General features: G+C 67.6%; 107 protein-coding genes, 2 tRNA genes and 2 pseudogenes (1 of these 111 cut by a window edge). 39 read left to right on the top strand and 72 right to left on the bottom strand.

Annotated features, from left to right (window positions below; genetic code table 11):
- Positions 1–517: the 3' portion of an alpha/beta fold hydrolase gene (locus tag ACFXKA_RS04375; RefSeq protein WP_379426007.1), read on the top strand. Its footprint begins 185 nt before the window's first position; 517 of the gene's 702 nt are visible here — the last part of the coding sequence; its start codon lies off the left edge, out of view; the stop codon is at positions 515–517.
- Positions 518–549: 32 nt separating this feature from the next.
- Here the strand turns inward: ACFXKA_RS04375 and ACFXKA_RS04370 are convergent, their stop codons facing one another.
- Positions 550–783: a hypothetical protein gene (locus ACFXKA_RS04370; RefSeq protein ID WP_379426006.1), complete on the bottom strand. Its 234-nt coding sequence runs from the start codon at positions 781–783 to the stop codon at positions 550–552.
- Positions 784–848: 65 nt separating this feature from the next.
- Between ACFXKA_RS04370 and ACFXKA_RS04365 the strand changes: the two genes are divergently transcribed.
- From ACFXKA_RS04365 to ACFXKA_RS04350, 4 genes are all read left to right on the top strand, one after another.
- Positions 849–1,679: an LppX_LprAFG lipoprotein gene (locus ACFXKA_RS04365; protein ID WP_354846185.1), complete on the top strand. Its 831-nt coding sequence runs from the start codon at positions 849–851 to the stop codon at positions 1,677–1,679.
- A gap of 274 nt (positions 1,680–1,953) precedes the next feature.
- Positions 1,954–3,438: a fatty acid desaturase gene (locus ACFXKA_RS04360; protein WP_379426005.1), complete on the top strand. Its 1,485-nt coding sequence runs from the start codon at positions 1,954–1,956 to the stop codon at positions 3,436–3,438.
- A 137-nt stretch (positions 3,439–3,575) separates the two neighbouring features.
- The gene (locus ACFXKA_RS04355; protein WP_379426358.1) at positions 3,576–4,742 is read left to right on the top strand and encodes a type III polyketide synthase; all 1,167 of its coding nucleotides are present in this window, start codon (positions 3,576–3,578) and stop codon (positions 4,740–4,742) included.
- 36 nt (positions 4,743–4,778) lie between these two features.
- Positions 4,779–6,701: an ATP-binding cassette domain-containing protein gene (locus ACFXKA_RS04350; RefSeq protein WP_379426004.1), complete on the top strand. Its 1,923-nt coding sequence runs from the start codon at positions 4,779–4,781 to the stop codon at positions 6,699–6,701.
- A gap of 147 nt (positions 6,702–6,848) precedes the next feature.
- Here the strand turns inward: ACFXKA_RS04350 and uvrA are convergent, their stop codons facing one another.
- Together uvrA and ACFXKA_RS04340 are read right to left on the bottom strand one after the other, a co-directional pair.
- A complete protein-coding gene (gene uvrA / locus ACFXKA_RS04345; protein ID WP_379426003.1) occupies positions 6,849–9,848 on the bottom strand; it encodes an excinuclease ABC subunit UvrA in 3,000 nt (999 codons plus the stop codon).
- A 123-nt stretch (positions 9,849–9,971) separates the two neighbouring features.
- A complete protein-coding gene (locus ACFXKA_RS04340) occupies positions 9,972–10,799 on the bottom strand; it encodes a sigma 54 modulation/S30EA ribosomal C-terminal domain-containing protein (RefSeq protein ID WP_379426002.1) in 828 nt (275 codons plus the stop codon).
- A 254-nt stretch (positions 10,800–11,053) separates the two neighbouring features.
- Between ACFXKA_RS04340 and ACFXKA_RS04335 the strand changes: the two genes are divergently transcribed.
- Both ACFXKA_RS04335 and ACFXKA_RS04330 read left to right on the top strand, forming a co-directional pair.
- Positions 11,054–11,701 (top strand): response regulator transcription factor, encoded by a 648-nt coding sequence (locus ACFXKA_RS04335; protein WP_354846173.1) that lies wholly within the window; start codon positions 11,054–11,056, stop codon positions 11,699–11,701.
- Positions 11,702–11,773: 72 nt separating this feature from the next.
- Positions 11,774–13,504: a GAF domain-containing sensor histidine kinase gene (locus tag ACFXKA_RS04330; RefSeq protein ID WP_379426000.1), complete on the top strand. Its 1,731-nt coding sequence runs from the start codon at positions 11,774–11,776 to the stop codon at positions 13,502–13,504.
- A 22-nt stretch (positions 13,505–13,526) separates the two neighbouring features.
- On the opposite strand, the gene ACFXKA_RS04325 is transcribed toward ACFXKA_RS04330, so the two are convergent.
- Positions 13,527–14,672 carry a beta-ketoacyl synthase N-terminal-like domain-containing protein gene (locus tag ACFXKA_RS04325; protein ID WP_379425999.1) on the bottom strand — a complete coding sequence of 382 codons (1,146 nt, stop codon included), beginning with the start codon at positions 14,670–14,672 and terminating at the stop codon, positions 13,527–13,529.
- A 227-nt stretch (positions 14,673–14,899) separates the two neighbouring features.
- On the opposite strand from ACFXKA_RS04325, the gene ACFXKA_RS04320 reads away from it, so the two are divergent.
- Positions 14,900–16,231, top strand: a complete 1,332-nt coding sequence (locus ACFXKA_RS04320) for a diguanylate cyclase domain-containing protein (protein ID WP_354846166.1) — start codon at positions 14,900–14,902, stop codon at positions 16,229–16,231.
- A 161-nt stretch (positions 16,232–16,392) separates the two neighbouring features.
- Positions 16,393–18,669 (top strand): HelD family protein, encoded by a 2,277-nt coding sequence (locus ACFXKA_RS04315; RefSeq protein WP_379425998.1) that lies wholly within the window; start codon positions 16,393–16,395, stop codon positions 18,667–18,669.
- Between the two features lie 68 nt (positions 18,670–18,737).
- On the opposite strand, the gene ACFXKA_RS04310 is transcribed toward ACFXKA_RS04315, so the two are convergent.
- The 3 genes from ACFXKA_RS04310 to ACFXKA_RS04300 all read right to left on the bottom strand — a co-directional run bounded on the left by ACFXKA_RS04310 (position 18,738) and on the right by ACFXKA_RS04300 (position 21,050).
- Complete coding sequence (locus ACFXKA_RS04310; RefSeq protein WP_354846161.1) at positions 18,738–19,190, bottom strand: universal stress protein; 453 nt, start codon at positions 19,188–19,190, stop codon at positions 18,738–18,740.
- Between the two features lie 459 nt (positions 19,191–19,649).
- Positions 19,650–20,066 carry a DoxX family protein gene (locus ACFXKA_RS04305; RefSeq protein ID WP_354846158.1) on the bottom strand — a complete coding sequence of 139 codons (417 nt, stop codon included), beginning with the start codon at positions 20,064–20,066 and terminating at the stop codon, positions 19,650–19,652.
- Between the two features lie 87 nt (positions 20,067–20,153).
- Entirely contained in the window at positions 20,154–21,050 is an 897-nt protein-coding gene (locus ACFXKA_RS04300; protein WP_379425996.1) for a DUF6597 domain-containing transcriptional factor, read from the bottom strand.
- A 56-nt stretch (positions 21,051–21,106) separates the two neighbouring features.
- Between ACFXKA_RS04300 and ACFXKA_RS04295 the strand changes: the two genes are divergently transcribed.
- Positions 21,107–21,577, top strand: a complete 471-nt coding sequence (locus ACFXKA_RS04295) for a VOC family protein (RefSeq protein WP_379425994.1) — start codon at positions 21,107–21,109, stop codon at positions 21,575–21,577.
- 200 nt (positions 21,578–21,777) lie between these two features.
- Here ACFXKA_RS04295 and uvrB read toward each other — a convergent pair whose 3' ends face one another.
- Complete coding sequence (gene uvrB / locus ACFXKA_RS04290; protein ID WP_354846151.1) at positions 21,778–23,943, bottom strand: excinuclease ABC subunit UvrB; 2,166 nt, start codon at positions 23,941–23,943, stop codon at positions 21,778–21,780.
- A gap of 408 nt (positions 23,944–24,351) precedes the next feature.
- On the opposite strand from uvrB, the gene ACFXKA_RS04285 reads away from it, so the two are divergent.
- Entirely contained in the window at positions 24,352–24,936 is a 585-nt protein-coding gene (locus ACFXKA_RS04285) for a DUF402 domain-containing protein (protein ID WP_379425993.1), read from the top strand.
- A gap of 66 nt (positions 24,937–25,002) precedes the next feature.
- On the opposite strand, the gene ACFXKA_RS04280 is transcribed toward ACFXKA_RS04285, so the two are convergent.
- Entirely contained in the window at positions 25,003–25,425 is a 423-nt protein-coding gene (locus ACFXKA_RS04280) for a hypothetical protein (RefSeq protein ID WP_379425991.1), read from the bottom strand.
- A 210-nt stretch (positions 25,426–25,635) separates the two neighbouring features.
- On the opposite strand from ACFXKA_RS04280, the gene ACFXKA_RS04275 reads away from it, so the two are divergent.
- Positions 25,636–26,160, top strand: a complete 525-nt coding sequence (locus tag ACFXKA_RS04275) for a DUF402 domain-containing protein (protein WP_354846143.1) — start codon at positions 25,636–25,638, stop codon at positions 26,158–26,160.
- Positions 26,161–26,255: 95 nt separating this feature from the next.
- Here ACFXKA_RS04275 and coaE read toward each other — a convergent pair.
- Positions 26,256–27,206 (bottom strand): annotated as a pseudogene (coaE, locus tag ACFXKA_RS04270) (dephospho-CoA kinase); the annotation flags it as partial.
- Positions 27,207–27,474: 268 nt separating this feature from the next.
- Here coaE and ACFXKA_RS04265 point away from each other — a divergent pair.
- Entirely contained in the window at positions 27,475–27,693 is a 219-nt protein-coding gene (locus tag ACFXKA_RS04265) for a hypothetical protein (RefSeq protein WP_379425990.1), read from the top strand.
- A 168-nt stretch (positions 27,694–27,861) separates the two neighbouring features.
- Here ACFXKA_RS04265 and ACFXKA_RS04260 read toward each other — a convergent pair whose 3' ends face one another.
- Entirely contained in the window at positions 27,862–29,385 is a 1,524-nt protein-coding gene (locus tag ACFXKA_RS04260; RefSeq protein WP_379425988.1) for a phospholipase C, read from the bottom strand.
- A 149-nt stretch (positions 29,386–29,534) separates the two neighbouring features.
- Here ACFXKA_RS04260 and ACFXKA_RS04255 point away from each other — a divergent pair, with 149 nt between their 5' ends.
- Positions 29,535–30,611 (top strand): MMPL family transporter, encoded by a 1,077-nt coding sequence (locus ACFXKA_RS04255; protein ID WP_379425987.1) that lies wholly within the window; start codon positions 29,535–29,537, stop codon positions 30,609–30,611.
- On the opposite strand, the gene ACFXKA_RS04250 is transcribed toward ACFXKA_RS04255, so the two are convergent.
- Both ACFXKA_RS04250 and rpsA read right to left on the bottom strand, forming a co-directional pair.
- Positions 30,557–31,189: a TetR/AcrR family transcriptional regulator gene (locus tag ACFXKA_RS04250; RefSeq protein WP_379425985.1), complete on the bottom strand. Its 633-nt coding sequence runs from the start codon at positions 31,187–31,189 to the stop codon at positions 30,557–30,559. The two genes, ACFXKA_RS04255 and ACFXKA_RS04250, sit on opposite strands and share 55 nt — an antisense overlap.
- Positions 31,190–31,267: 78 nt before the next feature.
- A complete protein-coding gene (rpsA, locus tag ACFXKA_RS04245; protein WP_040856871.1) occupies positions 31,268–32,731 on the bottom strand; it encodes a 30S ribosomal protein S1 in 1,464 nt (487 codons plus the stop codon).
- A gap of 281 nt (positions 32,732–33,012) precedes the next feature.
- On the opposite strand from rpsA, the gene ACFXKA_RS04240 reads away from it, so the two are divergent.
- Positions 33,013–33,885, top strand: coding sequence for a class I SAM-dependent methyltransferase (locus ACFXKA_RS04240; RefSeq protein WP_379425984.1), 873 nt, complete (start codon positions 33,013–33,015; stop codon positions 33,883–33,885).
- A gap of 62 nt (positions 33,886–33,947) precedes the next feature.
- Here the strand turns inward: ACFXKA_RS04240 and ACFXKA_RS04235 are convergent, their stop codons facing one another.
- The 3 genes from ACFXKA_RS04235 to ACFXKA_RS04225 form a co-directional block, all read right to left on the bottom strand.
- Complete coding sequence (locus ACFXKA_RS04235) at positions 33,948–34,106, bottom strand: hypothetical protein (RefSeq protein WP_196054659.1); 159 nt, start codon at positions 34,104–34,106, stop codon at positions 33,948–33,950.
- A complete protein-coding gene (locus ACFXKA_RS04230) occupies positions 34,106–34,984 on the bottom strand; it encodes an SPFH domain-containing protein (protein WP_379425982.1) in 879 nt (292 codons plus the stop codon). The genes ACFXKA_RS04235 and ACFXKA_RS04230 overlap by 1 nt, the downstream gene beginning before the upstream one ends.
- Before the next feature lie 128 nt (positions 34,985–35,112).
- Entirely contained in the window at positions 35,113–36,477 is a 1,365-nt protein-coding gene (locus ACFXKA_RS04225; RefSeq protein WP_379425981.1) for an FAD-binding oxidoreductase, read from the bottom strand.
- Positions 36,478–36,548: 71 nt separating this feature from the next.
- Between ACFXKA_RS04225 and ACFXKA_RS04220 the strand changes: the two genes are divergently transcribed.
- On the top strand, positions 36,549–37,469 hold the full coding sequence (locus tag ACFXKA_RS04220) for a LysR family transcriptional regulator (protein ID WP_379425979.1): 921 nt from the start codon (positions 36,549–36,551) through the stop codon (positions 37,467–37,469).
- Between the two features lie 2 nt (positions 37,470–37,471).
- Here the strand turns inward: ACFXKA_RS04220 and ACFXKA_RS04215 are convergent, their stop codons facing one another.
- The gene (locus ACFXKA_RS04215; protein WP_379425977.1) at positions 37,472–37,927 is read right to left on the bottom strand and encodes a DUF4383 domain-containing protein; all 456 of its coding nucleotides are present in this window, start codon (positions 37,925–37,927) and stop codon (positions 37,472–37,474) included.
- 144 nt (positions 37,928–38,071) lie between these two features.
- Between ACFXKA_RS04215 and ACFXKA_RS04210 the strand changes: the two genes are divergently transcribed.
- Together ACFXKA_RS04210 and ACFXKA_RS04205 are read left to right on the top strand one after the other, a co-directional pair.
- Entirely contained in the window at positions 38,072–38,503 is a 432-nt protein-coding gene (locus ACFXKA_RS04210; RefSeq protein ID WP_379425975.1) for a helix-turn-helix domain-containing protein, read from the top strand.
- Positions 38,500–39,339, top strand: a complete 840-nt coding sequence (locus ACFXKA_RS04205) for an alpha/beta fold hydrolase (protein ID WP_379425974.1) — start codon at positions 38,500–38,502, stop codon at positions 39,337–39,339. Before ACFXKA_RS04210 ends, ACFXKA_RS04205 begins: the two co-directional genes overlap by 4 nt.
- 74 nt (positions 39,340–39,413) lie before the next feature.
- Here the strand turns inward: ACFXKA_RS04205 and ACFXKA_RS04200 are convergent, their stop codons facing one another.
- The 4 genes from ACFXKA_RS04200 to ACFXKA_RS04185 all read right to left on the bottom strand — a co-directional run bounded on the left by ACFXKA_RS04200 (position 39,414) and on the right by ACFXKA_RS04185 (position 43,361).
- Positions 39,414–40,166 (bottom strand): amino acid ABC transporter ATP-binding protein, encoded by a 753-nt coding sequence (locus ACFXKA_RS04200; protein ID WP_354846231.1) that lies wholly within the window; start codon positions 40,164–40,166, stop codon positions 39,414–39,416.
- Positions 40,167–40,256: 90 nt separating this feature from the next.
- Positions 40,257–41,207: an amino acid ABC transporter permease gene (locus ACFXKA_RS04195; RefSeq protein WP_379425972.1), complete on the bottom strand. Its 951-nt coding sequence runs from the start codon at positions 41,205–41,207 to the stop codon at positions 40,257–40,259.
- A gap of 6 nt (positions 41,208–41,213) precedes the next feature.
- Positions 41,214–42,122 carry an ABC transporter substrate-binding protein gene (locus ACFXKA_RS04190; protein WP_354846105.1) on the bottom strand — a complete coding sequence of 303 codons (909 nt, stop codon included), beginning with the start codon at positions 42,120–42,122 and terminating at the stop codon, positions 41,214–41,216.
- A gap of 153 nt (positions 42,123–42,275) precedes the next feature.
- On the bottom strand, positions 42,276–43,361 hold the full coding sequence (locus ACFXKA_RS04185) for an isocitrate/isopropylmalate family dehydrogenase (RefSeq protein WP_354846103.1): 1,086 nt from the start codon (positions 43,359–43,361) through the stop codon (positions 42,276–42,278).
- An 89-nt stretch (positions 43,362–43,450) separates the two neighbouring features.
- Here ACFXKA_RS04185 and ACFXKA_RS04180 point away from each other — a divergent pair, with 89 nt between their 5' ends.
- Both ACFXKA_RS04180 and trxA read left to right on the top strand, forming a co-directional pair.
- Positions 43,451–43,966 (top strand): 2'-5' RNA ligase family protein, encoded by a 516-nt coding sequence (locus tag ACFXKA_RS04180; RefSeq protein WP_379425969.1) that lies wholly within the window; start codon positions 43,451–43,453, stop codon positions 43,964–43,966.
- Between the two features lie 81 nt (positions 43,967–44,047).
- Complete coding sequence (gene trxA / locus ACFXKA_RS04175; RefSeq protein WP_120739276.1) at positions 44,048–44,413, top strand: thioredoxin; 366 nt, start codon at positions 44,048–44,050, stop codon at positions 44,411–44,413.
- A gap of 146 nt (positions 44,414–44,559) precedes the next feature.
- Here trxA and ACFXKA_RS04170 read toward each other — a convergent pair whose 3' ends face one another.
- Positions 44,560–44,991: a 2-keto-3-deoxygluconate kinase gene (locus tag ACFXKA_RS04170; RefSeq protein ID WP_379425967.1), complete on the bottom strand. Its 432-nt coding sequence runs from the start codon at positions 44,989–44,991 to the stop codon at positions 44,560–44,562.
- Positions 44,992–45,564: 573 nt separating this feature from the next.
- Positions 45,565–48,324 (bottom strand): DNA polymerase I, encoded by a 2,760-nt coding sequence (polA, locus tag ACFXKA_RS04165; RefSeq protein WP_379425966.1) that lies wholly within the window; start codon positions 48,322–48,324, stop codon positions 45,565–45,567.
- Between the two features lie 122 nt (positions 48,325–48,446).
- Between polA and ACFXKA_RS04160 the strand changes: the two genes are divergently transcribed.
- Positions 48,447–48,519 (top strand) — tRNA-Trp (locus tag ACFXKA_RS04160).
- Positions 48,520–48,581: 62 nt separating this feature from the next.
- Here the strand turns inward: ACFXKA_RS04160 and ACFXKA_RS04155 are convergent.
- The 6 genes and pseudogenes from ACFXKA_RS04155 to ACFXKA_RS04130 all read right to left on the bottom strand — a co-directional run bounded on the left by ACFXKA_RS04155 (position 48,582) and on the right by ACFXKA_RS04130 (position 54,810).
- Complete coding sequence (locus ACFXKA_RS04155) at positions 48,582–49,277, bottom strand: ABC transporter ATP-binding protein (protein WP_354846229.1); 696 nt, start codon at positions 49,275–49,277, stop codon at positions 48,582–48,584.
- A gap of 171 nt (positions 49,278–49,448) precedes the next feature.
- Positions 49,449–50,390: pseudogene (locus tag ACFXKA_RS04150) on the bottom strand (ABC transporter ATP-binding protein); the annotation flags it as partial.
- On the bottom strand, positions 50,387–51,616 hold the full coding sequence (locus tag ACFXKA_RS04145; protein WP_354846090.1) for a branched-chain amino acid ABC transporter permease: 1,230 nt from the start codon (positions 51,614–51,616) through the stop codon (positions 50,387–50,389). The gene ACFXKA_RS04145 and the pseudogene ACFXKA_RS04150, both read right to left, overlap by 4 nt.
- Entirely contained in the window at positions 51,613–52,653 is a 1,041-nt protein-coding gene (locus tag ACFXKA_RS04140; protein ID WP_354846087.1) for a branched-chain amino acid ABC transporter permease, read from the bottom strand. The genes ACFXKA_RS04145 and ACFXKA_RS04140 overlap by 4 nt, the downstream gene beginning before the upstream one ends.
- Positions 52,654–52,728: 75 nt before the next feature.
- Positions 52,729–53,940, bottom strand: coding sequence for a branched-chain amino acid ABC transporter substrate-binding protein (locus ACFXKA_RS04135; RefSeq protein WP_379426357.1), 1,212 nt, complete (start codon positions 53,938–53,940; stop codon positions 52,729–52,731).
- Between the two features lie 246 nt (positions 53,941–54,186).
- Positions 54,187–54,810 (bottom strand): ANTAR domain-containing response regulator, encoded by a 624-nt coding sequence (locus tag ACFXKA_RS04130; protein ID WP_213560578.1) that lies wholly within the window; start codon positions 54,808–54,810, stop codon positions 54,187–54,189.
- A gap of 222 nt (positions 54,811–55,032) precedes the next feature.
- On the opposite strand from ACFXKA_RS04130, the gene ACFXKA_RS04125 reads away from it, so the two are divergent.
- A tRNA-Leu gene (locus tag ACFXKA_RS04125) sits at positions 55,033–55,119 on the top strand.
- A gap of 225 nt (positions 55,120–55,344) precedes the next feature.
- Here ACFXKA_RS04125 and ACFXKA_RS04120 read toward each other — a convergent pair.
- A complete protein-coding gene (locus tag ACFXKA_RS04120; RefSeq protein ID WP_354846084.1) occupies positions 55,345–55,755 on the bottom strand; it encodes a helix-turn-helix domain-containing protein in 411 nt (136 codons plus the stop codon).
- Positions 55,756–55,813: 58 nt separating this feature from the next.
- On the opposite strand from ACFXKA_RS04120, the gene ACFXKA_RS04115 reads away from it, so the two are divergent.
- The 6 genes from ACFXKA_RS04115 to ACFXKA_RS04090 all read left to right on the top strand — a co-directional run bounded on the left by ACFXKA_RS04115 (position 55,814) and on the right by ACFXKA_RS04090 (position 60,644).
- Positions 55,814–56,350 carry an SRPBCC family protein gene (locus ACFXKA_RS04115; protein ID WP_379425964.1) on the top strand — a complete coding sequence of 179 codons (537 nt, stop codon included), beginning with the start codon at positions 55,814–55,816 and terminating at the stop codon, positions 56,348–56,350.
- 544 nt (positions 56,351–56,894) lie between these two features.
- On the top strand, positions 56,895–57,905 hold the full coding sequence (locus ACFXKA_RS04110; RefSeq protein ID WP_379425962.1) for a glycosyltransferase: 1,011 nt from the start codon (positions 56,895–56,897) through the stop codon (positions 57,903–57,905).
- Positions 57,906–58,183: 278 nt separating this feature from the next.
- Positions 58,184–58,513, top strand: coding sequence for a hypothetical protein (locus ACFXKA_RS04105; protein WP_379425961.1), 330 nt, complete (start codon positions 58,184–58,186; stop codon positions 58,511–58,513).
- Positions 58,514–58,660: 147 nt separating this feature from the next.
- Positions 58,661–59,338 carry a phenylacetaldoxime dehydratase family protein gene (locus tag ACFXKA_RS04100; RefSeq protein ID WP_379425959.1) on the top strand — a complete coding sequence of 226 codons (678 nt, stop codon included), beginning with the start codon at positions 58,661–58,663 and terminating at the stop codon, positions 59,336–59,338.
- 60 nt (positions 59,339–59,398) lie between these two features.
- On the top strand, positions 59,399–60,088 hold the full coding sequence (locus ACFXKA_RS04095) for a low molecular weight phosphatase family protein (RefSeq protein WP_354846072.1): 690 nt from the start codon (positions 59,399–59,401) through the stop codon (positions 60,086–60,088).
- Positions 60,089–60,281: 193 nt separating this feature from the next.
- On the top strand, positions 60,282–60,644 hold the full coding sequence (locus ACFXKA_RS04090; RefSeq protein ID WP_379425958.1) for a hypothetical protein: 363 nt from the start codon (positions 60,282–60,284) through the stop codon (positions 60,642–60,644).
- A gap of 195 nt (positions 60,645–60,839) precedes the next feature.
- On the opposite strand, the gene ACFXKA_RS04085 is transcribed toward ACFXKA_RS04090, so the two are convergent.
- The 11 genes from ACFXKA_RS04085 to ACFXKA_RS04035 form a co-directional block, all read right to left on the bottom strand.
- Positions 60,840–61,703 carry an acyl-CoA thioesterase gene (locus ACFXKA_RS04085; RefSeq protein ID WP_379402199.1) on the bottom strand — a complete coding sequence of 288 codons (864 nt, stop codon included), beginning with the start codon at positions 61,701–61,703 and terminating at the stop codon, positions 60,840–60,842.
- A 61-nt stretch (positions 61,704–61,764) separates the two neighbouring features.
- Positions 61,765–63,189 carry a pyruvate kinase gene (gene pyk / locus ACFXKA_RS04080; RefSeq protein ID WP_354846067.1) on the bottom strand — a complete coding sequence of 475 codons (1,425 nt, stop codon included), beginning with the start codon at positions 63,187–63,189 and terminating at the stop codon, positions 61,765–61,767.
- Between the two features lie 90 nt (positions 63,190–63,279).
- Positions 63,280–63,948 carry an amino acid ABC transporter permease gene (locus ACFXKA_RS04075; RefSeq protein ID WP_379425956.1) on the bottom strand — a complete coding sequence of 223 codons (669 nt, stop codon included), beginning with the start codon at positions 63,946–63,948 and terminating at the stop codon, positions 63,280–63,282.
- A gap of 21 nt (positions 63,949–63,969) precedes the next feature.
- The gene (locus tag ACFXKA_RS04070) at positions 63,970–64,725 is read right to left on the bottom strand and encodes a transporter substrate-binding domain-containing protein (protein ID WP_354846061.1); all 756 of its coding nucleotides are present in this window, start codon (positions 64,723–64,725) and stop codon (positions 63,970–63,972) included.
- Positions 64,726–64,914: 189 nt separating this feature from the next.
- Positions 64,915–65,373 (bottom strand): NINE protein, encoded by a 459-nt coding sequence (locus ACFXKA_RS04065; protein WP_354846058.1) that lies wholly within the window; start codon positions 65,371–65,373, stop codon positions 64,915–64,917.
- 20 nt (positions 65,374–65,393) lie between these two features.
- A complete protein-coding gene (gene lgt / locus ACFXKA_RS04060; RefSeq protein WP_379425954.1) occupies positions 65,394–66,572 on the bottom strand; it encodes a prolipoprotein diacylglyceryl transferase in 1,179 nt (392 codons plus the stop codon).
- A 194-nt stretch (positions 66,573–66,766) separates the two neighbouring features.
- Positions 66,767–67,567: a tryptophan synthase subunit alpha gene (gene trpA, locus ACFXKA_RS04055; protein WP_354846053.1), complete on the bottom strand. Its 801-nt coding sequence runs from the start codon at positions 67,565–67,567 to the stop codon at positions 66,767–66,769.
- Positions 67,564–68,874: a tryptophan synthase subunit beta gene (gene trpB / locus ACFXKA_RS04050; protein ID WP_354846051.1), complete on the bottom strand. Its 1,311-nt coding sequence runs from the start codon at positions 68,872–68,874 to the stop codon at positions 67,564–67,566. Before trpB ends, trpA begins: the two co-directional genes overlap by 4 nt.
- Before the next feature lie 8 nt (positions 68,875–68,882).
- Positions 68,883–69,701, bottom strand: coding sequence for an indole-3-glycerol phosphate synthase TrpC (trpC, locus tag ACFXKA_RS04045; RefSeq protein WP_354846048.1), 819 nt, complete (start codon positions 69,699–69,701; stop codon positions 68,883–68,885).
- 149 nt (positions 69,702–69,850) lie between these two features.
- Positions 69,851–70,831 (bottom strand): TIGR02234 family membrane protein, encoded by a 981-nt coding sequence (locus ACFXKA_RS04040; protein WP_379425952.1) that lies wholly within the window; start codon positions 70,829–70,831, stop codon positions 69,851–69,853.
- A complete protein-coding gene (locus ACFXKA_RS04035; protein WP_379425951.1) occupies positions 70,828–72,363 on the bottom strand; it encodes an anthranilate synthase component I in 1,536 nt (511 codons plus the stop codon). The genes ACFXKA_RS04040 and ACFXKA_RS04035 overlap by 4 nt, the downstream gene beginning before the upstream one ends.
- A 327-nt stretch (positions 72,364–72,690) precedes the next feature.
- Here ACFXKA_RS04035 and ACFXKA_RS04030 point away from each other — a divergent pair, with 327 nt between their 5' ends.
- The 4 genes from ACFXKA_RS04030 to ACFXKA_RS04015 all read left to right on the top strand — a co-directional run bounded on the left by ACFXKA_RS04030 (position 72,691) and on the right by ACFXKA_RS04015 (position 74,886).
- Positions 72,691–72,897 carry a hypothetical protein gene (locus ACFXKA_RS04030; RefSeq protein ID WP_379425950.1) on the top strand — a complete coding sequence of 69 codons (207 nt, stop codon included), beginning with the start codon at positions 72,691–72,693 and terminating at the stop codon, positions 72,895–72,897.
- Between the two features lie 176 nt (positions 72,898–73,073).
- A complete protein-coding gene (locus ACFXKA_RS04025; RefSeq protein ID WP_379425949.1) occupies positions 73,074–73,529 on the top strand; it encodes a peroxiredoxin in 456 nt (151 codons plus the stop codon).
- Between the two features lie 75 nt (positions 73,530–73,604).
- The gene (locus ACFXKA_RS04020) at positions 73,605–74,198 is read left to right on the top strand and encodes a permease (protein WP_379425948.1); all 594 of its coding nucleotides are present in this window, start codon (positions 73,605–73,607) and stop codon (positions 74,196–74,198) included.
- 190 nt (positions 74,199–74,388) lie between these two features.
- A complete protein-coding gene (locus ACFXKA_RS04015; RefSeq protein WP_354846221.1) occupies positions 74,389–74,886 on the top strand; it encodes a MarR family transcriptional regulator in 498 nt (165 codons plus the stop codon).
- A 60-nt stretch (positions 74,887–74,946) separates the two neighbouring features.
- Here the strand turns inward: ACFXKA_RS04015 and hisI are convergent, their stop codons facing one another.
- From hisI to ACFXKA_RS03990, 5 genes are all read right to left on the bottom strand, one after another.
- A complete protein-coding gene (gene hisI, locus ACFXKA_RS04010; RefSeq protein WP_379425946.1) occupies positions 74,947–75,318 on the bottom strand; it encodes a phosphoribosyl-AMP cyclohydrolase in 372 nt (123 codons plus the stop codon).
- On the bottom strand, positions 75,315–76,088 hold the full coding sequence (hisF, locus tag ACFXKA_RS04005) for an imidazole glycerol phosphate synthase subunit HisF (protein WP_354846029.1): 774 nt from the start codon (positions 76,086–76,088) through the stop codon (positions 75,315–75,317). Before hisF ends, hisI begins: the two co-directional genes overlap by 4 nt.
- A gap of 16 nt (positions 76,089–76,104) precedes the next feature.
- A complete protein-coding gene (locus ACFXKA_RS04000; protein ID WP_379425944.1) occupies positions 76,105–76,923 on the bottom strand; it encodes an inositol monophosphatase family protein in 819 nt (272 codons plus the stop codon).
- Positions 76,924–76,927: 4 nt separating this feature from the next.
- On the bottom strand, positions 76,928–77,659 hold the full coding sequence (priA, locus tag ACFXKA_RS03995; RefSeq protein ID WP_379425943.1) for a bifunctional 1-(5-phosphoribosyl)-5-((5-phosphoribosylamino)methylideneamino)imidazole-4-carboxamide isomerase/phosphoribosylanthranilate isomerase PriA: 732 nt from the start codon (positions 77,657–77,659) through the stop codon (positions 76,928–76,930).
- Positions 77,660–77,958: 299 nt separating this feature from the next.
- Complete coding sequence (locus ACFXKA_RS03990) at positions 77,959–78,414, bottom strand: MarR family transcriptional regulator (protein ID WP_354846020.1); 456 nt, start codon at positions 78,412–78,414, stop codon at positions 77,959–77,961.
- Positions 78,415–78,513: 99 nt separating this feature from the next.
- On the opposite strand from ACFXKA_RS03990, the gene ACFXKA_RS03985 reads away from it, so the two are divergent.
- On the top strand, positions 78,514–78,987 hold the full coding sequence (locus ACFXKA_RS03985) for a nuclear transport factor 2 family protein (RefSeq protein ID WP_379425941.1): 474 nt from the start codon (positions 78,514–78,516) through the stop codon (positions 78,985–78,987).
- Between the two features lie 52 nt (positions 78,988–79,039).
- On the opposite strand, the gene hisH is transcribed toward ACFXKA_RS03985, so the two are convergent.
- From hisH to ACFXKA_RS03945, 8 genes are all read right to left on the bottom strand, one after another.
- Complete coding sequence (hisH, locus tag ACFXKA_RS03980) at positions 79,040–79,678, bottom strand: imidazole glycerol phosphate synthase subunit HisH (protein WP_379425939.1); 639 nt, start codon at positions 79,676–79,678, stop codon at positions 79,040–79,042.
- Positions 79,675–80,304 (bottom strand): imidazoleglycerol-phosphate dehydratase HisB, encoded by a 630-nt coding sequence (gene hisB / locus ACFXKA_RS03975; RefSeq protein WP_354846012.1) that lies wholly within the window; start codon positions 80,302–80,304, stop codon positions 79,675–79,677. The genes hisH and hisB overlap by 4 nt, the downstream gene beginning before the upstream one ends.
- Positions 80,301–81,422, bottom strand: coding sequence for a histidinol-phosphate transaminase (locus ACFXKA_RS03970; RefSeq protein ID WP_379426356.1), 1,122 nt, complete (start codon positions 81,420–81,422; stop codon positions 80,301–80,303). Before ACFXKA_RS03970 ends, hisB begins: the two co-directional genes overlap by 4 nt.
- Positions 81,423–81,451: 29 nt before the next feature.
- Positions 81,452–82,789 (bottom strand): histidinol dehydrogenase, encoded by a 1,338-nt coding sequence (hisD, locus tag ACFXKA_RS03965; RefSeq protein WP_354846009.1) that lies wholly within the window; start codon positions 82,787–82,789, stop codon positions 81,452–81,454.
- A 194-nt stretch (positions 82,790–82,983) separates the two neighbouring features.
- On the bottom strand, positions 82,984–83,760 hold the full coding sequence (gene yidC / locus ACFXKA_RS03960) for a membrane protein insertase YidC (protein ID WP_379425937.1): 777 nt from the start codon (positions 83,758–83,760) through the stop codon (positions 82,984–82,986).
- A gap of 106 nt (positions 83,761–83,866) precedes the next feature.
- Positions 83,867–84,163, bottom strand: a complete 297-nt coding sequence (locus ACFXKA_RS03955) for a DUF6412 domain-containing protein (RefSeq protein WP_379389838.1) — start codon at positions 84,161–84,163, stop codon at positions 83,867–83,869.
- Between the two features lie 173 nt (positions 84,164–84,336).
- Positions 84,337–84,624, bottom strand: coding sequence for a putative quinol monooxygenase (locus ACFXKA_RS03950; protein WP_354846001.1), 288 nt, complete (start codon positions 84,622–84,624; stop codon positions 84,337–84,339).
- Between the two features lie 52 nt (positions 84,625–84,676).
- Entirely contained in the window at positions 84,677–85,723 is a 1,047-nt protein-coding gene (locus tag ACFXKA_RS03945) for an aldo/keto reductase (RefSeq protein WP_379425935.1), read from the bottom strand.
- Positions 85,724–85,824: 101 nt separating this feature from the next.
- On the opposite strand from ACFXKA_RS03945, the gene ACFXKA_RS03940 reads away from it, so the two are divergent.
- On the top strand, positions 85,825–86,730 hold the full coding sequence (locus ACFXKA_RS03940) for a helix-turn-helix transcriptional regulator (RefSeq protein ID WP_379425933.1): 906 nt from the start codon (positions 85,825–85,827) through the stop codon (positions 86,728–86,730).
- Positions 86,731–86,796: 66 nt separating this feature from the next.
- On the opposite strand, the gene ACFXKA_RS03935 is transcribed toward ACFXKA_RS03940, so the two are convergent.
- From ACFXKA_RS03935 to ACFXKA_RS03920, 4 genes are all read right to left on the bottom strand, one after another.
- Positions 86,797–88,380, bottom strand: a complete 1,584-nt coding sequence (locus tag ACFXKA_RS03935) for a serine/threonine-protein kinase (protein ID WP_379425931.1) — start codon at positions 88,378–88,380, stop codon at positions 86,797–86,799.
- A 267-nt stretch (positions 88,381–88,647) separates the two neighbouring features.
- Positions 88,648–89,544 (bottom strand): arylamine N-acetyltransferase, encoded by an 897-nt coding sequence (locus ACFXKA_RS03930; RefSeq protein WP_379425929.1) that lies wholly within the window; start codon positions 89,542–89,544, stop codon positions 88,648–88,650.
- 79 nt (positions 89,545–89,623) lie between these two features.
- Entirely contained in the window at positions 89,624–90,568 is a 945-nt protein-coding gene (locus ACFXKA_RS03925; RefSeq protein ID WP_379425928.1) for an NAD-dependent epimerase/dehydratase family protein, read from the bottom strand.
- Between the two features lie 96 nt (positions 90,569–90,664).
- The gene (locus ACFXKA_RS03920; protein WP_379425926.1) at positions 90,665–91,612 is read right to left on the bottom strand and encodes an alpha/beta hydrolase family protein; all 948 of its coding nucleotides are present in this window, start codon (positions 91,610–91,612) and stop codon (positions 90,665–90,667) included.
- A 134-nt stretch (positions 91,613–91,746) separates the two neighbouring features.
- Here ACFXKA_RS03920 and ACFXKA_RS03915 point away from each other — a divergent pair, with 134 nt between their 5' ends.
- From ACFXKA_RS03915 to ACFXKA_RS03905, 3 genes are all read left to right on the top strand, one after another.
- A complete protein-coding gene (locus tag ACFXKA_RS03915) occupies positions 91,747–92,925 on the top strand; it encodes a winged helix DNA-binding domain-containing protein (RefSeq protein ID WP_379425924.1) in 1,179 nt (392 codons plus the stop codon).
- Between the two features lie 280 nt (positions 92,926–93,205).
- Positions 93,206–93,703 carry a tellurite resistance TerB family protein gene (locus ACFXKA_RS03910; protein ID WP_379425922.1) on the top strand — a complete coding sequence of 166 codons (498 nt, stop codon included), beginning with the start codon at positions 93,206–93,208 and terminating at the stop codon, positions 93,701–93,703.
- 84 nt (positions 93,704–93,787) lie between these two features.
- Positions 93,788–93,970 carry a hypothetical protein gene (locus ACFXKA_RS03905; protein WP_364626387.1) on the top strand — a complete coding sequence of 61 codons (183 nt, stop codon included), beginning with the start codon at positions 93,788–93,790 and terminating at the stop codon, positions 93,968–93,970.
- A gap of 61 nt (positions 93,971–94,031) precedes the next feature.
- Here the strand turns inward: ACFXKA_RS03905 and nadC are convergent, their stop codons facing one another.
- From nadC to nadA, 3 genes are all read right to left on the bottom strand, one after another.
- Positions 94,032–94,892, bottom strand: coding sequence for a carboxylating nicotinate-nucleotide diphosphorylase (gene nadC / locus ACFXKA_RS03900; RefSeq protein ID WP_379425920.1), 861 nt, complete (start codon positions 94,890–94,892; stop codon positions 94,032–94,034).
- A gap of 157 nt (positions 94,893–95,049) precedes the next feature.
- A complete protein-coding gene (locus ACFXKA_RS03895; RefSeq protein ID WP_379425919.1) occupies positions 95,050–96,768 on the bottom strand; it encodes an L-aspartate oxidase in 1,719 nt (572 codons plus the stop codon).
- A 33-nt stretch (positions 96,769–96,801) separates the two neighbouring features.
- Positions 96,802–97,842, bottom strand: coding sequence for a quinolinate synthase NadA (gene nadA / locus ACFXKA_RS03890; protein ID WP_379425917.1), 1,041 nt, complete (start codon positions 97,840–97,842; stop codon positions 96,802–96,804).
- A gap of 77 nt (positions 97,843–97,919) precedes the next feature.
- Between nadA and ACFXKA_RS03885 the strand changes: the two genes are divergently transcribed.
- Positions 97,920–98,678, top strand: a complete 759-nt coding sequence (locus ACFXKA_RS03885; RefSeq protein WP_354845963.1) for an NUDIX domain-containing protein — start codon at positions 97,920–97,922, stop codon at positions 98,676–98,678.
- A 19-nt stretch (positions 98,679–98,697) separates the two neighbouring features.
- Here ACFXKA_RS03885 and ACFXKA_RS03880 read toward each other — a convergent pair whose 3' ends face one another.
- The 10 genes from ACFXKA_RS03880 to ACFXKA_RS03835 all read right to left on the bottom strand — a co-directional run bounded on the left by ACFXKA_RS03880 (position 98,698) and on the right by ACFXKA_RS03835 (position 111,218).
- Entirely contained in the window at positions 98,698–100,161 is a 1,464-nt protein-coding gene (locus tag ACFXKA_RS03880; protein WP_379425915.1) for an MFS transporter, read from the bottom strand.
- 44 nt (positions 100,162–100,205) lie between these two features.
- The gene (locus ACFXKA_RS03875; protein WP_379425913.1) at positions 100,206–101,018 is read right to left on the bottom strand and encodes an ABC transporter permease; all 813 of its coding nucleotides are present in this window, start codon (positions 101,016–101,018) and stop codon (positions 100,206–100,208) included.
- Positions 101,015–102,178 (bottom strand): ABC transporter substrate-binding protein, encoded by a 1,164-nt coding sequence (locus ACFXKA_RS03870; protein WP_379425912.1) that lies wholly within the window; start codon positions 102,176–102,178, stop codon positions 101,015–101,017. Before ACFXKA_RS03870 ends, ACFXKA_RS03875 begins: the two co-directional genes overlap by 4 nt.
- Complete coding sequence (locus tag ACFXKA_RS03865; protein WP_379426355.1) at positions 102,175–102,837, bottom strand: ABC transporter ATP-binding protein; 663 nt, start codon at positions 102,835–102,837, stop codon at positions 102,175–102,177. The genes ACFXKA_RS03870 and ACFXKA_RS03865 overlap by 4 nt, the downstream gene beginning before the upstream one ends.
- Before the next feature lie 134 nt (positions 102,838–102,971).
- A complete protein-coding gene (locus ACFXKA_RS03860; RefSeq protein ID WP_379425910.1) occupies positions 102,972–103,601 on the bottom strand; it encodes a class I SAM-dependent methyltransferase in 630 nt (209 codons plus the stop codon).
- 34 nt (positions 103,602–103,635) lie between these two features.
- Complete coding sequence (locus tag ACFXKA_RS03855) at positions 103,636–105,060, bottom strand: cytochrome P450 (protein WP_379425908.1); 1,425 nt, start codon at positions 105,058–105,060, stop codon at positions 103,636–103,638.
- An 18-nt stretch (positions 105,061–105,078) separates the two neighbouring features.
- A complete protein-coding gene (locus ACFXKA_RS03850; protein WP_379425907.1) occupies positions 105,079–105,783 on the bottom strand; it encodes a class I SAM-dependent methyltransferase in 705 nt (234 codons plus the stop codon).
- A gap of 31 nt (positions 105,784–105,814) precedes the next feature.
- A complete protein-coding gene (locus ACFXKA_RS03845; protein ID WP_379425905.1) occupies positions 105,815–109,066 on the bottom strand; it encodes a thiamine pyrophosphate-binding protein in 3,252 nt (1,083 codons plus the stop codon).
- Entirely contained in the window at positions 109,054–110,151 is a 1,098-nt protein-coding gene (locus ACFXKA_RS03840) for an aminotransferase class I/II-fold pyridoxal phosphate-dependent enzyme (RefSeq protein WP_379425903.1), read from the bottom strand. Before ACFXKA_RS03840 ends, ACFXKA_RS03845 begins: the two co-directional genes overlap by 13 nt.
- The gene (locus ACFXKA_RS03835) at positions 110,151–111,218 is read right to left on the bottom strand and encodes a UbiA family prenyltransferase (RefSeq protein ID WP_379425902.1); all 1,068 of its coding nucleotides are present in this window, start codon (positions 111,216–111,218) and stop codon (positions 110,151–110,153) included. The genes ACFXKA_RS03840 and ACFXKA_RS03835 overlap by 1 nt, the downstream gene beginning before the upstream one ends.
- Before the next feature lie 291 nt (positions 111,219–111,509).
- Between ACFXKA_RS03835 and ACFXKA_RS03830 the strand changes: the two genes are divergently transcribed.
- Positions 111,510–112,370, top strand: coding sequence for a haloalkane dehalogenase (locus ACFXKA_RS03830; protein WP_379425900.1), 861 nt, complete (start codon positions 111,510–111,512; stop codon positions 112,368–112,370).
- A gap of 84 nt (positions 112,371–112,454) precedes the next feature.
- Here the strand turns inward: ACFXKA_RS03830 and ACFXKA_RS03825 are convergent.
- Positions 112,455–112,753: hypothetical protein (locus ACFXKA_RS03825; RefSeq protein WP_379425898.1), on the bottom strand; the 299-nt coding region annotated here is incomplete at its 5' end.

Below are 112,753 nucleotides of genomic sequence, written 5' to 3'. Positions count from 1 at the left end.
CCGCGAGGGCGATGTGCTGGTGGCCCATTCGGGCGCCGGTGCGGTCGCGTACATGGCGACAGATCTAGCGCTGGAACTGTTTTCGCGCGTCGTGTACGCCGACAGCGCACCCATGCCGGACGGGTTCGTGCTCAACCCGGCCCTCGGGGACGCGGCGGAGTTTCCGCTGCCGGACACCTGGGCCGAGGTGGAGGCCATGGGGAACAGCCTGGCCGGATTGGACGAGGCGATGCTGGCCCGCTTCCGGGAGCGGGCGGTGCCGGTCCCGGCCGGCGTGGCGGGCCGCCCGGTGACGCTCGGCGATTCGGCTGCGCGACTGAAGGTTCCGACCACCGTGATCTGCTGCAGCTTCCCCTCGGAGCTGGTCCAGCAGCTCCGCGACGCCGGGGAGCCGCCGCTGTTCCGGGAGCTGCGGAACATCGACGCGGAGTACGTGGACCTGCCGACCGGACACTGGCCGATGTGGTCGAAACCGGAGGAACTCGCCGAGCTGATCCACGAGGCCGCACAGCACTGATTCCGCTGAAATTTCAACGATCAGCCGAAATTTCAGGAACCAATCCGGCTAATATCCAGCGACAGAACCGCGCCCACATTAGCGGTCGCACGGCTTGCCGCCGGCTCAGCGACGCTGTTAACGCTCGCCGCCACGTGGGAAATACTGGGTTGCAGGGCAATCGCCTGCGCGGCCAGCTGATCCAAAGCTTTGGCGTCACACAGGTGGTGCTGGTTGGATGCCGGAGTATCGCCTCGTTCGACACGGACGCGGGCGAAGTCCTGCATACTACGACGGGCAGCGGCAAGGCTGTCCTCACAACGAGATCGAACGGAATCTTCGGGGGTTGTACATGAATGAACTGATGTCCCAAGGCAAGCGCACCGCTGGCCGCCGCGTCCGGCGCAGCGTCCTCCCGATCATGATCGCCGCCGCCGCGGCCGCCGCGCTGGTGTCGGGCTGCTCCTCGTCCTCCAGCTCGGACAGCAAGGCCTCCACCTCGCAGGCGGCCCCGCCGTCGCAGCTGCCCGACGGCGCGCAGATCGTCGCCGAATCCGCCAAGACCACCCAGACCCTGCAGTCGGTGCATGTGGTCATGAATGTCCAGAACCTTCCGACCCTCCCGGTCGAGAGCCTCAAGGCCGACGTCACCAACCAGCCGCAGGGCCAGGGTCAGGCCATCGGTGAGGCCAAGGTCAAGGTCAAGCAGGACGCCGACTTCACCGACACCAAGTTCATGGTCGTCGACAAGACCCTCTACACCGGCGACGGCAGCAAGTACTCCCCCGTCGGCCCCGCCGAGAAGATCTATGATCCGGGCGTCCTCCTGGACAAGGACAAGGGGCTCGCCAATGTCATTGCGCAGGTGAAGAACGCGAAGGCCGAGAGCCGCGAGAAGATCGACGGCGTCGACACCGTGAAGGTGAGCGGCACCATCGACGCCTCGGTGTTCGACCCGGTCGTGCCGCAGATCGGCAAGGACGGCGGCACCTTCCCCATCACCCTGTACATCAAGGACGTCGCTCCGCCGAGCGGCGCCGGCACCACGCTGCCGTCCACGGCCGCCTCGCCGGGCACCGGTCCCAACCTGGTGCGCGCCGTGGTCACCAAGGACACGGGCACCGTCACGGTTACCCTGTCCGACTGGGCGAAGCCGGTCCACGTCACCAAGCCCGGCAGCTGATCGCGCACATCCCTGTCATGTGAGTTCGGAGCCGGTTCGGGGAAAAAGCAACGGCGGCAACGCCTGTCGTCCGCCCTCCCCGGACCGGCTTTCGCATTTCGGCACACCGCCCGAAGTGCCATCGCCTACAACGAATTCCGGCTCGCCCCGCGAGCTGGTTAGTCCGCAGCTATCTCGGCTGCACGCTTAAGAGATTGTTCAGTGAAATGCAAGGCGCGGCAGCGACGATTTCGTCCGAAAGTTCAAACGTCGTGCCTGCGTGTGGAGGGATGAAATGACGATCGAACGCCCGGAAGCCGAAGCGACGATCGAACGCCAGGAACCCGAAGGGGAGTTCCACCGGCCCCCGATGGACGGCCCACCGCCGGTATCGAATGTCTGGGTCTACAACGGCAAAGCCTACGACCTCAGCGACTGGATTTCCAAGCATCCGGGCGGCGAGTTCTTCATCGGCCGGACCAAGAATCGCGACATCACCTCGATCGTCGGTTCGTACCACAAGAATCCGGAGGCCATCGGCCGCATCCTGAAGAAGTACGCGCTGGATCGCGACGCCCTGCCGGAGGACATCCACCCCAAGGCCAACGCGCCCGCCTTCCTCTTCAACGAGGGCTTCGACAGCTGGCGCGACACCCCGAAGTTCACCTTCGACAACAAGGACGACCTGCTCCACCAGGTGAAGGCCCGGCTCAAGGAACCCGAGCTGGCCGCCCGCATCCGGCGCATGGACACCTACTTCAATATCGTGGTGGCCACGCTGGCGGTGCTGTACTTCGCGGTGCAGGGCCTGCGGCTGTTCGAGCGCAGCTGGATGCCGCTGCCGGTGTTCGTGATCGCCATGGTGCTGCTGCGCAGCTCGCTGGCCGGCTTCGGGCACTACGCCATCCACCGCGCCCAGAAGGGCATGAACAAGATCTACACGAATGCCTTCGACTTCAATTACGTCGCACTGGCTTTCGTGACCGCGGACGGCCACGCGCTGCTGCACCACCCGCACACCCAGAGTGAAGTCGACATCAAGAAGAACGTCTTCACCATGATGATGCGGGTCCCACGGCTGTACCGGGTGCCGATCCACACCCTGCACAAGTTCGGTCACACCATCACCGGCATGACCATCCGCCTGCTCGACGTCTGCCGCCTCACCCGCAAGGTGGGCATCAAGGACATGTACGGCACCTGGGGCGGTGCGCTGCCGCACTTCATCGGTTCCTTCGGCGTGCGCTTCCTGCTGCTGGGTGAGCTGATCGTCTTCACCGTGATGGGCGACTTCTGGGCCTGGGCACTGCAATTCGTGATCACGCTGTGGATCTCCACCTTCCTGGTGGTGGCCAGCCACGACTTCGAGCTGGAGACCGAGGAGATCGAGTCGAACTCCGAGGACTGGGGCGTCAACCAGATCGAGCAGGCCTACGACCTCAAGGTGGTCGGCAACCGCTACGTCGACTGCTTCCTGTCCGCGGGCCTGAGCTCGCACCGTGTGCATCACGTCCTGCCCTACCAGCGCAGTGGTTTCGCGAACATCGCGACCGAGGACGTGCTGCGCGAGGAGTCCGCGAAGTTCGGGGTGGAGTGGCTGCCGGCCAAGAGTTTCTTCACCGACCGCTTCCCCAAGCAGATCCGCACCTACATTCTCGCGCCGTCCGACGACGCGGTGGAGCGCAAGTGGGGGTTCGTCAAGGAGCACTTCTCACCACTTGCCCTGAAGACCTGCGCCGTCTACACGGTTCAGGGCTTCACCGGAATCGGAACCGTCTGAACCGATTCCACTACCGCGGTGCGTCCGTACATGCGCCGGCCGCACCGCGGGTCGTCATATCGAAACGAGGGGAGAATTTCGTGTCAATCACCATCGATGAAGGGGGCGCCCGCCCCTCGACGGCGGCGACCCGGCTCGTGGGGGGCGAGCCCGGCTCGGCCTTCCTACACCGGGAAGGCTTCGCACCCGCACCGCTGCCGCCGACCCCGCCGACCACCGTCGGCGTCATCGAATCCATCGCGACCGGTTCGCCGAACCAGATCTTCTCGCAGGCCGACGCCGCCGCCCAGGTGGCCGGACTGTTCAGTGATCCGGTGCAGCAGGCCCGGATTCCGCGGATCTACCAGAAGACCCGCATCACCACCCGCCACCTCGCGGTCGACCCGATCGACCCCGAATTCCTGTCCTACAGCAAGGAAGTCGGCACCATCCGGGACCGCATGAACACCTTCTACGAGCACGCGGTGCCGCTGGCCGTGGATGTGGCCGGACGCGCCACCGCGCACCTGGAGGACCGGGCGTCGGAGATCGGCATGCTGGTCTTCGCGACCAGCACCGGCTTCATCGCACCCGGCGTGGACGTGGCCGTGGTCAAGCAGCTGGGCCTGTCCCCCGCCGTCAACCGCGTCATCGTGAACTTCATGGGCTGCGCCGCGGCCATGAACTCGGTGCGCGCCGCGGTGGACTACGTCCGGGCGCACCCGGACAAGAAGGCGCTGGTCATCTGCATCGAACTGAGCTCGGTGAACGCCGTGTTCGACGACAATATCAACGATGTCATCATCCACAGCCTCTTCGGAGACGGCTGCGGCGCGGTGGTCATCGGGGCCAGCCAGCCGCACCAGCCGCTGCCGGCCGGCGCGGTGGTCATCCGCGACAGCTTCAGCTACCTGTTCGACGACGCGGAGGACGGAATCGTCCTGGGCGTCAACGACAATGGCATCACCTGCGAGCTGTCGGAGAACCTGCCGCAGTACATTCTGCGCGGCGTGGACCCGGTGGTGACCGGCGTGCTGGCGCGCAATGGCATGACCAAGTCCGACATCGACCTGTGGGCGATCCACCCGGGTGGCCCGAAGATCATCGAGGAGTCCGTGCGCTCGCTCGGCCTCGGCTCCGAGCAGGCGGCGACCAGCTGGGACGTGCTCGCCGAGTACGGCAACATGCTCAGCGTCTCGCTGATCTTCGTGCTCGAGCAGATGATCGCACAGCAGGCCACGCAGCCCATCTCGACCGGGGTGGCGTTCTCGTTCGCGCCCGGCGTCACCCTCGAGGGTGTCGTCTTCGACATCATCCGCCCCTGATCCGGGCATAGTTTCCGTCCAGAGAGCCCAGCAGCCATGCAACTCATCAGATTCCTCATCTCCATCTCGTGGATGCGGATCGCCGGCGTCATCGCCTCCGGTCTGGTCTGCGGTGCGGCCAATACCTACCTGGTGACATTGATTCGGGGAGTGGTGTCACCGGAACCGCATCCGGGCGTCACGGTCCAGGCGTTCGTCGCGACCGCGCTGATCATCCTGATCAGCGGCGTGATCTCGCAGGTGCTGCTGATCCGGCTCGCGCAGGAGGCCATCTACCGCCTGCGCGCGGACCTGAGCGCCCGCATCGTGTCCGCGCCGCTCGAACACCTCGAGCGGCTCGGTCAGCACCGCCTCATCGCGACCCTGACCGAGGATGTGCGGTCACTGTCGCAGGCGGTCACGGCCATTCCGAGCATCTGCATCGACCTGGCGACCATCATCGGCTGCTTCGTGTTCCTCGCGATCGTGTCCGGCCCGATCTTCGCCACCACCGTCGCGGGTACCCTGCTCGGAATCGCCTGTGTCGAAACGGTTCTCAAGAAGGTGCGGCACCTGTACCAGGCCGCCCGCGAGAGCGAGGACGGCCTGCTGCGGTCCTTCCAGGAGGTGTCGCTGGGCATCAAGGAGCTCAAGCTGCACCGCGGGCGGCGGCGCGACTTCATGGATCGGCAACTGCTCGGCTCCGCCGAGAAGCTGCGGGTGCAGAACGTCGACGCCGGCTCGAAGTTCACCTTCGCCCAGGGTTTCGGCCAGCTGCTGCAGCTGGGCACCATGGCCCTGATCCTGTTCGGCCTGGCGCGGGCCCTGGACCTGCCGCAGAACGTCATGGTCGGCTACGTCCTGGTCACCACGTTCCTCTCGATGCCCATGCAGAACTTCATGCACCGCATTCCCGACCTGCTGCGCGGTGACGTGGCGCTGGCCAAGATTCGCTCGCTGAATCTGTCCATCCAGACCGCGCACGACGAATCCACGCTGCCGTACACCGAGCGTCCGGCCGCCACGGCGGCGCGGCTGGAACTCAACGATGTCAGCTACAACTACCTGAGCGAGGCGCCGCCGGCCTTCCCGCCCGTGCCGGGTGGTCCGCCGCCCGGCACCGGAGCCCACCCGGGTGGCGGTGCGCGGCCGCACCCGGGCGGCGGTGGGCGGCCGGGCGCACCCGGTGCGCCCGTGGGCGGGCGCCCCGGCCCGCATCCGGGTGGGCGGCCCGGCGGCCCGCCGCCCGGCCACGGCCCGCGCGGCACCGACCGGCCGGATGTCAACGGCCACCGGTTCGTCGAGCACGGCGGCCACCCCGTCCCGATGGGCGCGCCCATGGCGCCGCCGCAGGCCGACGGGTCCGGCTTCCACCTCGGACCGCTGGACCTGACCTTCTCACCCGGTCAGATCAGCTTCATCGTGGGCGGCAACGGCAGCGGCAAATCGACACTGGCCAAACTGATCACGGGCCTGTACGTCCCGCAGCACGGCCACCTGTCGCTCAATGGCGAGGCGATCGACCACGAGAACATCGAGTGGTTCCGGCAGAACTCGTCGGCGGTCTTCACCGACTTCCACCTGTTCGAGGACTACCTGGGCTTCGACGAAGGCGTCGACGACGAGGTCCGCAAGTACCTGAAGGAACTCCAGATCGACCACAAGGTCACCGTGGAGAACGGCCGGCTGTCGACGATCGCGCTGTCCCAGGGGCAGCGAAAGCGCCTGGCGCTCTTGACCGCTCTGCTCGAGGATCGCCCGATCTACATGTTCGACGAGTGGGCCGCGGACCAGGAGCCGAAGTTCCGCGACGTCTTCTACCGGGAAATCCTGGTGAAGCTCAAGGAACGCGGCAAGACCGTCATCGTGATCACCCACGACGACCGCTACTTCGACTGCGCCGACCAGATCGTGAAACTCGACTTCGGCCGCATCGCCGAGGTCAAGGAACTCACCCCGCCCCTGGCGGCCGCCGAGTAGGCACGAAATACGAAGGCCCCGCACCGATTCCGGTGCGGGGCCTTTTCGTCTACGGTCAGCCGTCGATCTCCACTTCGGCCGCGACGGTGACGCAATAACCGCGGGGCAGAGTGGTCATCCCGGCGACCGTGCCGCCGTCTGTCGGCATCATCGGAGGGCGGCAGCCTTGCGGCGGGCGGCGGCTGCCTTCTTGGCGGCGGTGGCCTGGGCATCCGTCTTGGGGGCCGCCTTCTTGGCCGGAGCCTTCTTCGCTGCCTTCTTTGCCGGCGTGGGTTCGGCGAGGGAGGCGGGCTGGGCGGCGAGGACGTGCTTCAGGAACTGGCCGGTGTAGCTTTCCGGGACTTCGGAAATGTCCTCCGGGGTGCCCTGGGCGATGACCAAGCCGCCGCCGGAGCCACCCTCGGGGCCCATGTCGAGGACCCAGTCGGAGGTCTTGATGACGTCGAGGTTGTGCTCGATGACGATGACCGTATTGCCCTTGTCGACCAGGCCGTTGATGACCGCCAGGAGCTTGCGGATGTCCTCGAAGTGCAGGCCGGTGGTGGGCTCGTCGAGGATGTAGATGGTGCGGCCGGTGGAACGCTTCTGGAGTTCGGCGGCCAGCTTCACGCGCTGCGCCTCACCGCCGGAGAGCGTGGGGGCGGACTGGCCGAGGCGGACGTAGCCGAGGCCGACATCCACCAGGGTCTTGAGGTAGCGGTGGATGGAGGTCACCGGCTCGAAGAACTCCGCCGCCTCCTCGATCGGCATATCGAGGACCTCGGCGATGGTCTTGCCCTTGTAGTGCACTTCGAGGGTCTCGCGGTTGTAGCGCGCACCGTGGCAGACCTCGCAGGGGACGTAAACGTCCGGGAGGAAGTTCATTTCGATCTTCAAGGTGCCGTCACCCGAGCATGCCTCGCAGCGGCCGCCCTTCACATTGAAGGAGAACCGGCCCGGCTGGTAGCCACGCACCTTGGCCTCGGTGGTGGCCGCGAACAGGGTACGGATCTTGTCGAAAACACCCGTGTAGGTAGCCGGATTCGAGCGCGGCGTACGGCCGATCGGCGACTGGTCGACCTGCACCAGCTTGTCCAGGTGATCCAGGCCGTTGACCCGGGTGTGGCGACCCGGAACCTGGCGCGCGCCGTTCAGCTTGTTCTGGAGCACGGTCGCCAGAATGTCGTTGACCAGCGTCGACTTACCCGAACCCGACACGCCGGTGATCGACGTCAGCACGCCCAGCGGGAAACTCACGTCGATGTTCTGCAGGTTGTGCTCGACCGCGCCGACCACCGTGAGCTGCTTGCGCTTGTCGACGGGCCGCCGCACCAGCGGCACCTCGATCTGCTCGCGGCCGGAAAGGTAAGCGCCCGTGAGCGATCCCTTGTCCTTCAGCAGCCCCTCGTACGGGCCCGAGTACACCACCTGACCGCCGTGCTCACCGGCCATCGGGCCGATGTCGACCACCCAGTCCGAGGCGTGAATGGTGTCCTCGTCGTGCTCGACCACGATGAGCGTATTGCCGAGATTCTTCAGCCGCGTGAGGGTTTCGATGAGCCGGCGATTGTCGCGCTGGTGCAGGCCGATGGACGGTTCGTCCAGCACATAGAGCACACCCACCAGGCCGGACCCGATCTGGGTGGCCAGCCGAATGCGCTGCGCCTCGCCGCCGGACAGCGTGGCCGCGGCGCGCGAGAGCGTCAGGTATTGCAGGCCGACATCCAGCAGGAAGCCCAGGCGCGCCTGGATCTCCTTGATCACCTGCGCCGCGATCGCCGCCTGGCGATCATCGAGGGTCAAGGTGTTCAGGAACTTCGCGGCATCACCGATGGACAGATCCGACAGGTCCGCAATGGATTTGCGCTCCGGGCCCGCCGACAGCGTGACCGCCAGAATCTCGGGCCGCAGTCGCGCGCCGTTGCAGACGGGGCACGGGATGTCCCGCATGTACCCGTCGTAGTGCTCCTTCATCGCCTCCGATTCCGTGGCGTCCATGCGCCGCTGCAGGAACGGCATCACGCCCTCGAAATCGGCGTAGTACGAACGCTTGCGACCGTAGCGGTTGGTGTAGGAGACGTGCACCTGCTCGGAGCTGCCCTCCAGCACCGCCTTGCGGGCCTTGAGCGGCAACTGATTCCACGGCGTGTCCATGGAGAAGCCGATCGCCTCGGCCAGGCCCGACAGCAGTCGGGTGAAGTATTCGGCGGTCTGCCCGCGCGACCAGGGCGCGATCGCGCCGTCATTGAGGCTCAGATCCGGGTCCGGCACAACCAGATCCGGATCGACCTCCTTCCGGATACCCAGGCCCGTGCAATCCGGGCAGGCGCCGTAGGGCGAGTTGAAGGAGAACGACCGCGGTTCCAGATCCTCGATATCGAGCGGGTGCCCGTTCGGGCAGGCCAGCCGCTCGGAGAAGCGCCGCTCCCGATCGTGGGCGTGCTCGTCGCGATCGACGAAGTCCAACACCACGATGCCGTCGGCCAGCCGCAGCGCGGTCTCGATCGAATCGGTCAGGCGCTGTTTGGAACTCGGCTTCACGGCGAGGCGGTCCACGACCACCTCGACATCGTGCTTCTCCTGCTTCTTCAGCTTCGGCGGATCGGTCAGCGGATGCACCACGCCGTCGACCCGGACCCGCGAGTAGCCCTGCGAGTTCAGCGACTCGAACAGGTCCACGAATTCGCCCTTGCGGGTGCGCACCACGGGTGCGAGCACCTGGAACTTGGTGCCCTCCTCCATGGCCAGCACCTGATCCACGATCTGCTGCGGGGTCTGCTTGGCGATCAGATGACCACAGACCGGGCAGTGCGGGGTGCCCGCGCGCGCGAACAGCAGACGCAGATAGTCGTAGACCTCGGTGATGGTGCCGACCGTGGACCGCGGATTGCGGTTGGTCGACTTCTGATCGATGGACACCGCCGGGGACAGGCCCTCGATGAAATCGACATCCGGCTTGTCCATCTGGCCGAGGAACTGCCGCGCATACGCCGACAGTGATTCCACGTACCGCCGCTGGCCCTCGGCGAAAATCGTGTCGAAGGCGAGCGAGGACTTTCCGGACCCGGACAGACCAGTGAAAACGATGAGACTGTCGCGAGGTAGGTCGAGGTCGACCCCTTTGAGGTTGTGCTCCCGCGCTCCGCGCACCGTCAGGCGATCCGCCACTGGCCATCCTTCCAACGTTTCGGCATCCAGACATACCCCCGACGCCATGCTAGGGGCACCCACCGACAAGTTTGGCTACGCGTGCTGAAACGCTGGTCACAGCGTATTTATTGCGAGATGTGACTAGGCCCGCCGATCGGCGCGCACGGCCGTGACGCCCGCCACACCGGGCAGCGCCCGGCGGACACAGCCCGTGATGGCCCGCGGCTGCAGGACCCGATCCCGGTCCCGATCGCGCGAGCGGTCCTCGGCGCCGGCCGCGGTGACCAGCGCGAGATCGCCGTCGAAGCGCCGATACAGCAGCCGGCCACGGCGCGTATCGGCATCGGTGAAGAACAGATAGGGCAGCCCGCCCAGGCACAGCCGGGCCACCGCGTCGTCTTCGAGCAGGACCGGCACGCCGTCGCGCATCCGGCCCAGGGTCCGCACCCCGAGCGGACCGGTCCAGCAGACCACCGCCTCGGATCCGGTCTCGGCATCGATGAACAGGTGCGCGTCGTAATCCATGGCATCGAGCACCCGCGCCGCCGCCGCGGGTGTGGCCGCCTGCAGCCGACAATCCTTGCGCCGCACGATCGGTCGCGGCTCGGTCACCGCGGACAGCGACGGCCGCGCGGGATCCGGCCAGGGCCTGGACAATTCGTCCGGCGGGCAGCCCAGCCGCAGATCCAGCCGCTCCAGCGCGAAGGTGGACGCGAACCGGCCCGGCCCGGCGACCTGCACCCGGAATGCCTTTCCCTGCGTCCGGACACCCGCCTGCACCAGCGTCGCCTCGTCCTCGGCGGCAGGCCAGCGCAGACGTGCCCGCACCGGCCCTGCGACCCCGTGCCGGCGCAGGATCCTGCCCATTCCGCGCACCACCCGAGTCACCTCCCCCGCCGGGACGTGCCCGTGCGTCGTCACTACGAAATCCGGATCGATTCCATTCGACCACACATCGAATGCGCCCATCGCCGACCCCGCTCTCCCTGTTCCGACCCGGCAACCCGTCTCCATGGCAACACACCCAAGTCACCCTCGACAGTGCCGAAAGTCCCGAACCAGACCACTTTCGGGGAAAATTCTCCGACAAAAATAACCGGACATATTTCCGGACGGTTCGGGCACCGGAAATTAGGGACCTTCGGCGGTATCCGGGCGTCTTCCCGCGAGATACGTTTGCCACTACCGTTTCGCGCGCCCGCGACCCGAGCTTGGAGGCCGTCGTGATCAAAGTCTTCCTGGTCGACGATCACGAGATCGTCCGCCGCGGTCTGACCGACCTGCTGGAGGAGGATCCCGAACTGACCGTCGTCGGCGAGGCGGGTGACGTCGCCCAGGCGCTGGCCCGGATCCCGGCGCTGCGCCCCGACGTGGCGGTGCTGGACGTCCGCCTGCCCGACGGCAACGGCATCGAACTGTGCCGCGACCTGCTCGCCGACATCGACGACCTGCGCTGCCTGATCCTCACCTCCTACACCGACGAACAGGCCATGATGGACGCCATCCTGGCCGGCGCCAGCGGCTACGTGGTCAAGGACATCAAGGGCATGGAGCTGGCCAAGGCCATCAAGGAGGTGGGCGCGGGCCGTTCGCTGCTGGACAATCGCGCGGCCGCGGCGCTCATGGCACGGCTGCGGCGCAGCACCGAATTCGACGGCCCGCTGGCCGGTTTGACCGATCAGGAGCGCAAGCTGCTGGACCTGCTCGGCGACGGCCTCACCAACCGGCAGATCGCGGAACGGATGTTCCTGGCGGAGAAGACCGTCAAGAACTACGTGTCCCGGCTGCTGGCCAAACTCGGTATGGAACGCCGCACCCAGGCCGCCGTGCTGGCCTCGAAATTGCGTACGGGACAGTCACGTTCGGCATGACAACCTCTCGGCAACCTCGGCACGCATAGAATTCCGCTTGCCGTGTCGTATCCGCCGGACCGCAGGACAACCATGCACGACACACCCCGCACCGGTCCCTACTCGGTGCGTGAAACGCTGTCGCAGCTGCGATTACGCGAATTGCTCACCGAGGTCAAGGACCGGGTCGAACAGATCATCGACGCCCGGGACCGCATCGACGGGCTGGTCGAGGCCATGCTCGCGGTCACCTCCGGCCTCGATCTGGACCAGACCCTGAGCACGATCGTGCGCGCCGCCACCATTCTCGTCGACGCCCGCTTCGGGGCGCTGGCGGTGCGCGGGCACGAACAACAGCTCAGCCAGTTCATCTTCCACGGCATCGACGAGCAGACCCGGGTGTGCATCGGCGCGCTGCCCGAGGGCCACGGCGTGCTCGGCCTCGTGCTCGACAAGCCCGAACCGCTGCGCCTGGACGATCTCGCGCATCATCCCGCCGCGACCGGATTCCCCGAGCACCATCCGGTCATGCGCACCTTCCTCGGCATGCCGGTGCGGATCCGCGGCGAGATCTTCGGAAACCTGTACCTCACCGAGAAATCCGGCGGGCACCCCTTCACCGAGGACGACGAGGTGCTGCTGCAGGCGCTGGCCGCCGCGGCCGGTATCGCCGTCGACAATGCCCGCCTCTACGAGCAGGCCCGCACCCGGCAGGCCTGGATCGAGGCCACCCGCGATATCGCCACCGAATTCCTGGCCGACACCGAACCCAGCAAGGTGCTGGCCCACGTGGTCGAGCACGCCCGCGAGCTGACCGCCTCCCAGCAGGCGCTGCTGGCCGTGGTCGCCGATCCCGACGACGCGCCCGAGGATGTCGCCGAACTCGTTGTGGCGCAATGGTCCGGCCCCGGCGAGCCGCCGCACGGACACGCGGTGCGCGCGGTCGCCACCGCCGTCGGGCAGGCCCTCACCACTCGCACCCCGCTGCGCTTCGACGACGCCCGCCACATCGACCTGGGCACGCCCATCGCCGATATCGGCCCGGCCCTGGTGCTGCCGCTGCACACCCCCGACTCCACCCTGGGCGTGCTGATCACGCTGCGCGCCGCCGAATCTGCGCCCTACACCGACGAATTGGTGGAGCTGATCGCCGCCTTCACCGATCAGGCCGCGCTGGCCATGCAACTGGCGGTGGCGCAGCGCCGGATGCGCGAACTCGACATCCTCACCGATCGCGACCGGATCGCCCGCGACCTGCACGACCACGTCATCCAGCGACTGTTCGCCATCGGGCTCCACCTGCAGGGCACCGTGCCGCGCGCCCGGGTGCCCGAGGTGCAGAAACGGCTGGCCGACGCCATCAACGATCTGCAGGAGGTGGTGGAGGAGATCCGCACCTCCATCTTCGATCTGCACGGCGGCGACGGGCACAGCACCCGGCTGCGCCAGCGCATCGAACGCGCGGTCAAACAGCAGACCACCGCCACCGACATCCGGCCGCTCATGCACATCACCGGACCGCTGTCGGTGGTCGAGCCGGCGCTCGCCGATCACGCGGAAGCCGTGGTGCGCGAGGCGGTTTCGAACGCGGTCCGGCATTCCGGGGCCGACACCATCACCATCGACATCGGCGTGGCCGACGATCTCACCATCGTGGTCTCCGACAACGGCCGCGGCATTCCGGACGACATCACCCCCAGCGGCCTGACCAACCTGGCCCGGCGCGCCGAACAGTCCGGCGGCAGCCTGGCGGTGTATCCGCGGCGCGATCCCAGCGGTGACGGCACCGGCACGAAACTGCACTGGTCGGTGCCACTGCACTGACTCGCTGAGAGCTCGGCCGGCGTCAGCCGACCGGGCCGAGCACCACCGCGGAGTTGTTGCCGCCCATGCCCAGCGAGGTCTTCACCGTGATGCCGTCGACGCCGCGCCGGACGCCGTCGACCAGACGGGGATGCGCGGGCGCCACGATCGGGGCGGACACCAGCAGCCCGCGCTCGTAGCCCAGTGCCGCGACGGCCACTTCGACCCCGGCCGAGGCGGCCTGGCAGTGCCCGGCCAGCGGCTTGAGCGCCACCACCGCGGGGCGATCGTCGAAAAGCTCCGCCAGCAGCGCGGTTTCGGCGGCGTCGCACTGGGCGGTGCCGGAACCGTGCGAATTGAGGTACGCGACCTCGCCGGGATGGACGTCGGCGCTGACCAGGGCGCGGCGCACGCACTCGAAGATCTGGGCGTAGGACGGCTCGACGGAGATCACGTGGTGACCGTCGTTGGACATGGCCCCGCCGAGCATCACCGCATAGGGCCGCTCGGCGTCACGTGTCGCCAGGAACGCGACCGAGGCCTCGCCGAAACCGAAGCCGCGACTGCCCTGCTGGAAGGGACGGCAGGCGTCGAGGGGGTCGGTGTCGTCCACCGCCGCGCCCAGTACCACGAACGGCTGCACCATCTCCGGAATCCCGGACAGGTCGGTGGCGACCACCAGCACGTCGTCGGCGATGCCCTGGGCCAGCCACAGCTGCGCGGTGACCAGGGCCACGTTCGCCGAGGAGCAGGCGGCGGTCACATTCATGGCCGGGCCGTGAAACCCGAACTCGCTCATCAGCATCGATACCGGGGTCGAGGGAAGTAATCGCAGATAGTCGCGCGAACGCCGCTGCCCGCCGTCGACGGTGTAGAAGTCCCGCCACTCATAGGCGTCTCCGAGCACGATGGCGTGCAGCAGGCCGACCGTCCGGCCGGGCCGCCAGCCGCGTTCGCGCGCATCGGCCACCGCCTCGCGCGCCGAGCCGATGACCGCGCGTAGGTAGCGGCTGGGCGGTAGCTCCGGATCGCCGCCGTCCGGCACGCGGGCGATCCACCCCTGCCGATCGCGTTCGGGCCCGTACCCTGGAAAGAGCCGGGCTGCGGGTTTGCCGGTCAGCAAACCTTTCCAGAGGGTTTCGCGGCCCCAGCCGTACCCGGTGACAGCGCCGATGCCGGCCAGGGTCATATGATCTTGATGCCGACCTGCGGTCATCGGGACGGGGATGATGCCTGGCATTTGCATCGCTCCTCTCGGGCCGTTGCCCGTAATGGTCACCACTGGCGGGCCGATGCTGTGCGGAACTGCAACTCATTCAATACGGTCGGCAAGGGGCACCAGCTAATTTATAGATAACAGAATGGTGCCGTGCTCCAGTGACGTGTCGGAACGACGATCAGGGGGTGCATGACGTGATGGGTAACGATCGGGCAAATGACTCGGCCGATGCCGAACAGCTGGCCCAGCGATACCGGTCCCTGGTGGATTACAGCCCCGACGGGGTCGTGGTCCACGAGCGTGGCACCGTCGTCTACGCCAACCCGGCAATGCTGCGGCTGCTGGCGGCCGCAGATCCTGACGACGTGATCGGGCAACCGGTCACCAATTTCGTCGAACGAAGTTCCGTCCCTCCCATGCTCGACCGCATCCGCCGCCTCACCATCGCGGGCACCGCGTCCGACCCCGCCGAGATGACGCTGATGCGATGCGACGGCGGCAGCGTCGACGTGGAGACCGTGTCGGTGCTCACCGCCTGGCACGAACACCTCGCCTACCAGGTGGTGGTGCACGATCTCACCGCGCAGCGCCGCGCCGAGGCCGCCCAGCAGCGCGCCGAACAGTTCTTCACCACGGTGGTGTCGCAACTGGAGGAGGGGGTGGTGGTGATCGACCGGCACGGGCGCATCGAATCCGCCAATCCGGCCGCACGACGCATCTTCGGCTACGACTCCGACGATCTCGTCGGCACCCACATCTACGACATCCCGCTGTCCCTGCTGGACGCCAATGCCCAGCCCATGCCCACGTCCTGGTATCCGGTGATCCGCACGCTCGCCACCGGGGAGACGGTGACCCGCTTCGTGTTCGGGCTCGACCGGCCCGACGGGCAGCGGCGCTGGCTCTCGGCCAACAGCCGGCTGCTCGATCCCAGCGATCCGGAGTCGGCGGCGGTGTCGTCGTTCAACGACATCACCGAATTCCGCGCCAGCCGAAGGCAATTGGAGTACCAGGCCACCCACGACCCGCTCACCGGGCTGGCCAATCGGGCGCTGGTGCTGTCGCGGCTGGCGGCGGCGCTGGGCACCTCCGAGAGCCTGCCGGTGTCCAGCGTGCTGTTCATCGACCTGGACGGGTTCAAGGCCATCAACGACACCCTCGGGCACGCCATCGGCGATACCGTGCTGCAGATCGTGGCGCAGCGACTGCAGCGCGGGCTGCGCTCCGAGGACATCGTGGGCCGGATCGGCGGTGACGAATTCCTCGTGCTGCTGTCCGGCCGCACGCTGGGCGACGATATCGACACGCTCATCGCGCGGCTGCGCCAGACGATGGCCGAGCCGATCATCGCCCGCGGGCACCGCATCCAGGTCGACGCCTCGATCGGGGTGACGGACCTGTGCGCGGGCGACAATCGCACCCCGGAGGCCGTCCTCCACGATGCCGACGTGGCCATGTACCGGGCCAAGCCGCCCAACCATCAGAACGGAACCCTCGGACGCCGCAGCGACAGCACCCACGCCTCCTGAACCCGGCAGTTTCGGGGCTTGTCACCTGGCGGTACGGCGCGCGAGGGAATCGCGAACTAGACTCGACAACTCTGTTCTCGATGCTTCGCGCCCCGTACCCAACACGGCGGACGTGGTGAACAAGGAGTTCCGTTTTGCCCGACCTCACCGAGGAGCGTTCCGTGTCCGATTCCGCTAACGCGGCTTCCCCGGACCTGGAGCGCGAGCAGCAGTACCTCACGAAGCTCTACGAACAGCTCGACGGCATGCGCGCCTACGCCCAGCGGCGGCTGCGCACCGTGCTGCTGGAGACCGGCGGCACGCCGCAGGCCCGGAGTGAGCGCGAGTCGTTCACCCAGCTCTACTCCGAGGACCTGGCCAAGTACGACGCCGCCGAACACGGCCTGTGCTTCGGCCGCATCGACATCGCCGAGAACGGTGACAGTGAGCACCGCTACATCGGGCGCATCGGCATCCTCGACGAGAGCGCCGACTACGAAACGCTGCTGCTGGATTGGCGCGCCCCCATGGCCCGGCCCTTCTACCTCGCCACCACCGCCGCGCCCGACGGCGTGACCCGGCGGCGGCACATCCGCTCACGCAACCGCACGGTCACCGGGGTCAATGACGAGTACCTGGACCTGGATGCCGCGCAGCGCGCCGGGGTGGTCGGCGGCGACGGCGGCGTGGGCAGCGAGAGCGCGCTGCTGGCCGCGCTCAATGCCGCCCGCACCGGGCACATGAACGACATCGTCGAGACCATTCAGAGCGAGCAGGACGCCATCATCCGCTCCGAGCACAAGAGCGTGCTGGTGGTGCAGGGCGGGCCCGGCACCGGCAAGACCGCGGTGGCACTGCACCGCGCGGCCTACCTGCTGTACACCTACCGGCAGCAGCTGGACAAGGCCGGCGTGCTCATCATCGGCCCGAACTCCACGTTCCTGGATTACATCGGCCAGGTGCTGCCCTCGCTGGGTGAGACCGGCGTGCTGCTGTCCACCGTCGGCAACCTGTACCCGGGAGTGCAAGCGACACTGGAGGATTCGCTGCGCGCCGGGGAGCTCAAGGGCTCGCTCGACATGCTCGAGGTGCTCAAGAAGGGGGTGCGGGACTGGCAGGAGGTGCCGCGGGAGCCGATCCAGCTCTACTTCGACGGCCACCAGCTGGAGCTGGACCGCAAGATCGCCACCAAGGCCCGCGGCCGCGCCCGCTCCTCGCGCCGCCCGCACAACCTGGCCCGGCCCGTCTTCGCCGCCGCCGTCGTCGACGCGCTCACCGATCAGCTGGCCGCCGCCATCGGCTCGAACCCGCTGGGCGGGCGAAACCTGTTGAGCCAGACCGATCTCACCGAGATCCGCGACGAGATGCGGGCCGATCCCGAGATCCAGCGCGCCATCGCCGGACTGTGGCCCATCCTCACCCCGCAGGAGGTGCTGGGCGGGCTGTGGGCCGACCCCAAGCGCCTGGCCGATGCCGCCGGACAGCTGAGCCACGCCGACCGGGCCGAGCTGTACCGCTCCGACAGCGGCGAGTTCAGCGACGCGGACGCGCCCCTGCTGGACGAGCTGGCCGAACTGCTCGGCATCGACGACAGCGAGGAGCGCGAGCGCTCCCGCCGCCGCTGGCGCGCCCAATTGGCCGAGGCCCAGGACGCGCTCGACATCCTCACCGGTTCCGCGCCCCAGGATCTCGAGGACGACCTGGATCCCGAGCTGCTCATGGCCTACGACCTCATCGACGCCTCCCAGCTGGCCGAACGCCAGCAGGTGCGCACCCGGCAGACCACCGCCGAACGCGCCGCCGGCGACCGCACCTGGACCTACGGCCACGTCATCGTGGATGAGGCGCAGGAGCTTTCGGCCATGGCGTGGCGAATGGTCATGCGCCGCATCCCGAATCGCTGGATCACCGCCGTCGGCGACGTGGCCCAGACCGGCGACCCGGCGGGCGCCTCGTCGTGGCAGCAGGTGCTGGAACCCTATGTGGCCAAACGCTGGAAGCTCACCGAGCTGACGGTCAACTACCGCACCCCATCGGAGATCATGGCGGTGGCGGCGGACGTGCTGACCGCCATCGACCCGGCCGCGCCCGCGCCGCGCTCGGTCCGCGACTCCGGCTTCGAGCCCACCGCGACCCGGGTGGCGGCCCCCGAGCTCGCCGACGAGATCAAGCGGCTCGTCGCCGCGGAGGCCGAGCATCCCGGCACCACCGTGGTCATCGTGCCGCACGACCTGGCCCCGGAACTCGCTCACCTGACCGATGATTCGGTGCGCGTGCTCACCGTCCACGACGTGAAGGGCCTGGAGTTCGACGCGGTCATCCTGGCTGAACCGCACCGGATCCTGGACGAATCGCCGCGTGGCCTCAACGACCTGTACGTGGCGCTCACCCGCGCCACCCAGCGTCTGGCGGTCGTGCATTCCGCGGACCTGCCGGAGGTCCTGCGCCGGTTGCGCTGACAGGACCCGAACAGCGAAGCGGCCGAGCCCACATGGGGCTCGGCCGCTTCGCTGGAACCAGGGTTCGCTCAGCGCACGGTGTGCACGATCAGCACATCGCAGCGGGACTTGCGGGCCACGTCCGACGGCACCGAGCCGAGCAAGCGGCCGGCCAGGGTGTTGAGGCCGCGGTTACCGACGACGAGCAGGTCGGCCTCCACCTCCTTCACCAGGTCCAGCAGCGACTCGACGGGCTCGCCGACGACGGCCTTCTCCACCACGTTCACCGCGCCGACGGCGACGGCCTTGTCCCGCGCGACCCGCAGGATCTCGCTGGTCGGCGCGGAGCCGCGCACCTGGTAGGCCTCGTCCTTCAGCACGTCCGCGGCCGCGGCCACATCGCGGTCGTCGGTCGGGAAGTACGCACAGGCGATGTACAGCGTGGCGCCCTCGTCGCCGGCCAGAGCCGCGGCCCGCTCGACGGCGACGTACGACGAGTCCGAGCCATCGGTACCGACGACGATCGTCCGGTAGGCGGTCATTTCTCCTCCAAGTACAAGGGTCGGGGCCGCGGAATCCTCGACAGTGGGGTTTTCACCGCGGCAACTTCGCCTGACAATAGCGGCATAACCGGCGGAAATATTCGATATCGCAACACATCACACTTCCGTGGCGTGATCGGGCCCGGACACATTCCGGTTCCCGCCGCGAAGACAGCCCGGGCTACCAGCGAATTTCCCAAGCGCCGCGATGTGGCCCACAAAATGCCAACGGTGTTGCCTCCCTGGGAGATTCGTCACAGACCCGATATCCCCCGGACCGGCCGCGGGCCGTTCATTGTGACATCGCACAACGAACGGCCCGCGAAACAGTGACTTGGCCTTGCCTCACAGCTCACGATATTCGGCCCACAACCAGCCGAGAATCGCGCTGAGGACGGACATGCGATCCTCTTCCCTCCGGCCGATCAATGACGCGCAATACTAACGCGCCCGATCCGATCAGAGGCTGAAAAGCGGTCCGGTGAGCGTCAATCCGAGATCCCCGCCGGTGTGGGCGAAGAAGGCGAACAGCATCAGCGCCGCGCCCGCGAGCGCGATGTCCTTGTTGAAGTGCACCATCTCGGTCTGCTTGGCCTCCGCGTCGGTCTCCTTCCAGAAGGGGTGCATGAGGAGGGCGGTCGGCACCAGGAAGACCAGCAGCAGCAGCGTGCCCAGGTCGGCCCAGACGCCCAGCAGCACGCTCAGTCCGCCGGCCAGCAGCAGGACACCCGATGCGGGCACCGCCAACTCGGCCATGGGCACCCCCTTGAACTGCGCGTACTGCACCATCGTCTTGCGCTGCGCGACATGCCCGAAGCCCGAGCCGAGGAACAGCAGTGCGAACAGGATCCGTCCGATCAATACCAGCACGTCCATGGCCCGCTCCTTCGATGATCGATACGCCATTGGATGACATGGCAACCAACTTCTGGGGTACTGACATTATTCCCGGACCAGCAGTTGTCAGGATGGTAGCGAGATACGGGCATATTCGAGCGGAGGCAGTCCGATCTCCTTGGCGAACTCGTTGGAGAAGTGCGCCTGATCGAAGTAGCCGAGCTCGACGGCCAGCGCGGCCAGGTCCGAGGTGCGGCCCTCGGCCAGCAGATGTGCGCCGTCCTGGAGGCGATAGCGGCGCAGCACCCACTTCGGGCCCGCACCGACATAGCGGCGGAACAGCCGCTGCAGGGTGCGGACGGGAATGCCGAAACGCTCGGTGACCTGGTCGACCCGGGTCAGATCGCGATCATGCTCCATGGCCTCGATGATCGCCAGTACCTGGCGGTAAGCGGTGTCGTCGCCCCCACCGGCCTCCTCGCGCCGGACTCCGACCAGGAAATCCTCGATCAGGTCCCGGCGGCGTTCGGCATCGGCGGTCGCGAGCACGGCCTCGGAGAGGGTGTCGGCCGCCGGGAAGATATCGGTTGCCGGGACCGAGGTATCACTGAGTGCCCCGACGTCCAGGCCCGTGAACGCGCCGAAGCCGCCGGCCCGGAACTTGACCCCGAAAGTCTCTCCCTCCCCGGCCAATTCACGCACATACTTGGTGGTCCACACGCCGGTGACGAAGGCGCCGGCGCGCTCGTGGGTGTGCTCGAAGGTGAGGTTCACGCAGGGGTACGACAACACCTCGGCCTGGAAGGGCGGCTGTCCCCGGCGATCCCAGCGCACCGCCCAGTACCACTCGACATAGCGGGACACCCGGGGGCTCGCGGGCAGCCGGGAGTGATTGTTGGCCTGGTTCTGCTGGCGGGGCCGCAGAATGCCCTTGGCGGTCTCCGGCGGCGGCACCGGCTGCGGCGAGAACCGGCCTCCGGCAGTGCTTCCACCGACTCCTTCGGCAGTGTTTCCACTGTTCATCGCGCCTGTCGCTTTCTTACAAGACCATCGCCGCCGCGGCGGCGAGAGTAGTGCGCATGAGCAACGCAGTGAATCCGATCCCCGAGGGCTACCACTCCATCACCTGCTTCCTGGCCGTCCCGGACGCCAATGCGGCCATCGAGTTCTACTCCGCCGTCTTCGGCGCGAAGGTGCTGAGCCGCAACGATCTTCCCGACGGCCAGGCCGCGCACGCCGAACTCCTCATCGGCGACTCCACCATCCAGGTCGGCATGCCCATTCCCGACGAGGGCCTGCGCGCCCCCGCCGACGACTGGGTCCACACCAGCGTCGTCCACTACTGCCCCGACGTGGACGCCGTCTCGAAGCTGGCCGCCGAGAACGGCGCCCGCTTCGTCGCCGAACCCGCCACCTTCGTCACCGGCGACCGCTTCGGCCGGGTCATGGATCCGTTCGGCCACCGCTGGATCGTGATGACGCGAGTTGAAGACGTCTCCCGAGAAGAGGCCGAACGCCGCGTAAACGAGTGGATGGCCCAGCAGGCCTGACAACGCGACTCCCCCGCCCGGCAGACCATCTGCCGGGCGCGGAGCCTCGTCCGTCATCCGCGCGTGCGTTCGGCTGGAATCCAACCGATTTGCCGTGAATCCCGGCCGAGAGCATGTGGTCATGACAAGGGGCACTGCCGTCTGTCGCACGGTCGGCCCGCCACCTGCCGGCCGAAGGTCCTTGCGCCGCAGGCTTTCTCTCACGAGAGGCCAGCGGCATCCATGCCGCGTAGTTCCTTCTTCAGATCGGCGATCTCGTCGCGGAGGCGGCCGGCCAGCTCGAACTGCAGCTCACGGGCCGCGTTCATCATCTGCGCGGTCATGTCCTTGATGAGATCGGCCAGTTCGGCGCGCGGCATGTTCTTCACGTCGCGGCCCTCGTAGACACCGGCACTCACCGCCCGGCCGGGCTCGCCCTGGGCGCGGCGGCCGCGGCTGACATTGCGGCCCGAGCCGCCTACCTCGACCTCGGTCTCGTCGGCCTCGCGATACACCTGGTCGAGAATGTCGGCGATCTTCTTGCGCAACGGTTTCGGATCGATGCCGCGCTCTTCGTTGTAGGCGATCTGCTTGGCGCGACGGCGTTCGGTCTCGTCGATGGCGTGGCGCATGGAGTCGGTGATCTTGTCCGCGTACATGTGGACCTCGCCCGAGACATTGCGCGCCGCACGGCCGATCGTCTGGATGAGGCTGGTGCCCGAACGCAGGAAGCCTTCCTTGTCGGCATCGAGAATCGCCACCAGCGAGACCTCGGGCAGGTCCAGACCCTCCCGCAGCAGGTTGATGCCGACCAGTACGTCGTATTCACCCAGCCGCAGTTGCCGCAGCAATTCGACGCGGCGCAGGGTGTCGATCTCCGAGTGCAGATAGCGCACGCGCACACCGAGTCCCAGCAGATAGTCCGTGAGATCCTCGGCCATCTTCTTGGTCAGCGTGGTGACCAGCACGCGCTCGTCACGCTCGGTGCGCAGCCGGATCTCGTGCACCAGATCGTCGATCTGCCCCTTGGTCGGCTTGACCACCACCTGCGGATCCACCAGGCCGGTGGGCCGAATGACCTGTTCGACGAATTCGCCGCCGGTCTGGCCCAATTCGTACGGGCCGGGCGTGGCCGACAGGTACACCGCCTGCCCGATCCGATCAGCGAACTCCTCCCAGGTGAGCGGCCGGTTGTCCACCGCCGACGGCAGCCGGAAGCCGTACTCCACCAGGTTCCGCTTGCGCGACATATCGCCCTCGTACATGCCGCCGATCTGCGGCACGGTCACATGCGATTCGTCGATGACGAGCAGGAAATCCTCGGGGAAGTAATCCAGCAGCGTGGCCGGCGCGGTTCCGGCGGCACGGCCGTCGATATGCCGCGAATAATTCTCGATGCCGGAGCAGAAACCGACCTGCTTGATCATCTCCAGGTCGTACTGGGTGCGCATCCGAAGTCGTTGCGCCTCCAGCAATTTGCCCTGCTTCTCCAAATCCGCGAGCCGCTCGTCGAGCTCCGCTTCGATATCCCGCACGGCCCGCTCCATGCGTTCCGGACCCGCCACATAGTGGGTGGCCGGGAAAATCCGGACCATATCCACCTGACGCACCACATCACCGGTGAGCGGATGCAGATAATAGAGCGCCTCGATTTCGTCCCCGAAGAATTCGATGCGCACCGCCAATTCCTCGTAGGAGGGAATGATTTCGACGGTGTCGCCGCGCACCCGGAAACTGCCGCGGGTGAACGACATGTCATTGCGGGTGTATTGCACATCCACCAGCAGGCGCAGCAGCCGATCGCGATCGATCTCGGTGCCGACCTCCAGCTGTACCGACCGATCCAGATACGACTGCGGTGTGCCGAGGCCGTAGATGCACGACACCGACGCCACCACCACCACATCCCGTCGAGAGAGCAGGCTCGACGTGGCCGAGTGCCGCAGCCGCTCGACATCGTCGTTGATCGAGCTGTCCTTCTCGATATAGGTGTCGGTCTGCGCGATGTAGGCCTCGGGCTGGTAGTAGTCGTAGTACGAGACGAAGTACTCGACCGCGTTGTTCGGCAGCATCTCGCGCAGCTCGTTGGCCAGCTGCGCGGCCAGGGTCTTGTTCGGCGCCATGACCAGCGTGGGCCGCTGCAACCGCTCGATCAGCCAGGCCGTGGTGGCGGACTTACCGGTACCGGTGGCGCCCAGCAGCACCACATCCTTCTCGCCGCCCCGGATGCGCCGCTCGAGCTCCTCGATGGCGGCGGGCTGGTCACCGGCCGGCCGATGCTCGCTGACGACCTGGAACTGCCCGTCGACGCGCTCGACGTCGCTGATGGGCCGGTGCTCGGAATGAGCCAGCGGCAGGTCGTCCGGGATCTCGGTTGCAAACGCCATGACCCCAGCCTAGGACCCCCCACCGACAGTTCCGCCTCGCAATTCCGCCTCCCCGGGTCTTCAGCGGACGGCTGAGAGCCGTTGACAGTGGCAAACCCGTGCCGGCGGTTGGGTGCCGAACCGGTTCTGGTCGTCCCCGGCGAGTTACCCTCGCCTCACGAAATCAGTCGTCGCTTCGGGCACGGTTGCCGGGGTCCAGCTCCGTGTCGGCAAAGTCGCCGCTGTCGATTCCCCATGGCACGCACACGGTTTCGTAAACCATCGGTAAATGTCCGAATTGACCATTACCCCAAGGGTTTTCGTGCCGTCGATGTCGCGTAGATCTCAGTCGGTTCGCTACGGTTTGAATCGCGGTTCCCGGGTGTACTCTGAGCTCGCTGGTCGCACGATTCGAGAAGAGGCAGGGCGATGACCGGTCTGCATACGCCACAGCGGAATTCCACCAATGGCGCACACCCCTACGACGCGATCGGCAACACTCCTCCGGTGTCTCCGCATCGCCCAAGACTCGAATACTTCAATCTCGCGGATCTGTCGTGGACCGATTATCGCGGGTTTCTCCACCCCGTGGAGCGTTTACATGCAGAACCGTTCGGTCTGTATGTCGAACGGACAGTGGACAATCCACGTTTCCACTACATCGAGTCCTGGCTGCTGCCCGAGCTCACGCTGCGCGCCACGGTCTACCACCTGCGGCCCGGCCATGATCGCAGCCAGACCTACTACCTCGACATCGGCGAGTACGGCCCGTGCGAGGCCAAGAAGTGGCGGGCCGAGAGTCACTACCTGCACGTGGTGGCGCGCCGGGGCCAGGCTCCCGAGCTGGTCGGCATCGACCAGCTGCTGAGCGCCCATGCCGCAGGGCATTTCGACACCGCGCGCACCCATCTCGCCATCGAGCGGGCCACCGCCGTGGTGGACGGCATCGCCGGCTGCGGTCACGATGTCGACCGCTGGCTGGCCGGCCAGGGCATCACGCTCAGCTGGCTGTAGAGACGAACCCGCCCGGTCCGTGCGGCACGGACCGGGCGGGTTCGAACGGGTCTGTCCGTCCTCCGACTAGCCGGACAGGCTCGGCAGCAGTCCGTTGAGGCCGCAGCCGAAGCTACCGAAGCTGCTGGCCGGATCCACCTGCACGGTGATCGACTTCGAGATGAGGGTCTGAGTGGCCTTCAGCTCGTGCGAACCGGCGGCGCTCGGGGTCCAGTTGATGGTGACCTTGTTGCTCAGCAACGAGGGCGACACCGGGCTGCCCGTCAGCTCGACGCCATTGTCGGTGAACGACACCGAGGTCAGGCGGTCGACCTCGACGCTCGCGGTGAGCGTGTAGGAGCAGCCGACATTGTGGGTGGAGCCCGAGACCTCCAGATTCGACGGCCAGGCACCGGCCTGCGGAGCGACCAGGACGACGGTCCCGGCCACCGCGCCGAAGGTCGTCAATCCCATGCCGACCCGGCGAGCACGGGTTGTGTGTGCGTTCATGCAGTACTTCCCTTGGGTTGAGGCACCCGCCCAGGCGCGGCGAGTGTCGTGCGCGACGAAACGGCGCAGCCGCACATTAGCGAAACACGACCGCTTCAGATCGCGTTTTCGGAAAATTCGACCCGGTCGGCGCCGGATTCCAGCAATCTGCCGGCGACGCGGCATCCGCTCCCCTGGACGACCGCCGCCCGACACGCGATGCTGAATGGCATGACTCGGGCACCCGCGGTAGATCTGCACCGACCCAAGGTGGAGTACTTCAATATCGACGAGCTCACCAATATCGATCCCAAGGGTTTCGTGCGGCAGGTGGAGCGGTACCAGGTCGAGCCATGGGGGATGTACATGGCCCGCACCTCCGACCATCCCGAGTTCCACTACATCGAATCCTGGCTGCTGCCAACGGTGTCCATCCGCGCCACCGTGTTCCACTTCACCCCCGCGCACCGGCGCGACCAGGACTACTACATCGACATCGGCGAGTTCGCGCAGGTCGGCCCGAAGCAGTGGAAGTCCGTCGACCACTACCTGGATCTGGTGGTCCGCCAGGGCCGCGAGGTCGAGCTGCTCGACGTGGACGAGCTGCTCGCCGCGCACGCCGCCGGCTATGTCACCCTGTCCGAGGCTCAGCAGGCCATCGAGTCGGCCACCTCGACCATCGACGGAATCGCCGCGCACGGCCACAGTTTCGAGGCCTGGCTGGCGTCCAAGGGCATCACGCTGACCTGGATGTAGACCGGAGACAGAGGGGCCGTCCACCGAGGGGTGCAGACGGCCCCTCAACCGTCGAGGCGGCTCCGCCGGACGGGTCAGACGCCGAGGATCAGATTGACCGGGCGGCCCGGGTCGGCGTTCGCGTGCAGCCGTTCGCCCGCCGCAAGATCCACACCCGACGCGGCGAGCAGCGCGTCCCCCGCGGCGACCGGCGGGAAACCGATGTCCGTCAGGCGATCCCGCAGGCCGTCCACGGCGGCGCCATCGGCGACCGTGATCCGGATGTCGAGGACATCGGCGGCCGGTTTGCCCGCCACCGAGGTCGGCCCGACGTGTTCGATGCTTCGCGCGTCCGCGCCGCACGCCACGGCGAGCCGCGCGATCACCCGCCGAGCCTGCGCGGGCCACTCCGGATCCGCCTCCGCCACGGGCAGTTCCGGCCGGGCCGCGGGCGTGCGGGTGCGCAGGTTGCGTTCGAAGGGAACCAGGCGCTCGTCCCACAGCCGGTGCACCTCGGCATCGATGACGCCGGTCGCGCCATTGTTGTCGAGCAGCACGTCGGCCACGGCCCGGCGCTGGGCGTCGGTGGCCTGAGCCGCGATGCGGGCGCGGGCATCGGCCTCGTCGATGCCGCGGAACTCCACCAGGCGGCGCAGCCGGGTCTCCTCGGCGGCGTCCACGATGACCACCAGGTTCATGAAGGGCGCGAGGCCGTTCTCGACCAGCAGCGGAATGTCCTGCACCACAATGCCGTCCGCGGGGGCGGCGTCGATGAGCGCGGCGGTGCGCTTGCCGACCAGCGGGTGGGTGATGCCGTTGAGGGTGGCGCGGGCCTCGTCCGAAGCGAAGGCCTTGGCGGCCAGGGCCGGTCGGTCGAGGCTGCCGTCGGCGGCGAGGATGTCCGCGCCGAAGGCCTCGACCAGGGCGGCCAGCCCCTCGGTGCCGGGCGCGACCACCTCGCGGGCGATGACGTCACTGTCCACCAGCACGGCTCCGCGCTCGGTGAGAATGCGGGCCACGGTGGATTTGCCCGCGCCCATGCCTCCGGTGAGACCGATTCGCAACATTCGTTCAGTCTCGCATCAGCGCCGGTCATCGCGCCCATCAGGGTTACCCCCTCCGGTCTGCGGTTTCACCTGCAAGTGCAGTGCTTGGCCATTCCGTGACACCCATGAGACCGTTTCGCAACTTTTTCGGAGAATACGGACCGTTTGTCGGCAAGATTCCGACACGCCGGGGCGAATGTCGCGCAATATTCGGTGACGCACACTTTTGTTCGGCTATGGTTCGCCGCAGGCGATCTTAGGCCGGTAACACGCAAGAGAAGGAACATCAGTGGGCACCAAAAAACTCCGGACGGGTCGCCACCGTCTGGGCCTGGCGGGCACCGTGCATTGCATCGAGATCCCCGCCATCGCAGCCGCTCTCGTCGAGCACCGTCGCTCCTGGCTGAGCACACTGCTCAACCCGGCCCGGCACAGCGTCGCGGCCCAGCGAAAACGGTCGCCCGAGACTCGCGTCGTGCGGCGCTGGGTACCCGCCACCGCCGGCTGATCCGGCGCGGCCGGCCGATCCGCCGACCGAGTTGATCCGCTCCCCCGAAACACACAGTGGCCCGGTCCGATTCGGACCGAGCCACTCTTTTGCGTGCGTGTCGCACGGTGCCGTTGTGCGCGGGCCACCCGGTGCCGCCGGACCGCTCACCCGGCGGCACCGGAACTCTTACACGATTCCGCTGGGCCGACGCCGTGTGCCGGGGTCCTGCTTGGGCATGGAGTTCGGCGGCACCGGATAGGGCGTGCCGACGGTCGCGGTGCCCAGGGCGATGTTCGGCCCGCACTGCGCCACGGCGGCGTCGACCTTCCGATTCGCCGGAGCGAACGCGGGTTTCGTGGCGTCCGGGGCCGAGGCGAAGTCGAAGGCCGAGGTCATATCGCCGGTCACGCTCCGCCGCCACGCGGTCAGGTTGGGCACGTCGACCCCGAAGCGGCGCTCGATCAGGCGCAGCTGCGAGGTGTGATCGAAGGTCTCCGAGGCCACCAGGCCGCCGCGGCTGTAGGGCGAGATCACAAAGCACGGCACGCGGTAGCCGAGGCCGATCGGACCGGTGATGCCCTCGAACTTCTTGTCCGTCGGCACCGTGACGAACTCACCCGGCGTGCCGGCGGGCGCGGTCGGCGGGGTCACGTGGTCGAAGAAGCCGCCGTTCTCGTCATAGGACACGATGAGCGCGGTCTTCTCCCACACCGCCGGGTTGGAGGTCAGGATGTCGAGCACCTGCATGATCCCGACCGCACCGAAAGCCGGTGGCAGCGCAGGGTGTTCGCAGTTCAGCAGCGGCGGGATCACCCAGGAGACCGAGGGGAGGGTACCGGCGGCCACGTCGGCGGCGAAGTCCTTCGGGTACTCCGGGGCCTTACCGCGCCGCGCCAGTTCGGAATTCGGGTCGGCGGCCTGCTTGAAGCAGCCCATCATGCCGTCCAGCAGCACCGAGGACAGCGGGCCGATGTCGCGGTTGTTGTAGATCTTCCAGCTGACGCCCGCCTCGGAGAGGTTCTCCGGCATGGTGCGCCAGCTGTAGGCGTTCTGCGGAATCAGCGTCGGGGTCTCGAGCAGCGGTCCGCCATTGAGGCCGTCCGGATCGATGGTCGCCGAGACCCAGTACAGGCGGTTGGGGTCGGTCGGTCCGAGCACCGAGCAGTGGTAGTTATCGCACAGGGTGAAGGCATTGGCCAGGTCCCAGTGCACCGGGATGTCGTCCTGGGTGTAGTAACCCATTGCGGCAGGGCCGTTTCCGGCGCCGACGGAGGCGATGGACATGGGCATCCAGCCGTCGTTGCGGCCGTTGTTCCACGCCTTGTGCATGGCCGGCCAGCTGTGGTCCGGGTCGTTGATGCACTCACCGTCGAGGGTCGCGCCGCGGGTGGTGTCGAGGCGGAAGGGGTTGAGGAAGCCGTCCGGGGTCGGGCCGACGCCGGGCGCGTACCCGTACTGGTTCCAGGCCGGAGACGGGTCGTCGAAGCCGCGCACACCGGACATGGCGCCGAAGTAGTGGTCGAAGGACCGGTTCTCCTGCATGAGCAGCACGATGTGCTCGATGTCGCCGAGCCCGCCCATGCCGGCCGGATCCGCGGCGTAGGCCCGCTCGATAATCGGTCCGGCCAGTGCGGCGAGCGAGGCCGCACCGCCCGTGGCCATGGCTTTCGCCAGAAAGTCGCGCCTGTTGATTCCGGCGAACACGCCCATACTCCGGTAGTGCCTTCCCGCTAGGAGTGAAAGGAATTGAACGCGGCGAACCTACCCGGTCGGCCGTCCAGTTCGCATCCAACCTTCGATTAGTGACGGCTCAGCGAACCATTCGTAACCGTAGTAGGTCCAGTCGTGGATTTCTGACAGTGACTTGCACCTCATTGCCGGGCTTCGGCCTGCTCGGAATGGCGCTGCTGGTCGGGGCGGCACTGCCGATCGCGGGTATCCGCTACGGCATCGACTTGGGCCTGAACTCGCTGGGCGATCGGCCCACCGGGCAGGCGACTCGCCTGGTACAGAACGACTTCGGCCCCGGCCTGCTCTCCCCCATCCAGGTCGTCGCCGCCGGACCCGGTGACACCGCGCTGTCGGCCGACGGCCGCACCGAGGTGCTGCGCCTGGTGACCGATCTGGCCCGGGATCCCCGGGTGGCCACCGTGCTCCCCCAGCAAGCCGATGGCCGCTGCCTGGCGACCATCGTCCCCAGGGACGCCTTCGACTCGACGACGGCCGGCACGCTCACCGCCGATATCCGTTCTCGCGCAGCGACTGTCGAGTCGGCCGAGGTCCTGGTGGGTGGAACGCCGGCGATGTTCACCGATGTGTCGCAGCTGATCTCACGTGGCTTCCCCTGGGTCATCGCCCTGGTCCTGACCGCCTCGCTGGTCTTCCTGACGGTGACCTTCCGCTCGATCGTGCCGGCACTCGAGGCGATCCTGCTGAATCTGCTGGCCACCGGTGCGGCCCTGGGCATTACGGTCACCGTCTTCCTGCACGGTGTCGGCCAAGCCGTACTGGGTTTCCACAGCGCCGGCTTCCTCCAGGTCTTCCTGCCCATGCTGGTCTTCGCCGTCCTGTTCGGATTGTCCATGGACTACGAGGTTTTCCTCATCCGGCGTATGAGGGAGGCCTGGGAGCGCACCCCCGACAATGCCACCGCCGTCGCCGAGGACCTGCAGCGGACCGCCCGGTCCATCACCGCGGCGGCCGCCATCATGGTCGCGGTGTTCGCCAGTTTCCTGAGCGCGGATGTCATGGAGTTGAAGGAGATCGGCTTCGCCCTGGCGGTCGCGGTCGCTATCGACGCGGTGGTCGTCGGCCTGATCCTGGTCCCGGCCTGCATGCGGCTGCTTGGCCGCTGGAACTGGTGGCTGCCGACTTCGCGCCGTCAGCGGAACATGGCCTCCAGCGCGACCACGATGGATTCGACGACTTCGCGGTAGACCTCACGCAGCCGCGCGGCGAAACCCGTTCCGGCCCAATGGTCCAGCGCCGCCATGGAACCCCAGATGGCGATCGCGGCGGCCAGCCGCATCTGCACATCGTTGCGGTCGCGGCCGGTACGGTCGGCGAGCAGGATCCGGAACTGGTCCTCGAGCTCCCGCATCTGCTGCGCCTGCCCGAGTTTCACCTCGGGAATGGTCCGGACATAGCCCATGCGCAGCCGCGTCCGGTACTCGACCTCATCGGTCACGATCTCGTCGATGAGTACGGGGATGAGCGGCCGCGCGGCCGCCAAAAGGTCGAGGGGAGCCAGGGTTTCGCCGCCGCCGACCGTCCGCACGATTTCCAGGAGCTCCGGATCGGTCTCGTCGTAGAGGACCAGATTCTCCTTGGTCCCGAAATACCGGTAGATCGAACTCGGTGACACACCCGCGGCACCCGCCACCCGCTCGACGGTGACCTCCCGATAGCCGTGCTCGTCGAACAGCTCCAGCGCTACCCGCTGGATACGGCCCATGGCCTCGATCTTGCGGCGCTCCCAGAGCGACAGGGTCGACTCAATGGCGGATTCGGACATGTTACTTCCGAGAATAGCGAAGGTCCCCGAGCCATCGGCTCGGGGACCTTCGACTATCGCTTATCGCGTGTCAGCGAATCAGGCGTTGCCCGACAGCTTCTCACGCAGCGCGGCCAGCTGGGCATCGCTCGCGAGCGAGCCACCGGCCGGCTCGGAGGACGAAGCCGCAGCCTGCGAACCCGACTCCGAGGAGTAGTTCGACGGACCACCGTTGGCAGCCTCGGCGGCGGCATCGGCGGCCATCTTCTCCATCTGAGCGGTGTGCATCTTGTGGCGACGCTCGGCCTCGGCGTACCGGGTCTCCCACTCCTCACGCTGCTTCTCGAAGCCCTCGAGCCATTCGTTGGTCTCGGAGTCGAAGCCCTCGGGGAAGATGTAGTTGCCCTGGTCGTCGTAGCTGTCGGCCATGCCGTACTTCGACGGGTCGAACTCGGCGGTGTAGTCCTCGTTGGCCTGCTTCAGCGACAGCGAGATCCGGCGACGCTCGAGGTCGATGTCGATGACCTTGACCATGGCGTCGTCGCCGACGGCCACAACCTGGTCCGGGACCTCGACGTGGCGCTCGGCCAGCTCGGAGATGTGCACCAGGCCCTCGATGCCCTCTTCGACGCGCACGAACGCACCGAACGGAACCAGCTTGGTGACCTTGCCCGGCACGATCTGGCCGATCGCGTGGGTGCGGGCGAACTGACGCCACGGGTCTTCCTGGGTCGCCTTGAGCGACAGGGAGACACGCTCGCGGTCCAGGTCGACGTCGAGAACCTCGACGGTGACCTCGTTGCCGACCTCGACAACCTCGGACGGGTGGTCGATGTGCTTCCAGGACAGCTCGGAGACGTGCACCAGACCGTCCACGCCACCCAGGTCCACGAAGGCACCGAAGTTGACGATGGAGGAGACCACACCCTTGCGGACCTGGCCCTTCTGCAGCTGGTGCAGGAACTCGCTGCGGACCTCGGACTGGGTCTGCTCGAGCCAGGCGCGACGCGACAGAACCACGTTGTTGCGGTTCTTGTCGAGCTCGATGATCTTGGCCTCGATCTCCTTGCCGACGTACGGCTGGAGGTCGCGCACGCGACGCATCTCGACCAGCGATGCCGGGAGGAAGCCGCGCAGACCGATGTCCAGGATCAGGCCGCCCTTGACGACCTCGATGACGGTGCCCTTGACGGCCTCGTCCTTCTCCTTGAGCTCCTCGATCGTGCCCCAGGCCCGCTCGTACTGAGCGCGCTTCTTCGACAGGATCAGGCGGCCTTCCTTGTCCTCCTTGGTGAGAACGAGGGCCTCGACCTCATCGCCCACGGAAACGACCTCGGCCGGGTCGACATCGTGCTTGATGGACAGTTCGCGAGACGGGATCACGCCTTCGGTCTTGTAACCGATGTCGAGAAGGACCTCATCGCGATCGACCTTGACGATGGTTCCTTCGACGATGTCGCCGTCGTTGAAGTACTTGATGGTCTTGTCGATGGCGGCGAGGAAGTCCTCGGCAGTGCCGATGTCGTTGACGGCAACCTGCGGCGAGGTGACAGTGGTGGGCATGTGTTGGGAGGCTCCGGACGGATTGTGGTCGGTAGTGGACATGTGGACTTTCGGTATTGCTGCGAACAGCAGGCGTTGGAACTAACGTTGGTCATGCACAGCACACCGCTGCGACGCTGCACAACGCTGCCCTGAAAAGCATGCGGACTCACAGCACGATTATCTGCTCTACGCGGTCTCGAGAAACCGGGTACAGAAGACACTCGCGGAAAACAGCGTACGCGACAGGTGTTGTACCAAGCAAACATGGGTCCCGGCGCGCGGGTCGATAGGGTGAGCCCATGTCCGAAGATCACTCCGTCACCACCGACGATGCCCGGCACGCCGAAGCCAACACCCTGCTCGGGACGGTGGGAGTGACCCGGACCAAGGTCGACTCGCAATCCAGTCAGCGCGCCAGCCGCAAGTGGTGGGACGCCGACGCCGCGGCCTACCACGAGACCCATGCCGACTTCCTCGGCGTGGACTCCCCCGCCGGCGAATTCGTGTGGTGCCCGGAGGGATTGCACGAGGGTGACTGGCACCTGCTCGGGGACATCGTCGGCAAGCGGATCCTGGAGATCGGCTGCGGGTCGGCCCCCTGCTCGCGCTGGCTCGCCTCGCACGGCGCGCTCCCGGTCGGGCTGGACATCTCCCGCGCCATGCTCGACCGCGGTCTCGCCGCCATGGCCGCGGGCGGCCCCCGGGTCCCGCTCATCCAGGCGGGCGCCGAGGAATTGCCCTTCGCCGACGAGTCCTTCGATCTGGCCTGCTCCGCTTTCGGCGCGGTGCCCTTCGTCGCGGACTCCGCTCGGGTGATGCGGGAGGTCCACCGTGTCCTGAAACCGGGTGGCCGCTGGGTCTTCTCGGTGAACCACCCCATGCGCTGGATCTTCCCCGACGACCCGGGCCCCGAGGGACTGCGCGCCACCATCCCCTATTTCGACCGCACCCCGTACGTCGAACTCGACTCCGACGGCGAACCCACCTACGTCGAACACCACCGCACCATCGGCGACCGCGTCCGCGAAATCGTCGCCGCCGGCCTGATCCTCACCGACATCATCGAACCCGACTGGCCCGAGTGGCTCGACCGCGAGTGGGGCCAGTGGAGCCCCCTCCGCGGCGAAATCTTCCCCGGCACAGCCATTTTCGTCACCGAGAAGCCGCACTGAGGGCGCAGCCGGTCCCGCTCGGCGGGGGCTGTCTTGTCGACGGTTCGAACGTGGTGTCGTAACTATTTCGGTTCGCGCCCAACCTGTTTCAGGGCGAGGCGCAGCGCGAATTCGATTTGGGCGTTGATGCTGCGGAGATCGTCGGCGGCCCACTTGGCGATGGCTTCGTGGACCGCCGGATCGAGCCGGAGCAGCACCTTTTTCGGCTCGCGCTTGACCATCAGGAGTAGAGGGTTCCGGCGTTGACGACGGGTGCGGCGGAGCGGTCGCCGCACAGGACCACCAGCAGGTTGGACACCATTGCCGCCTTGCGCTCCTCATCGAGTTCGACCACGCCCTGGTCGGCCAGTCGGTCCAGGGCCATGCCGACCATACCGACCGCACCCTCGACGATGCGGCTGCGGGCGGCGACCACCTGGGCGGCCTGCTGGCGGACCAGCATGGCCTGGGCGATCTCCGGCGCGTAGGCGAGGTGGGTGATGCGGGCCTCGATGATCTCGATGCCGGCCAGTTCGGTGCGGGCGCGCAGTTCGGTGGTCAGCTCGCCGGCCACCTCGGACCCGTCGCGCAGGCTGGCGGTGTTCGCGTCGTCGGACTGGTACGGGTGGGTGGTGGCCAGGTGCCGGACCGCGGTCTCGGACTGGGTGCGGACGAAGTCCTCGTAGTCGTCGACGGCGAAGGCGGCCTTGTAGCTGTCGACCACCTGGTACACGACCACGGCCGCGATCTCGACCGGGTTGCCGTCCAGATCGTTGACCTTCAGCTTCTGCGTCTCGAAGTTCCGGACCCGCAGCGAGATGCCGCGGCGGCTGGACAGCGGGATGACCCAGTGGAAACCGGATTCGCTGACCGAGCCGATGTACTGGCCGAAGAACTGGATCACCTTGGCCTGGTTGGGATTCACCACGATGAACCCGCTCGCCGCCAGCACCGCGGCCAGGAGCGTGACGGCCAGCGCCACGCCCAGGACGGCCGACGAACCGCCATCGCCGCCCCTGGTGTTCAGCGTGTGCGCCTCGACGGCGATCGCGATGATCAGCAGTATCAGAACCCCCAGCATGAGGAATCCGTTCAGCCGGAAGGCTCGACGCAACTCCATGACACTCTCCTAGTATCGAAATGATATCACGACGATAGCGCGGAGGGGAGCCTGAGCCAAGCCCGGAAATGCGGCTCGCCCCGCCACGGACAGGTGCGACGGGACGAGCGGGAGTGGATCCGACGCGGTCAGTGTGGACGAATATTGCGGTTGTTGCGGAACAGGTTTGCCGGGTCGTACTTCGCCTTCAGACCCGCCAGCCGGTCGTAGGTGGCGGCGCTGTATCCCGCCCGGGTCTGCTCCTCATCGGCCCGATCGCCGCCGCCGTAGAGGAAGTTCAGGTTCTGGCCCAGCGTCCAAGGCTGAAGGGTTTTCAGCGTGAGCGACAGCCGGTCGTCGATCTGGTCCGCGTTGTCCGGGTTCGGCATGGTCAGAACGCGGGCGATGTACTCGGCGTCGCGGTGGTCCATGGCGATGCCGTTCGGCCCCGGGCGGCCCAGCGCGCCGCCCAGGTGGCGCAGACCGGCGATCACCGGCACCGGCGACTCGGGGCCGGCGGCCTCCAGGAAGGCGTCGGTGGCGTCCGCGGGCAGGTCGGACAGCAGCGCGTTGGTGGCCAGGTAGGCGTGCGGGTGTTCCGGATCCCGGTAGATGGCATGGCTTTCCGTGTACGGCATGGCCCGCAGGTCGTCGGCCATCCGCGCGCCGACCGCGCGCAGCGGGGCGACCAGGCGCTCGCCCTCTTCGGCGGAACCGGTGAACGCGATATTGATGGTCGCGACGTACCGGCCGCGCAGGTGCGGCGGGAATGCCGGAATATCGGGGAAGGTCATCATGGTGATGGCCGAGGTCATCTGCTCGGGCACGTCCCGGGTCCACAGTCGCCACGCTTCCAGTGCGGGTGCGACCAGCGGGGTGTCGAATTGCAGCTGGCCGCCGTACACGGTGGTGATCGGCAGCAGCGCCAGCTCCAGTGCGGTGACCACCCCGAAGTTGCCGCCGGTGCCGAGCACCGCGCCGAACAGCTCGTCGCCGGGCTCCAGCCGGCGCAGCCGGCCGTCGGCGGTGACGATCTCGATGCCGCGCACATGCTCTGCGGCATAACCGAATTCGCGGGCCAGGATGCCGATGCCGCCGCCCAGGGTATAGCCGACCACGCCGACCGAGAGCGAGGAGCCGTTCAGCGGCGCGAGGCCGTGCGCGGCGGCCGCCTCGATCAGGGCTCCGGCCTGGACGCCCGCCGCCACCCGGGCGGTCCGGGCGTCGGCGTCGATGCGGATGTCGGTCATGCGGCGGGTGGTGATGAGCACGCCGCCGTCGGTGGCGACCGACAGGCCGTGGCCGGTGTTCTGCACGGCGACCGGAAGGCCGTGGCGCGCCGCGTATTCCACGGCGGCGCGGACGTCCTCGGCGTGGGCCGCACCCACGACCACGGCGGGACGGTGGGTGTAAGCGGTTTGGAATCCGGCGATCTCGGCGTCGTAGCCGGAGTCGTCGGGCTGGAAGACGGGGCCGGTGGTGGCGGGCAGTTCGGTGATCGCTGTCTTCGTCATGTCACCAACTCTGCTCGGCTCCGATCAAGAACTCCAACAGATAGTTTTTCTCGTAGCTAGAATCAACAGTTATGGAACTTCGTCAGCTGCGGTACTTCGTGACGGTCGCCGAGGAGGCCAACTTCACCCGGGCGGCGGCCCGTCTGCACCTGGCGCAGCCGGGGCTCAGTGCGCAGATCCGGCAGCTGGAACGCGAACTGGGACAACCGCTGCTGGACCGTTCCAGCCGCTCGGTCACGCTCACCCCGGTCGGCGAGGCGGTGCTGCCACTGGCCCGGGCGGCCCTGGATCAGGTCGAGCGCATCACCCACACGGTGGACGAATTCACCGGTCTGCTGCGGGGGCACGTGCGGGTCGGGCTGATCTCCGGCGCGGCGGGCGAGGAGATCGACATCGCCCAGGTGCTGGCCGACTTCCATCGCGACCACCCGCAGATCGGCATCTCCCTGACCGAGGACACCTCCGAATCCATGCACGCAGCGGTCCGCCGTGGTGACCTGGATATCGGGGTACTCAGCGTTTCCGGCGACCTGGATCCGGGCATCGGCACCGAAACCGTCTACGACAGCGCCATTGTCGCGGCGGTAGCGACCGGGGCCGAGGGCTTCGGCGAACGAATCACGCTGGCCGAGCTGTGCACCCATCCCCTGATTTGCCTGCCGAGCGGCACCGGTCTGCGCGGTCTGCTCGACAATGCCTGCGCCGCAGCAGATCTCGTCCCCGATGTGGCGTTCGAAGCCGCCGCTCCCCCACTGCTCATCCGGCTGGCCGCGCACGAGCTGGGTGTGGCCGTCATCCCGCGCGTCCCCGCTGACGAGGCGGCCCAATCGGGGGTGCGCACCCTGGAGATCGATCCGGAGATGCGGGGCCGCCTGGTCCTGGCCTGGAGTACCGAGCGGCCGCTGAGCCCGGCCGCGAAAGTCCTACTCGGACAGCTCCGCATCGCGTTGGCGCGCTGGAAGGATCCGGCGCCGATGCTCGTCGAGCCCTAGCGTCACGTCCCGGCCGCGAACACCGCCCGCAGGCCGCCGTCCCGGATCGCCTGGACACCGACCAGCACCAGCAGCACCACACCGGTCACGATGTGCTCGACGGCGTCGCTGCGGTAATTCGGGAAGCTGAACATCAGCACACTGTGCGCGAACAGCGCCCAGACGCCGACCACGAATCCGCCTCCGACAGCGGCGATCACGCAATACCAGGCGGCCCAGCGCTTGCGCAGCGCGGCCACCAGCGCGGGCGTGAACAGCAGCAGTCCCGCGAGCCCGTGCCAGCCGTTGTAGTCCATGCCGAGCACCGGTGTGGCCGGGGCGTGCTCGCCCATGGCGAAGCTGGGTTCGGCGACCCAGCCCGCGATCGCCCAGACGATGTGGACGGCTCCGACCACCAGGACCGCCCATTGCAGGAAACTCCACCGCGCCGATTCGACCGGATGCTCCGCTGCCGCCATGAACCCCACGTCGCCGCCTCCCACCGTGCGACCGAATATCTACTACACAATGTAGTTTAATTTGGCGGCCACCGTAAGTCTCCTCACATAGTTACCTAAACCTCCCCATTGCGATCGAAGATAGGGATGTTTAAGGTAGTTTTCGTGACAGATCGTCTGTACTCCGTCGACGAGGTAGCCGAGCGCCTCGGCCTGCACGTCCGCACCGTCCGCGGCTACGTGCGCGACGGGAAGCTACCCGCCACCCGCATCGGCAAGCAGTACCGCATCGCGGCCACCGATCTCGCGGCCTTCACCGGCCTGCCCGAGCCCCGCAGCCCGCGCGAATCGGTTGCCCGGCACCGGCATTCGGAAGCGTCGACCATCATCGAGGTCGACGCCGTGGATCCCGGCACCGCCGACCGGGTCAGCACCCTGCTGACCGGCGCGGCGGCGACCCGGGGACCGGACGGGCAGCCCCTGCGGATCCAGACCTTCCACGACCGCGAACGCGCCCGCCTGAAGGTCATTCTCGTCGGCGGCCTGGGCGATACCGCCCGGCTGCTCGAATACATGGAAGGAGTCCTCGCGTCGTGAACGCGATCTACAAATCCGAGGCCGGCCGCGCCGCCATCCAGGCTCGCTACCGGGACATCTTGCGGCAGTGGCCGGTTCCCGCCGAGCAGCTGCACCTGGCGACCCGCGAGGGCGATACGTTCGTGCTCGCGTCCGGCCCGCAGGACGCCCCGCCGGTGATCCTGCTGCACGGCTCCGGCTCCAACAACTCCGCCTGGCGCGCCGATATCGCCTCCTGGTCCCGGGAATTCCGGGTCTACGCGGTCGACCTGCCCGGCGAACCCGGCGGCAGCGCCGAATCGCGGCCGGCCCTCGGCTCCGAGGCGCTCGCCCAGTGGCTCGACGATGTCCTTGCGGGCCTTGAGCTTTCGTCCGCGAGCTTCGTCGGCATGTCACTGGGCGGCTGGATCGCGCTGGACTATGCCGTCCGCCGGCCCGACCGCGTCACGAGGCTGGCCCTGCTGTGCCCCGGCGGCATCGGCAAGCAGCGCTTCGGCTGGATCTTCAAGAACCTGGTCGACCACCTGTTCAGCAAGCACGACCTGCGCCGCTCCGCGGCCATTGTCACCGGCCTGAACCTGACCGACCACGCGGAGATCCTGGACGACGTGACCCTCACGTTCACGCACTTCACTCCGCGCACGGGCAAGCTGCCGATCTTCACCGACGACCAGCTGCGCAGCCTCACGATGCCGGTCCTGGTGATCGTCGGCGAAGACGACGCCATGTTCAAGTCGGCCGACACCGCGCGCCGCGCAACGCAATCCATCCCGGACGCGACCACCCTGGTCCTCCCCGGCGTCGGCCACGCGATCCTCGGCCAGACCGCCCCCATCGAGGAGTTCCTTCGGAAATAACGCCATCGGGGAGCTGTCACCGCGCGGAATTCGGGTGAACTCCGGCGGGACAGCTCCCCGATCGTGTTGTGCGCCTACAGAATGCGCGACAGGAACGCCTTGGTCCGGTCGTGCTGGGGGTTGGCGAGCACCTCACGCGGGTTGCCCGCTTCGACGACGACACCGCCGTCCATGAAGACCAGCTGATCGGCCACCTCACGGGCGAAGCCCATTTCATGGGTCACCACGATCATGGTCATGCCGGATGCCGCGAGTTCTCGCATGACGCCGAGGACCTCGCCCACGAGCTCAGGGTCCAGCGCCGAGGTGGGCTCGTCGAAGAGCATGAGCTTGGGGTCCATGGCCAGGGCACGCGCGATGGCCACGCGCTGCTGCTGACCGCCGGAGAGCTGGGCGGGGTAGGCATCGGCCTTGTCCGCCAACCCGACCCGGTCCAGCAGCTCCCGGGCCCGGGCGACCGCGGCGGGCCGCTTGAGCTTCTTGACCCGGGTCGGCGCTTCGATGATGTTCTCCAGCGCCGTGCGGTGCGGGAACAGGTTGAAGTGCTGGAAGACCATGCCGATGTCGCGGCGCTGCTTGGCGGCATCGCGCGGGTGCAGCTCGTAGAGCTTGCCGTTCTTCTCGCGGTAGCCGACCAGATCGCCGTCCACATAGAGCCGTCCGGCATTGATCTGCTCGAGATGGTTGATGCAGCGCAGGAAGGTGGACTTGCCGGAGCCGGAGGGACCGATCAGGCAGAGCACCTCGCCGCGCTTCACCTCCAGCGTGATGCCCTTGAGCACCTTCAGTGCACCGAAGTTCTTGGCGACCCGGTCGGCGCGCACCATCGGCACGCTCGAAGGCGCCAGCGCGTCCTCGACGAGCGGAATCGGATCCTTGGAGAACGACATCGAGTCCTCGGACATATCAGCGTTCCCCTATCCCGTTCCGCCGGCGACCTGCGCCTGAGCCAAGGCGCGCAACTGCTTTGCCGTCAACTGCCGAGACGAACCCCGCGAGTAGTACCGCTCCAGGTAGTACTGGCCGATCATGAGCACGCTCGTGATGAGCAGGTACCACGTGGCGGCCACCAGCAGCAGCGGAATCGGCTGGAAGTTGATGCTGTAGATGTCGCGGGCCCGGCCGTAGAGGTCGGTGGTGAGCGGGATGGCCGTCACCAGCGAGGTGGTCTTCAGCATGGAAATCAGCTCGTTGCCGGTGGGCGGGATGATCACCCGCATGGCCTGCGGCAGCACCGTGCGGGTCATGGTCTGCGACCAGGACATGCCCAGCGCCACCGACGCCTCGCGCTGCCCCTCGCCCACGGAATTGATCCCGGCGCGCACGATTTCGGCCATATAGGCCGCCTCGTTGAGACCCAGGCCGATCATGGCGAAGAAGAACGGCGCGGACCAGTGCTGCACATCGAAGTGCGTCAGCGACGGCCCGAACGGCACACCCACGGTCACGGTCTTGTACAGCGACGGGAACAGACCCCAGAACACCAGCTGCACATAGACCGGCGTACCGCGGAAGATCCACAGATACGCCCACGCCACCGAGCGCAGCACCGGATTGGGAGACAGCCGCATGACCGCCAGCAACACGCCCAGCACCACACCGATCACCATGGCCAGCACGGTCAGTTCCAGAGTGACCAACGCGCCCTTGGCGATTCGCTTGTCACCCAGGTACTTGAAGTAGGTGTCCCAGTGGTACGCCTCGTTGGTCTTGGCACCCCACACGAACAGGGCCAGGGCAATCAGAATGATCCCGGCGGCGATCCACCGGCCCGGCCGTCGCAGCGGAATCGCTTTGATCGGCTCGGGCTCGGTGCTCGCGACCGCCGACGCAGCCGAGGCTGCGGAATTGGTCTCGTCCTGCGACATCGTTCTTCAGCTCGTCGCCCCGTTGATGCCCGACTTGGTGATCGCGCCCTCCTGGACACCCCAGTTCTCGGCGATCTTCTTGTACTGCCCGTTGTCCATCAGGTACTGCACGGCCTCCTGCAGCACCGGCGCGAGCGGCGAGCTCTTCTTGACCGGCCAGCCGTAGGGCGCGGAGTCGAAGATCTTGCCGGCCGCCTCGATCTTGTCGCTGGCCTGCTTGATGGCGTACGCGGTCACCGGGGAGTCGGCGGACATGGCGTCGACCTGACCCTGCACCAGCGCGTTGGCGGCGGCGGACTGCTCGTCGTAGGCGACCTTCTGGATCTCCGGCTTGCCCGCATCGGTGCAGGCCTTGGACTTGGCCGGGATCTCGTCGGTGTCCTGAACGGTGGTGCGCTGCACCGCGACTCGCTTGCCGCAGGCATTGTTCGGGTCGACCGGCTTGCCCTTCTGCTGGGCCCACTGGCTGCCCGCGGAGAAGTAGTCGACGAAGTCGGCGGTGGCCTCGCGCTCCTTGTTGTCGGTGAAGGAGGACATGCCGAGATTGAAGGTGCCCGCCTCGATGGAGGGGATGATCTTCTCGAAGTCGGCTTCCTTGTAGTCGGCCGACAGGCCCAGCACCTTGGCGACCGCGTCCATCAGGTCGACGTCGAAGCCGACGATCTTGCCGCTGCTCGGATCCCGGTACTCGTTGGGCTGGTAGGGCACGTTCACACCGACGGTCAGCTTGCCGGAGGACTTGATGTCGGCGGGCACCTTGGCGGCGATGGTGTCGACCTTGGTCACCTCGACCTTGGCCACCTCGGGGCCGCTGGACTCGGAATTGCTGGTACACGCGGTCAGTGCGAGGGCGCCGCCGGCGACGACGACGGCGGCCCGCAGGACACGCCCGCGAAGAGAGTTACGAACAGACACAGCAGTCCTCCACAGTTCGGGTGCGCGACATCCGGGCGTCGCCCGCCGTTTGAAATGTAAGCGAGTGACACCGTCCGTGTCGGTCGGTAACCGAACATTAATCGGCGACACGCCATCGCGTGGCCGAACACGCCCGGTCCCGGAAGTGCGCGCTCACCAGCGGTGCAGCCGGGCGCGCACCTGCTCGGTGAATTCGGAGGTAGAGGCTAGCCCACCCAAATCGGACGTCGCAACACCGGCTCGCAACGTCTCCGCAACCGCGTGTTCCACCCGGTCGCCCACCCGCCGCAGGGCGCTGTAGCGCGGGGTCCGGCTCATCCACCGCAACATGCCCGCGGCGGAGTTGAACAGCGCCACCGGATTCGCGCGATTGTGCCCGGCCAGCGTGGGGGCCGCGCCGTGCACGGCCTGCGCCATGATCTGCGTGTCCGAACAGTTCACCGACGCCGCCATGCCGAGCGAACCGCTCAACTCCCCCGCCAGATCGGAAAGGATGTCGCCGAAGAGGTTTTCGGTGACGATCACGTCGTAGTCCTGGGGCGCGCGGACCAGATGCGCGGCCGCCGCGTCGACGTGCTCGTCGCCGACCTCGATGTCGGGATACTGCGCAGCCACCTCGTAGCAGACGTCGCGGAACATGCCCATGGTCATGGGCAGCACGTTCGCCTTGTGCACGATGGTCACCTTCTTGGAGCGCTCACCCGCGATCTCGAAACTCAGGTGCGCGATGCGCTCGATCGCCGGGCGGGTGAACACGCCGACGGCCAGCGCCACATCCGGCGACGGCTGGAATTCGCCGGAGCCGGCGGCCATATTGCGGTCGGCGTAGAGGCCCTCGGTGTTCTCGCGCAGAATCAGCAGATCCATGTCCGGGGCGACCGAGCGCACGCCCTCGAGGGTGCGGGCCGGGCGGATATTGGCGTAGAGCCCGAAGCGTTTCCGCACCGCGCCCGCCGGCGGCAGGCCGGTGCGGTGTTCGGGCGCGTAGGAGGCGCTGTCGTGCGGGCCCATGATCCAGGCATCCAGTTCGGCCAGCCCGTCGAGGGTCTGCGCGGGTACCGGGTTGCCGTACTGCTCGATCGCCGCGTGTCCCAGCGGCAGCGTCACCCATTCCACCGGCGGCAGACCCGTGGCCAGGAAGGCGTCGTCGACCACATCCCGGGTGGCGCGCACGATTTCCGGGCCGATGCCGTCGCCCTCCAACAGGCCCAGGCGTACTCGAGTGTCGCTGTCGCTCATGGGAGCCATCCTCGCGCAACCCCCGCGCCGGTGACGCTCCGGCACACGGCCGCGCATGTTTCGAGATCTCGGCGTAGGTTCGGGACACCATGGTGCAATCGGTGGAACTGGTGCTCGACGTGACGGCCGAGGCCGAGGTGCGGCGGCAGTGGGCGCTGCTGCGCGAAATCGGATTGCACGCGCCCGGGCCCGAGCACCGGCCGCACATCAGCGTCGCGGTCGCCTCCGAGATCTGGCCGCGACTCGATAAAGTCTTGGCGCGCCAGGAGTTTCGGCCCTTCCCCATCCGGCTGGGCGGACTGCTGGTGTTCGGCGCACGCACGCCCATTCTGGTCCGGGCCGTGGTGCCCTCCGCAGCACTGATCACCCTGCAGCACAGGCTGTTCCGCGTCATCGAGGAGTGCCCGGGCATTCCCGCCAACGTGCGCCCGGACGTCTGGACGCCACACGTCACACTCGCGCGGCGGCTGCGGCGGGGACAACTCGAGGCGGCGCTCGACGCGGTGGCCTGGGACAAGGACTTCCGGGCTACCGTAGAGGGCATCCGGCGATGGGACGGTGACCAGCGTGAGGAGTGGCCCATCTCCGGGACCGAACGACTCTGAACGACCGACCGGCCGATCACCCAGGGAAGATAACCAGTGGGCCCCGTGTTGGACCGGGGGACATCGATACGAGAGGAAACCATGGCCACCCAGACCCTGACCGAGCAGAACTTCGACGAGGTAGTCACCGGCAACGACGTCGTTCTCGTCGACTTCTGGGCCTCGTGGTGCGGCCCGTGCCGCAGCTTCGCCCCGACCTTCGAGAAGTCGTCGGAGACGCATCCCGACGTGGTGCACGGCAAGGTGGACACCGAAGACCAGCAGGGCCTGGCCGCCGCCGCCAATATCCGCTCGATCCCGACCATCATGGCCTTCCGCGAGGGCGTGCTCGTCTTCGCCCAGCCCGGCGCGCTGCCCCCGGCCGCCCTCGAGGACCTGGTCACCCAGGTGAAGGCCCTCGACATGGACGAGGTCCGCAAGCAGATCGCCGAGCAAGAGTCGAAGTAGGCCCGCGCACCCCGCGAACTCAGCGCCGCAACCCCGGAAGGAGTTGCGGCGCTTGTCTTTTCAGCAGACATCTCACGGCTTTTCAGGAGACATCTCACGCAATCCGGCCCCGCTGCCTCAGCAGCGGGGCAGGGTTCCTGCTTCGCTCAGAAGTGCGAACCGAGCCGGTTGATGCCGGCGATCATGGCGCGGATGGTGGATTCGGCCGGATCGTCGGCGAGGGCGGCGCCCCAGCCGCGGCGGCCGTTGAACTCGCACTGGACGAAGGTGGCCATGCCGTCCGCGGTGCGGCGCTGGTGGAACGCGAGAATCTCCACCGGGTAGCCCTCGTCGTAGAGAGCCGAGGTCAGCGCCGCCACCGGGCTGCCCGTCGCCACGACGGTGCGCAGGTGATCGGCGATTTCCAGGGTGGCCGTGCCGGCGCGGTGGCCGATCGGGGTCCAGTCGCTGAGCTTGACCGGGCCCGTCGGGGCGCAGTACCGGGCATGGAACTCGGTGGGGGTCAGGCCGATGCACTCGCTCCGCAGACTCGCGGGGGCAGCGGCGTTGAACGTGGCGGTATCAATGGTGGTGGTCATTGAACTAGGTCTTCCCGACTTCTTCCGAAGAAAGTGACAGAGGGGACCAGCAAGAAAAGTTCATTCGGCCGCAGCGAGGGGCCGGTCCGAGTCAGACCCCGCTACGGCGGAGAACTACGAGTACGCGCGCGCCAGCCACACTCGCGGTGAGCGAAATGAGCGCGGCGCGGTCGCGGTCGGCGACTTCGAGCGCTGCGCTGCGGCTGTAGGCGGGATTCGGCACGAGGTCGAGCATAGGGGGGCATCCTCGCAATGGCAACCATATTCGCAATCGACCCATGAGTAACTTCGCCGCAGGTCACCGGATATGCGACGGGCGCCACACCGGCCCGCGGAAGAGTGCGAGCAAACGCCATGGGGCCCGCAGACATCCACTACGTGAACACGCCCAGCTCACGGCTGGTCCGCCTCCCCGAAAACTTCAGCGGACGGCAGTGTGCCGTCGGAGTCGCGCACCCGTGCCCGCGGTCAGACCAGTACCCGAATTTTGGACGTACCCGGCGAGTTACCCATGGCGCAGCGAAATCAGTTGTCACGTATCGAACGCCCGAGCGGCCCGGGCCGCGCTTGCACCTAGTGCGCGGCCGAATCCCAGCTGCGGCCCACGCCCACCGAGACCTCGAGCGGCACCGAGAGTTCGATGGCATGGGACATGTGCTCGCGCGCAAGCGATTCCAGTTGCTCGCGCTCGCCGGGAGCGACCTCGAAGACGAGTTCGTCGTGAATCTGCAAGAGCATCCGGGACTTCAGCCCGGCCGCCCGGATCGCCTGCTGGGTGTCGATCATGGCGACCTTGATGATGTCGGCGGCCGTGCCCTGGATCGGGGCGTTCAGGGCCATCCGCTCGGCGGCCTCGCGACGCTGCCGGTTGCTGGAATCCAGATCCGGCAGATAGCGGCGGCGGCCGAAGAGGGTCTCGGTGTAGCCGATCTTGCGGGCCTGCTCGACGGCGTCGCGCAGATAGTCGCGGATGGCGCCGAAACGGTTGAAGTAGATGTCCATCTGGACCTTGGCCTCGTCGGCGCTGATCTTCAACTGCTGGGACAGGCCGTAGGCGGACAGGCCGTAGGCCAGGCCGTACGACATGGCCTTGATACGGCGGCGCAGTTCCGGTTCCACCTCGGAGATGGGGATGTCGAAGGCCTTGGAGGCGACGAAGTTGTGCAGGTCCTCGCCGGAGTTGAAGGCCTCGATCAGGCCCTCGTCCTTGGAGAGGTGGGCCATGATCCGCATTTCGATCTGGCTGTAGTCGGCGGTCATCAGCGACTCGTAGGCGGTGACACCGCCGGAGCCCGCCCCGGTCCCCACCACGAAGGTGTCGCGGATCCGGCGGCCCATATCGGTGCGGATCGGGATGTTCTGCAGGTTGGGCTCGGTCGAGGAGAGCCGGCCCGTGGCCGCGACCGTCTGATTGAAGGTGGTGTGGATGCGGCCGTCGTCGGCGACCGATTTGAGCAGGCCGTCCACGGTCACCTTCAGCCGGGTGGCGTCGCGGTGCTCGAGCAGGTGCTGCAGGAACGAGTGCCCGGTCTTCTCGTAGAGACCCTCGAGCGCGTCGGCGTCGGTGGTGTAGCCGGTCTTGGTGCGCTTGGTCTTCGGCATATCGAGCTCGTCGAACAGCACCACCTGCAGCTGCTTCGGCGAGCCCAGGTTGATCTGCCTGCCGATCACGCCGTAGGCATTGTTGGCGGCCTCGGCGACGCGGTCGGCGAACTCGCGCTGCAGCTCCTCCAGCTGGGCCGTGTCGACGGCGATGCCCGCGGCCTCCAGATCGGCCAGCACGCTCAGCAGCGGGAGTTCCATATCGCGCAGCAGGGCGGTGGACTCGATGCGCTCGAGTTCGGTGTCGAAGGCGTCGGCGAGATCGGAAACCGCACGGGCGCGCAGCATCTGGGCATTGGCGACCTCGGCGTCGACCTGCTCCTCGTCGTCGAGCAGCGACAGCTGGCTCTCGCCGGCATTGTCGACGCGCAACTCCCGGCTCAGGTAGCGCAGCGACAGGTCCTCCAGGTTGAAGGTGCGCTGTCCGGGCAGGATCAGGTAGGCGGCCAGCGCGGTGTCGTTGGTGAGCCCGCCCAGCTGCCAGCCGCGGCCGCGCAGCGCGTGCATGGCGGTCTTGGCCTCGTGCAACGCCTTCGGGATCTCGGCGTCGGCGAGCCAGGCGCCCAGCGCCTTCTCGTCCTCCGGGGTGAGGGTGTGCACGTCGATGTAGGCGCCCTCGCCGTCGGCGGCGGCCAGCGCGATGGCGTGGGTGTCGCCGTTGATCGGCGAACCGGTGCCGACCACGGAAACACCGTGCCGCACACCGGTTCCGGCGTGCTCGGCCAACCAGTCCGCGACCGTACCGGCCGCGAGGGTGCTGCCGCTGATCTCGAAACCGGCCTCGGCCTCCGGCTCCACCGGGGCCAGGGTGTCGAAGAGACGATCGCGCAGGACGCGGAACTCCAGCTCGTCGAACAGGCGGTGGATCTTCTCCCGGTCCCACGGCTGCACGGCCAGCTGCACCGGGGTGTAGGGCAGCGGCACGTCCTTCACCATCTCGGTGAGCTGACGGTTGAGCACGACGCTGGACAGGTTGGCGCGCAACGCGTCTCCGACCTTGCCCTTGACCTTGTCCACCTGGTCGACCAGCGTGGCCAGGTCACCGTATTCGCGCACCCACTTGGCGGCGGTCTTCTCCCCCACGCCCGGGATACCGGGCAGGTTGTCGCTCGGGTCGCCGCGCAGCGCCGCGAAGTCCGGATACTGCTGCGGGGTGAGACCGTACTTCTCCTCGACCGCCGCCGGGGTGAACCGGGTCAGCTCGGAGACGCCCTTCTTCGGGTAGAGGACGGTGACGTTGTCGTTGACCAGCTGCAGCGAATCGCGGTCACCGGTGACGATGAGCACCCGGAAACCCTCGGGCACGGCCTGCGTGGTGAGGGTGGCGATCAGATCGTCCGCCTCGTATCCCTCGATGGCCATCACCGGAATCCCCAGTGCCCCCAGCACTTCCTGGGTGGTCTCCACCTGGCCCCGGAACTCGTCGGGCGTGCTGATCCGGTTCGCCTTGTACTCGGGGAACGCCTCGGTCCGGAAGGTCTTCCGGCTCACGTCGAACGCCGCCGCCACATGCGTGGGCTTCTCGTCCCGCAGCAGATTGATCAGCATCGCCGTGAACCCGTACACGGCATTGGTGGTCTGCCCGCTCTGCGTCTTGAAGTTCTCCGCCGGCAGCGCGTAGAACGCGCGATAGGCCAGCGAATGCCCATCCAGCAGCAGCAGGGTCGGCTGCTCCCCGGACGTAGATGCGGGCACAACACCAGGACGCTGATCAGTAGAGGCAGGGGTCACCCGACAGAGTCTAGGTATCCCCTCCGACATCCGTGGGCAGCGGGCATACCCGGCCCGTCGCCGCAGGTCAGCAAAACCGATTTCATCGCGGCCGGGCTACCTGGTAGCGTATGCCCTCGCCAAGGGGTGTAGCTCAATTGGCAGAGCAGCCGTCTCCAAAGCGGCAGGTTGCAGGTTCGATTCCTGTCGCCCCTGCAGAAGGCTTCGGGCCGGTCACCGGAAGGTGACCGGCCCGAATGCTTTTCGGGGCCCGGGCGTCAGCCGACGCCGAGGTAGGCGGATTTGACGGCGGGGTCGTGCAGGAGGGCCCGGCCGCCGCCGGTTTTGGTGACCTCGCCGGTTTCCAGGATGTAGGCGCGGTCGCTGCGGGTCAGCGCCTGCTGGGCGTTCTGCTCGACCAGCAGGACCGTGGTGCCCTGGGCGTTGATGTCGGCGATGATGCGGAAGATCTGCTGGATCACCATGGGGGCCAAGCCCATTGACGGCTCGTCCAGCAGCAGCAGCTGGGGGCGGGCCATGAGGGCGCGGCCGATGGCCAGCATCTGCTGCTCGCCGCCGGAGAGGGTGCCGCCCACCTGGCGCCGGCGTTCGAGCAGTCGCGGGAACAGCTCGTAGACCCAGTCCAGGGTGTGGGTGTAGTCGGCCTTGGCCTTGAACGGTCGTGCGTGGCAACCCATGTCGAGGTTTTCCTGGACCGTCATGCCGGGGAAGACACCGCGGCCCTCGGGGGCCTGGATCAGGCCCGCCACGACGCGCTCGTGGGCCTTCATGCGGGTGATGTCGCGGCCCTGGAACATGATGCGGCCGCGGGTGAGCGGCAGCAGGCCGGACAGGGCACGCATGGTGGTGGTCTTGCCCGCGCCATTGGCGCCCAGCAGGGTCACCAGCTCGCCCTGGCCGACCGACAGCGAGATACCGTGCAGGGCTTGGATTCTGCCGTAATTGACCACCATGTCCTCGACCGTCAGCAGGGGCTGATCGGACGAGGTTTCGGGTACGTCCGGAACCGGGATTGGCTTGCTCGCGTCCGGAATCGGTTGTGCGCCGGGCTTGCCCGGGTCCACCTCCGCGCCGGCGGCCAGCGGGGCCGCGGCCTGCTCGGCGCCACCGTCCGCTGCCTCCGCCTCGTCGGGCACACCCAGATATGCATTGATCACCGCAGGGTCCTGGCGGATCTGGTCCGGCAGCCCGTCGGCGATCTTGCGGCCGAACTCGAGCACCACGATGCGGTCGGTCACGCCCATGACCAGCCGCATGTCGTGCTCGATGAGCAGCACGGTGTAGCCGTCGTCGCGGATCTTGCGGATCAGATCCATCAGAGCCGACTTCTCGCTCGGGTTGAAGCCGGCGGCCGGCTCGTCCAGGCACAGCAGTTTCGGTTCCGTCGCCAGCGCGCGAGCGATCTCCAGGCGGCGCTGATCGCCGTAGGACAGATTGCGCGCCTTCTCCACCGCGTGCGCGGCGATGCCGACGAATTCCAGCAGCGCCATGCCTCTTTCGAGCGAGTCGCGCTCCTCGCTCCGGTGCCGGGCAGTGCGGAAGATGGCGCCCGGGACCGAGGTCCGGTGCCGGGCGTCCGCGCCCACCACGACGTTCTCCAGCGCGGTCATCTCGCCGAAGAGCCGGATGTTCTGGAAGGTGCGCGCGATACCCAGGCGGGTGATCTCGTTGCGCTTGGTCTTGGTGAGCGGCTTGCCGTCGAAGTAGACGGTGCCGCCCGACGGCCGGTACACGCCGGAGATGGCGTTGAAGCAGGTCGTCTTGCCTGCGCCATTGGGTCCGATGAGCCCGAGGATCTCGCCGCGGCGGATCTCGAAGCTCACGGCGTCCAGCGCGGTGAGACCACCGAACTTCACCGTCAGCCCGTCGGTGCGCAGCAGCGGCGCGCCGATCGCGGTCTCGATCTCCCGATGCGGCGCAACGACTTCCGCGACCACCTCGTGGTCCTTGTAGACCGGCAGCACCTCGGTCACGTCCAGCGTGCCCGCGCTGGGCTCGCCCTCCGGCGCCGCGTACCCGGCCGCCATGTCCTCGTTGTCGAAGAGCGCGTCGCCCGGCCCCGTCATTGCCCCGCTCCCGTCGCCTGCGCGGCCACCGGCCGTCGCACCGCCCGATACACCTGCCGCCCGTAGGCGAGCAGTTTCTGCCGAGCCGGGAACAGACCCTGCGGCCGGAAGATCATCACCACCACCAGCGTGAGTCCGAAGAACAGATACTTGTAGTCGCCCAGCGACTGCCCGCCCACATTCACCGACATGAACCGGTTGGGCAGGTACACGATCAGGAACGCGCCGACGATCACGCCGAGCTTGTTGCCCTGGCCGCCCAGCACCACCGCGCACAGGAACAGCATCGAGTTGATGACATTGAATCCGGCCGGGTTGATGAACTGCACCTGGCCCGCGTACAGCGCGCCGGACAGGCCGCCGATGGCCGCGCCGATGGTGAAGGCCCACAGTTTGAACTTGAAGGTGGGCACGCCCATGATCTCGGCGGCGTCCTCGTCCTCGCGGATGGCGACCCAGGCGCGGCCGACACGGCTGCGCTCGAGATTGCCGACCAGCATCAGCACGCCGACCACCAGCACGATGCCGAGCCAGTACCACCAGGTGCCGGAGTTGGCCCGGTCCAAGGGATTCCAGCTGCTGGTGTCGCCCAGGTTGCCGGAGGAGAAATAGCCGCCGGGGTGAGCGTCCGACTCCCCGAGCTTCGGATACTGGATCCGCGACAGCCCGAGGCTGCCATTGGTGATCTCGGGCAGATTGTCGGCCAGCAGCCGCACGATTTCACCGAAGCCGAGGGTCACGATGGCGAGGTAGTCGCCACGCAGGCGCAGGGTGGGCGTACCCAGGATGAGCCCGGAGATGGCCGTCAGCAGGATCGCGATCGGCACACACGCCAGCCATGCCCACTTGGGGTCGAGGAAGCCGCCGTTGGTCTGATTCCACGGGCTGTTCGGGCTGGTGAGCAGGCCCACCGAATACGCGCCGACCGCGTAGAAGCCGACATATCCCAGGTCGAGCAGACCCGCCTGTCCCACAACCACATTCAGGCCGATGGCGATGAGGGCGTACATGGCGAACTGCGCCATCACCCCGCCGAAACTGGTGCCGGGGGTGTCCAGCAGCGGCAGCTTGAACAGCGGCAGCACGGCCAGCACGATGACCGCCGGTACGCCGAACGCCCACTGGGCGGGACGGGACAGCCCGCCCCACCAGTTGCGGATGGCGTCGCCGACGCCCCGTCCGGCGGGCGAATGCTGTGGCACGGGGGCCGGTTTCGTCGTCGTCATGCCCGCGCCCTCCCCAGGCTCTCGCCCAGAATGCCGGTCGGGCGAATCATCAGCACGCCGACCAGCACCACGAAGGCCACCACGTCACGCCACTGGGTGCCGAACAGGATCTGCCCGTAATCCTCGGCCAGGCCCAGCAGCAGGCCGCCCAGCAGCGCGCCACGCAGGTTGCCGATACCGCCCAGGACCGCGGCGCTGAACGCCTTGATGCCCAGAATGAATCCGCCGTTGTAGATGATGCCGTTGGGGATCTTGAGCGTGTACAGCAGCGCGGCCGCACCCGCGAGCACGCCGCCGATGAGGAAGGTCAGCATGATGACCCGCTCCCGGGAGACGCCCATGAGCGTGGCGGTATCGGGGTCCTGCGCCACCGCGCGAATGCTGCGGCCGAATTTCGTCTTATTGATGAGCAATTCGGTGGTGAGCGCCAGCGCGATCGCCGCCAGCACGATCACCAGCGAGATATTGGTGACCGAGGCGCCGAAGATCTGGAACTGCTCGGTGGGCTTCACCAGCACGATCGGCTGCTGCGCATTGGTGCCGCCGAGTTTGTTGCCGGTCAGCTTCGGCAGCACGTAGTGCACGAATTCCTGGAGTACGAAGGACATTCCGATCGCGGTGATCAGGAAGATCAGCGGTTTCGCGCCGCGTTTGCGCAGCGGGCGGTACGCGACCCGCTCCAGGCCCACCGCGGCCGCGCCGGAGACCAGCATGCCGAAGACCATGGCGGCGCCGAGATAGATGACGGTCGAGACGACGCCCTGGGAATACACATCGCCACTGGCGGCGAATCCGAAGACCATCAGCCCGACCAGCTGGCCGAACATGCCCAGCATGAAAACTTCCGAATGGGCGAAATTGATCAGGCGCAACACACCGTAGACCAGTGTGTATCCGACCGCGACCAGGGCGTAGATCGAACCGTAGGTCAAACCTTCGACGGTCAGCCGCCAGAATTGGTCGACTACGCCGGAGACATTGAATTCGATGGAACTGCTCGCGAGGAGGGTCACATCGGCCAGAGCGGGTGCAGACATTCGTTACTTTCGCCGTCCGAGGAGAACAGCGTGCGCCGAAAACTATTCGGCACACGCTGTTCCGAATAGTGAGTGCTACTTGACCTGGTACATCCAGATCAAAGCGTTCGCCAATTCACCGGTGGCGCTCCACTTGTATTCGCGTGCCAGGCCCTGGCCGTCGTAGTTGCGCACGTAATCGACCAGATCGGGGCGGGTGACCTTACCGGCCTCGATGCCCTTGAGCACGATGGTGGTCAGGTCGTAGCCCTCGGTCGAATAGGTGCCCGGGTCATAGTTGTTGAACGCCTTGTAGGCGGTGGTGAACTTGTCGGTCGCCGGACCACACGGGCACGACAGCAGCGCGTCCTTGGAGGCATTGCCCGCCTGCTTGACGAATTCGACGTCCTTGGTGCCGTCATCGGAGATGAAGGTCGCGGTCACGCCGCCATTGCGCAGCTGGCTGACCAGCGGGGACGCCTCGGCGTAGTAGCCGGCGTAGAAGATGCCGTCCGGCTTGGCCGAGGCCATCTTGGACACCGTCGCGGAGAAGTCCTTGTCCTTCTGCTTCACGTTGGCCGCGCAGCTCGGGTCGGCGATCGAGCCCAGGCCCTCGGTGACGGTCTTGGCCAGGCCGGTGCCGTAGTCGGAGTCGTCGGCGATGACGCAGATCTTCTTGAATTTGCCCGTGCCCTTGAGGTATCCGGCCACGGCCGGACCCTGGATGCCATCGTTGCCCAGACCGCGGAAGAAGTTGTTCCAGCCGTTGGTGGTGAGGGTGACGTTGGTGGCCGACGGCGTCAGCGACAGCAGATTGGCCTGGTTGAGGATCGCGCCGGTCGCCTTGGTCTCGCCGGAGAAGGTCGGGCCGATCAGGGCCACGATCGACGGATCGCTGACGATGGTCGGGATGACCTGGGTGGCCTTCTGCGGGTCGCCCTCGGTGTCGAATTCCTTGACCGTCACCTGGCAGCCCGGGTTGGCCTTGTTGTGCTGGTCCAGCGCCAGTTTCACGCCGCGGATGATGTTCAGGCCGAGGTTGGCGTTGTCACCGGTCAGCGGGCCCGCCATCGCGATCGTCTGGGGTGCGCATTTCCCCTTGCCGTCGCCGGCCGGATCCGCGGCCGCGCTGGTGTCCTTCGCCGGAACTTCCTTGCCCTGGCCATCCACCTGCACGAGAGGCTGAATGGTCAGATTCGAGCCGCCGCCCGAATTATCCGTTGATTTGCTGCTGCATCCCGCCGACGCCAGAGCGAGTACGGCCGCCGCTCCGATGACCACCGCTCGCGCCGTGCGACTGCGTCGCAGGGACGACGTGCGCGTCAATGAACCAAGCACGATTCACCTCATGTTCTGTGCTCCCCCGGGGTGACCGAGGAGGGCCGCCCCATCGATCGGCCCGTCCAGAACATAGCCCCGCTACGTTAGCTCCGCATCACATTCGAATCATCCATGTGACATCGCAACAAAAGCAGAAGGCCCCGCTGTTACCGCACTGTTAATTTCTCCAGTGCATTAGCGGCAACAGCAGGGCGACGACGCGGCAAATGCGGCTTACTTCGGCGCGAGGTTCTCCAGCACCACTTCCGCGACCGCCTTCATGGTGGTGCGACGATCCATGGCCGTGCGCTGAATCCACTTGAACGCCTGCGGCTCGGACAGCCCCTGGGTCTGCATCAGCACACCCTTGGCACGTTCGACCAGCTTGCGGGTCTCGAGCCGGTCGGTCAGATTCGCGACCTCGCTCTCCAGCGCCGCGATCTCGTGGAATCGCGATGCGGCCAATTCGATGGCCGGCACCAGATCCGACTTGGTGAACGGCTTCACCAGGTACGCCATCGCGCCCGCGTCGCGCGCCCGCTCCACCAGGTCGCGCTGGCTGAAGGCGGTCAGGATGACCACCGGCGCAACGCGTTTCGAGGCGATCTCGGCCGCCGCGTCGATGCCGTCCCGACGCGGCATCTTCACGTCCATGATCACCAGATCCGGCCGCAGCTCCTCGGCGAGATCCACGGCCTGCTGACCGTCTCCCGCCTCACCCACCACGTGATAGCCCTCCTCCGAGAGCATCTCCACCAGGTCCATCCGGATGAGCGCCTCGTCCTCGGCAACCACCACCCGCTTGGGGGCGGACGCTGCAGCGTCCTTCTTCGAACCGCCCCCTGCTGTCGTTCCCATAGATGAACCCCTGTCGCTTCCGAATACCGATACCCGATGCCACCTCGCCTTGCGCCACCCTCGCAGGACCAGCACGCATCGAGTCACCCCAAAGAGTACCGTTCACCCGCCCCCACAACCCACGTACCCAGCGCAAACCGACCAGTATCACAACCCGGCAGTCCCCCGACCCCCTCGATTAGTCTCTTCTCCCCTCCACCCGCTATCATTTCTTCCCGGTGCGCCGGGTTGGCGGAACTGGCAGACGCGACGGTCTCAAAAACCGTTGTCCGAAAGGACGTGTGGGTTCGAGTCCCACACTCGGCACCACGGTCGATCCCGACTCCAGGGATCATCTTCCGGCACTCCCCCGATCCGACATGCGGCGGAGTGTCCGTTCGCGGCAAGATTTCGATGATTCGAAGATTGTGCGGCGCAATATCTTCCGCCCGATTCATCTCCACCCGGTCGTCCTGTGGAAGAAGTGCCCGGCATCGGGCCGCCTACCGTCGCCGATAGCCGGTACCGATGGGAAACATTGAGAGTCAACCGGATTCAACCCTCCGGGGCGGCGTCGGCATGCTTCTCGTCGTAACGCTGCCGTGCGGCTGCGACCTGTGGCGAGAATTCGATAATCGTGGACAACAGGTCGCCGAGCGAGTCGACGACCGCCTCGCCTGTCGGGGTCAGGCTGTATTCAACGTGAGAAGGAATGGAACGCACCAGCTTCCGATCCACCACGCCGTCACGCTCGAGGACCTTCAAGGTCTGCGACAACCTGCGCTCACTGACGCCGCCCACGGTGCGCTTGAGTTCGTTGTAGCGGAGCGTGCCGTCGCGCAGCGCGACCAGAATGAGTAGCGACCAGGTGTTGGCAATGGTGTCGAAGGCCTCCCGCACGGTGCCCGCACGCGCGAGCACCTCACCGACCGACACTCGACGTCCCGGACGCCGTTCGTCACCCATCACTCCCACGCTCCTTTCTGCGCATGCAGCCTACACTTTGCGTGTACCCGCAAATCGCATGTACTCTCATTTTGAGAGCGCTATTTCTGCCGAGGAGGTCTACGACATGGGCACCGAGTACAACGACTGGACCGTGGGCGACAGCAACACCGTCACCTTCCATGCCCCCGCCCACGCCGTCTTCGATCTGGTCACACAGGCCCGCTTCTGGCCCGAATGGCATGTCGCCAGCCACGAGGTCGGCGGCGTCACCGAACGCCCCTACCGCGTCGACGATGTGATCTACGAACACGGCCGCCTCGAGGACGGCAGCGAACAACATCTCTACTGGCGCGTGGTCGACCAGGAGTACGCCAAGTCCTCCCTGATCGTCGACGACAACGTCGGTGCGGGCCTGCAGTACTCGCTCACCGAGGACGGCGACGGCACCACCACGTTCACCCGCCGCACGCTCTACCACCCCGAGTCCCCGTTCACCCCCGCCCAGCGCGCCCTCGTCGCCGAAGCCAGCGCCGAAAGCGTCCAGGGTCTGCACCATCACCTCACCGCCCTCCTGGACAAAGAACACAGCAGCATCCCCGCGGCCTCCGCATAATCCACCACCGCGGGCGGCTGTTGCCGAAGGTCCCCCGCGAATACGCGACCCTCCGAAGGGGCCCGGACTGGCGAGGTTGCGCATTCCACCGTCGCGGGTTGCGGTCGATTCTTCGGACCACTCGGGCGCCCGTTCGGCCACGCAGACGACGGACTACACCCCCAGCAGCGAATGTGCCGCCGAATCCGGCTGAATGGCAACGAATTCGCCGTGTCGCTCAGCGAGTGAGGCGGACCATCGCGAGTTCGCATTCGATGCAATTGGTGACACCTGTAGTAGTCGCCGGAAATTCAACGAAGTTCGCGTAACCGCCGAAGGCCAGTCCCTACATGAGATCACCCGTGGCGTCGGCACCGGCCTCGCGGCGGTCCAGGGCGAAGTAAAGGCCACCGAAATCGACTGCGGTACAGGCCGTCCGACATCGCTACGGAACACGCTTTCCCGCGATGACGCACGATCGCATTCTGCGGGCGTTTGCGAGAAGTGGTGTCCGGCAGGAGGTTCGCGGATGGTCAACCTTGGGTTGACGGGCTAGGGTGGCGGGATGCGCCTTGTGTTTGCCAGCCTCGCGACCGTGGGGCATGCGTATCCGCTGGTGCCGCTGGCGGTGGCGGCTCGGGAAGCGGGGTGCGAGGTACATTTCGCGGTGGGGGCGGGGATGCACGGGGTGATCGGGCGGCATGGGCTGGGGGCATTTCGGCCGGGGGATTGTTTTTCCGAGATGTATGCGGAGGATATTGCGGGGGATCTGGAGCGGTTGCGGCCGGATCTGGTGATTCATGAGTGGGGAGTGCCGGGGGCGGCGATCGCGGCGCGGCGGGCGGGGATTCCGGGCGTGTGGCATGGGTTCGGGCGGATGTTTCCGGAGGGGATCGGGCTGGAGATGCCGACCCGGATCGCCGGGGTGGAGGGGGTGCCGCATATCGATATTTGCCCGGTCTCGCTGCAGGACAAGGAATTTCTGAAAGAGGAACGGATCGAGTTGCGGCCGGTTCCTTACCCGGAGACGGGGGAACTCGGCGCGTTGCCGGGCATATCGTCGTCTCGGCCACTGATCTACCTGACGCTGGGCACCGTGTTCGGCACACCGGGACTGCTCACGCAGGCCTTGTCCGGGCTCTCTCGGCTCGACGCCCAGGTCATCGTCGCCGCGGGGCGGCTGGATCCGGACGAGCTCGGTGCGCTGCCGGGCAATGTCAGCGTTCACGGCTGGGTGCCGCAGTCCCGCCTGCTCCCCCATGTCGATCTCGTCGTGCATCACGGGGGCAGCGGTACCACGCTCGGTGCGTTGAATTTCGGAGTGCCGCAACTGGTCCTGCCGCAGGGGGCCGACCAGTTCGCCAATGCGGATGCGCTGCAGGCGGTGGGTGCGGCGATTCAGCTCGGGGCGGGCGAGGTCGACGCGGACACGATCGCCGATCGGGCGGCGCGGTTGCTGCCGCGACGGGGCAATTCTCATCGCGAGGCGGCCGAGGCGGTCGCGGCGGAGATCGCTCGGATGCCCGGGCCGGATGAGGTCGTCGAGCGGCTGCGCGACTACATCGCGGGCCGATAGGGGGCCAGGCCCGGCTCCGATGGGCAGTACGGGGGATAAATCGGGGCGAACAGTCGGATTTCACTACGGCGGGCCGCCCCGTCGCGCATCATCGGTGTCCGTAGGTCCGAGAGCATGGTGGAGGTTGCATGCGAATCCCGATATCCACGGTGGCGAAAGTGGGGCCGGCCGGGGTCGGCCTGGCGGTGGCTGTTGTGGCGTTGTGCGCTGGGTGCGGGACGGAAACGGGCGGGTCGGCGGTACCGGCCGGGACAGGATCGACGGCGGGAGAGACGACCGTGGCCAGAGCTACGTCTTCGAAAGCATCGAACCAGCCGTCGGACGGACTGCCGGCGGCCTCGAACGGGACCGATCTCGGCGCCTGCTCCAACGGCAATTGCGAGGTCCGGGTCGACGGGCCGACCACGATTCCGGTTCCCGGATTCTCCCGGATCAGCAGTGTCCGGATCGGGCAGATCAGCCCGGGCTCGGTCACCGCGTCGACGACGGTGTTCGGATTACCGGTCTCCGGGTCGACCGGGGTCGGCGGCACCATCTTCCTGAACGGCCTGACCGTGAAGATCGTTGCCGTCCAGGGCAATTCGGCCGTGCTGCGGCTGAGCACCTAGCGGGGCACGCCGGGCCGCATCCACGTTCCGGCCGCGCACCGCACGGCAGACTAGACTTCGCGCAGGACGAGGAAACAGCGTCCTCGAACCGTGAGCACAGCGGCGCCGTAGTCCCGCACAGATCAGCGAAACGTGCGGAGGTCACGAATGCGGGTGAAGAGAATGACCGCGGACCTGTCCGAATATCCGGATCTGGTCGTGATCCTGCTCGGAATGCGGGTGCGCAAGCCGCGTGGAATCCTGCGGCTGCTGGGCGTCGGCCCCAAGCTGTACCGGTCACATCACGACAGGCCGGACGGGCTCCTGTCACACGAGGATGTGGTGTGGTCGCTGTGGCCGCCGCACTGGGGTGCGCGCCAGTACTGGCGGGATCTGGAGAGCCTGGAACGGTGGACGCGATCGGACCCGCACCGGCAGTGGTGGCAGCAATTCCTGCGGGATTCCGGCGGCACCGGATTCTGGCACGAAGCCTATTTCGCCAGGGGCGGAATCGATTCCGTGTACGACGATATGTCCACGGCCACCGGGCTGGCCCGGTTCGCACGAACCGTCCCGGCGCGGGGGCGGTTGTTCTCGACACGCGGCCGGGTCGGCGAGAGGGTCCAGGCCGGAGATCGGGCCGTGCCCGAAATCGCGCCCGTGATAACGGAATCCGCGTTGTACGACACAGCGGACACCAATAACTGTTCGGCTATTGATTTGCCGGACGCGAACGGGCATGCTCACATTCCAGGGGCGTTGACCTGTTGCCGAGCGGACACTCCGGTAAACGAGAACCAACCTCAGGTGAGCGACATTCGACCGCGCGATGAACATCGCGGTTGAAACGTGTGATTCGGTCACGGAACAGTTTCGAAGCGACAACGGCAGGCATAAGTTATCCGCATGCATGTGTTGTTCGTGTGCAGCGGAAATGTTTGCCGATCCGTCATTGCCGAGCGCCTCACCCTGGCGGTGGCCGCTGACCACGGACTACAGGAGCTGTCCGCCGAGAGTGCCGGCGTACGCGCACTGGTCGGATTCCCCGTGGAACCCCTTGCCGCACAGACGATTGTGGGCCTCGGCGGCAATGCCGACAATTTCAAGGCCCGCCGCCTCAAGGCGGAGATGGTGCACCGCGCCGACCTGGTGCTGGCCATGACCGAGAAGATTCGCGACCAGGTGCGCGAACTCGTTCCCGAGGCGCTCCCCCGTACCTTCACGCTGCTCGAGGCGTACCGGATCGCCAAGGTCAGCGGCGCGCGCACCGTGGTCGGACTGCACGCCGCGCGCAACGATCTCGCGTACGTCGGCCGGGAGAACATCTCCGACCCGGTCGGCCTGTCGCCGCAACAGTTTTGCGATGTCGGCGACCGTATCGCCGAGGCGCTGGTGCCGTTGCTGCTCGCCCTGCACGCCCATCAGCATCCGCAGGCCACACTGCGCCCGCGCAGCGCGGCGGACGGGCAGCCGCCGCTGCTGGTGATAGACGGCGGCCGGGGCGAGCAGGGCAGGCGAGCCGCACACCCGCGGCCGGCCGAATACTCCGGGCCGGCAGTCGAACCGACCCGGCACGCGGCGGAATCCGCCGGATAGCAGGCAAATCCGGCAGTCCGGGCCCTGAAGGCCGCGTGTCAATGCACCTTGCTGCCTGCTTGGTCCGGTAAAGGATTACACTCTCGCGCGGAACACCTATCCGTTCCGCCGAACGCCACTGCCGGTGGTTCGACACAAGAACAGGACCAAGGACATGCCGAAGCGAATTTCGGATGTTTCGCTCCATGTTTACGTGACACCTCAGACCCTGCACCGCGTCACCGAGACGGTGTGCCGGGTGGTCGATGAATACGTCGCCGATCGAGATATCTTCGCGTGGCGCTTCACCCTCCCGGTGGAGTGCGACGAACCCACCCACACTGTGCTCGAAACCCAGTGGCGGCTGGACAATCCCGACGTGGAGCCGGGCACCCGCCGCACCTATGAGATCGCGCTCAGCCTGGTGGGCGAGGCCCGTCAACTAACCAAGGCGGGCATCGCCAAGCTCGAGCAGCGCCTCGTGCTGGAACTGTCCGCCGACGAACCGATCCCGTACATCGTGCACGCCCTGCAGCGCGAGAACTTCGAACTCGAAGAGAACCGCGAGTTGATCTAGGCCAACTCTCGGGACTCTCAGGGGCTTCGCCCCCGAACCCCCTCGAGATTTCGGGGGCTCTGCCCCTCGGACCCCCCGAGATTCGCCGTTCCCGACACCCGGAACGCGCCGGGCCCATTACCTGGAACGCGCGTCGGGCCGCACCCCGTAGGGCACGGCCCGATCATGCACGCGTCGTCTCCGGGCGATCGCGGGTCAGCGGCGCGCCGGGAAGTGGCGGATCACGCCTTCCTGGACGGTCGTCGCGAGCAGGTCGCCGTTCCGGGCGTAGAAGTGGCCGCGGGCCAGGCCGCGGGAACCCGCCGCCACCGGGGACTCGGTCGCGTAGAGCGACCAGTCGTCGAAGCGGAAGGGCCGGTGGAACCAGATGGAGTGGTTCACCGTGGCCGCGATGATGCGATCCCAGCCCCAGGACAGCCCGTGCGTGGTGATGATGGAGTCCAGCACCGTGGTGTCGGACGAATATGCCAGCGCCGCAACGTGAATCAGCGGGTCGTCGGGCAGCTGCCCGTCGGTGCGCATCCAGACCCGGTTGTGGCCGAGGCTCTCGCCCTTGCCCTTGAGGATCCAGGCCGGGTCGTTGGTGTAGCGCATCTCGATGGGATGCGGTGCGTCGACGAACATCTGGAGCTTGTCCTCCAGACCCGCGAACGACTCCTCCACGCGCGGAAGGTCGTCCGGCCCCGGGACGTCGGGCAGGGGCGCGCCGTGCTCGAGCCCCTTGCCCCAGTCCTGGAAGGCGGCGAGCATGACGAACAGCTCCTGCCCGTCCTGGTACGCCGTCACCGTGCGGTTGGCGATGGAGCGGCCGTCCCGATGCCGATCGACGTGGTATTCGATCGGCTGCTTCGGGTCACCGCCACGAACGAAGTGCGCGTTGACCGCGTGGATCGGACGCTCCGGACCCACCGTCCGTCCCGCGGCGATGATCGCCTGCGAGACCAGCTGGCCGCCGAACGTGCGGCTCCACACCTTCTCGGGATGGTGTCCGAGGAAGATATCGGGGCCGTTCTCCTCCAGATCGAGCAGGCGCAGCAGCTCCCGCAGATCGTCGGACAGACCGGTCCCGTCGGGGTCCGCGACGACGTCCGAAGACGTCTCGTCCAGCGACGCACTCAAATTAGTGGTCCTCCTCGCCGATGCGATGCACGTGGATCAGGTTGGTGGACCCGACAGTACCCGGCGGCGAGCCGGCCACGATGACCACGAGGTCACCCTTCTTGTACCGCCCGATCGAGAGCAACGCGTTGTCCACCTGGTGGATCATCTCGTCGGTCGTGCCCACCGGAGGAACGATGAACGTTTCCACGCCCCACGTCAAGGCGAGCTGACTGCGAATCGCGGCCTGCGGGGTGAAGGCCAGCAGCGGCAGCGGGGTGTGCAGGCGGGCCAGGCGGCGCACCGTGTCACCGGACTGCGTGAAGGCAACCAGCGCTTTGGCATTCAACCGCTCGCCGATGTCGCGGGCGGCGTAGGAGATGACACCGCGCTTGGTCCGCGGCACGTGGGTCAGCGGCGGTACCCGGGTCGAGGACTCGGCTTCCACGGCGTGCACGATGCGGGCCATGGTGCGCACGGCCTCGATCGGGTAGTCGCCGACCGAGGTCTCACCGGAGAGCATGACCGCGTCCGCGCCGTCGAGCACGGCGTTGGCCACGTCGGAGGCCTCGGCGCGGGTCGGGCGGGAGTTGGTGATCATGGACTCCAGCATCTGGGTGGCCACGATGACCGGCTTGGCGTTCTCGCGCGCCATCTGCACCGCGCGCTTCTGCACCAGCGGCACCTGCTCGAGCGGCAGCTCCACGCCGAGGTCGCCGCGGGCGACCATGATGGCGTCGAAGGCCAGCACGATGGCTTCCAGATTGTCGATGGCTTCGGGCTTTTCGAGCTTGCCGATGACCGGCACCCGGCGGCCCACGCGATCCATGATGTCGTGCACCAGCTCCACATCGGAGGGCGAGCGCACGAAGGACAGCGCGATGAAGTCCACGCCCAGGTTCAGGGCGAATTCCAGGTCGTCGATGTCCTTTTCGGACAGCGCGGGCACGGACACGTCCATGCCGGGCAGCGAGACGCCCTTGTTGTTGGAGACGGGGCCGCCCTCGGTGACCCGGCAGATGACGTCGTTGTCCTCGACACGCAGCACGGTCAGCCCGACCTTGCCGTCGTCCACGAGCAGCCGGTCGCCGGGCTTGGCGTCCTTGGCGAGGTGTTTGTAGGTGGTGGAAACCCGGTCGTGAGTTCCTACGATGTCGTCGACGGTGATACGGACTTCCTCGCCGGTGTTCCAGACGGTCTTGCCGTCGCCCTCGAACCGGCCCAGCCGGATCTTCGGGCCCTGCAGGTCGGCGAGGATACCGACAGCGCGGCCGGCGGTATCGCTGGCCGCGCGCACCTTCTTGTAGTTCTCGGCATGATCGGAGTGCTCGCCGTGGCTGAAGTTCAGGCGCGCAACGTCCATGCCACTTTCGACGAGCTCACGAATCCGGTCCTCGGATGACACTGCTGGTCCGAGGGTGCACACAATCTTCGTTCGTCGCATCACGCGTTCAACCCTAGACCTGTGACAACCCTCATGCCGACCCCGGCACACACATATACAGATCTCGTAAGCACCCGTTCAGCTATCTCACGATCAACGCGCAACGTGCCGGGCCAGACGGGTTTCCAGTCGAGTCTGACCGAAGCCGAGGACCAGGCATATTACCCAGTAGTAGATTGCCGCGACGCCATAGAGCGCGAAGAAGTCGAAGGTGGGCGCGGCGGCCATTTGCGCGGTGCGCAGCAACTCGGTCACCAGGATGGTGGAAGCGAGCGACGTGTCCTTCACCAGGGAGATGAGGGTGTTGGACAGCGGGGGCACCGCGATGCGGGAGGCCTGCGGCAGGATGACCAGCCGCAGCGCCTGCGCATAGTTCATGCCGACCGAGTAGGACGCCTCCCACTGGCCGTGGGCCACCGAAAGGATCGCGGCCCGAATGATTTCCGCCGCATAGCCGCCGACATTCAGGCTGAAGGCGATGATGGCCGCCGGAAACGGCTCCAGCACGATGTTGAAGGCGGGCAGGCCGAAGAAGATGATGAACAGCTGCACCAGCAGCGGCGTGCCGCGAATGATCGAGATGTAGAAGCGCGCGGCCGCGTGCAGCGGCCACACGCTCGACATCCGGGCCAGCGCCACGAACAGCGCTATCGCCAGGCCGATCACGAAGCTGATGGCGGTCAGCGGCAGCGTCTTGGTGACCGTGGCCTCCAGCATGGGCCAGAGGTTGTGCCGCACCAGCGCCCAGGTGGCGTCGTCCATCGTCGAATTGCCCTGTGCCGCTTACTTGCTGACGTCGGTGCCGAAGTACTTGTCGGAGATCTTGGCGAGCGTTCCGTCGGCGCGCAGTTCGTCGAGCGCCTTGTTGACCTGATCGGTCAGCGCCTGCGAGTCCTTGCGGGCGGCGAAGGCCTGCTTGGAGACCTCACCGGTCTTGCCGACGACCTGGATGGTGCCGGTGCCCTGCTGCTTGGTGTAGGCGTTCACCGCCAGGGTGTCGTTGACGGTGGCGTCGGCGCGGCCGGTCTTGAGCAGCTGCACCGCCTCCACGAAGCCTGGGATGGCCTCGACCTTGCAGCCGGCGCCCTTGGCGGTGTCGGCCCAGTTGGAGGTCTCGGACTGGGCGCAGGTCTTGCCGTTCAGATCGGCCAGGGCGTGGACGCCGTCATTGCCGGTCTTGGTGACGATGACGCCCTCGGAGACGGTGTAGGGCTGGGAGAGCGAATACTTCTGCTCGCGTTCGGGTTTGATGGTGACCTGGTTGGCGATGAGGTCCACGCGCTTGGATTCCAGTGCGGCGAACAGCGAGTCCCAGGGGGCGGTGGTGAATTCCACCTTCTTGCCGATCTTGTCGCCGACGGCCTTGATGACGTCGACGTCGTAGCCGGTGAGGGCGCCGTTGTCCTGGTAGGTGAACGGGGAGTAGTTGCCCTCGGTGCCGACTTTGAGCGTGTTCGCGTCGTCCTTGCTCGAGCCGCATGCGACGAGCCCTGCGGTGGCGACAACGGCGAGCATGACGGCGGCGAGCTTACGGCGCACGACGGGGACCTCTCCTCGGGCGTGGCTGACCACGCGACAAACAACCGACAAAGGGTACGCCGCGGACCGACCGGGCGGCACGGCAACCATCATGATGCGCCAAACACTTGCGCGAACTGGCGCCCGATGATAAGCGCGAACGGCCGCCACCCGGTCGGGGAGCGGCCGTTGGAGGCGGAAGCATCGCCGTCAGTCCCGCAGCGGACGTCCCTGCAGGTCGGGGACCTTGCCGGTGAGCATGAGAATGCCGTCGATCAGCGACCACACCCCGCAGCCGCCGCAGGTGATCAGCTGCAGCACACCGATCGTGGTATAGCCCAGGTAGAACCGGCCGACACCGAAGTGCCCGATGAAGATCTGCAGCAGGCCCGCGGTGAGCTTGCTCTTGTCCGAGAATGGAACTCCGAATTGGTCGCGGCCGAACGGGGCTTCCGGGTCACCGCCGTAGGGCCCGGCCGGGCCCGGAATCGGATACGGCATCGGTTGGTCGTACGGCTGACCCGGCTGGCCGTAGGGCTGCTGGCCCGGGTACGGCTGCTGGCCCGGGTACGGCTGCTGACCGTAGGGCTGCCCATATTGCGGGCCGGTGCCGGGAACGCCGTACTGCGGCCCGTCCTGCATCGGCGGCTTGTCGAATGGATCGGTCACTCACGTCCTCCTGATCGCGGTCAGGAGCCATTCTTGCCGGACTCGACCGTCTTCGCCCGGTCGACCGCGGTGGACTCCGTCGCCTCCGGCTCGGAATCGCCGGTTTCGGAAGAGATATCGCGCGCGGCCTCGGATTCGTTGCCGGTGGCCGGGGATTCCGTTCCGGTCTCCCCTGCGGATTTTTCGGCCGTCGGCTCGTCGATCTCGGTGACGGCCGCCTTCGAATCCCCTGCCGCGGAGCCGGTTCCGGCCGCCGCACCCGCCGCACCGAACGCCCGCAGCGCACCGATCTGCCACGGCCAGGGCCGTTCCACGCCGGCGCGCAGCTGGTCGGCGGTCTCACGGCCCTTGGTGGCGAACAGGAAATAGGCCACAGCGCAGACGAATACGATCGCCGAGGTGAAGGTGTTGATGCGAAGGCCGAGGATATGGGTGGCCTCGTCGTCGCGCAGCAGCTCCACGAAGAAGCGGCCGAAGCAGTAGACCGCCACGTAGAGCGCGAACAGGCGGCCGTGGCCGATGCGGAACTTGCGATCCACGTAGAGCAGCACGGCCACGCCGAGCAGGTTCCAGATCAGCTCGTAGAGGAAGGTCGGCTGCACGATCTTCTCCGCCGGGCCCGCGGCGGTGCCGTTCATCATGTCCAGCTGGCCGCTGTGGTCGTAGCGCAGGAAGATCTCCAGGCCCCACGGCACCTTGGTCTCGCGGCCGTAGAGCTCCTGGTTGAAGTAGTTGCCGAGCCGGCCGATGGCCTGGGCCAGCAGGATGCCCGGAGCGATGGCGTCGCCGAAGGCGGGCAACGGAATCCGGTACACCCGGCAGCCGATCCAGGCGCCGATGCCGCCGAGCAGCACCGCGCCCCAGATGCCGAGGCCGCCCTCCCAGATTTTGAGCGCGTTGATCGGGTGGCCGCCGGCGCCGAAGTACTTCTGCCAGTCGGTGGCCACGTGGTAGAGCCGTCCGCCGATCAGGCCGAACGGCACCGCGAACATGGCCACGTCGAGCACCATGCCGGTCTGGCCGCCGCGCGCCACCCACCGCTTCTCACCCAGCCAGATGGCCGCGATGATGCCGAGGATGATGCAGACGGCGTACGCCCGTAGCGGGAACGGCCCAATGTTCCAGACCCCGCGCGGCGGGCTGGGAATGTAGGCCAGGACATCGGCGCCGGTGCTCTCGGCAAGGGCTCGTATGGTCACGAGTCCCCACCGTAGCCCAACAGACCTGCGGCGTGCTGTCTCAGGTCAGCGCGCGCCGTGGGATTCGCCGCCATGGGTGGCCACCGGCACCCGGTAACGCAACGGATATACGAAGCGGCGCGCATCCCCGCACCGTCGGACAATGCCCAAGGGTGCGTACCGAATTCGGTACGCACCCTTGGGTATTGCCTTGGTTACGAGGAAACCGCCGCCGAGCGGACGCCCTGCGCCAGCTCCGCCGTCAGCGTCCGGACCGCGTCCAGACCCTGCGCCGCCGCGGTCACCAGGGCCGAGCCCACGATGACGCCGTCGGCATAGGAGGCGATTTCGGCCGCTTGCGCGCCACTGCGCACACCCAGGCCGACGCCGATCGGAATATCGGAGTGGGTGCGCACCCGCGCGCACAGGGCCGGGGCCATGGAGGACACCGCGTCGCGCGCACCGGTCACACCCATGGTCGAGGCCGCGTACACGAAACCCTTGCTGGCCTCGAGGGTCTTGACCAGGCGCTCCTCGGTGGACGACGGTGCGACCAGGAAGATGCGATCCAGGTTGTGGGTCGAGGACGCCACGAACCAGTCGTCGGCCTCCTCCGGAATCAGGTTGGGCGTGATCAGGCCGAGGCCGCCCGCCGCCGCCAGATCGCGGGAGAAGCTGTCGACGCCGTACTTGAGCACCGGGTTCCAGTAGGTCATGACGACGGCCTTGCCGCCCGCCTGGGAGATCGCCTCCACGACCTTGAACACGTCGCGCACCCGGACGCCGCCGGCCAGCGCCTGCTCGGCGGCATGCTGGATGGTCGGGCCGTCCATCACCGGATCGGAGTAGGCGACGCCGACTTCGATGATGTCGCAACCGGATTCGACCATGGCCTTGCACACGTCGATGGAACCCTGGAGGTCCGGGTAGCCGGCGGGCAGGTAGCCGATGAGCGCGGCGCGGTTCTCCTCGCGGGCGGCTGCGAAGGTGTTCGCGAGGCGGGACTGCTGGCTCACTGCTTCTCCCCTGCGTTCTCTTCGGCCTTGTCGAACAGCCCGAACCACTCGGCGGCGGTGTCCATGTCCTTGTCGCCGCGACCGGACAGGTTCACCACGATGATCGCGCCCTCGCCGAGTTCCTTGCCGAGTTTCACCGCGCCCGCGACCGCGTGCGCCGACTCGATGGCCGGAATGATGCCCTCGGCGCGGCTCAGCAGCAGCAGCGCGTCCATGGCCTCGGTATCGGTGATCGGGTAGTACTCCGCCCGGCCGATGTCCTTGAGGTAGGCGTGCTCCGGGCCGACGCCCGGGTAGTCCAGACCGGCCGAAATCGAATGGGATTCGATGGTCTGGCCGTCGTCGTCCTGGAGCAGGTAGGAGTACGCGCCCTGGAACGCACCGGGGGTGCCACCGGTGAAAGTCGCTGCGTGACGGCCGGTTTCGACACCGTCACCCGCGGCCTCGTAGCCGATCAGGCGCACGCCCGGATCGTCGATGAAGGCGTGGAAGATGCCGATGGCATTGGAACCGCCACCGACACAGGCGGTTACGGCGTCGGGCAGGCGGCCGGTCAGGGCCTGCACCTGCTGGCGCGCCTCCAGGCCGATGATGCGCTGGAAGTCGCGCACCATGAGCGGGAACGGGTGCGGGCCCGCGGCGGTACCGAAGCAGTAGTAGGTCTGCTCGGCATTGGTGACCCAGTCGCGCAGCGCCTCGTTGATGGCGTCCTTGAGGGTCTGCGAACCCGTTGTCACACTGATGACTTCGGCGCCGAGCAGCCGCATGCGGGCCACGTTCAGCTGCTGGCGCACGGTGTCGACCGCGCCCATGTAGATGACGCACTCGATACCGAGCAGCGCGCACGCGGTGGCGGTGGCGACGCCGTGCTGGCCCGCGCCGGTCTCGGCGATGACGCGGGTCTTGTTCATGCGCTTGGCCAGCAGCACCTGGCCCAGCACATTGTTGATTTTGTGAGAACCGGTGTGGTTCAGGTCTTCCCGCTTCAGCAGGATGCGCGCGCCGCCGGCGTGCTGCGCCAGGTTCCGGCACTCGAACACCGGCGACGGGCGCCCGGTGTAGTCACGCTGCAGGCGATCCAGCTCGTCGAGGAAGTTGGGATCGACCCGGGCCTTGTCGTATTCGGCGGTGACCTCTTCGATCACGGCCATCAGCGCCTCGGGCACGTGCCGCCCGCCGTACACGCCGAAGTGCCCGCCCAGATCGGGTTCGTGGCTCTTGTGCGTGATGCCGTCACTGGCCTGCGGGAGGCCGAGAACGTTCTTGCCGGAGGCCATTTCGGAAGAAACTCCGTGAGTTTGCGTCATCGGCTCTGTCACCGTCCCCGGCGAACCGGCTTCGGGCACGACGGGTGGGTTCCGGCGGTCACCAGCTCGGCCACCGCCGCGCGCGGGTCGCCGCTGGTCACCAGGCCCTCGCCGACGAGCACGGCGTCCGCGCCCGCCCCGGCGTAGGCCAGCAGGTCGGCGGTGCCGCGAATGCCGGACTCGGCCACCCGGATCACTTCGCTGGGCAGGCCGGGGGCGATGCGCGCGAACACATCCCGGTCCACCTCGAGGGTCTTGAGGTTGCGGGCGTTCACGCCGATCACGCTGGCGCCGGCCTCGAGGGCGCGGTCGGCCTCCTCCTCGGTGTGCACCTCGACCAGCGCGGTCATGCCGAGCGATTCGGTGCGGTCGATGAGCGAGGACAGCACGTCCTGTTCCAGGGCGGCCACGATCAGCAGGATCACGTCCGCGCCGTGGGCACGGGCCTCGTGGATCTGGTACGGGCCGACGATGAAGTCCTTGCGCAGGATCGGAATGTCCACCGCCACGCGGACCGCGTCGAGATCCGCGAGCGAACCGCCGAAGCGCCGCTGCTCGGTCAGCACGCTGATGATGCGCGCGCCGCCGTCCTCGTAGGCCCGGGCCAGGTCGGCGGGGTTCGGGATGTCCGCGATCGCACCCTTGGAGGGGCTGGCCCGCTTCACCTCGGCGATCACTCCGATCCCCTCCGCGTGCAGGGCGGCCTTGGCGTCACGCGGGGATTTGGCCTGCGCGGCGGCTGCCTTCACCGCCTGGAAATCCAGAAGGGCTTCCCGAGCGGCCACATCCGCGCGGACCCCGTCGAGAATCGAGTCGAGTACCGTCATCTGGCTCGAATCCTTTCTGGGGAGACGGACTTGCTGCCTGAGAATCCCCCCAGGCGCTGTCTCACCGATGCTGATAAAGAGTAAATGGCTATGTTCCCGTGCTTGACAGCGGGGCGGGTACCGGCGGCGCTGCCGATTCCCCACCCAGCTCAGGGGCGGTTGTCACGCGCTGCCCCGTTACCCGGATCATCGTGCGCGGCAGGGTGATTGGTTTCATCGTCGGTCGGGTCGACGCCCTCGTCGAGGGCATCCCACAGCACCCGACCCGACAACTGCTTGTCGGCGGCGGCCGGGGTCCCGGATTCGTGGTCCTGAACCCGGGCCTGATGTGCGGCAACCTGCTCGGCCGCCGACAGCTTCCGCGCCGCCGGACTGTCGTACTTGCCGGACATCCGGGAGGTCCCGGACGACTGCCGGACCAGGAGCAGACCGGCCACGAACGCGGCCACCGCACCGGCCAGGCACACCACGGCCGGCAACGTCGAGGTCGTCACCGCGCCCGCGTGGTCACCCCCGTGCAGTTCGGCCAGTCGGGTGGCGCGATCGGCGGTCCCCTTGTGCATGAGCAGGGCGTACGCGGGCACCGCGGACACCGCGGCCAGGACCGCGACCACCACGCCGACGCCGCGCCGCCACCAGCCGTGGGTGGCGAACACCGCCGCGATGGTGGCCAGGAAGACCAGCGCCAGTGGCGTCAGGGCCCCGAACCAGACACCGCCGTTGAGATCTCGATGGCGCGGCAGGCCGTAGTCACTGGTGATCTCGAGCCGGGCCCACGTCATGCGGGACGACCCCCAGAGCAGCGCCGCCGCGACCGCCAGCAGCGCCACCGCGGCGATCGGCCGCGACCGCTTGCGCGCCCCCGCGGCGTTCGTGTCGGCTTCCGCCGCAGCGGCATTCGCCTCGGCCTCGGCCAGGTCCGCCGCCCGCGCGCGTTCGGCAGTGCGCGCGGCATCGGTCTCGGCGTGTGGATCGGCGCCGGCGGCACCGGTTCTCCCGGTGTCCGTCCCGCCGGGCTTCGAATCGGCTTGCGCCGCTCCGTTTTCCCGCTCCGCGCTGTCTTCCGGTGTTGCGCTGCCTTCGGGTGTCGCTTTCCGTTCCGGACCCCTGTCCGGGTCCTGATCGCTCATTGATCCGCACCGTTCGGGCGGTAGGCGCGCACGGTCTCGGCGGCGGCGATGGCCTTGAGCACGGCCATGGCCTTGTTGCGGGATTCGACGTCCTCGTAGTCCGCGTCGGAGTCGGCGACGATGCCGGCGCCGGCCTGGACATAGGCGGTGCCGCCCTTGAGCAGGGCGGTGCGGATGGCGATCGCGGTGTCGGCGTCACCGGCGAAGTCCAGGTAGCCGACCACGCCCGCGTAGACACCGCGGCGGGTGGGCTCGAGCTCCTCGATCAACTCCATGGCGCGGACCTTGGGCGCGCCGGAGAGGGTGCCCGCGGGGAAGCATGCCTGGACCGCGTCGAGGGCGATCTTGCCGGCGCGCAGGCGGCCGGAGACCGTGGAGACCAGGTGCATGACGTGCGAGTAGCGCTCGACGTGGCGGTACTCGGTGACGCGCACGGTACCAGGCTCGCAGACCCGGCCGAGATCGTTGCGCCCCAGATCGACGAGCATGAGGTGCTCGGCGTTCTCCTTCTCGTCGGCGAGCAGGCCCTTCTCGAGCAGGAGGTCGTCCTCCTCGGTGACGCCGCGCCAGCGGGTGCCCGCGATCGGGTGCGTGGTGGCCACGCCGTCCTTCACCGTCACCAGCGATTCGGGGCTGGAGCCGACGATGGAGAACGCGGTGCCGCCCGAGCCGTCCGGGATGTGCATGAGGTACATGTACGGGCTCGGGTTCGAGGCCCGCAGCATGCGGTAGAGGTCCAGCGGGGTGCCGTTGTAGTCCATCTCGAAGCGCTGCGAGAGCACCACCTGGAACGCCTCGCCGGCCTCGATCTCCTTGACCAGCCGGCGCACGCCCGCGCCGAATTCCTCGGAGGTGCGCTGGCGGCGATAGTTGGGCTCGGGGCGGTCGAACACCGAGACGGTGGAGTCGGCGGGGGCGGCCAGGGCCTCGGTCATGCGGTCCAGGCGGGCCATCGCGTCGTCGTAGGCCGCGTCCACGTGCTCGTCGGTGCCGTTCCAGTTGACGGCATTGGCAATGAGGGTGATCGCGCCCTCGTGGTGATCGAAGGCGGCCAGGTCGGTGGCCAGCATCAGGACCATCTCGGGGACCTGCAGGTCATCGGTGGCGAAGCTGGGCAGGCGTTCGAGGCGGCGCACGGTGTCGTAGCCGAGGTAGCCGACCAGGCCGCCGGTCAACGGCGGCAGACCGGGCAGCCGCTCGGTGCGCAGCACCTGCAGCGATTCGCGCAGCGCGGCGAGCGGATCGCCGCCCACCGGCGCGTCGGCGGGAGTCTGGCCGAGCCAGGCCGCCGCGCCGTCGATCACGGTCAGCGCGCTGGGACTGCCCGCGCCGATGAACGACCATCGCGACCAGGAGCGGCCGGTCTCCGCCGATTCCAGCAGGAAGGTGCCGGGCCGGTCCGCGGCCAGTTTGCGGTAGGTCGAGAGCGGAGTCTCGGAGTCCGCCAACACCTTTCGGACCACCGGGACCACCCGGTGGTCGGCCGCGAGCGCCCGGAACTGCTCCCGGGAGGTGGTGGTATCGATAGCCACGTTCAGAGGCAAACCATGCGCGCCGTGCATTCACCCATCATTCCAGGCCCGCCCGGCGCGATCTAAATCGCGCTCCCCGCCCAGCCGAGCAAGCCGCTGCGGCGAATACCTGAAGCGGTCATCACTACCCGCGCGGCGGTCTCCACACACGGTGGATAGTCACTGCTCCGGCAGCAAATGGAGAGGTCGCACGCGGTTATCCCCATTTTCGAGAGGAGTTCAACACAGATGTACCCCTGGCAACCGATGGCACCGGAGGGTCCACGCCACACCGCTCCGCAGCCGGCCCCGGGCGGGCTGTCCGGCCAGCCGCCGCGGATGATGCAAATGAACCACAGCGGGACGTACTCCGCCATCGCCTCGTTCGTCACGTATGTGAAGGCCCTGGAAGCGCTCGATCCGCGCAGCTTCCCGGACGAGTACGCCGAGCACAGCGACCGCATCAGGGAGCTCGAGCCGTTCCTGCGCGCCCACGGGATCCTGGACGTCATGGATATCAAGAACCCGGAGGTCGCCGCCCTCCTCGGCGTGTGAAGGAGGACCGGCACCCGGTGTCGGGGGTGGTTGGGGCTCCGGGGCTGTTCCCCGGACCCCCAAACAGAGGACCGGTGGAGGCCCGATTCGCGAGGCGCCAAGCCCGAAGCCCAGCAAAGGATTTCATCCGGGGCTCGGATAGCTCGTGCACGATGGATTGGGGGTAGGGTGCGGGTATGAAGGTTGGTCAGCTCGCACCCAATTTCGAACTACCGGACCAGTCGGGGACCGTGCGGTCGCTCGAGTCGCTGCTCGCGGACGGACCGGTGGTGTTGTTCTTCTATCCCGCGGCGAACACGCCGGTGTGCACGGCCGAGGCGTGCCACTTCCGGGATCTGGCAACCGAATTCAAGGCCGCCGGGGCGACCTGCGTGGGGATCAGCGCGGATTCCGTCGAGGTGCAGTCCGGGTTCGCGGAGAAGCAGGGACTGGGCTATCCGGTGCTGTCCGATCGCGGAGCCAAGGTGGCCGCCGAGTTCGGCGTGAAGCGCGGCCTGCTGGGCGCGCTGGTGCCGGTGAAGCGGACGACCTTCGTCATCGATCCGGACCGGACCGTCGCCAAGGTCATCAACAGCGAGATGCGCGCGAACGTGCACGCCGACGAGGCATTGAAGTTCCTGCGCGAGCGCTGAGCAGTTCCCGCGCCGGCGCTGAGCCCGACCGCGTCGCTCCTGGGCGCGCCGACAATTCGGACATACGCTGAGCTCATGACTACGCCCAGCACCGACCAGGAGCGAAAGCCTTCAACCTTCGTCACGTGGCGCAATCGCATCATTGGCGGAGTGGTGGCCGCGGTCGTTTTGTGGCTGGTGTATCTGATGCTGGCCGCATTCATTCCACGGTGGTGGGCGCAGCGCATCGGCGAATGGGTGAGCGGGAGTTTCGCCAAGGGCATCTGGTACGGCCTGATAATGGGCGTGGTATGTACGGCTGTGCCACTTTTCCTGTTCCTGGCCGCAGGACTCAGCTGGCGTAAACGGGGCGGCATGTTTATCGCGGGCGGCGCGGCGGTTCTCGCGATCGTCATCGCCATCCCGAATTTGATGACGCTGACCATCGTGTGGGGCAACTCGAATGCCGCACACGCCGGTGAGCGCATTCTCGATGTCGACGGGCCGGGATTCCGCGGCGCCGCGCTGGCGGGTGCGATCGTGGCCGCGTTGCTGTTTCTGCTGGTGGCATTTCTCTTGGGGCGCAGGCGATTCCGCCGGTACCGTGCCGAACGTCGGCACGTCGAACCGGAAAAGCCTCGGGTAGAACCGGAAACTCCGACACCGCCGCCCGAACTCGGCGCGAACTGAATCCACTCGCGACACGCGTGATCGATGTCACGTCATTCGGCAACACCGTGACTGGCGAGCGAAATCGTGGCAAACTTTGATGTGCGAGTGACTCGTTCGATGCTGTTTCGCAGGCTCTCCCACGGGCCGGCACAACACGTCACTTGGCTGCTACGAGAGGGCGCGCACGGTGACCAAGTGGTTGAATCCCATGGAACAGCGAGCGTGGCGTACCCTCGTCGCGCTCACCACCAGGCTCCCGGCCGCATTGGATACCCAGCTACAACGTGAGTCGGGGATTACCCATTTCGAATACTTCGTGATGACTCTGCTCTCCGAAGAACCTGGTCACCGGTTGCAACTGAGTGACCTTGCGCAAAAGGCAAACGCATCGCTATCCCGGCTCTCGCACGTGGTCTCCAAACTCGAACGGCTGGGCTGGGCCGAGCGCGTCACCATTACCGGTCGCCGCGGCGCGCAGGCGGTGCTGACCGACGCCGGGTATCAGAGGATCACCGAGGCGGCGCCCGGGTATCTGGAGTGCGTGCGCGGCCTGGTGTTCGACGGGCTGGACGCCGAGCAGACCAAGCAACTGCTGGAACTGGGCGAGACCCTGGTGGCACAGCTGGACAAGGGCATGGCCCGCGGGCTCGGCCGCGCGGGGCGGCCGATCTCGCATCTGGACACGGACCCGAACGAATCGGGTTGACGCCGAAGGCTGTTCGCCGACGCCGCAAGCGTGCTCGCGGAGGCCGGAAACCGTTGCCGCTCAGTCCTCGTCGGTGAGCAGCCGGTCGCCCTGGGACAACAGCACGTCGGTGTCGAAGCAGGTGTGGGTGCCCGTGTGGCAGGCCGCGCCCTCCTGGTCGACGACCAGCAGCACGGTGTCGCCGTCGCAGTCCAGCCGTACCTCGTGCACGTACTGGGTGTGGCCGGAGGTCTCGCCCTTGACCCAGTACTGCTGACGCGAGCGTGAATAGTAGGTGCCCTTGCGGGTTTGCAGGGTGCGGGCCAGCGCCTCGTCGTCCATCCACGCCATCATGAGCACGTCGCCGGTGCTCTTCTCCTGCGCGATGGCGGCGAACAGCCCGTCGGAGTTGCGCTTGAGGCGGCGCGCGATCGCGGGATCCAGGGTGCTCATCGGACGGTGATTCCTTCCGCGCGCATGGCGTCCTTGACCTGGCCGATCGAGAGGTCGCCGAAGTGGAAGACACTGGCGGCCAGCACCGCGTCCGCGCCGGACTGCACGGCGGGCGCGAAGTCGGCGACCTTGCCCGCGCCACCGGAGGCGATGACCGGCACCGAGACCGCGGCGCGCACCGCGCGGATCATCGGCAGGTCGAAGCCCGCCTTGGTGCCGTCGGCGTCCATGGAGTTGAGCAGGATCTCGCCGACGCCCAGTTCGGCTCCGCGCATGGCCCATTCGACGGCGTCGATGCCGGTGCCGCGCTTGCCGCCGTGGGTGGTCACCTCCCAGCCGGACGGGGTCGCGGGCCGGCCCTCCGGCACGGTGCGGGCGTCGACCGACAGCACGATGCACTGGGAGCCGAACCGCTCCGACATTTCACGCAGCACCTCGGGGCGGGCGATGGCGGCGGTATTCACCGACACCTTGTCCGCGCCCGCGCGCAGCAGCCGGTCCACGTCCTCGACGGTGCGCACGCCGCCGCCGACCGTGAGCGGGATGAAGATCTGCTCGGCGGTGCGGGTGACCACGTCGATCATGGTGCCGCGGTCGCCGGTGGAGGCGGTGACGTCGAGGAAGGTCAGCTCGTCGGCGCCCTGGGCGTCGTAGGTGGCCGCGAGTTCCACGGGATCGCCCGCGTCCCTGAGGTTTTCGAAGTTGACGCCCTTGACCACGCGCCCGGCGTCCACGTCCAGGCACGGAATCACGCGTACGGCCAACGTCATTTCACGACCTCTGTCTTCATTGCTCTGCCTCTCCTCGGACCCGGACGGCGGTATCCGCGATCAGGTCCAGTAGTTCCTCGTGCACGCCGGGGGCGGCGGCCAGCACCGAACCGGATTCGATGGTCCAGTCCCGGCCCAGCAGGTCGGTGACCACGCCGCCGGCGGCCCGGACCAGGGCCACGCCCGCGGCGTTGTCCCACGGATGATGTCCGAACACCACGGCCCCGCCCAGAATTCCCGAGGCGGTGTAGGCCAGGTCGATGCCGGTGGAGCCGTACATCCGCTGGCGGCCGGACAGCCGGCTCAGCGCACCCAGCAGATTGAAGCGGAAGATGCCCGGAATCCGGCCCGCCCCATCGATATTGAAGCTGCCGAAGCCGATCGGCGCGGTGGCGAGCTTGGCCGGGGCCAGGCTCGGCAGCGGGTTGCCGTTGAGCAGCAGCGGGCCGTCCGCGACCGCCGCGTAGCGCTGGCCCAGGATCGGCAGCCAGGTCAGGCCGATGACCGGGACGCCGTCGCGCACCAGCGCCAGCAGCATGCCGCACATGGGGCTGCCCGCCGAATAGTTGAAGGTGCCGTCGATCGGGTCCAGCACCCAGGCGGTGCCGGAGGTCAGCTGCGGACCGCCGAATTCCTCACCGTGCACCGGGATTCCGGTGCGTTCGCCCAGCCGCTGCGAGATGGTGCGCTCGAGCTCCAGGTCGAGTTCGGTGGCGAAGTCGTTGCGCCCCTTCTCGACCGCGCTCGGCGCCCCGATGCCCTCGACGAAACGCGGTGCGGCGGAGTCGAGAACCTCACTGGCGATGCCGAGCAGCTCGGCGAGTTCGGCGGCCACGGCGCTAGCGAACCGCGGCCAAGGCTTCGGGCAGGGTGAACCGGCCCGCGTACAGGGCCTTGCCGATGATCGCGCCCTCGACGCCCTCGTCCACCAGCGTCGCGATGGCGCGCAGGTCGTCGAGCTGGGAGATGCCGCCCGATGCGATGACCGGGGCCTCGCAGGCATTGGCGACCTGGCTCAGCAGGTCCAGGTTCGGCCCGGTCAGCGTGCCGTCCTTGGAGACGTCGGTGACCACGTACCGCGAGCAGCCGTCCCGCTCGAGGCGCTCGAGCACCTCCCACAGATCGCCGCCGTCGGTCACCCAGCCACGGCCGCGCAGCCGCCACTCGCCGTCGATGAGCTTCACATCCATGCCGACGGCGATCTTGTCGCCGTACTCGCTGATGGCCCGGGCACACCACTCCGGATTCTCGATCGCCGCGGTGCCGAGGTTGACGCGCGCGCAGCCGGTGGCCAGCGCGGCCTTCAACGACTCGTCGTCCCGAATCCCGCCCGACAGCTCGACCTTCACATCGAGTTCGCCGATCACCTCGGCCAGCAGTTCGCGGTTGGAGCCCTTGCCGAACGCGGCGTCCAGGTCGACCAGATGCACCCACTCGGCCCCGGCGTGCTGCCAGGCCAGCGCGGCGTCGCGCGGCGAACCGTAACTGGTTTCGCTGCCCGCCTCCCCTTGAACCAGGCGCACAGCCTCACCATTGGCGACATCGACGGCAGGTAGCAGCACAAGACTCACGGGGTAAGCCTAGTGGTTGCCCGCCGTCACACCGACCGCAGGGTGAACCGCGTCGGCCGCCCACCGCGCGTCGGGAACGATTTCCGGGGCGGGGGCACACGGGCGGTGTCACGCGGTGGGGAGGTCGGGGTCGTCGATCGACGGGAGTTCGCTGTGCGGAAGGCGGGGCTGGTCGTGCGGCAGGTGGAGATCGGGCCGGCGGCGCCGGTGCTGGCCTGCGGTGCGGCCGGGTGCGGCGACAGCGGCGGGGTCGGGGACGACCGTGACGCCCGGGTCGACCAGGTGCTGGGAGGCGGGCGTCAGCCGTCTCGGGTATGGGATTCGAGGACGCGGTTCAACGTCAGGACGAAGTTGGCGCGTTCGGCGGCGGTGAAGCCCGGGAGTAGTTCTCGCTGGGCCGTTTCCAGGCGTTCGTCGAGGTCGGCCAGGTGGGCCCGCCCGGCGGGCGTGAGCGTGAGGGTGTTGCGGCGGCGGTCGGTGGGGTCGGGGGTGCGGTGGAGGAGGCCGCGGTCGGCCAGGTCGTTGACCGCGGCGACCACGTCGCTGCGGTCGATGCCGGTCCGTCGGCCCGCCTCGGCCTGACTGAGGGGGCCGTGTTCGTCGAGGGTGGCGAGCAGTGCGTAGTGGTAGCGGCGGGAACCGGTGGGCTCCAGGGCTTTCTCGGTGCAGCGGTTGGCGATGATCGCGACCTGGCCGATCAGGCGGGTGGGAAGAGCGCGCAACCGGCCGGAGGCCCCTTCGGGCGCGGTGTCCATGAGGGGAATCTAGCAACACTTGTTGGACGCACCCACAATCGGTTACATTGGTTCCACCAACGTTGGAGCAACCAACAATCTCGTCGAAAGACCGTAGCCATGAACGCGATCGACACCACCACCCGGCAATTCCAGGACCTGGCCGACAAATTCGAGATCACCGAGTTGGTCCACCGCCTCGGCCGCGCCCTCGATGAAGGCGACTGGGAGGAGCTCGCCACCCTGTACACCGCCGATGCCACCGCCCGCACGCCCGGCGGCCTGGCCACCGGCCGCACCGCCCTGGTCACCCAGGCCGGCCGAAACCACTCCCCCGACCGGCAGATCCAGCACGTCATCAGCGGCATCCTGATCGATCTGGACGGCGACACCGCCAAGGTCCGGGCCAACCTCCTGGTCGTCTTCGCCTGGGGTCCTGCACAGGACCCGACCCTCGGCTCCCAGCCACGCCTGACCCTCGGCGAGGTCTATCGCTTCGACGCCGTCCGCACCCGCGACGGCTGGCAGTTCTCGAGCGTGGCCTCCAAGCCCGTCTGGTCGATCGGTACCCGGCCCGAGCCGTCGGCGGCGTAGAAACGCCGAAACCCCCGCCGGGAGCGGGGGTTTCGGTCGTTTCGGGGGCCGATCAGATCGAGTCGACCCAGTTGCGCAGGAGCTGAGCTCCGGCGTCGCCGGACTTCTCCGGGTGGAACTGGGTGGCCGACAGCGGGCCGTTCTCCACCGCGGCGAGGAACGGGACGCCGTGTTCGGCCCAGGTGAGCTTGGCCGGGGCGATCTGGCTGCCGCCGTCGTCGGTCCAGGCCCAGTGCTGGGCGGCATAGGAGTGGACGAAGTAGAAGCGGGTGTCCGCGTCCATGCCCGCGAACAGGACGCTGTCCTCGGGAGCCTTCACCGTGTTCCAGCCCATGTGCGGGAGGACGGGGGCGTCCAGACGCTCGACGGTGCCGGGCCATTCGCCGCAGCCCTCGGTTTCCACCCCGAATTCGACGCCGCGTTCGAACAGGATCTGCATGCCGACGCAGATGCCGAGTACGGGGCGTCCGCCGGAGAGGCGCCTGCCGATGATGCGGTCACCGCGCACGGACAGCAGGCCCGCCATGCAGGCCGCGTACGCGCCGACACCGGGGACCACGAGACCGTCTGCGTTCAGGGCGATTTCGGGGTCTGCGGTGATGGTGACGTCCGCACCCGTGCGGGCCAGGGCGCGGCTGGCGGAGTGCAGGTTGCCGGAGCCGTAGTCGAGCAGGGCGATCTTCTTGGTCATAGCGAGCCCTTCGTGGAGGGGACGCCGGACACGCGCGGGTCGTATTCGACGGCGGCGCGCAAAGCCCGTGCCACGGCCTTGTATTCGGCCTCGGTGATGTGGTGCTGGTCGCGGCCGTAGAGCACGCGCACGTGCAGGGCGATGCGGGCGTTGAGCGCGATGGACTCGAACACGTGGCGGTTGATCACGGTCGAGTACGACGCGGTCGGCGCCACACTCGGAATGATGGTGTGCAGCATGTGATCCGGCTCGCCGGTGTGCACGCAGTACGGCCGGCCGGACACGTCGACGACGGCGTGCGCGAGGGTTTCGTCCATCGGGATGAAGCAGTCGCCGAAGCGGCGGATGCCCTTCTTGTCGCCGAGCGCCTGGCCCAGCGCCTGGCCGATGACGATGGCCGTGTCCTCGACGGTGTGGTGGGCCTCGATCTCGATGTCGCCCTTGGCCTGAACCGTCAGGTCGAAGCTGCCGTGCTGGCCGAACGCGGTCAGCATGTGGTCGTAGAAGGGGACGCCGGTGGAGATATCGGTCTTGCCGGAGCCGTCCAGATTGAGCTCCACCACGATGCTGGATTCGCGGGTGGTGCGCTCGACCCGGGCGATGCGGTCGGCACGGTCGGTGGTCATCGGGCGATCAGCTCCTCGGACGCCAGTTTCGCGCTGACGCGCAGGAATTCGTCGTTCTCGGCGGCCAGGCCGATGGTGGTGCGCAGGTAGCCGGGGATGCCGACATCGCGGATGAGCACGCCCTCGTCGAGGTAGTGCTGCCAGGCGCGCGGGGCGTCGGCGAAGCGGCCGAACAGCACGAAGTTGGCATCCGAGGGGATGACCTCGTAGCCCAGCTCGGTCAGCGCCGCCATGACCCGATCGCGCTGCGCCGCCAATTCGGCCACGCTGCCCAGGGTTTCGTCCGCGTGCCGCAGCGCCGCCCGCGCCGCGGCCTGGGTGACCACGGACAGGTGGTAGGGCAGGCGCACCAGCAGCATGGCGTCGATGACCGCGGGTGCGGCCACCAGGTAGCCCAGCCGCCCGCCCGCGAAGGCGAATGCCTTGGACATGGTGCGGCTGACCACCAGCTTGGTGGGGTACTTGTCGATCAGGCTGATCGCGCTGGGCGCCGAGGAGAATTCGCCGTACGCCTCGTCCACCACCACGATGCCGGGCGCGGCCGCGAGGATGCGTTCCAGGTCCGCGAGCGGAATGCTGTGGCCGGTCGGGTTGTTGGGGCTGGTCACGAAGACCACGTCGGGGTTCTTCTCCCCCACCGTCAGCACCGCGTAGTCGATGTCGAGGGAGAAGTCGCCATTGCGCTTGGCCTCGATCCACTCGGTGTCGATGCCCTCGGAGATGATCGGGTGCATCGAGTACGAGGGCACGAAACCCAATGCGCTGCGGCCGGGTCCGCCGAACGCCTGCAGCAGCTGCTGCAGGATCTCGTTGGAGCCGTTGGCGGCCCACACGTTCGCCGTGTCCACCGCGACGCCGGTCTGCCGGGTCAGGTAGGCGGCCAGATCGGCGCGCAGCCCAACCGCGTCGCGATCCGGGTACCGGTGCAGGTCGGCGGCCGCGGTGCGCACGGATTCGGCGACGTCGTCGACGAGGGCCTTGCTCGGCGGGTGCGGGTTCTCGTTGGTATTCAGCTGCACCGGAACGGTCAATTGCGGTGCGCCGTAAGGACTCTTGCCACGCAGGTTCTCCCGCAGCGGCAGATCGTCGAGCGAGATATTCGATCCGGGAACGGTCACGGTGCCTTCTTCCAGGCCGGCCTGGGCGCTCACCGCAGTTCCCCGAATCGCGCCTGCACGGCCTGGCCGTGCGCGGGCAGGTCCTCGGCATTGGCCAGTGCGACCACGTGCCCGGAGACATCCTTCAGCGCCGCCTCGGAGTACTCGACGACGTGGATGCCGCGCAGGAAGGTCTGCACGCTCAAACCCGAAGAGTGCCGGGCGCATCCGGCGGTGGGCAGCACGTGGTTGGAGCCGGCGCAGTAGTCGCCGAGGGAGACCGGCGACCACGCGCCGACGAAAACCGCTCCGGCGGAACGGACCCGGGCCGCGACCGCGGGCGCGTCGGCGGTCTGGATCTCGAGGTGCTCGGCGGCGTAGGCGTTGACCACGCGCAGGCCCTGGGCGATGTCGTCGACCAGCACGGTGCCGGACTGCTTGCCCGACAGTGCCTCCGCGACACGGTCGTGGTGCTTGACCACGGTCATCTGCGCGGTCAGCGCCGCGTCCACGGCATCGGCGAGCTCGACGCTGTCGGTCACCAGCACGCTGGCGGCCAGCACGTCGTGCTCGGCCTGCGAGATGAGGTCGGCGGCCACGTGCACCGGATCGGCGGTGGCGTCGGCGAGGATGGCGATCTCGGTGGGCCCGGCCTCGGCGTCGATGCCGACCAGGCCGCGGCACAGCCGCTTGGCGGCGGTCACATAGATATTGCCCGGGCCGGTGATCAGGTCGACCGGTTCCAGCTGTGCGCCGTCGGTGTCGGTGCCGCCGTAGGACAGCAGCGCCACGGCCTGCGCACCGCCGACCGCCCACACCTCCTCGACGCCCAGCAGCTTGGCGGCCGCCAGGATGGTCGGGTGCGGCAGGCCGCCGAACCGGGCCTGCGGCGGCGAGGCGACCACCAGCGAGTCCACGCCCGCGGCCTGCGCGGGAACCACGTTCATGACCACCGAGGACGGGTAGACGGCATTGCCGCCCGGCACGTACAGGCCGACCCGCTCCACCGGCACCCACCGCTCGGTCACGGTGCCGCCGGGCACCACCTGGGTGGTCTTGTCGGTGCGGCGCTGATCGTCGTGCACCTTGCGGGTGCGCTCGATGGCGACCTCGAGGGCCGCGCGCACGGCCGGGTCCAGCTCGGCCAGGGCCTTGTCCAGTTCGGCGGCGGGCACGCGCACCGCGGCGGGCCGCACACCGTCGAACCGCTCGCTGAATTCCAGCGCGGCCTCGACGCCCCGATCCCGGATGGCCTCCACGACCGGTCGCACATGATGCAGCACCGAGTCCACGTCGACGCCCCCACGCGGCAGAGCCGCGCGCAGTTCGGCAGCAGTGGGAGTACGTCCGCGCAGATCCACGCGGGCGAGCTCGATGCGGCTAGTCATAGCGCTGTGCAGTCCTTGTCTGTGCTGATGTCGAGGGGTTCGCGACGCGGCCGAAACCGCTTGCGACCAGCTACCAGACTATCGGGTCACCGCCAGCGCTTTACGTCGCGGCCGAGCTCGCGCGGGTGTTCCCGGCCCGCGACCCGGGAACACCCGCCGGACCGGCGGTTATGAGGCGCGGGCCGCGGCCCCGCTCAGACCGCGGTACGGGCGGCCTCGGGACCGAAGCGGGCGGCCACCAGATGCTGCTGGGCGAACGTCCACGCGTTCTGGGTGACGAAGTAGAGCAGGATGGCGATGGGCATCACCGGGCCGACCAGCAGTGCTCCGGCGGGGAAGACCCACTGCGAGAGCGTGTTCATGATCCGGACCTGCGAGCCCGCCGCGCCGTCGGCGGGTTGCGGCTGACGGGCGACGGCGGCGCGGGCGGTGAAATGGGTCGCGATCGCCGCGACGATCATGAGCGGAATCGCCACGGCGGCAACGGTTCCGAAGGACGAGCCGGCGGTGGACAGGGTGGCCTCCAGCGGTGCGCCGAACAGTTTGGCGTCCAGGAAGGACTGCACCTGCGTGGCATTGAACACGTAGTTCTGAGTGTGACCCGGCTGGAAGGACCGCAGCACGTGGTAGAGGCCGATGAAGACCACCGTCTGGCCGATGATCGGCAGGAATCCGGTCAGCACATTGACGCCGGACTCCTTCTGCAGCTCCTGCATGGCCAGTGCCTGCTGCTCCCGGTCGCCCGCGTGCTTGCGCTTGATCTCCTGCAGCTTCGGCTGCATCTCGGCCAGCGCGCGGGAGAACTTCAACTGCGCGATGAACGGCCGGATCAGCAGGGCCCGCAGGGTCATGACGAGGAAGACGATGGCCAGCACCCAGGCCAGGCCACTGGTCGCGCCGAGCAGCGACGCGAAGGCGGTGTGCCACAGCCACAGCACGGCGGACACGGGGTAGTAGATGAAATCGAGCACGGAGTACCTCGCTGCGCAGCGCCCGCACACGGGTGCGGGCGAAAGGAATTCGGGACGGCGGAGAACCCGACAGCGCGCACGACCGGGACAGGTCGTGCGGGCGCGGTCAGGCCGCGAGGACTCCCGGTGCGCGCGGGCGCGGGCGGCCCGGGGCGTCGGGATTGCTCTGCCGCAGGAACGCGCCGCGGCGCCGCCGTCCGGCCGATTCCGCCGGACCGATGTGCGCGGTGGCCGCGAGCAGCGGACCCCGCGCCGACAGCACCGCCGCGGTCACCGCGACCAGCGCGGCCGCACCGAGGACGAGCAGCGAATCAGGGGTGGCGGCGGCCAGATACAGCACCGCCCACGCGGAGACCACGAGCGCGCACAGCAGCAGCGCCGTCGATCGAATCCGCGTACCCATGCGCCCGACCCTACCTGCGTTCCCCATCCCCGGCACCCCATGTGCCGGACGCGACATGCCCTGTCCCCGGCCCGCGCCGTATCCGGCTCGGGCGCACGCTGATCCGGGCCCCGCGCGCGATCGCGCCCCCACCGGGGACACCGGCGGGGGCGCGAGGATCGAGGGCTCGACCGCTATTCGGCGACGAGGCGGCGGATGATCATGGGCTCGGCCACGATGCCCTCGAGGACTCCGGCCACGTGCTGGAAGTGCTCGGTGGCGAAGTGCTTCTCCAGGGCGTCGGCGTCCTGCCATTCCTCCACCACGACCATGTGGGCCGGGTCGTTCGGGTTGGTGAAGGGCTGATAGGACAGGCAGCCGGGCTCGGCCAGGGAGGGTTCGATCATGGCTTCCAGGGCGGTGCGGAGGCGGTCCTCCTGACCGGCGGCGGCGCGGAGTTCGGCGACGACGTGCAGGGTCATGGTGGTGTGCTCCTTCGGGAGTCGGTGCTCGGTATTCGGATCTCGGTGACGCTCAGCGCTGGATCGGGCCCTCACCGGCGCCGGTGGTGCGCAGCGCGGTCGCGATGGCGTCCCGGTCGGCGGGGGTCAATTCCAGTGCGGCGCCGCCGATCCAGCCGTCGACCTGTTCGGGCCTACGGGCACCGGCGATGGCGCCGGTGACGCCGGGCCAGGTCAGGGTCCAGGCGATGGCGACCGCGGAGACGGTGGTGTCGTGGGCCGCCGCGATCGGACGCAGTGCGTCCACCAGCGCGAGGTTGCGGTCGAGTTCGGTGGTGAACTCCGGGAAGCCCTTGCGCCAGTCGTCATCCGGCAGGCTCGCGACCCGTTCGGCGGAGAAGGCGCCGGTGAGCAGGCCGGAGTGCTGCGGCTGGTAGACGATGCCGCCGGTGTGATGCGCTGCGGCCCAGGCCAATTCGTCCGCGGCGCCGCGCTTGATCAGCGAGAACTGTGGCTGGATGGCGTCCACGTGGGCGATGGACTCGGCGATCTCCAGTTGCGGCACATCGTGATTGGACAGGCCGATGGCGCGCACCTTGCCCGCCCGTACGAGGTCGGCCATGGTCTGCCAGTACTCCGCGAGCGGGGTCGCGGCCGCGGGGTCGACGCCGTCGGGGTCGGAGAAGTCCAGGGAGGCACCGGTATCGGGCCAGTGCACCTGGTACAGGTCGATGCGCTCGACGTTCAGCCGGCGCAGCGAGTCCTCGACCTCGCGGCGCACGCTGGCGGCGGCCATGATCCGCTTCGGCGCGGCGGCGCGGTCGTTGTCGTCCCAGACCAGTCCGGCCTTGGTGAAGACGAACGGCCGATCGGCCTCGGGCAGTCCGCTGATCGCCTTGCCGACCACCTCCTCGGAGTGGCCGAGTCCGTAGACGGCGGCGGTGTCGACCCAGTTGACGCCGGCCTCGACGGCCCGGCGGATGGTGGCGATGGAATCGGCGTCGTCCTGTGCGCCCCAGGTGTAGCGCCAGCCCGAACCGCCGACGGCCCACGCGCCGAATCCGATCCGGCTGATGTGCATGTCGGTGGTGCCGAGCTGACGGGTGGGGAGAGAGGTCATGGTGTGCTCCTCGTGTGGCTTTCGCCGTCCGTTGCGGCGCTGAGCACTACTTTCGCCGGATGCGAGCGGGGCAAACAGTGCCGCGTCTGCCTGGGCACCGCATGACCAGGATGCGGCGCCGGATGGAATTCGGCGCGCTCGTGGTTACCGAAGGCATGACCCTGGACCGTCGCGCCGAACTCGGTGAATTCCTGCGCTCCCGCCGCGCCCGGCTCAGCCCCGCGGAGGTGGGCCTGATGGATCACGGTGCGCGCCGCCGTGTTCCGGGCCTGCGCCGCGAGGAGCTGGCGCTGCTGGCCGGCGTCAGCGTGGATCACTATGTGCGCCTGGAACAGGGCCGCAGCCTGCAGTTCTCGGAGTCGGTGCTGGATGCGGTGGCGCGGGCACTGCGGCTCAATCAGATTGAGCGCGACCATCTCTACCGCCTGGCCCGCCCGTGGTCCGGTGAGGAGCCGCCCGCAGTGCAGGATGTGCGCCCGGGTCTGCGCCGGCTGCTGGACGCCGCCCACGACGTCCCGGCCTACATCGTCGGCCGCGGTGTCAGCGTCCTGGCGTGGAATCGCCTGGCGGCGGCCCTGATCACGGATTTCGGCGCGCTTCCGCCCGCGCAGCGCGACTTCCTGCACCTGGTCTTCCTGGACGAGGGCGCGAAGGATCTCTACGAGGATTGGGACGACAAGGCCGCCGACACCGTGGCCTACCTGCGCCTGGATGCCGCCCGCAATCCCGGTGACCCGCGCATCACCGCGCTCATCGACGAAATGAATACCCGGAGCCCGGAATTCGCGGAGCTGTGGCAGCGGCACGAGCTCAAGGACAAGACCCACGGGCGCCATATCTACCGGCACCCGATCGTGGGCCGTCTGGAGCTCGGCTTCGAAACCCTCCGTCTCCCCGACGATCCCGATCAGGCGCTGGTCGCCCACCACGTCGAGCCCGGCTCCCCCAGCGCCGACGGACTACGACTGCTGGCCTCGCTCGCCGCCGATCCGGCGAAGCTCCGCTGAGCAATCCCACCCCGTAACGCACTGCGCCGCACCGGAAAACCGGTGCGGCGCAGTGGGCTGCCGGGATTACTTGGTGTCGCTGTCGATCTGCAGGCTGCCGCCGCCGGCGTCGATCACCCGCATGTTCACCGACTTGGTCGGGCCGTTCTTGGTCTGCAGCGAGTCCAGCACGATGTCGACCGAACCATCGGGGTCGACCGTGCCGCCGCCATTGGCGCCCCGGATGCTCGAGTACTTCTGGACCGGGTTCCCGGTCCAATACGTCTGGAATGCCTGCTGACTGCCGTAGACCTGCTGCGCCGCGGGGGTCAGCAGCTTCCAGGCATCCGAGTACCGGGTGTAGGTCACGTCGTCCCAGAAGGACTGCACCGCGTCGACGGCGGCGTCGAAGCTGACCGTCCCGGCGCTCTTGGTCTGGCCGAGGCCCGAGGGCACGCCCTTGGTGGCGCTGGCCGTGACCGACGCCTTCACCGAGCTGCTGTTCGTGCCCGCACCGGAGGTGCTGTTCGAACCGGAGTTGCCGAACAGGCCGTACGCGATGCCGCCGGCCACCACGACCACCGCGGCCACCAGGATCAGCACCAGCTTCTTCTTGGAGCCGGAATCCGAATCCGGTTCGGGCGCCGGATGATTGCGGGTCGGCGGGCCGGCGTTCATGGGCGGGCGCGGCGGCGGGGTCTCCAGCAGCTGCGCCTGGCTCATGGCGCCGGTCGGGATGTCGGCCGACTGGCGGCGCTCCATCTGGCGGGTGGTCTGCCGCGGCGCGGAGCGCTGGGCGGCGCCGGCCGACGGGGTGGACGGGCCCGAGCGCCGGGCGGCCAGCACCCGGGTGGCCTCGGCATCCGGGCCGACCTCGGCGAATTCGGCCATGATGTCGCGCACGTCGAGCATGCTCGGCCGGTCCTCCGGCTCGAAGCTGAGCAGGCTGAGCAGCAGATCGCTGAGCGGTCCGGCATTGCGCGGTTCGCTGATCTGACCGTTGGCGGCCGCGTACAGCAGCGCCAGCGGATTCGGGTTGGTGCCGTAGGGCGGTTCGCCTTCCAGTGCGTGGAAGAGCGTGGCGCCCAAGGCGAATACGTCCGCGGCCGGCGTCGGTTCCGCTCCGCGCGCGACCTCGGGGGCGAGGTAGGCGGCGGTGCCGGAGATGAGTCCGGTGGCGGTCAGCGTGACATCACCCTTGGACTTGGCGATGCCGAAGTCGGTGATCTTCACGGCGCCGTTGTCGCCGAGCAGGATGTTGCCGGGCTTGACGTCGCGATGGACGATCCCGGCGCGATGCGCGGCGATGAGCGCGGATGCCACCTGTTCGCCGATGCGGGCGACCTGTGGCAGCGGCAGCGTGCCCTGCGCGGACAGCACCACCGCCAGACTCTGCGACGGCAGATACTCCATGACCAGGCACGGGTCACCCTCGTGCTCGGTGATGTCGAATACGACGATGGCGTTCGGGTGCTGGAACCGGGCCGCGTTGCGAGCCTCACGTGCGGCGCGCTGCCGCACGATGTCCTTGTCTGCATCCGACAGGCTCGGCTGGGTGAGGATCTGCTTGACCGCCACGGAACGTTCGAGCCGCTGATCCACGGCTCGCCAGACGACACCTGTGCCGCCGCTACCAATCCGTTCGACCAGGCGGTAATGCCCTGCGATCACTTGGCCGGTTTCGATGGCACTACTCCGAAGTTCTCCGAGACGACTGTGACAATGCGGTTGCCCGCGCGTTTCCCCGCACGAGTGTAGCGGGCGACGCGCGGATCTCCGACGTCAGCGTGAGATATGAGCGAGATCTCGGTGAGATCTACGCCGCAATCGAGTGACCGCCGCGTAACCGGTTAGGCGAACTCGCTGGTCGAAGCCCATCTATGACGACACATAGACCAATTGGTTTGGTGCGTGTTTGCTCCCACACACCGACGGCGTTCAGCTACCTTTCACTCCCGACGCCGGGGCGGAGACCGCCGCGGGCCACTCGGCGCGCGTCAATTGCGCCGCGTCCGCCTGGTCGAGCTCGGCGTCGAAGACCTCGGCGAGCACCTTCGGCAACTCGGCGACCTCGAGTTCGCGCACCTCCTCCGAGCCGTCCGGGTAACTGGTGGTCCAGGTGGTGCCGTCCAGCTGGTGGTGCACCTCGGCGTGGAAGCGCTGTACGAACGGCCGCATGGTGAACGGCGAACGCGCCGAGGTGGACACGTAGTGGTTCCCGACCGCGAAATCGATGCGGTACTGCGGGGTGGTGACGAACGTGTAGCGGTCCACCCAGCCGTCCCGGCCGAACTGGTACAGCGTCCACAGCTCGCCACCGGCCGCGTCGATGGACCGCTCCAGCCGGAAACGCCATGCGCCCACGCTGAATTCACCACGATCGGGGGCCAGCTCGACCGGTTCGACCGGCCCCCACCCGAAGCCGACATCGCACAGCCAGCGGCGATCGTCGTCCACGGCCTTGACCCGCAGCAGCGCGTGGGTGGCCGGGCGCAGGTTGGTCGCGCCGCGCGTGACACGGCCCGACATGGCGGTGAACTCGAAGCCGAGCCGCTCCAGCGCGGCGGCGAACAGGCCCACGTTCTCGTAGCAGTACCCGCCACGCCGCCGCCGGATCAGCTTGTCCTGCAGCGCTTCCGGATCCAATGGAATGCCGCGGCCGAGAATGATCTCCAGATTCTCGAACGGAATGGTGGTGGTGTGGGCGCGCACCAGTTCGCGCAGGGTGGCCAGGGTGGGCGCGCGCTCGCCGGTGAATCCGATCCGGGCCAGGTAGGCGTCCAGGTCGAGGTCCGCGCCCTGCCAGGTGTACGAGGGGTCCGCCGGTGTGGTCATCGCTGCCTTCCTATTGCGCCGGATTCGCCGAGATCAACGGTATTCGGCGGGAAAGTGTTCCGGCGGCAGCGGGTGCGGATCAGCGCACGGAGTCGGCCAGGGTGGGCAGGCCCTCGCGGTAGGTGGGGTACATCGGCTTCCAGCTCAGGTCGGCGCGCGCCTTGGCGTTCGAGACGCGGATGGAGAAGTCCAGCATCTGGGCGGCCGCCAGCGGTGAGGCCATGCGCACCAGGCGGGCCGGGAGCCGGCGCGGCGGCCGCGCGCCGACGGTCTCGGCCATGGCGTCGAACATGGTGTCCCAGGTGATCGGCTCGTCGTCGACGATGTTGTACGCCTGACCGGCGACGCCGCGTTCGAGGGCCGCGACGGTCGCGGCGGCGGCGTCGGCGAGGTGGACGAAGCCGACGTACCCGGTCCCCGTGCTCGGCAGCGGGAACATACGCAACCGCAGCGCCCGCACGAAGCTCTCCGACGCGCCGGGACCGTAGAACAGGCCGTAGCGCAGGGCGATTCCGTCGATGCCGGGCGCGCGCCAAGCGCTCGATTCGGCCTCGTGCAGCGCGCCGATGATGCCGTCGGTGACATCGCCCTGGATGCGGCCGAACGGGTCCTGCTCGGTCACCAGCCGCGAGCCGTGGTCGCGCAGGCCGTATCCGACGATCAGCGACTGGGTGAGATAGCGCCGCGCCCCGGTGCGCTGGGCCAGCTCCACCAGATGCTTACTGCCGATCTCACGTAACGCGTTGGTGCGCAACAGACCCGGCGCGTGATAGTGGGTCGGCGGCGAGTACCGGTAGGAGGTGAGCTGGTGGATGACCGCGTCGGCGGTCAGTCGTTCGGTGGCGCGCATCAGGTCCGAGCGGTCCATGACATTGGCGACCAGCGGGGTGGCCCCGAGCGAGCGCGCGACCTCGGCGCCGCGACCGCCGCGGGTGAGCGCGTACACCTGATGCCCGGCCTGCCGCAGCGCCGTGACCAGTGGCCGCCCGATCGCTCCCGTCGCCCCAGCCACCACGACTTTCATTGCGCCTCATCCCGTCTCACCGCGCCGATATCGACTGCGAGCCTACTGTCCGGGGACGGGATCGGGCGGATCGTGGTCAGCACCGAACGGCCGCGCTCAGGCCGCGCATTTGGCGTTCGGAGGCGCGGGCGGGGCGGTGTTCACGCCGGCCGCGACATCGATGAGGTAGTCGTGGTCGCCGCCCAGCGGCTCACTGCCGAGCAGCAATCGCTGGACCGCACAACCGGATTCGAAGAACACCGGATTGATGCCGTGGTCGCCGGGCACCACGCGGCCCTCCAGATCACGGCCGCTGACCACGGTGTACATGGAGACCGGGTGGCCGGAGAGGGTCAGTGACGCGCGCATTTCGAGCGACTGGGTGTAGGGCACCAGCGGGTCGGCGGTGCCGTGCAGCAGGACCGCGCGCTCGACGTCGATGCGGTTGATCATGAGCGCCGGCGACCGGTCGAGGTAGGACTGCACACAGGTGACCGGGGTGCAGCCGCCCGCGTCGCGTTCGATCTCGGCCCGCAATTGTGGTCCGGCCAGGCCGGATTCGAGCCAGGCGGTGACGTCGTCGGCGTGGCCGAAGGTGTCGACCCAGAAGTCGTAGGTGCCGGGCGGGGCGTAGGCGGCGGCCAGCCCGCTGGTCACACCGCCCTGACTCCAGCCCCACAGCACCGTGGGACCGATGCCGGGGTGTTCGCCGCGGTACCACTGGGTGGCCGCGACGGTGTCGCGCCAGCCCGCCCAGACGTTCCACTCGCCGGTCCGCCAGGTGCCGGTGTCGGAGCGCTGATCCATGGTGACCAGGGCCGCGCCGGTCTGCCGGACGATCGAGGCCAGGTAGTCGGGGAAGTCGCTCGCGCTGCCGGCGTGGCCGTGCACCGCCACGATGAGTCCGCGGGCGCCGCCGTCGGGTTCGTAGACCCGGCCGGTGGCGGTCTCACCGTCCACCGTCAGGGTCACCGGCCGCATCGACACGTCACCGGGTGGCGCGCTCGAAACCATCGGGGCCGCAATCACCGTCGCCGCGAGCATGCCCGCGACCGCACCGACCATCCGTATCCCTCGCCACCGGACACCCACGCCCGGCATCGTCGCATGTCCACGAAGCTCGGCCGGGTACCCACGCCGGGCGATTTCCGGGCGGCGGGGTGCCCGCGGATTCTGATGATGGAGGCTAGGATTCGACCATGCGTTCGATGGATGCCGCGGAGCGGCGGGCTCGGCTGGGGGTGCGGCACCGGCTGGCCGCCGGGGTGCGCTGCGACGCGGTCGAGCAGATCGTGCGGTCGATGGTGGTGCTGCACGCCACCGATCCGGCCACCGTGTACCTGTCCGTCGCGGCGCGTGGGGTGGGGATCGAACCCGGGCACGTGGAGCAGGCGCTCTACGACGATCGGACGCTGCTGCGCATGCTGGCCATGCGGCGCACCATGTTCGTCGCGCCGGTCGACCTGGTGCCGGTGCTGCAGGCGTCGGTGGCGGATGCCTTGGCGCACAAGCAGCGCAAGACCTACGGGCGGTACATCGAACAGTCCGGGGCGGTGACGGGGAATGTCAGCGCGTGGCTGAACGAGGTCGAGGCGGAGACCCATGCCGCGCTGCTGGCGCGGGGCAGCGCGACCGGGGCGCAGTTGAGCAAGGAGGTGCCGCGGCTACGGACCCAGGTCGACACCGCGCCGGGCAAGCCGTATTCCAAGCCGACCAATATCACCACCTGGGTGCTGGTGACGCTGGGCTGCGAGGGCCGGATCGTGCGCGGACGGCCCAATGGGAGCTGGGCCAGCAGTCAGTACACGTGGGCGCCCATCGAATCCTGGCTGCCGGAGGGGATTCCGGCGCTGCCGGTGGACGAGGCGCGGGCGGAGCTGGTCCGGAAGTGGTTGCGCGCCTTCGGTCCCGCACCGGTGAGCGATCTCAAGTGGTGGACCGGGTGGACGCTGGGCGAGGTCCGCAAGGCGCTCGCGCCGGTGGATACCGCCGAGGTCGACCTGGGTGGTGAAACCGGCCTGGTTCTCGCCGACGATCTGGAATCGACTCCCGCCCCGGAATCCTGGGCCGCGCTGCTGCCCGCCCTCGACCCCACGCCGATGGGCTGGCAGTCCCGGGACTGGTTCCTCGGCCCGCACCAGCCCGCGCTCTTCGACCGCAATGGCAATATCGGCCCGACGGTCTGGTGGGACGGCCGCATCATAGGCGGCTGGGCGCAGCGCTCGGACGGCGAGATCGTCTGGCGGCTGCTCGAGGACGCGGGCTCCGACGCCGAGCGCGCCATCGCCGCGGAAGCCGAACGCATCGGGGCGTGGTACGGCGATATCCGCCCGATTCCCCGGTTCCGAACGCCGCTCGAACGCGAGCTCACCGCTTGAGCCGCGCGCCGGCACTCCGTCGAATACCGCCGCGCCGGTCCGCGATCCGTGCCGCAGCTCGGTTGCGAGTTTGCGATCGAATGTCGATCTCATTGCATGGCAGGGTATTCGACGGTTGCGGCCCCGCCCGGGCACTACTGTGAGGTTGCTGCCCACGAGTATTCGGAGAAATTCTGCGGGCCTACCGGGCGGCAGGCTGTTACTGTCGGCATTGTTGTTCGCACGATCCGGGCCGGGACACGGGGAGGTCCAGGGGTTCGGCGAGTTTTCGGAGTGTGTCATGGCGTTGACGAATCGGCTGGTCTCCCCGGCTGCACCGCACATCGATTCGGCCGGCGCGCCGCACGGTAGCTCCGCCGAGGGGCGGCCCGCACCCGCGCCGCCGCGAAACGACCTGTGGGGTGACGCCTTCCGGGATGCGGCGCTGGGAATGTGCGCGGTGCTGTCGGCGACCGACGGGCGCATCGATCCCGCGGCGCGCATGCGGGTCGCGCAAATGGTCGGCGCGCACGAGGTCCTGCGCCTGCGTTCCCCCGAGGACCTGCGAAATCTGTTCGAGGACAATTGCGCCCGGCTCATCATGGATCCTGCCTTCGGGCACGCGTATGTGATGGCGCAGATTTCCAAGGCCACCGATTATCCCGAGCAGGCGGCCGCGGTGGTGCGGATCGGGCTGGTCGTCGGGCAAGCCGACGGCGAACTCAGCGCACACGCGCTCACGGTGATTCGCGAGGCTTGTCAGGTTTTGCGTCTGGACCCGCACGAATTCGGTCTGTAAAGCCCTCTGGCTTTTGCTGGACATTGCCCGGAGCCGTCCCGCATTCTTGGAGCGTTTGCTGCCTAGCGAGGGGATTCACTCTGCATGGCGATCCAAGGGTTCCTCAATATTCTGCTCGACACCGTCCACCCCAATCGGGGCTGGCGGTATTGCGGCTGGTGCGAAGGCACCGGGGCCGCAGGCTATTCCGACAGCGGGTCGGCGATCCTGTGCACCGGCTGCGGCGGCATCGGCTGGCTCGTCGATCCGCCCGTGTACCGGCGCTGACCAGACGATTCACCCCCGGCGAAGTGGCACACCGGGGGGTGAATCGACGGGAAGGGCTGTCTCACATATCGAGTCCGAGGTCCAGTACCCGGACCGAGTGGGTGAGCGCGCCGACGGCCAGGTAGTCGACGCCGGTGCGGGCGTAGTCGGCCGCCATGTCCAGCGAGAGTCCGCCCGAGGATTCGAGTTTGGTGCGCGGCGACCGGGTGTTGCGGCGCTGCACGGCCGCCTGGGTGGCCCACAGCGGGAAGTTGTCCAGCAGCACCAGTTCCACGTCCTCGGCGAGGACGGCGTCGAGCTGGTCGAGGCTGTCCACTTCGACCTCGCATTCGATGTCCGGGTTCAGTTCCCGCACAGCGCGCAGCGCGGCAACCACCGAGCCCGCGGCCACCACGTGGTTGTCCTTGATCAGCGCGGCATCGCCCAGCCCCATGCGGTGATTGACGCCACCGCCGACCCGCACCGCGTACTTCTGCAGGGCCCGCAGGCCGGGCAGAGTCTTGCGGCTGTCGCGGATACGGCAACCGGTGCCCGCCACCGCGTCCACCCACTGGGAGGTGGCGGTGGCGATTCCGGACAAGTGGCACACCAGGTTCAGCAGCGTGCGCTCGGCGGTGAGCAGCCCGCGCGTGGGTGCGGCCAGGCTGAGCACGACATCACCGGGCTGCACCCGGGTGCCGTCCGCGACTCGGCCGGTGACCTCGTAATTGCCCGCGCCGAGCACCTCGTCGAGCACGAGCAGGCCGACATCCAGCCCGGCCACCGTGCCCGGCTGGCGAGAAGCCATGTCCGCCTTGGCGACCGCGTCCGCGAGCACCGTGGCCAGCGTGGTGATATCGGGCCCGTATCGCAGATCCTCGTCGAGGGCCGTGCGGATGAGCGCGACCACCGCGTCGCGGTCCAGTCCGGCGTCGAGGGTCATTGCTGCACTCCTTCTTCGATGACTTGTCCTGCGCTCCGGGCGATGCGGTTCCGGACCGCAATCTCGTTCCGGACCGCAATCTCGTTCCGGACCGCAATGTCGTTCCCGACCGCGATGCCGTGCGAGACGGCGAGCTCCGGCATGACGGCCGTGCCCGTCACGAGGCGACGGGCACGGCGGCCCGGCCCCACGCCTGCCCCGGCTCGATGCCGTCGGCAACGAGCTTCGTCCGCCCGTCGGACCCGAGCCGCACCGCGACGCTGCGCCGCAATTCCTCTCGTGGCTCCGGGTGATCCGACCGCGTGTGGCAGCCGCGGCTCTCGGTGCGCGCCGCCGCCGCGACCAGCAGCGCCCGCGCGGTCAGCGTGAGCGCGGAGTCCTCCAGCTCGCGAATGATCGCCGCGGCCGAATCGGAGTGCGCGACTGCGCCATCGCTCGACGCCGCCACGGCATCGTCGGCCCGGCCGACAGCTGCGCCGTTCCCGTTCAGCGCCCACTCGACGGTGATGTCGGGCGCGGCATTGTCGGCGACCAGACCGACCATGCGCAGAACGGCGGCGCGCAGGCCGTCGCCGTCGCGGACGACCGAGGCGTGCTCGGTCATCAGCTCCTGCAGCAACTTTCGATCCGCGCGGGCGAAGCGCAGCGGGCCGACCTCGGCGATCGGGCGGGCCGCGCCCCGGCGTTCGGCGGCCGCCGCGCCCGCGCGCTCGCCGACCACCAGGCCCTCGAGCAGGCTGTTGGAGGCCAGGCGATTCGCGCCGTGCAGGCCGGTGCGGGCCACCTCACCGGCGGCGTACAGGCCGGGCACCGTGGCGCGGCCGACGGTGTCGGTGAGGATGCCGCCGCACTGGAAGTGCGCGGCCGGCGCAACCGGGATCAGATCCGTGGTGGGGTCGATGCCCGCGGCCAGGCACGAGGCGGTGATGGTCGGGAAGCGTTGCGGGAAGCCCTCGATCGAGCGGCCGTCGAGGTACACGTGGTCGGCGCCGAGCTCGTGCATGCGGGCCGTGATCGCGCGGGAGACCACGTCGCGCGGGGCCAGATCGCCGCGCGGGTGCACGCCCGCGGTCACCGAATTGCCTTCGGAATCAACGAGAATCGCGCCCTCGCCGCGCACCGCCTCGCTGATCAGCGGGCGGCGGCCCAGGCCGCCGGGCGTGAACAGCACGGTGGGGTGGAACTGCACGAATTCCAGGTCCGACACCAGCGCCCCGGCCCGCAGCGCCAGCGCGATGCCGTCGGCGGTGGCGCCGGCGGGATTGGTGCTGCACGCGTACAGCTGGCCCAGCCCGCCGGTGGCGAGCAGCACGGCGGGCGCGTGCACGATGCCGAAGCCCTGGCCCGACACCACGATGACACCCCGCACGCCTTCGGGACCGGTCACGATGTCGAGCACGACGGCCCCGAACAGCACCGGCAGTCCGGCGGTGTTCAAGGCTCGCTGCACCTCGGCGCCGGTGGCGTCACCGCCCGCGTGAATGATGCGGCGGGTGCTGTGCCCGCCCTCCCGTGTCCGCGACACCTGACCGTCGCGCCCGAGATCGAAGACCGCGCCCAGGTCGGTCAGCGCGACCACGGCGTGCTGCCCGCCCTCGACGATGGACCGCACCGCGTCCGCGTCGCACAGTCCGGCCCCGGCGACCACGGTGTCCTGCACGTGCGATTCCACCGAATCCCCGTGCGGCGCAACCACCGCGATCCCGCCCTGCGCGTACTGGGTGGAGGTGTCGGTGGGCCCGCCCTTGCTGAGCGTCAGCACCCGCAGCCCGCGTCGGGACGCGGTCCGCGCGGCGGTCAGGCCGGCCACCCCGCCACCCACGACGACGAGATCGGCCTCGGCTTCCCAGGTGATGGAAATCGATGTATTCACCATTGCTCATCCCTCCCCTGACAGGGGACGACGTGGCTACTCGCCGCCGCCGGGGTTGCCGATCTCGATCATGCGCTGCACCGAATTGCGGGCCAGGGCAGCGGTTTCGGCATCGACGTGGACCTCGTCACGGTTCTCCACCAGGCAGCGGAGCAGGGCGGCGGGGGTGATCATCTTCATGTACTGGCAGGAGGCCCGGTCGTTGACGGGCTGGAAGTCGATGCCGGGGGCGGCTTTCCGCAGCTGGTGCAGCATGCCGACCTCGGTGGCGACCAGGACCTGGTTCGACTTGGCCGCCTTCGCGGCGTCGATCATGCCGCCGGTCGAGAGGATGTGCACCCGCTCGGCCGGGAACTCGCCCGCGCCCGCCAGGTAGAGAGCCGAAGTAGCGCAACCGCATTCGGGGTGCACGAACAGCTCGGCGTCGGGGTGGGTGCGGGCCTGCTCGTTGAGCTCGTCGCCGTTGATGCCGGCGTGCACGTGGCACTCGCCCATCCAGATGTGCATGTTCTCGCGGCCGGTGACGCGCTTGACATGCGCGCCCAGGAACTGGTCCGGCAGGAACAGCACCTCGCGGTCCGGGTCGATGGAGGCGACCACGTCGACGGCATTGGAGGAGGTGCAGCAGATGTCGGTCAGCGCCTTCACCGCGGCGGTGGTGTTCACGTACGAGACCACCAGCGCGCCCGGGTGCTCGGCCTTCCAGTCGCGCAGTTCCTCGGCGGTGATGGAGTCGGCCAGCGAGCAGCCCGCGCGCTGGTCCGGGATGAGCACGGTCTTCTCGGGGCTGAGGATCTTGGCGGTCTCGGCCATGAAGTGCACACCGCAGAAGACGATGGTGTCCTCGGGCGCCTCCGCGGCGATCCGGGACAGGGCCAGGGAGTCGCCCACGTGGTCGGCGATGTCCTGGATCTCGGGCAGCTGGTAGTTGTGCGCCAGGATGGTGGCATTGCGCTCACGCGCCAGCCGCTTGATCTCCGCCGCCCATTCGGGGGTGGCCTCCACACCGGAGTATCCCGACGGGCCGTCCGTGATGCGCTCGGTCAGCGTCATCGTCGCGCCCACTGCTGCAGCCATGGCATGGCTCCTTCTCTCATGCGCCCGGCAACCTCGCCGATTCGCATCCAACCGGTTTTCGACTTAGAATCGAAAACGTGGCCCATCGTAGCACCATCCACGAAACACTCACCGCGGTGTTCCAGGTTCGTCGCTTTCCTGACACCATCCGTGCAGGTGAGAGCCCTAGCGTGGGTGGGATTGCCATCTCTGACCGCTGCCCGCCGGGTCAGCGCACCGAACTCGCGGTGCTGCTGTGGGAACGCGCCCTGGACCCCGCCAAGGGCACCTGGTCGCTGCCCGGCGGCCGCCTGCGCGACGACGAGGATCTCGATACGTCCGCGGCCCGCCAGCTCGCCGAGAAGGTCGATGTCCGCGAGCTGACCCACCTCGAGCAGGTGTGGGTCTTCAGCGATCCCGACCGGGTACCCGGCGACCGCCGAATCGCCTCGGCCTATCTGGGTCTGGTGCCGCTGACCGCCGAACCGGTGCTTCCCCACGACACCAAGTGGCACCCGGTCTCGGATCTGCCGGACATGTCCTTCGACCATGGCACGGTCGTCCGCCATGCCCGAAACCGCTTGGCCGCCAAGCTGTCCTACACCAATATCGCCTTCGGCCTGGCCCCCGCCACCTTCACCATGTCCACCCTGCGCGAAATCTATTGCGCCGCACTGGGCTACGACGTGGATACCACCAACCTCCAACGAGTGCTGACCCGCCGCAAGGTGATCACCCCCACGGGCGCGACCTCCTCCCCCGGCCGCGCGGGCGGGCGGCCCGCCGCCGTCTACCGCTTCACCGACTCCGGGATCCGCGTCACCGACGAATTCGCCGCCCTCCGCCCGCCCAGCTAGCCGCGCGGACCGCCCCTGCCTAGGCCGGTATGGTCGCCGCCCGGTCCGGATCGGTCACCGGGTCCAGCTTCCGGACCCGGATCGTGATCGCGACCACGATCGCCGCCAGCACGAAAAACCCTGCGCCCCAGTAGAACCCGACGTCATAACTGTGAATCGCGGCGCGCGCCGGCAGATCCGGAGTGGGCGGGTGATTGCGCGCGTATCGCGTCGAGACCTGCACCGCGATCGTAGTGAGCAGCGCGGTTCCGATCGAGGCGCCGATCTGCTGCACGGCGTTCAGCAGACCGCTGGCCACACCGGCGTCGCGATCGTCGATCGCGTACAGCGCGGTGGCCTGCATGGCCACGAAGATCTGCGCCATGCCGAGCGCTATCACGATCTCGGCCGGCAGCACGGCAGCCCAGTAGGGGTACCCGACCCGCAGCTGCGCCAGATAGATCAGGCCACCCGCCCCGAGTTGCGCGCCGGCCAGCATCAGTACGCGCGGCCCGACCTGGGGCAACAACTTGCTGGCTATGCCCGCCGAAACGACGATGCCGAAAGGAAAAGGCAGGAAGGCGATTCCGGCCTTCAACGGCGAATACCCGAGCGTCTGCTGGAAGTAGTAGCTGAGGAACAGGAAGACCGCGTACATCGCGACCGGAACCAGCAGCGCGACCAGGAACGAGCCGCCCCGATTGATCTCACCCGGAATACGCAGGGGCAGCAGCGGATTGGCGACCCGCGCCTCGATGGCGACGAAGGCCAGCAGCAGGCAGACACCGATCACCAGCAGCGCGACGGTGCCGGCCGCGCCCCATCCCGCCTGCGCCGCACGATTGAACCCGTACACGACGCTCGCCAGTCCCGCGGTCACGAGAACCACGCCGGGCAGGTCGTAGCCGCCCACCCGGCGGACCGGCACGTCCCGCACGACGACCAGCAGGGCCGCCGCCGCGGTGGCGGCCGCGATCGGAATGTTCACCAGCAGGCACCAGCGCCAGGACGCGTACTGCGTCAACGCTCCACCGCCGATGAGCCCGACCGCGAATCCCGCCCCGGATACGCCCCCGAAGACGGCGAAGGCGCGAGCCCGCTCCTGCGCCGCGGTGAACGTCACCGACACCAGCGACAGCGCCGAGGGCGCCAGCAATGCCGCGAACATGCCCTGCAACGCCCGGCCGGCGAACAGCATGCCCGGGCTCACCGCCGCCCCGGCCAGCGCCGAGGCCACCGCGAACCCGACCAGGCCGATGAGGAAGATCCGCCGCCGTCCGACATAGTCGGCCAGGCGGCCGCCCAGCAGCAACAGGCCGCCGAACATGAGCGTGTAGGCCGTGAACACCCATTGCTTGTCGGCATCGCGGATGCCGAGGTCGGCCTGCGCGTAGGGCAGCGAGATCGTCACAATCGTCGCGTCCAGGACGACGAGCAATTGCGCGATCGACAGCACCAGCAGTGCCCACCAGCGACGATCGGACGCCGCCCGTTCTTCGGACATGAAGCTCACCCCTTACTTATCGGTTTCCTGCGACCGCGCCGGTCTCACGCGACCGCGCGATTGTTGAAGGTCCGCCCGGGAAGGCGGGTCGCGACGAAATCCACCGCGGATCCGAGCACGCCGATGACCAGGATGATGGCCACAACCTGGTTGTAGGCCAACTGATCTCGGGCATTGAGGATCTGATAGCCCAGACCCGACCGGACCCCGAGCATCTCCGCGGGTACCAGCACGATCCAGGCGGTACCCAGACCCAGGCGCAGACCGGTCCGGACATGATCACGCACGGCCGGAATGATCACGACCCGCAGCTGTTCCACCCGCGTCGCGTGAAACGACCGTGCCACGTCCAGAAAGCCGCGGTCGATGGCGTGCACTCCGGAGACGGTGTTCAGCAGGATGGGCCACACGGCCGCGGCCGCGACCAGGAAATAAACCGGCTGATTACCGATTCCGAACAGCGCGATGGCGATCGGCGTCCAGGACAGCGGCGAGATCATGCGCAAGAACTGCACGATGGGCGTGGCCGCCCGCTCGATTCGCGTGCTCAGGCCGATCAGCAGACCCGCCGGGACACCGATCACCATTGCGATGGCCAGGCCGATGACCAAGCGCCACAGGCTGATCGCCGCATCCGACACCAGCACGCCGCGCTGATACAGATCGGCGATCGCCGGTAGCACCCGCTGCGGCGCGGTCTGGCGCAGCAGCGAATGCTGTGGCGCCAGTACCGAAGTCGCCAGCCACCAGAGCAGAACCGTGAGGATGATGGCCGCGGCCGCGGGCCACGCCTTGGCGACGGCCGACCGGGATGCGGTGCGGGCGGTCGGGGTGGATCGAACGAAGGTAGAAGTCACAGCAGTTGCACCTGTTCAGCTCTGACGAGGTCGGCGGGTAGCCCCAAGGCCTGTGTTCCTCCGTGTGCGGCAATCGAATTCAGCACGAAGGTGTCGTCGACCAGCCCCGCGTGCGCCGTGCTCGGATCCAGGTCGTCCAGAAAGCCGCGGTCGCCGTCGACCACGGTGTCGTGCATTGCCTCGACCAGCTTCCGGGTGAAGCTGGGATAGGGGTAGGGCTGGAATCCGACCAGTTGCGGTGACCACTCGGGGTGTCGCAGTTGATAGGGCGGCGCGGGATAGGTCAGCGCCGTCCGAACCGCGGGCAGTGGCTGGGGTAGGTAACTTCCGGACGTCAACGCACCGGCGGATCCGTTGCGGTCCGCGGTGATTCGCACTTGGGCGGCCACCACCGCATCCGTGACCACCTGCACCGCGGACGGGCGCTCCGCGATCACGTCGTCCCTGGTGACCAGTACGCAGCAGGCATGTTCACGCCACACGTCGCCCAGGAAGGTATGGATTCGCCCGATCTTCTTGATCTGCGCGATGGCATTGAACGGGTCCGCCACGACATATCCGGCGATCGAGCGATTCGCCAGGGCGGGAACCATATCCGACGGACTCATGACAACGAGTTCGACGGTGCGCTGGGATCGCGACGCACTGCGCCGCACCACCGGAGTGATGTCGTGGGCTCGCAGCAGTTGCTGGAGGACGATGTTGTGGATCGACCACCAGAACGGGATGGCGACCTGGGTTCCCGCCAGCTGCTCCAGATCCGTAATGTCCGGGGCGACAGTGAGTGCGGAGCCGTTGGTGTGATTCCAGCCCAGCACTCGCACTCCCACACCCAGGACGCGCTGGAGTTGCAGAGCCATCGGCATCAACAAGTGCGCGACATCGATCTCACGAGAGACGAACGCCTCCGCCAGCCCGGCCCAGCTTCGGAACATCACGGGCCTGCCGCTGCTCACCCCGGCGGCGTAGAGGCCCACCGAATGCGCGATCAGCAGCGGCGCCGCGTCAGTGATCGGCAGGTAACCGATGCGAAGTGCGCTCTCCCGCCGTCGCCCGGCGGTGCCCGCGCTGTGAACGAGGTCCGCCGAGCCGAACAGCCCGGCGGCGACGGTGAGTCCCGTCGCGCCAGCCAGCAGGTACCTTCTCGAAATATCCGTCAAGGAACCGCCACCTCGTCCGGGTGGTACTGCTGGAGAATGTCGTCACGCAGCGCCGGCGTGTCACCGGTTCGCACATCCCGCCATTCACGGCGCATGCTGCCCCGGTCGAGCAGCACGATCCGATCCGACAGCGCGATCGCTTCGTCGACGTCATGCGTGATGAGCACGACCGTGGCCGCGAGCTCGGCGACGAGCTCGGCCAGCCACTGCCGCAGGTCGATTCGAGTCGCCGGGTCCAGGGCACTGAACGGCTCATCGAGCAGGAGCAGCCGTGGCCGGGTCGCGACCGCCCGCAGCACGGCCACGCGCTGCGCCTGGCCGCCCGACAGCTCGCTCGGATATCGGTCCGCGAGGCCGTCCAAACCGAAACGCCGCAGCAGGGTTTCCGGATGGCGACGGTCGAATTCGTGCCGGTGAGCGGCGAATCGCCGTGCCACCGAGATGTTCTCGATGACCGTGAGCCAAGGCAGTAGCAGGGACTGCTGGAACACCACCCCGGTGCGCGGGCGAGCGCCGTCCGCGCTCCAGCTCACCGTTCCCGCGGTCAGATTCTCCAAGCCCGCCAATATCCGCAGCAGCGTGGACTTTCCGCTGCCGCTCGGGCCCAGCACGGCGAGAAACTCACCGCGATCGATCGAGATGCTCACGTTGTCCAGCACGAGATTGTCGCCGAACTTCTTCGTGCCGCAATCGAGGGTCAATTCATTTCGCAAACAAGGACACCTTCGTGAGCGGAATCGAGCGAGCGCGCCGACCGTCGACGGCAGCGCTCACTCGCTTCCAGGGGTTCGCGCTATGCGCCCTTTACACCGGTCAGCCGCGTGTACATGCCGCCGTGCACGCTGTCGACGACCACGTCGCTCAGCTGTTCACGGAATACCCGCTCGAACGGCTCGAGCTTCTTGTAGTGCGATCCGACGATGAACGACTTCAGGAAGTTGTACCCGTTGATGGCGGGGTACCCGAACCCGGAGGTTCGCGGCAGGGCATCGATGATGCGCACACCGGTACCCGGATTCAGGTTCGCGAGGAGCTCTTCCAGTTTCTGCGAAGGGTCCGGAACGCAGCTCATCGCAATGCAACTGAAGACCACGTCGACGTCTCGAAGCAGCGGTGTCGTCGCGATGTCGTCGACCACGAGCTTCACATTGTTCCACCCGTTCGCCGCCACCCGCTTCTCCGCCTTGGCGAGAATGGCCGCGTTGTTGTCCAACCCGATCACCCGGCCCGACGGGCCGATCGCGTCGATCAGAGCCGGGAAGGCAAGTCCGGTACCGCATCCGAGATCGGCCACCGTCTTGCCGGACAGGTCCAATCCGGCGACCAGGGCCGGGTGCAGCTTGTCGATCCCACCGAGTGACAGGACCCACGCGGTCCGGTCGTAAATCGGTGCCGCGATATCGTATCGCTCTGCGAATTTCATACCCACTCCCTCAGGTTCTCTTCGGCCGAAGCAGTTATCGTCGAGTCAGTCGAACTCGGAAGCCGCCCTTGATCACCGGCGCCAGGCCGGGATCCTCGCGGAGTGACCAGCGTGGCGGCACTTCGATCTTGTAGCGGCTGAAGATCAAGGCCACCAGGTACGGCGCGATCAGGTACCCCAGTTGGGCGCCGGTGCATCGGTGCGGGCCCGCACCCCACGCCAGGTAGTGCAACACCCGGGGCTGATCGACGCGTTTGCTCTTGTCGTAGAACCGATTCGGATCGAACTTGTCGGGATCGGTCCACCAGCGCGGGTCGCGGTGGATCGTCGAGATCGGAACGCCCAGCATCGTATTGGGCGCGATGTCGAACCCTTGGAAGTTCGCGCCGGTCGAGGTGAATCGGAGCAAGAGCGGAAGACCTTGCATTCGCATCGATTCCTCGAAGCAGGATTTCACCCAGTGCAGGCTGCGCACCGACTCGATGGACGGTTGTGAAAGATCGACAGTGCCACTCTCTTCCACGAGGCGATCCGTCGCTTCGGCGTCGAGGACGGTGCGAACGACCGTTTGGGTGATCGCGCCGGCGGTAGTGCCATACGACGCGCTGGTCATCGTCGCCACATCGAAGCAAAGGTCCCAGAAGGTCATGGGGGTCTTCAGCTTCTTGTACCCCGCGAGCATGCCGTCCAGGACATCGCCGTAGGTTCCCAGAGCCGGCGAGTTCTGCCGCTCGACAACGCGATTCTTGACGATCTTCGCCGCGGTGTACACCGCCCAGGGCCGGATCTTGTACGGACCCCACGGGCGCACCAGATTCGGCGGATCGGCGATCTTCAGAGTCGATCCGAGGAACTTGGTGAAGGTCGAGAGGCCGTTGTGCAACTCATCGATCTCCTGGGGAGTGAAGGGCTCGGTGAACGTCTGCTTCAGCACGCCTCGCAGGAGGGTCTGAAAAATCGCCTCCTGCAGATCGGTGACACCCTCGGCGTCGGTCGCCACGGCGATGTTCGCGTCGAGGCTGTCGAGATAGGCTTCGACATTGGCATTGAACGTGCTCTTCAGACCGTCCCGTGTGACCAGCGGACTGACGATCCGACGCCTTTCCCTGAAGAGCTCTCCCTCGATGAACGACAACCCGTTCTGCCGCTTCGCAATGACGGGATGATAGTTTCCGAACTTGCTGTAGTCGCCGGAGGTGTCACCCATGGCCGCGTGTGCGTCCTGCGGGTTACCCAGTACGACCAAGTCCCGGAGCGGGAACCTGATTCGGCTGACATCTCCGTACTGCCGGACAGTGTCCCGCAGGAACTTGTTGCGGTCCTTCGCGAACTCGGGGTATGAACCCATGAAACGGTGTCCCGGCGGCCCGGGCAGGTGCTCATTCGAGAAACGGCGGCTGATTATGCTGGTTTCAGAATGCACCTTCGGCGCCTCGACGTGCGGGCATTTGTTGGACATGAAGAACCTTTTCCATCTCTACTTGCGGAACACATAGGCGCGAACCATGCCGCCGTGGTACCGCGCTCGGGAATCCAATGTGAGGCCGGCCTTTTCGCAGCGGGCTATGGTGTATTCCGCGCCGCGGTCCATCTCCACCTCCCTGGTCATGTGGGCGACGGGCGCCAAACCGAGAAGTCCCGCGATCCTGCGAATCAGCAACAGGCGGTACTTCAGCACCGTGCGCAGCAATTCGCTGTCCGGCAGGGCGAGTTCGATCAGCAGAAAGCGTCCGCCGTCGCGGAGCACCCGTACCGTCTCCGCCAGCGCGGCCGACGGGTCGTCCATGTCATCGAGCGCGAAACACATGACGACGGCGTCGAATGCCGACGACTCGAAGCTCAGGGCCTCGGCGCTTCCATGCACCAGGCCCCACTCGCTGCGCGGCCACTCCTGCCCCAGCCGCGCCAGTTTGCGCTCCGCCACCTCCAGCATCTGCTCATTGAGATCGACGGCGCAGTAGGACATCGGAAATCGATATTCGGCGGCCAGCGCGGACGCGATCTCGGCCGTCCCCGCGGCGACATCGAGCACCCTCGAACCGGCCTCGAGCCGGAGCAGGCGAACCGCCTCGCGCCGGAGCCGCTTGTCGCCACCCAATGTGAGAATCGAATTGACCAGGTCGTAGCGCGGAGCTATTTCCGTGAACATCGCCTGCGGCGTAGCCGGACGTGTCCCGACCATTCGAGTCCCTCCTCTCTGATTGCCTGACAGTTCATTCGGTTCGCCCTACCCGGCGAACCAGTTGGACAGCCGCGTCGGCGCCCACCGCCTTCACCATCGACCACGCGCCGGATCTCGCGGCCTTACCGTCGCGCAGCCAGCCCGACACCAGTCCCACGACCTGGCGGACATGAATGCGTCCGGCCAGCGCGGGAGCCTCCACCGCGGGGATGCGCGCGTCGATGAGCATCGGGCCCTCGGTGCGAAGCGCGGATCGGAAGGCATTCCCGAATTCCTCGGATGTCCGCGCCGTCACCGCGGGCAGCCCGCAATGCCGCGCGAAGCTCGCGAAATCCACTGGCGCGAATTCCGATGAGGTATCCGGCCATCCCATGATCCAGCTCTCGAACTTGATGGCGGCCAGCGCGCTGTTGTTGAAAACGACGATGACCGTTGTCGATTCGACCTTCGCGGCATTGCGGAGCTCGGCCAGCGTGATACCGATCCCGCCGTCTCCCACGATCGCCACCGAGATGTCCTTCGGTCTGCGCGCGGCGACGTCCACCGCAGCCGGCACGGCGAATCCCATGGTGGCGAAGGATGCGGTCCACAGATATCTGGATGCGGACCGTACGTAGCGGTACGCCCAGAGCGTGTTGATGCCGACATCCACGCTCAGGGTGGATGCTCTATCGGCTTGCGCGAGTTCATGATCGATGATCTGCGCGGCCGCGGCCGCGCGCAGCTCCCGCGCACTCTCCCGCGGCCCTTTCCGCTTCGATGTGCCGGGCCGGGCGATATCCCGCACGGCGACAGGATCATTCGACGATCCGATCAGTGCCTCCAGCAGCTCCCGCGCGTCTCCGAGCAGGCCGATCGATTCGGGCGGGAGACGGAGGAAAGTCAGCGGGTCGGCATTGATCGACACCACCGGACCGTTTCCGGCGAGCTCGAATGCGGAGCCGCGCCAGGACACGCCCACCAATACGACGAGCCGGCTCTGCCGGATGTTCTGCATTGCTTCGTCATGACCGGATGTCCCCACCAGGCCGTCGCAGTGTTCTCCCAGAACGTCCGCGGCCAGGGCACCCATGGTGCAGTAGAGCGGAGCTCCCGTGCGTGACGCCAACTCGAGCAGTTCACGTCGTGCGCCGGCTGCGCCACGGCCCACGATGATCGAGACATTCCCGGCGGCTTCGAGCAGTTCCGCGGCCCGCGCGATCTCTTCGCGGGCGGCCATCGTGCTACCGGGAAGCCCGATCAACGACGTCGGAATCCCTTGCGCGCTCGAACTTTCCACGAGCGCCGCACTGTTGCCCGCCGCTATCGCGGAGTTGGCGACGTGAATGTGGGTCACTCCTTTACCCCCGGCGGCCACGCTCAGCAACGCGTCTCGAAGGCGCGTCGAATCCTTGGCGGTGCCGTCCAGGACGACCGATATCGCCGAGATCTCCTTCAGCACGTCCACCGGATCCAGGAACCAGCGGTCGATTTCGAAGGAGACCAGCAGCACCGACGCGCTGTCGAACGAAGCGTCGTAGAGCCCGTTCAGCTGCGCGAGCAATTCCGCGGGCGAGGTCACCAGGGCACACGCCACGTTCCCCTCGGCCTTGAAGGCCGCGGTTGCCCGCATGGCGGCCGCCTGCGTATCGGAGACGACATGCACGTCGAGGTCGGACGATTCACTCGCCGAACCGAGCCGCGCACAACTGCTTCGCGAGAGATACACCGAGTCGACGCCGCGGCCCGCTATCGCACCGAGCAGATCGCTCGCGAACCGGACGGCATCGGCGTCGACCCTCCCGCCGGACAGCGCCGGTGCCACTTCCAGCGCGGAGGTCAGGATCACGACCGGACCGTGCTCGCGGCCGGCCTCTTCCAGCCTCGAATTCAGCTCGCTCGGGGTTCCGGCCCAGAACACCGGGATTCCGAAGGCCTGAGCCAGATCTCGGATCGTCGCACCGGATTCCGCTGCGCAGACGACGGTGACGGGAACCGTGTAGCGCGCGGCGGTGGACAGCTCCGCGATGTACTGGTCCAGGGACGCGAGGTCGGTCAGCGCATAGCATCGATCACCGGCCGCCAGCGCGAGACCGATCGACATCGGCAGCGCCGACCCTTCGGCCTCCAGATTCCACGCACTGTGGACATTCGCGTGCTCGGTCAAGAACCTGCGCGACAGCCGCTGGATCGGTCCCGGGTCGACGGCCACCGACGCACCCGCCAGCCGCCGCGTGAGCACCGCCCACCCGCCGGGCAGCACCGCGTCGCCCGGTGTACCGGACGGCTGCTCCGATAATGCTTGTGCCGGAACGTCTTTGCGACTCGACACAGCGGAGATCAAGGACTCCAGAATCGCCGGAACATCACCGGCGATCCCAACCCGCCGGCATCCCGCGTCGAACCCGGACGTAGCGAGATCGGTGATTTCGATCAGGATTCTCGCCGCGGGAAAGTACCGCTCCACTCCGACGGTTCGCCGGCCGATCAGCAGAACGCTGCCGTCGGCAGCGAATTCTTCATGGTCGTCGACCGAGGTTACCAGCGCCTCCGGGATTCCCGACTCGGGCAGGGCCACCAGTGGAGCCGCCAGCGTGTGTGCGAGCAGGCGGGCGCGATCGACCGATTCCCTGCTGCCGGAACCCAATACGATCGACGTCGGGTTCGCGCACAGGTGGTCGGCGAGGTCGTCGATGCGTTTCTTGTCGACCTTCGTGGCACTGCGGCGATCCAGCCGATACGGGCTCGCCTGTTCCCTCTCATCGACCGGTGCGTTCAGCAGATCCGACGGGACCGCGACATGAGCCGAGGTCTGCTCGAGTCGTATCGCGAGCACGATCTGGTCGAAGACGCCGATCTGGTCGGCCGACATGATGTCCGATGAGCGCCACGTACCGTCCCGGAACAGCCGCGAGGATTCGATCTCCTGGAACGACTTCGTCCCGATACCGGCCAGCGGAACCTGTCCGGATATCGCCAGCACCGGCACCCGGTCGTAGAGCCCGTCATAAACGCCGGGCAACAAGTGCGTGGCGCCGGGGCCGGCCGTGCCGAAGCACACACCCACGGTGCCCGAGCCACGCGCGTAGCCGACGGCCATCCAGGAGGCCGCGCTTTCATGGCGAACCGCGATGAGCCCGATCTCTTCCCGCCGCCCGACCGCGTCGACGAGGCAATTCACCGATTCCGCGGGCATCCCGAAGAGGTAGCGCACATCGTTCCGGACCAATCGATCCACCAGCGCGTCGGCGAACCGGGGACGCCCCATCAGGTCGGCCCCCAGGTGCGGATTCATCTGTGGCATGCGCTTGCCTCCATTCCGCGGTATCCCTCCGCGAGTACATCGACAACGTCAGCTAGGTGCTCGAGTGCGGGCACGGTGATCCGGACGCCGAGGCCCGGATATTCACGGACCGCGATCCCCGAGCGGGAGCAGCAATCGACAAGAGATGCCGTGTGCCGCATGGGCATCCAGAGAAAGTTGCCGCCCGATTCGGGGACGGCGAGTCCGTGCTCGCGAATCGATTCGCTGAACAGCGACCGGCAGTGCACGACCGAATCGACCTGGGCGGCAAGCTCATTGCTCACCTCCAGCGAGGCGATCGCCGCGGCCACCGCCATCCGATTCACGCCGAAGGGCAATGCGGCCGTTCGACAGGCACCGATCAGATCTCTATTGCCGACGGCGTACCCCACGCGGAGCCCAGCCAGCCCATAGGCCTTCGAGAAGGTCCGCAAGACGACAAGATTCGAATACAGGCGAGTCAGCCGGAAGATCGCGGCAGGATCGACGGTTCGATCGAAATCGATGTAGGCCTCGTCCACCACGACGACCGTGTGCCGCGGGGCCGTCCGGAGCACCCTCTCGATCTCGTCGAGACGCACCTGCTCACCCGTCGGGTTGTGCGGCGAACAGATCAGAATCGCGGCCGCGTCCGATCCGGCCGCCGCCACCATGGAATCCAGTGGCTGCCACCGGCTTTCCGTTCCCGGGACCGGCACCGGCGTGCCGCCGGAGTCCACCACGACTCGCTCGTACGCGTCGAAGGCCGGAACCGCGAAGACGACTCGGCCACCATCCCCGGCGACCCGTCGCAGCACGTATCCGAGCACGCCTACGCTGCCCGGCCCGACGATGACCTGATCGGCGGCGCAGCCCACGAACTCGGCGATGGCTCCCCGCAGCGAGCCGTACGACGCGGAAGGGTAGTCCGCGGCGCGGTCCACCTCGGCCTCGATCGCCTTGCGGACGCTCGGCAATGGAGCGAAAGGCAACGCATTGTTCGAAAGGTCCAGCGCGACTACCGAATAGTTGTTCTCCTCACCCGAGCGGTACTCGTTCCACACGACACCCGGACGCGCCTTCATCAACCTTTCCACCGCATCCATCAGACGACATCCTTCTTTCTGCGGGTATCGAGTTTCAGCGCATCCATGAGGAAAATGATGACCAGCGACCCGACCACGATGCTCATCGATGAAACGGAGGGATCTATCAGCAGGATCCAGGTCGACAAATACCCCGTCGATACCACCATGTCGAAACGAAGCATGTTGTTCGCCGACTGGCTGTCGTCACGAAGGATCATCCGCGCGCCCTGAACGCATACGACCGGGAACCATACGAGGGCCAGCAGATACTTCTCCCCGAACTGGCCGGCGGCCACCAGGAATACCGGACCCAGGTAGACGATGATCGTCCCGGCCGCGGCCACGACCGCGGCTTGCAATCGTGTTCGGCTGATGGTCGCCGAGGTCGTCAGACCGGCAGCCCTGTCGCCGTAATAGTCGGGCAGATTCTTCACCAGCCCCTTGGCCGCGAACCACACGAACAAATACGCGGCCATGCCGAGGAAGGGCCAATTCCCGAGAACCGCCGGCCCGTGCTTCGCGACGGCGGGAGCCATCAGGAACGGGAAGGCGACATCCAGGGCGAAGAGGCAGATCGACAGCACCGGCCGCACCTTCACCCGGAATGGCGGCAGGGAGTACTGGTGCGCGATGAGAACACAGATCGCCGTCATCACGACGAAGATGGGGCTCACCAGGGTCGCCAACCCCAGCATGATCGCGCACACGACATAGGAACTCAGCAGCAGCCGCCGCCGGCCGTAGAGACCGAGCAGGTACAGGCGGGCCGGCAGGTTCTCATTGTCTTCCGCGACATCGGAATAGCCGTTGAACAGATTCGCGACCGCGCTGTACAGGAAGGTGATCGCGAAGCCGATCAGAACATCGAGGTCAACCGTCAGACCGAGGAGCTTGCAGGAAAGGCAGAACGCCAGCATTCCCGGTAGGCACGTGCGTGGGCGGGCGAACGAAAGGAACAGCTCGATCCGCCCCAGAATTCCTCTCGTGTATCCCTCGGACGAATGTACCCAATCGAGTCTCTCTTCTGCCGACTTGTCCAGAAATTCGTCAAGTGTCGGTATCGACATAGTTTCAGCCACGATCACAGCTCACTCGTCATGCGCAGTTAGATATTGCCCGCCCCGGGCCCCCAGCTCCTGAAACCGAAACCCTTGCCCCACGATCGGCACTCAGAACACGACTCGTCAATGCTTATACGGTGTATTGCGATTCCACCGGTGTGAGCATACACGAAAGGCTTTGTCGCCCAAGGGTGTTCAACCGCTGCCTTCATCAGTTGCACACCCCCGTGTGCGGCCGAAAGCCGTTGGCAATTCCCGTGATTCCGCGTGAGCGAGGTATATCAGACGTCGTCTCGTATCACAGAGAGGGTTTCAATGCTGATCGACTTCGTTCCCGACCGGAATCTGTACCCCTTCGACTCCCGCTGGTTCGACTCGTCCGCCGGCCGGGTGCACTACATCGACGAGGGGTCCGGGCCGGCAATCCTGTTCTGCCATGGCGTTCCGACGTGGAGTTTCCTCTACCGCCACATCGTGCGGGAGCTGCGCGACCGGTATCGCTGTATCGTCGTCGACTACCTGGGGTTCGGATTGTCCGAACGTCCACAGGGATTCGGTTACACGGTCGCCGAGCACATCTCGGTCCTCGGCGAGCTGATCGATCACCTGCGGCTCGACGACTTCATCCTGATGGGACACGACTGGGGCGGACCCATCGGCCTCGGCGCGGTCACCACGCGCGCGGGTCGGCTGCGCGGAATCGTGCTGGGCAACACCACGTTCTGGCCACCCGAAGCACGGGCGAATCGCGTCTTCAGCATGCTCATCCGCACCCCCCTGATGCAGCGGCAAGTGCTCGAGCGGAATTTCCTCGTCGAGCGCGTCCTACTCGGCGAGCTGGGGCGCAAGCTCAGCGCGGCCGAGGCCGACCACTATCGCGGGGTGCAGCCCACCCCGGAAGCTCGCCCCGGACTCGGCGTGATCGCCAAACAGATTCGTGACGCCCGGCCGCTACTGGAGCAGCTCTCCCGAGACGTGCCCGCCGTACTCGCCGACAAGCCGACCCTCTTGGTCTGGGGCATGCGGGACCTCGTCTACCGCCCCAAGGCCCACATCCCCCGAATGCGGGCGACATTCACCGACCTCGAGGTAGTCGAGCTGCCGAGGGCACAGCAGTTCATCCAGGAGCACGCACCCGATGAGATCGCGACGGCGATCGCGAAGCGGTTCCCCTGAGCCTGGTGAAACGATGGGCGGCGCTACCACTCGGTAGCGCCGCCCTCGTCGATCAGGTTCGGCCGCCTGCCATTTCGAGCGCGCCTAGTTCTTCCGGCCCGGCGCCTTCATCCCCGACTTGAACCCCAGGCCGCCCGGCTTGGCGGCCGGCGGCGCGACGGAGCCGTTCCCTTCCGGCGTGCCATTGCCCTCCGTCGCGGCCGGAGCGGCGGGCTCGGCGGCCGGAGCCGGAGCGGTCTCGGCCGGAGCCGAATCCGCCTCAGCCGCAGGCGCTTCCGGAGCCGGAGTAGCGGCCGGAGCCGCAGCGCCCGGAGCCTTCGGGCCGGGGCGCTTGAGGCCGGACTTCATGGCCAGGCCCTTGGGCGCGATGGACGGCTTGGCCT

The sequence above is a fragment of the Nocardia sp. NPDC059228 genome (assembly GCF_042754245.1).
Taxonomy (GTDB): Bacteria; Actinomycetota; Actinomycetes; order Mycobacteriales; family Mycobacteriaceae; genus Nocardia.
This window is presented reverse-complemented; position numbering and strand designations above follow the sequence as displayed.

Coding starts and splice junctions, on each gene's coding strand:
- ACFXKA_RS04350 (WP_379426004.1), top strand. CDS start 4,779: ATGCAACTCATCAGATTCCTCATCTCCATCTCGTGGATGCGGATCGCC.
- ACFXKA_RS03915 (WP_379425924.1), top strand. CDS start 91,747: ATGCGTTCGATGGATGCCGCGGAGCGGCGGGCTCGGCTGGGGGTGCGG.
- trpB (WP_354846051.1), bottom strand. CDS start 68,874: ATGACGCAAACTCACGGAGTTTCTTCCGAAATGGCCTCCGGCAAGAAC.
- ACFXKA_RS04030 (WP_379425950.1), top strand. CDS start 72,691: ATGAACCACAGCGGGACGTACTCCGCCATCGCCTCGTTCGTCACGTAT.
- ACFXKA_RS04275 (WP_354846143.1), top strand. CDS start 25,636: ATGACTCGGGCACCCGCGGTAGATCTGCACCGACCCAAGGTGGAGTAC.
- ACFXKA_RS04280 (WP_379425991.1), bottom strand. CDS start 25,425: ATGAACGCACACACAACCCGTGCTCGCCGGGTCGGCATGGGATTGACG.
- ACFXKA_RS03940 (WP_379425933.1), top strand. CDS start 85,825: ATGACCAGGATGCGGCGCCGGATGGAATTCGGCGCGCTCGTGGTTACC.
- ACFXKA_RS04240 (WP_379425984.1), top strand. CDS start 33,013: ATGTCCGAAGATCACTCCGTCACCACCGACGATGCCCGGCACGCCGAA.
- ACFXKA_RS04140 (WP_354846087.1), bottom strand. CDS start 52,653: ATGTCTGCACCCGCTCTGGCCGATGTGACCCTCCTCGCGAGCAGTTCC.
- ACFXKA_RS03840 (WP_379425903.1), bottom strand. CDS start 110,151: ATGGATGCGGTGGAAAGGTTGATGAAGGCGCGTCCGGGTGTCGTGTGG.
- ACFXKA_RS03850 (WP_379425907.1), bottom strand. CDS start 105,783: ATGGTCGGGACACGTCCGGCTACGCCGCAGGCGATGTTCACGGAAATA.
- ACFXKA_RS04215 (WP_379425977.1), bottom strand. CDS start 37,927: ATGGCGGCAGCGGAGCATCCGGTCGAATCGGCGCGGTGGAGTTTCCTG.
- ACFXKA_RS03860 (WP_379425910.1), bottom strand. CDS start 103,601: ATGAAATTCGCAGAGCGATACGATATCGCGGCACCGATTTACGACCGG.
- ACFXKA_RS03920 (WP_379425926.1), bottom strand. CDS start 91,612: ATGGTCGGTGCGGTCGCGGGCATGCTCGCGGCGACGGTGATTGCGGCC.
- ACFXKA_RS04015 (WP_354846221.1), top strand. CDS start 74,389: ATGGAACAGCGAGCGTGGCGTACCCTCGTCGCGCTCACCACCAGGCTC.
- ACFXKA_RS04170 (WP_379425967.1), bottom strand. CDS start 44,991: ATGACCACCACCATTGATACCGCCACGTTCAACGCCGCTGCCCCCGCG.
- ACFXKA_RS04310 (WP_354846161.1), bottom strand. CDS start 19,190: ATGACCGCCTACCGGACGATCGTCGTCGGTACCGATGGCTCGGACTCG.
- ACFXKA_RS04295 (WP_379425994.1), top strand. CDS start 21,107: ATGAGCAACGCAGTGAATCCGATCCCCGAGGGCTACCACTCCATCACC.
- ACFXKA_RS04320 (WP_354846166.1), top strand. CDS start 14,900: ATGGGTAACGATCGGGCAAATGACTCGGCCGATGCCGAACAGCTGGCC.
- ACFXKA_RS04155 (WP_354846229.1), bottom strand. CDS start 49,277: ATGGTGGTCAATTACGGCAGAATCCAAGCCCTGCACGGTATCTCGCTG.
- ACFXKA_RS04370 (WP_379426006.1), bottom strand. CDS start 783: ATGCAGGACTTCGCCCGCGTCCGTGTCGAACGAGGCGATACTCCGGCA.
- nadA (WP_379425917.1), bottom strand. CDS start 97,842: ATGGCTGCAGCAGTGGGCGCGACGATGACGCTGACCGAGCGCATCACG.
- ACFXKA_RS04330 (WP_379426000.1), top strand. CDS start 11,774: ATGCACGACACACCCCGCACCGGTCCCTACTCGGTGCGTGAAACGCTG.
- ACFXKA_RS03955 (WP_379389838.1), bottom strand. CDS start 84,163: ATGGGTACGCGGATTCGATCGACGGCGCTGCTGCTGTGCGCGCTCGTG.
- ACFXKA_RS03930 (WP_379425929.1), bottom strand. CDS start 89,544: ATGACCACACCGGCGGACCCCTCGTACACCTGGCAGGGCGCGGACCTC.
- ACFXKA_RS04285 (WP_379425993.1), top strand. CDS start 24,352: ATGACCGGTCTGCATACGCCACAGCGGAATTCCACCAATGGCGCACAC.
- trxA (WP_120739276.1), top strand. CDS start 44,048: ATGGCCACCCAGACCCTGACCGAGCAGAACTTCGACGAGGTAGTCACC.
- ACFXKA_RS04230 (WP_379425982.1), bottom strand. CDS start 34,984: ATGGAGTTGCGTCGAGCCTTCCGGCTGAACGGATTCCTCATGCTGGGG.
- ACFXKA_RS04220 (WP_379425979.1), top strand. CDS start 36,549: ATGGAACTTCGTCAGCTGCGGTACTTCGTGACGGTCGCCGAGGAGGCC.
- ACFXKA_RS03880 (WP_379425915.1), bottom strand. CDS start 100,161: ATGTCCGAAGAACGGGCGGCGTCCGATCGTCGCTGGTGGGCACTGCTG.
- ACFXKA_RS03950 (WP_354846001.1), bottom strand. CDS start 84,624: ATGACCCTGCACGTCGTCGCCGAACTCCGCGCCGCCGCCGGTCAGGAG.
- ACFXKA_RS03985 (WP_379425941.1), top strand. CDS start 78,514: ATGAACGCGATCGACACCACCACCCGGCAATTCCAGGACCTGGCCGAC.
- ACFXKA_RS03990 (WP_354846020.1), bottom strand. CDS start 78,414: ATGGACACCGCGCCCGAAGGGGCCTCCGGCCGGTTGCGCGCTCTTCCC.
- trpC (WP_354846048.1), bottom strand. CDS start 69,701: ATGACGGTACTCGACTCGATTCTCGACGGGGTCCGCGCGGATGTGGCC.
- hisF (WP_354846029.1), bottom strand. CDS start 76,088: ATGACGTTGGCCGTACGCGTGATTCCGTGCCTGGACGTGGACGCCGGG.
- uvrB (WP_354846151.1), bottom strand. CDS start 23,943: ATGGCGTTTGCAACCGAGATCCCGGACGACCTGCCGCTGGCTCATTCC.
- ACFXKA_RS04145 (WP_354846090.1), bottom strand. CDS start 51,616: ATGACGACGACGAAACCGGCCCCCGTGCCACAGCATTCGCCCGCCGGA.
- ACFXKA_RS04360 (WP_379426005.1), top strand. CDS start 1,954: ATGACGATCGAACGCCCGGAAGCCGAAGCGACGATCGAACGCCAGGAA.
- ACFXKA_RS04040 (WP_379425952.1), bottom strand. CDS start 70,831: ATGAGCGATCAGGACCCGGACAGGGGTCCGGAACGGAAAGCGACACCC.
- ACFXKA_RS04340 (WP_379426002.1), bottom strand. CDS start 10,799: ATGGGCGCATTCGATGTGTGGTCGAATGGAATCGATCCGGATTTCGTA.
- nadC (WP_379425920.1), bottom strand. CDS start 94,892: ATGACCCTCGACGCCGGACTGGACCGCGACGCGGTGGTCGCGCTCATC.
- ACFXKA_RS04095 (WP_354846072.1), top strand. CDS start 59,399: ATGCATGTGTTGTTCGTGTGCAGCGGAAATGTTTGCCGATCCGTCATT.
- ACFXKA_RS03925 (WP_379425928.1), bottom strand. CDS start 90,568: ATGAAAGTCGTGGTGGCTGGGGCGACGGGAGCGATCGGGCGGCCACTG.
- ACFXKA_RS03855 (WP_379425908.1), bottom strand. CDS start 105,060: ATGTCCAACAAATGCCCGCACGTCGAGGCGCCGAAGGTGCATTCTGAA.
- hisI (WP_379425946.1), bottom strand. CDS start 75,318: ATGAGCACCCTGGATCCCGCGATCGCGCGCCGCCTCAAGCGCAACTCC.
- ACFXKA_RS04200 (WP_354846231.1), bottom strand. CDS start 40,166: ATGGTGCGCGCCGACCGGGTCGCCAAGAACTTCGGTGCACTGAAGGTG.
- ACFXKA_RS04325 (WP_379425999.1), bottom strand. CDS start 14,672: ATGACCCTGGCCGGCATCGGCGCTGTCACCGGGTACGGCTGGGGCCGC.
- ACFXKA_RS03830 (WP_379425900.1), top strand. CDS start 111,510: ATGCTGATCGACTTCGTTCCCGACCGGAATCTGTACCCCTTCGACTCC.
- ACFXKA_RS04110 (WP_379425962.1), top strand. CDS start 56,895: ATGCGCCTTGTGTTTGCCAGCCTCGCGACCGTGGGGCATGCGTATCCG.
- ACFXKA_RS04180 (WP_379425969.1), top strand. CDS start 43,451: ATGGTGCAATCGGTGGAACTGGTGCTCGACGTGACGGCCGAGGCCGAG.
- ACFXKA_RS04300 (WP_379425996.1), bottom strand. CDS start 21,050: ATGAACAGTGGAAACACTGCCGAAGGAGTCGGTGGAAGCACTGCCGGA.
- ACFXKA_RS04365 (WP_354846185.1), top strand. CDS start 849: ATGAATGAACTGATGTCCCAAGGCAAGCGCACCGCTGGCCGCCGCGTC.
- ACFXKA_RS04195 (WP_379425972.1), bottom strand. CDS start 41,207: ATGTCGCAGGACGAGACCAATTCCGCAGCCTCGGCTGCGTCGGCGGTC.
- ACFXKA_RS03845 (WP_379425905.1), bottom strand. CDS start 109,066: ATGCCACAGATGAATCCGCACCTGGGGGCCGACCTGATGGGGCGTCCC.
- ACFXKA_RS03895 (WP_379425919.1), bottom strand. CDS start 96,768: ATGGTGAATACATCGATTTCCATCACCTGGGAAGCCGAGGCCGATCTC.
- ACFXKA_RS04075 (WP_379425956.1), bottom strand. CDS start 63,948: ATGGACGACGCCACCTGGGCGCTGGTGCGGCACAACCTCTGGCCCATG.
- ACFXKA_RS04305 (WP_354846158.1), bottom strand. CDS start 20,066: ATGGACGTGCTGGTATTGATCGGACGGATCCTGTTCGCACTGCTGTTC.
- ACFXKA_RS04120 (WP_354846084.1), bottom strand. CDS start 55,755: ATGGGTGACGAACGGCGTCCGGGACGTCGAGTGTCGGTCGGTGAGGTG.
- ACFXKA_RS04020 (WP_379425948.1), top strand. CDS start 73,605: ATGACTACGCCCAGCACCGACCAGGAGCGAAAGCCTTCAACCTTCGTC.
- ACFXKA_RS04025 (WP_379425949.1), top strand. CDS start 73,074: ATGAAGGTTGGTCAGCTCGCACCCAATTTCGAACTACCGGACCAGTCG.
- rpsA (WP_040856871.1), bottom strand. CDS start 32,731: ATGCCCACCACTGTCACCTCGCCGCAGGTTGCCGTCAACGACATCGGC.
- ACFXKA_RS03905 (WP_364626387.1), top strand. CDS start 93,788: ATGGCGATCCAAGGGTTCCTCAATATTCTGCTCGACACCGTCCACCCC.
- hisH (WP_379425939.1), bottom strand. CDS start 79,678: ATGACCAAGAAGATCGCCCTGCTCGACTACGGCTCCGGCAACCTGCAC.
- ACFXKA_RS04225 (WP_379425981.1), bottom strand. CDS start 36,477: ATGACGAAGACAGCGATCACCGAACTGCCCGCCACCACCGGCCCCGTC.
- hisB (WP_354846012.1), bottom strand. CDS start 80,304: ATGACCACCGACCGTGCCGACCGCATCGCCCGGGTCGAGCGCACCACC.
- ACFXKA_RS03945 (WP_379425935.1), bottom strand. CDS start 85,723: ATGACCTCTCTCCCCACCCGTCAGCTCGGCACCACCGACATGCACATC.
- ACFXKA_RS03910 (WP_379425922.1), top strand. CDS start 93,206: ATGGCGTTGACGAATCGGCTGGTCTCCCCGGCTGCACCGCACATCGAT.
- ACFXKA_RS04100 (WP_379425959.1), top strand. CDS start 58,661: ATGCGGGTGAAGAGAATGACCGCGGACCTGTCCGAATATCCGGATCTG.
- ACFXKA_RS04260 (WP_379425988.1), bottom strand. CDS start 29,385: ATGGGCGTGTTCGCCGGAATCAACAGGCGCGACTTTCTGGCGAAAGCC.
- ACFXKA_RS04130 (WP_213560578.1), bottom strand. CDS start 54,810: ATGGGAACGACAGCAGGGGGCGGTTCGAAGAAGGACGCTGCAGCGTCC.
- ACFXKA_RS04235 (WP_196054659.1), bottom strand. CDS start 34,106: ATGGTCAAGCGCGAGCCGAAAAAGGTGCTGCTCCGGCTCGATCCGGCG.
- ACFXKA_RS04115 (WP_379425964.1), top strand. CDS start 55,814: ATGTACTCTCATTTTGAGAGCGCTATTTCTGCCGAGGAGGTCTACGAC.
- hisD (WP_354846009.1), bottom strand. CDS start 82,789: ATGACTAGCCGCATCGAGCTCGCCCGCGTGGATCTGCGCGGACGTACT.
- ACFXKA_RS04250 (WP_379425985.1), bottom strand. CDS start 31,189: ATGTCCGAATCCGCCATTGAGTCGACCCTGTCGCTCTGGGAGCGCCGC.
- ACFXKA_RS04185 (WP_354846103.1), bottom strand. CDS start 43,361: ATGAGCGACAGCGACACTCGAGTACGCCTGGGCCTGTTGGAGGGCGAC.